This window comes from Pseudoalteromonas sp. SR43-5 (assembly GCF_014163835.1).
GTDB lineage: Bacteria > Pseudomonadota > Gammaproteobacteria > Enterobacterales > Alteromonadaceae > Pseudoalteromonas > Pseudoalteromonas distincta.
In genome coordinates this window covers 1-115,343 of sequence record NZ_JACJEA010000006.1, presented here as the reverse complement: position 1 = coordinate 115,343, position 115,343 = coordinate 1, and the positions used below count along the sequence as shown (strand labels likewise).

104 protein-coding genes and 1 pseudogene (1 of these 105 running past the window's edge) are annotated in these 115,343 nt (G+C 39.1%); 67 read left to right on the top strand and 38 right to left on the bottom strand.

What is annotated here, in order from left to right:
• The 8 genes from H5090_RS05390 to H5090_RS05355 all read left to right on the top strand — a co-directional run.
• Positions 1-289: the final stretch of a PAS domain-containing protein gene (locus tag H5090_RS05390; protein ID WP_182695203.1), read on the top strand. 4,475 nt of this gene lie to the left of the window's left edge; the window shows 289 of its 4,764 coding nt (coding positions 4,476-4,764); its start codon lies beyond the left edge, outside the window; it ends in the stop codon at positions 287-289.
• 12 nt (positions 290-301) lie between these two features.
• Positions 302-784 carry a GNAT family N-acetyltransferase gene (locus H5090_RS05385; protein ID WP_002958990.1) on the top strand — a complete coding sequence of 161 codons (483 nt, stop codon included), beginning with the start codon at positions 302-304 and terminating at the stop codon, positions 782-784.
• Positions 785-863: 79 nt separating this feature from the next.
• On the top strand, positions 864-1,370 hold the full coding sequence (locus tag H5090_RS05380; protein ID WP_024597096.1) for a hypothetical protein: 507 nt from the start codon (positions 864-866) through the stop codon (positions 1,368-1,370).
• Between the two features lie 22 nt (positions 1,371-1,392).
• A complete protein-coding gene (locus tag H5090_RS05375) occupies positions 1,393-2,004 on the top strand; it encodes a superoxide dismutase (protein ID WP_154902934.1) in 612 nt (203 codons plus the stop codon).
• A gap of 74 nt (positions 2,005-2,078) precedes the next feature.
• Positions 2,079-3,431, top strand: coding sequence for a DNA-3-methyladenine glycosylase 2 family protein (locus H5090_RS05370; RefSeq protein WP_154902933.1), 1,353 nt, complete (start codon positions 2,079-2,081; stop codon positions 3,429-3,431).
• Positions 3,431-3,901, top strand: coding sequence for a methylated-DNA--[protein]-cysteine S-methyltransferase (locus H5090_RS05365; RefSeq protein WP_182695202.1), 471 nt, complete (start codon positions 3,431-3,433; stop codon positions 3,899-3,901). Before H5090_RS05370 ends, H5090_RS05365 begins: the two co-directional genes overlap by 1 nt.
• Before the next feature lie 72 nt (positions 3,902-3,973).
• Positions 3,974-4,768, top strand: a complete 795-nt coding sequence (locus H5090_RS05360; protein ID WP_182695201.1) for an amino acid ABC transporter substrate-binding protein — start codon at positions 3,974-3,976, stop codon at positions 4,766-4,768.
• 93 nt (positions 4,769-4,861) lie between these two features.
• Positions 4,862-5,446 (top strand): thymidine kinase, encoded by a 585-nt coding sequence (locus H5090_RS05355; RefSeq protein ID WP_154902930.1) that lies wholly within the window; start codon positions 4,862-4,864, stop codon positions 5,444-5,446.
• Here the strand turns inward: H5090_RS05355 and ltaE are convergent.
• The gene (ltaE, locus tag H5090_RS05350; RefSeq protein WP_154902929.1) at positions 5,429-6,433 is read right to left on the bottom strand and encodes a low-specificity L-threonine aldolase; all 1,005 of its coding nucleotides are present in this window, start codon (positions 6,431-6,433) and stop codon (positions 5,429-5,431) included. The genes H5090_RS05355 and ltaE overlap by 18 nt on opposite strands.
• Before the next feature lie 40 nt (positions 6,434-6,473).
• A complete protein-coding gene (gene rlmF, locus H5090_RS05345) occupies positions 6,474-7,406 on the bottom strand; it encodes a 23S rRNA (adenine(1618)-N(6))-methyltransferase RlmF (RefSeq protein ID WP_182695200.1) in 933 nt (310 codons plus the stop codon).
• 128 nt (positions 7,407-7,534) lie between these two features.
• Here rlmF and H5090_RS05340 point away from each other — a divergent pair, with 128 nt between their 5' ends.
• Positions 7,535-8,437 (top strand): alpha/beta fold hydrolase, encoded by a 903-nt coding sequence (locus H5090_RS05340; RefSeq protein WP_182695199.1) that lies wholly within the window; start codon positions 7,535-7,537, stop codon positions 8,435-8,437.
• A 349-nt stretch (positions 8,438-8,786) separates the two neighbouring features.
• Here the strand turns inward: H5090_RS05340 and H5090_RS05335 are convergent, their stop codons facing one another.
• The 3 genes from H5090_RS05335 to H5090_RS05325 all read right to left on the bottom strand — a co-directional run bounded on the left by H5090_RS05335 (position 8,787) and on the right by H5090_RS05325 (position 13,543).
• Positions 8,787-10,220: a sulfotransferase gene (locus H5090_RS05335; RefSeq protein ID WP_182695198.1), complete on the bottom strand. Its 1,434-nt coding sequence runs from the start codon at positions 10,218-10,220 to the stop codon at positions 8,787-8,789.
• 249 nt (positions 10,221-10,469) lie between these two features.
• Positions 10,470-13,052, bottom strand: a complete 2,583-nt coding sequence (locus H5090_RS05330; RefSeq protein ID WP_039488458.1) for a TonB-dependent siderophore receptor — start codon at positions 13,050-13,052, stop codon at positions 10,470-10,472.
• A 317-nt stretch (positions 13,053-13,369) separates the two neighbouring features.
• Complete coding sequence (locus H5090_RS05325) at positions 13,370-13,543, bottom strand: oxidoreductase-like domain-containing protein (RefSeq protein ID WP_154902924.1); 174 nt, start codon at positions 13,541-13,543, stop codon at positions 13,370-13,372.
• A 103-nt stretch (positions 13,544-13,646) separates the two neighbouring features.
• Between H5090_RS05325 and H5090_RS05320 the strand changes: the two genes are divergently transcribed.
• Together H5090_RS05320 and H5090_RS05315 are read left to right on the top strand one after the other, a co-directional pair.
• Positions 13,647-14,069, top strand: coding sequence for a hypothetical protein (locus tag H5090_RS05320; protein ID WP_002959004.1), 423 nt, complete (start codon positions 13,647-13,649; stop codon positions 14,067-14,069).
• Between the two features lie 87 nt (positions 14,070-14,156).
• On the top strand, positions 14,157-15,521 hold the full coding sequence (locus H5090_RS05315; RefSeq protein WP_154902923.1) for a M17 family metallopeptidase: 1,365 nt from the start codon (positions 14,157-14,159) through the stop codon (positions 15,519-15,521).
• A gap of 39 nt (positions 15,522-15,560) precedes the next feature.
• On the opposite strand, the gene H5090_RS05310 is transcribed toward H5090_RS05315, so the two are convergent.
• Both H5090_RS05310 and H5090_RS05305 read right to left on the bottom strand, forming a co-directional pair.
• Positions 15,561-15,947 (bottom strand): VOC family protein, encoded by a 387-nt coding sequence (locus H5090_RS05310; RefSeq protein WP_002959006.1) that lies wholly within the window; start codon positions 15,945-15,947, stop codon positions 15,561-15,563.
• A 70-nt stretch (positions 15,948-16,017) separates the two neighbouring features.
• Positions 16,018-17,097 carry a ketoacyl-ACP synthase III gene (locus H5090_RS05305; RefSeq protein WP_182695197.1) on the bottom strand — a complete coding sequence of 360 codons (1,080 nt, stop codon included), beginning with the start codon at positions 17,095-17,097 and terminating at the stop codon, positions 16,018-16,020.
• A 153-nt stretch (positions 17,098-17,250) separates the two neighbouring features.
• Here H5090_RS05305 and H5090_RS05300 point away from each other — a divergent pair, with 153 nt between their 5' ends.
• The 8 genes and pseudogenes from H5090_RS05300 to H5090_RS05265 form a co-directional block, all read left to right on the top strand.
• The gene (locus H5090_RS05300) at positions 17,251-18,558 is read left to right on the top strand and encodes an amidohydrolase family protein (protein ID WP_154902921.1); all 1,308 of its coding nucleotides are present in this window, start codon (positions 17,251-17,253) and stop codon (positions 18,556-18,558) included.
• Positions 18,559-18,566: 8 nt separating this feature from the next.
• The gene (locus H5090_RS05295) at positions 18,567-18,971 is read left to right on the top strand and encodes a DUF4440 domain-containing protein (protein ID WP_024595765.1); all 405 of its coding nucleotides are present in this window, start codon (positions 18,567-18,569) and stop codon (positions 18,969-18,971) included.
• Between the two features lie 61 nt (positions 18,972-19,032).
• Positions 19,033-20,274 (top strand): sensor histidine kinase, encoded by a 1,242-nt coding sequence (locus H5090_RS05290; protein WP_182695196.1) that lies wholly within the window; start codon positions 19,033-19,035, stop codon positions 20,272-20,274.
• Entirely contained in the window at positions 20,271-20,798 is a 528-nt protein-coding gene (locus H5090_RS05285; RefSeq protein ID WP_154902919.1) for a response regulator transcription factor, read from the top strand. Before H5090_RS05290 ends, H5090_RS05285 begins: the two co-directional genes overlap by 4 nt.
• A gap of 27 nt (positions 20,799-20,825) precedes the next feature.
• The gene (locus H5090_RS05280) at positions 20,826-21,248 is read left to right on the top strand and encodes a thiol-disulfide oxidoreductase DCC family protein (protein ID WP_182695195.1); all 423 of its coding nucleotides are present in this window, start codon (positions 20,826-20,828) and stop codon (positions 21,246-21,248) included.
• 102 nt (positions 21,249-21,350) lie between these two features.
• Entirely contained in the window at positions 21,351-21,629 is a 279-nt protein-coding gene (locus H5090_RS05275; RefSeq protein ID WP_002959014.1) for a peptidylprolyl isomerase, read from the top strand.
• A 355-nt stretch (positions 21,630-21,984) separates the two neighbouring features.
• Positions 21,985-22,377: an ankyrin repeat domain-containing protein gene (locus tag H5090_RS05270; RefSeq protein WP_033037352.1), complete on the top strand. Its 393-nt coding sequence runs from the start codon at positions 21,985-21,987 to the stop codon at positions 22,375-22,377.
• A gap of 91 nt (positions 22,378-22,468) precedes the next feature.
• Positions 22,469-22,573, top strand: a pseudogene (locus H5090_RS05265) (peptidylprolyl isomerase); the annotation flags it as partial.
• A gap of 80 nt (positions 22,574-22,653) precedes the next feature.
• On the opposite strand, the gene H5090_RS05260 reads toward H5090_RS05265, so the two are convergent.
• The 6 genes from H5090_RS05260 to H5090_RS05235 form a co-directional block, all read right to left on the bottom strand.
• Positions 22,654-23,001, bottom strand: a complete 348-nt coding sequence (locus H5090_RS05260) for an energy transducer TonB (protein WP_182695194.1) — start codon at positions 22,999-23,001, stop codon at positions 22,654-22,656.
• 167 nt (positions 23,002-23,168) lie between these two features.
• The gene (locus H5090_RS05255) at positions 23,169-23,828 is read right to left on the bottom strand and encodes a DsbA family oxidoreductase (RefSeq protein ID WP_182695193.1); all 660 of its coding nucleotides are present in this window, start codon (positions 23,826-23,828) and stop codon (positions 23,169-23,171) included.
• Between the two features lie 114 nt (positions 23,829-23,942).
• Positions 23,943-25,163 carry a Xaa-Pro peptidase family protein gene (locus H5090_RS05250; RefSeq protein WP_182695192.1) on the bottom strand — a complete coding sequence of 407 codons (1,221 nt, stop codon included), beginning with the start codon at positions 25,161-25,163 and terminating at the stop codon, positions 23,943-23,945.
• 101 nt (positions 25,164-25,264) lie between these two features.
• Positions 25,265-25,873 (bottom strand): flavin reductase family protein, encoded by a 609-nt coding sequence (locus H5090_RS05245; RefSeq protein WP_007375568.1) that lies wholly within the window; start codon positions 25,871-25,873, stop codon positions 25,265-25,267.
• A gap of 9 nt (positions 25,874-25,882) precedes the next feature.
• Positions 25,883-26,605, bottom strand: coding sequence for an SDR family NAD(P)-dependent oxidoreductase (locus tag H5090_RS05240; RefSeq protein WP_182695191.1), 723 nt, complete (start codon positions 26,603-26,605; stop codon positions 25,883-25,885).
• A complete protein-coding gene (locus tag H5090_RS05235; RefSeq protein WP_002959020.1) occupies positions 26,602-27,000 on the bottom strand; it encodes a thiol-disulfide oxidoreductase DCC family protein in 399 nt (132 codons plus the stop codon). Before H5090_RS05235 ends, H5090_RS05240 begins: the two co-directional genes overlap by 4 nt.
• 120 nt (positions 27,001-27,120) lie before the next feature.
• Here H5090_RS05235 and ppc point away from each other — a divergent pair, with 120 nt between their 5' ends.
• Both ppc and cdd read left to right on the top strand, forming a co-directional pair.
• Entirely contained in the window at positions 27,121-29,766 is a 2,646-nt protein-coding gene (gene ppc, locus H5090_RS05230; RefSeq protein WP_002959021.1) for a phosphoenolpyruvate carboxylase, read from the top strand.
• Between the two features lie 136 nt (positions 29,767-29,902).
• Positions 29,903-30,829: a cytidine deaminase gene (cdd, locus tag H5090_RS05225; protein ID WP_165742548.1), complete on the top strand. Its 927-nt coding sequence runs from the start codon at positions 29,903-29,905 to the stop codon at positions 30,827-30,829.
• Between the two features lie 94 nt (positions 30,830-30,923).
• On the opposite strand, the gene udp is transcribed toward cdd, so the two are convergent.
• Positions 30,924-31,679 carry a uridine phosphorylase gene (udp, locus tag H5090_RS05220; protein ID WP_007582384.1) on the bottom strand — a complete coding sequence of 252 codons (756 nt, stop codon included), beginning with the start codon at positions 31,677-31,679 and terminating at the stop codon, positions 30,924-30,926.
• Between the two features lie 464 nt (positions 31,680-32,143).
• On the opposite strand from udp, the gene H5090_RS05215 reads away from it, so the two are divergent.
• The 7 genes from H5090_RS05215 (at position 32,144) to H5090_RS05185 (ending at position 42,283) form a co-directional block, all read left to right on the top strand.
• The gene (locus H5090_RS05215; protein ID WP_024605708.1) at positions 32,144-33,253 is read left to right on the top strand and encodes an arginase family protein; all 1,110 of its coding nucleotides are present in this window, start codon (positions 32,144-32,146) and stop codon (positions 33,251-33,253) included.
• A gap of 129 nt (positions 33,254-33,382) precedes the next feature.
• The gene (locus H5090_RS05210; RefSeq protein WP_182695190.1) at positions 33,383-34,072 is read left to right on the top strand and encodes a transporter substrate-binding domain-containing protein; all 690 of its coding nucleotides are present in this window, start codon (positions 33,383-33,385) and stop codon (positions 34,070-34,072) included.
• 147 nt (positions 34,073-34,219) lie between these two features.
• The gene (locus H5090_RS05205; protein ID WP_002959027.1) at positions 34,220-35,521 is read left to right on the top strand and encodes a hemolysin family protein; all 1,302 of its coding nucleotides are present in this window, start codon (positions 34,220-34,222) and stop codon (positions 35,519-35,521) included.
• 307 nt (positions 35,522-35,828) lie between these two features.
• The gene (locus H5090_RS05200) at positions 35,829-36,998 is read left to right on the top strand and encodes an efflux RND transporter periplasmic adaptor subunit (RefSeq protein ID WP_182695189.1); all 1,170 of its coding nucleotides are present in this window, start codon (positions 35,829-35,831) and stop codon (positions 36,996-36,998) included.
• Positions 36,999-37,010: 12 nt separating this feature from the next.
• The gene (locus tag H5090_RS05195; RefSeq protein WP_182695188.1) at positions 37,011-40,145 is read left to right on the top strand and encodes an efflux RND transporter permease subunit; all 3,135 of its coding nucleotides are present in this window, start codon (positions 37,011-37,013) and stop codon (positions 40,143-40,145) included.
• The gene (locus H5090_RS05190; protein ID WP_182695187.1) at positions 40,142-41,560 is read left to right on the top strand and encodes an efflux transporter outer membrane subunit; all 1,419 of its coding nucleotides are present in this window, start codon (positions 40,142-40,144) and stop codon (positions 41,558-41,560) included. Before H5090_RS05195 ends, H5090_RS05190 begins: the two co-directional genes overlap by 4 nt.
• A 96-nt stretch (positions 41,561-41,656) precedes the next feature.
• Complete coding sequence (locus H5090_RS05185; RefSeq protein ID WP_002959031.1) at positions 41,657-42,283, top strand: TetR/AcrR family transcriptional regulator; 627 nt, start codon at positions 41,657-41,659, stop codon at positions 42,281-42,283.
• Between the two features lie 66 nt (positions 42,284-42,349).
• Here H5090_RS05185 and H5090_RS05180 read toward each other — a convergent pair whose 3' ends face one another.
• The 6 genes from H5090_RS05180 to H5090_RS05155 form a co-directional block, all read right to left on the bottom strand.
• The gene (locus H5090_RS05180; protein WP_182695186.1) at positions 42,350-43,462 is read right to left on the bottom strand and encodes a HupE/UreJ family protein; all 1,113 of its coding nucleotides are present in this window, start codon (positions 43,460-43,462) and stop codon (positions 42,350-42,352) included.
• A complete protein-coding gene (locus tag H5090_RS05175; RefSeq protein WP_182695185.1) occupies positions 43,459-44,484 on the bottom strand; it encodes a hypothetical protein in 1,026 nt (341 codons plus the stop codon). Before H5090_RS05175 ends, H5090_RS05180 begins: the two co-directional genes overlap by 4 nt.
• 54 nt (positions 44,485-44,538) lie before the next feature.
• Positions 44,539-45,048, bottom strand: a complete 510-nt coding sequence (locus H5090_RS05170; RefSeq protein ID WP_024600513.1) for an Ig-like domain-containing protein — start codon at positions 45,046-45,048, stop codon at positions 44,539-44,541.
• Positions 45,049-45,059: 11 nt separating this feature from the next.
• A complete protein-coding gene (locus H5090_RS05165) occupies positions 45,060-46,652 on the bottom strand; it encodes a DUF4331 domain-containing protein (protein ID WP_182692408.1) in 1,593 nt (530 codons plus the stop codon).
• 158 nt (positions 46,653-46,810) lie between these two features.
• Positions 46,811-47,494: an anti-sigma factor domain-containing protein gene (locus H5090_RS05160; protein WP_182695184.1), complete on the bottom strand. Its 684-nt coding sequence runs from the start codon at positions 47,492-47,494 to the stop codon at positions 46,811-46,813.
• Positions 47,491-48,021 carry a sigma-70 family RNA polymerase sigma factor gene (locus tag H5090_RS05155; RefSeq protein ID WP_008171354.1) on the bottom strand — a complete coding sequence of 177 codons (531 nt, stop codon included), beginning with the start codon at positions 48,019-48,021 and terminating at the stop codon, positions 47,491-47,493. Before H5090_RS05155 ends, H5090_RS05160 begins: the two co-directional genes overlap by 4 nt.
• Before the next feature lie 349 nt (positions 48,022-48,370).
• On the opposite strand from H5090_RS05155, the gene H5090_RS05150 reads away from it, so the two are divergent.
• Positions 48,371-49,990, top strand: a complete 1,620-nt coding sequence (locus H5090_RS05150; protein WP_024591821.1) for a diacylglycerol kinase family protein — start codon at positions 48,371-48,373, stop codon at positions 49,988-49,990.
• 51 nt (positions 49,991-50,041) lie between these two features.
• Here the strand turns inward: H5090_RS05150 and H5090_RS05145 are convergent, their stop codons facing one another.
• Both H5090_RS05145 and H5090_RS05140 read right to left on the bottom strand, forming a co-directional pair.
• On the bottom strand, positions 50,042-50,350 hold the full coding sequence (locus H5090_RS05145) for a VF530 family DNA-binding protein (protein WP_024591820.1): 309 nt from the start codon (positions 50,348-50,350) through the stop codon (positions 50,042-50,044).
• 54 nt (positions 50,351-50,404) lie between these two features.
• Positions 50,405-50,707 (bottom strand): DUF1496 domain-containing protein, encoded by a 303-nt coding sequence (locus tag H5090_RS05140; protein ID WP_002959040.1) that lies wholly within the window; start codon positions 50,705-50,707, stop codon positions 50,405-50,407.
• A gap of 126 nt (positions 50,708-50,833) precedes the next feature.
• On the opposite strand from H5090_RS05140, the gene H5090_RS05135 reads away from it, so the two are divergent.
• Positions 50,834-51,067, top strand: coding sequence for a TIGR02647 family protein (locus tag H5090_RS05135; RefSeq protein WP_007375551.1), 234 nt, complete (start codon positions 50,834-50,836; stop codon positions 51,065-51,067).
• An 11-nt stretch (positions 51,068-51,078) separates the two neighbouring features.
• On the opposite strand, the gene maiA is transcribed toward H5090_RS05135, so the two are convergent.
• On the bottom strand, positions 51,079-51,708 hold the full coding sequence (gene maiA, locus H5090_RS05130) for a maleylacetoacetate isomerase (RefSeq protein ID WP_182692411.1): 630 nt from the start codon (positions 51,706-51,708) through the stop codon (positions 51,079-51,081).
• Between the two features lie 2 nt (positions 51,709-51,710).
• A complete protein-coding gene (gene hmgA, locus H5090_RS05125; protein WP_182692412.1) occupies positions 51,711-53,012 on the bottom strand; it encodes a homogentisate 1,2-dioxygenase in 1,302 nt (433 codons plus the stop codon).
• A 151-nt stretch (positions 53,013-53,163) separates the two neighbouring features.
• On the opposite strand from hmgA, the gene H5090_RS05120 reads away from it, so the two are divergent.
• Positions 53,164-53,595: a MarR family winged helix-turn-helix transcriptional regulator gene (locus H5090_RS05120; protein WP_182695183.1), complete on the top strand. Its 432-nt coding sequence runs from the start codon at positions 53,164-53,166 to the stop codon at positions 53,593-53,595.
• 52 nt (positions 53,596-53,647) lie between these two features.
• Here H5090_RS05120 and H5090_RS05115 read toward each other — a convergent pair whose 3' ends face one another.
• The 3 genes from H5090_RS05115 to H5090_RS05105 all read right to left on the bottom strand — a co-directional run bounded on the left by H5090_RS05115 (position 53,648) and on the right by H5090_RS05105 (position 61,294).
• Entirely contained in the window at positions 53,648-56,725 is a 3,078-nt protein-coding gene (locus tag H5090_RS05115; protein ID WP_182692414.1) for a TonB-dependent receptor, read from the bottom strand.
• Between the two features lie 334 nt (positions 56,726-57,059).
• Positions 57,060-60,266 carry a TonB-dependent receptor gene (locus tag H5090_RS05110; protein ID WP_182693562.1) on the bottom strand — a complete coding sequence of 1,069 codons (3,207 nt, stop codon included), beginning with the start codon at positions 60,264-60,266 and terminating at the stop codon, positions 57,060-57,062.
• Positions 60,267-60,433: 167 nt separating this feature from the next.
• Positions 60,434-61,294: a S1/P1 nuclease gene (locus H5090_RS05105; RefSeq protein ID WP_138490386.1), complete on the bottom strand. Its 861-nt coding sequence runs from the start codon at positions 61,292-61,294 to the stop codon at positions 60,434-60,436.
• Between the two features lie 251 nt (positions 61,295-61,545).
• On the opposite strand from H5090_RS05105, the gene H5090_RS05100 reads away from it, so the two are divergent.
• Together H5090_RS05100 and H5090_RS05095 are read left to right on the top strand one after the other, a co-directional pair.
• Complete coding sequence (locus H5090_RS05100) at positions 61,546-62,412, top strand: hypothetical protein (protein ID WP_084324632.1); 867 nt, start codon at positions 61,546-61,548, stop codon at positions 62,410-62,412.
• Positions 62,405-63,349 (top strand): hypothetical protein, encoded by a 945-nt coding sequence (locus H5090_RS05095; RefSeq protein ID WP_182693133.1) that lies wholly within the window; start codon positions 62,405-62,407, stop codon positions 63,347-63,349. Before H5090_RS05100 ends, H5090_RS05095 begins: the two co-directional genes overlap by 8 nt.
• 29 nt (positions 63,350-63,378) lie before the next feature.
• Here H5090_RS05095 and ushA read toward each other — a convergent pair whose 3' ends face one another.
• Together ushA and H5090_RS05085 are read right to left on the bottom strand one after the other, a co-directional pair.
• Positions 63,379-65,010: a bifunctional UDP-sugar hydrolase/5'-nucleotidase UshA gene (gene ushA / locus H5090_RS05090; protein ID WP_182695182.1), complete on the bottom strand. Its 1,632-nt coding sequence runs from the start codon at positions 65,008-65,010 to the stop codon at positions 63,379-63,381.
• Positions 65,011-65,097: 87 nt separating this feature from the next.
• Positions 65,098-65,283 carry a hypothetical protein gene (locus H5090_RS05085; protein WP_024594581.1) on the bottom strand — a complete coding sequence of 62 codons (186 nt, stop codon included), beginning with the start codon at positions 65,281-65,283 and terminating at the stop codon, positions 65,098-65,100.
• 250 nt (positions 65,284-65,533) lie between these two features.
• Between H5090_RS05085 and H5090_RS05080 the strand changes: the two genes are divergently transcribed.
• Positions 65,534-66,274, top strand: a complete 741-nt coding sequence (locus H5090_RS05080) for a peptidylprolyl isomerase (protein WP_182695181.1) — start codon at positions 65,534-65,536, stop codon at positions 66,272-66,274.
• A gap of 67 nt (positions 66,275-66,341) precedes the next feature.
• On the opposite strand, the gene H5090_RS05075 is transcribed toward H5090_RS05080, so the two are convergent.
• Positions 66,342-66,758 carry an MAPEG family protein gene (locus H5090_RS05075; protein ID WP_024594583.1) on the bottom strand — a complete coding sequence of 139 codons (417 nt, stop codon included), beginning with the start codon at positions 66,756-66,758 and terminating at the stop codon, positions 66,342-66,344.
• A gap of 236 nt (positions 66,759-66,994) precedes the next feature.
• On the opposite strand from H5090_RS05075, the gene H5090_RS05070 reads away from it, so the two are divergent.
• Positions 66,995-69,877, top strand: a complete 2,883-nt coding sequence (locus H5090_RS05070) for an insulinase family protein (RefSeq protein WP_182695180.1) — start codon at positions 66,995-66,997, stop codon at positions 69,875-69,877.
• A 247-nt stretch (positions 69,878-70,124) separates the two neighbouring features.
• Here H5090_RS05070 and H5090_RS05065 read toward each other — a convergent pair whose 3' ends face one another.
• Positions 70,125-71,507 carry a Na+/H+ antiporter NhaC family protein gene (locus H5090_RS05065; protein WP_024604188.1) on the bottom strand — a complete coding sequence of 461 codons (1,383 nt, stop codon included), beginning with the start codon at positions 71,505-71,507 and terminating at the stop codon, positions 70,125-70,127.
• A gap of 323 nt (positions 71,508-71,830) precedes the next feature.
• Between H5090_RS05065 and H5090_RS05060 the strand changes: the two genes are divergently transcribed.
• Both H5090_RS05060 and H5090_RS05055 read left to right on the top strand, forming a co-directional pair.
• Positions 71,831-72,058 (top strand): hypothetical protein, encoded by a 228-nt coding sequence (locus tag H5090_RS05060; RefSeq protein ID WP_370626123.1) that lies wholly within the window; start codon positions 71,831-71,833, stop codon positions 72,056-72,058.
• A 201-nt stretch (positions 72,059-72,259) separates the two neighbouring features.
• Positions 72,260-72,601 (top strand): GNAT family N-acetyltransferase, encoded by a 342-nt coding sequence (locus H5090_RS05055; RefSeq protein ID WP_310736306.1) that lies wholly within the window; start codon positions 72,260-72,262, stop codon positions 72,599-72,601.
• On the opposite strand, the gene H5090_RS05050 is transcribed toward H5090_RS05055, so the two are convergent.
• Genes H5090_RS05050 through H5090_RS05040 form a run of 3 tightly spaced genes read right to left on the bottom strand, consistent with a single transcriptional unit; the run spans position 72,598 to position 76,024 of the window.
• The gene (locus tag H5090_RS05050) at positions 72,598-73,206 is read right to left on the bottom strand and encodes a PqiC family protein (protein ID WP_024595769.1); all 609 of its coding nucleotides are present in this window, start codon (positions 73,204-73,206) and stop codon (positions 72,598-72,600) included. The two genes, H5090_RS05055 and H5090_RS05050, sit on opposite strands and share 4 nt — an antisense overlap.
• Complete coding sequence (pqiB, locus tag H5090_RS05045; protein ID WP_182695179.1) at positions 73,206-74,861, bottom strand: intermembrane transport protein PqiB; 1,656 nt, start codon at positions 74,859-74,861, stop codon at positions 73,206-73,208. The genes H5090_RS05050 and pqiB overlap by 1 nt, the downstream gene beginning before the upstream one ends.
• The gene (locus H5090_RS05040) at positions 74,858-76,024 is read right to left on the bottom strand and encodes a paraquat-inducible protein A (protein WP_024595565.1); all 1,167 of its coding nucleotides are present in this window, start codon (positions 76,022-76,024) and stop codon (positions 74,858-74,860) included. Before H5090_RS05040 ends, pqiB begins: the two co-directional genes overlap by 4 nt.
• 164 nt (positions 76,025-76,188) lie before the next feature.
• Here H5090_RS05040 and H5090_RS05035 point away from each other — a divergent pair, with 164 nt between their 5' ends.
• Entirely contained in the window at positions 76,189-76,935 is a 747-nt protein-coding gene (locus tag H5090_RS05035) for an ABC transporter substrate-binding protein (protein ID WP_182695178.1), read from the top strand.
• On the opposite strand, the gene H5090_RS05030 is transcribed toward H5090_RS05035, so the two are convergent.
• Positions 76,924-77,739, bottom strand: coding sequence for a thioesterase family protein (locus tag H5090_RS05030; protein WP_024595563.1), 816 nt, complete (start codon positions 77,737-77,739; stop codon positions 76,924-76,926). The two genes, H5090_RS05035 and H5090_RS05030, sit on opposite strands and share 12 nt — an antisense overlap.
• Positions 77,740-77,980: 241 nt before the next feature.
• Between H5090_RS05030 and dnaK the strand changes: the two genes are divergently transcribed.
• The 12 genes from dnaK (at position 77,981) to H5090_RS04970 (ending at position 91,302) form a co-directional block, all read left to right on the top strand.
• On the top strand, positions 77,981-79,897 hold the full coding sequence (dnaK, locus tag H5090_RS05025; RefSeq protein ID WP_002959064.1) for a molecular chaperone DnaK: 1,917 nt from the start codon (positions 77,981-77,983) through the stop codon (positions 79,895-79,897).
• 202 nt (positions 79,898-80,099) lie between these two features.
• Entirely contained in the window at positions 80,100-81,239 is a 1,140-nt protein-coding gene (dnaJ, locus tag H5090_RS05020; protein WP_002959065.1) for a molecular chaperone DnaJ, read from the top strand.
• A 100-nt stretch (positions 81,240-81,339) separates the two neighbouring features.
• A complete protein-coding gene (ybaK, locus tag H5090_RS05015) occupies positions 81,340-81,801 on the top strand; it encodes a Cys-tRNA(Pro) deacylase (RefSeq protein ID WP_024595562.1) in 462 nt (153 codons plus the stop codon).
• A 150-nt stretch (positions 81,802-81,951) separates the two neighbouring features.
• Complete coding sequence (locus H5090_RS05010; RefSeq protein ID WP_002959069.1) at positions 81,952-82,356, top strand: DUF1761 domain-containing protein; 405 nt, start codon at positions 81,952-81,954, stop codon at positions 82,354-82,356.
• A gap of 92 nt (positions 82,357-82,448) precedes the next feature.
• The gene (locus H5090_RS05005; protein ID WP_182695177.1) at positions 82,449-82,817 is read left to right on the top strand and encodes a response regulator; all 369 of its coding nucleotides are present in this window, start codon (positions 82,449-82,451) and stop codon (positions 82,815-82,817) included.
• Between the two features lie 304 nt (positions 82,818-83,121).
• On the top strand, positions 83,122-83,373 hold the full coding sequence (locus tag H5090_RS05000; protein ID WP_024595559.1) for a hypothetical protein: 252 nt from the start codon (positions 83,122-83,124) through the stop codon (positions 83,371-83,373).
• Between the two features lie 161 nt (positions 83,374-83,534).
• Complete coding sequence (locus tag H5090_RS04995) at positions 83,535-83,798, top strand: hypothetical protein (RefSeq protein ID WP_024595558.1); 264 nt, start codon at positions 83,535-83,537, stop codon at positions 83,796-83,798.
• A gap of 189 nt (positions 83,799-83,987) precedes the next feature.
• Positions 83,988-85,718 carry an ATP-binding protein gene (locus tag H5090_RS04990; protein WP_182692464.1) on the top strand — a complete coding sequence of 577 codons (1,731 nt, stop codon included), beginning with the start codon at positions 83,988-83,990 and terminating at the stop codon, positions 85,716-85,718.
• Positions 85,711-87,075 carry a sigma-54 dependent transcriptional regulator gene (locus H5090_RS04985; RefSeq protein ID WP_182695176.1) on the top strand — a complete coding sequence of 455 codons (1,365 nt, stop codon included), beginning with the start codon at positions 85,711-85,713 and terminating at the stop codon, positions 87,073-87,075. Before H5090_RS04990 ends, H5090_RS04985 begins: the two co-directional genes overlap by 8 nt.
• A gap of 176 nt (positions 87,076-87,251) precedes the next feature.
• Positions 87,252-88,208 carry a porin gene (locus H5090_RS04980; protein ID WP_182695175.1) on the top strand — a complete coding sequence of 319 codons (957 nt, stop codon included), beginning with the start codon at positions 87,252-87,254 and terminating at the stop codon, positions 88,206-88,208.
• A 9-nt stretch (positions 88,209-88,217) separates the two neighbouring features.
• Positions 88,218-89,693 (top strand): SLC13 family permease, encoded by a 1,476-nt coding sequence (locus tag H5090_RS04975; protein WP_182695174.1) that lies wholly within the window; start codon positions 88,218-88,220, stop codon positions 89,691-89,693.
• 214 nt (positions 89,694-89,907) lie between these two features.
• Complete coding sequence (locus H5090_RS04970; RefSeq protein ID WP_404936423.1) at positions 89,908-91,302, top strand: coniferyl aldehyde dehydrogenase; 1,395 nt, start codon at positions 89,908-89,910, stop codon at positions 91,300-91,302.
• A gap of 136 nt (positions 91,303-91,438) precedes the next feature.
• Here H5090_RS04970 and H5090_RS04965 read toward each other — a convergent pair whose 3' ends face one another.
• The gene (locus tag H5090_RS04965) at positions 91,439-92,164 is read right to left on the bottom strand and encodes a tetratricopeptide repeat protein (RefSeq protein WP_024595553.1); all 726 of its coding nucleotides are present in this window, start codon (positions 92,162-92,164) and stop codon (positions 91,439-91,441) included.
• 781 nt (positions 92,165-92,945) lie between these two features.
• Between H5090_RS04965 and H5090_RS04960 the strand changes: the two genes are divergently transcribed.
• The 7 genes from H5090_RS04960 (at position 92,946) to H5090_RS04930 (ending at position 100,843) form a co-directional block, all read left to right on the top strand.
• Positions 92,946-93,809 (top strand): DUF6279 family lipoprotein, encoded by an 864-nt coding sequence (locus H5090_RS04960; protein ID WP_182695172.1) that lies wholly within the window; start codon positions 92,946-92,948, stop codon positions 93,807-93,809.
• Positions 93,810-93,893: 84 nt separating this feature from the next.
• On the top strand, positions 93,894-94,922 hold the full coding sequence (locus H5090_RS04955) for an XdhC family protein (RefSeq protein ID WP_182695171.1): 1,029 nt from the start codon (positions 93,894-93,896) through the stop codon (positions 94,920-94,922).
• The gene (locus H5090_RS04950; RefSeq protein ID WP_182695170.1) at positions 94,916-95,509 is read left to right on the top strand and encodes a nucleotidyltransferase family protein; all 594 of its coding nucleotides are present in this window, start codon (positions 94,916-94,918) and stop codon (positions 95,507-95,509) included. The genes H5090_RS04955 and H5090_RS04950 overlap by 7 nt, the downstream gene beginning before the upstream one ends.
• A 199-nt stretch (positions 95,510-95,708) precedes the next feature.
• A complete protein-coding gene (locus H5090_RS04945) occupies positions 95,709-96,197 on the top strand; it encodes a (2Fe-2S)-binding protein (RefSeq protein WP_007582016.1) in 489 nt (162 codons plus the stop codon).
• A 12-nt stretch (positions 96,198-96,209) separates the two neighbouring features.
• The gene (locus H5090_RS04940; RefSeq protein ID WP_182695169.1) at positions 96,210-98,501 is read left to right on the top strand and encodes a xanthine dehydrogenase family protein molybdopterin-binding subunit; all 2,292 of its coding nucleotides are present in this window, start codon (positions 96,210-96,212) and stop codon (positions 98,499-98,501) included.
• Between the two features lie 185 nt (positions 98,502-98,686).
• Entirely contained in the window at positions 98,687-99,658 is a 972-nt protein-coding gene (moaA, locus tag H5090_RS04935; RefSeq protein WP_182695168.1) for a GTP 3',8-cyclase MoaA, read from the top strand.
• 147 nt (positions 99,659-99,805) lie between these two features.
• Positions 99,806-100,843, top strand: a complete 1,038-nt coding sequence (locus tag H5090_RS04930; protein ID WP_182695167.1) for a GGDEF domain-containing protein — start codon at positions 99,806-99,808, stop codon at positions 100,841-100,843.
• Positions 100,844-100,853: 10 nt separating this feature from the next.
• Here H5090_RS04930 and H5090_RS04925 read toward each other — a convergent pair whose 3' ends face one another.
• Complete coding sequence (locus tag H5090_RS04925; protein WP_002958690.1) at positions 100,854-101,792, bottom strand: LysR family transcriptional regulator; 939 nt, start codon at positions 101,790-101,792, stop codon at positions 100,854-100,856.
• Between the two features lie 119 nt (positions 101,793-101,911).
• On the opposite strand from H5090_RS04925, the gene H5090_RS04920 reads away from it, so the two are divergent.
• The 5 genes from H5090_RS04920 to H5090_RS04900 all read left to right on the top strand — a co-directional run bounded on the left by H5090_RS04920 (position 101,912) and on the right by H5090_RS04900 (position 111,595).
• Positions 101,912-103,081: an efflux RND transporter periplasmic adaptor subunit gene (locus tag H5090_RS04920; RefSeq protein WP_024595653.1), complete on the top strand. Its 1,170-nt coding sequence runs from the start codon at positions 101,912-101,914 to the stop codon at positions 103,079-103,081.
• Between the two features lie 9 nt (positions 103,082-103,090).
• On the top strand, positions 103,091-106,243 hold the full coding sequence (locus H5090_RS04915) for an efflux RND transporter permease subunit (protein WP_002958688.1): 3,153 nt from the start codon (positions 103,091-103,093) through the stop codon (positions 106,241-106,243).
• Positions 106,236-107,648 (top strand): TolC family protein, encoded by a 1,413-nt coding sequence (locus H5090_RS04910; RefSeq protein WP_182695166.1) that lies wholly within the window; start codon positions 106,236-106,238, stop codon positions 107,646-107,648. The genes H5090_RS04915 and H5090_RS04910 overlap by 8 nt, the downstream gene beginning before the upstream one ends.
• A 10-nt stretch (positions 107,649-107,658) precedes the next feature.
• Positions 107,659-108,687, top strand: a complete 1,029-nt coding sequence (locus H5090_RS04905) for a zinc-binding dehydrogenase (protein WP_182197403.1) — start codon at positions 107,659-107,661, stop codon at positions 108,685-108,687.
• A 652-nt stretch (positions 108,688-109,339) separates the two neighbouring features.
• Complete coding sequence (locus H5090_RS04900) at positions 109,340-111,595, top strand: acyl-CoA dehydrogenase (protein WP_149603631.1); 2,256 nt, start codon at positions 109,340-109,342, stop codon at positions 111,593-111,595.
• 182 nt (positions 111,596-111,777) lie between these two features.
• Here H5090_RS04900 and H5090_RS04895 read toward each other — a convergent pair whose 3' ends face one another.
• Positions 111,778-112,746 carry an integron integrase gene (locus H5090_RS04895; RefSeq protein ID WP_182695165.1) on the bottom strand — a complete coding sequence of 323 codons (969 nt, stop codon included), beginning with the start codon at positions 112,744-112,746 and terminating at the stop codon, positions 111,778-111,780.
• A 231-nt stretch (positions 112,747-112,977) separates the two neighbouring features.
• On the opposite strand from H5090_RS04895, the gene H5090_RS04890 reads away from it, so the two are divergent.
• The 5 genes from H5090_RS04890 to H5090_RS04870 all read left to right on the top strand — a co-directional run bounded on the left by H5090_RS04890 (position 112,978) and on the right by H5090_RS04870 (position 115,206).
• Positions 112,978-113,232, top strand: a complete 255-nt coding sequence (locus H5090_RS04890) for a hypothetical protein (protein WP_182695164.1) — start codon at positions 112,978-112,980, stop codon at positions 113,230-113,232.
• A 127-nt stretch (positions 113,233-113,359) separates the two neighbouring features.
• The gene (locus tag H5090_RS04885; RefSeq protein ID WP_182695163.1) at positions 113,360-113,638 is read left to right on the top strand and encodes a hypothetical protein; all 279 of its coding nucleotides are present in this window, start codon (positions 113,360-113,362) and stop codon (positions 113,636-113,638) included.
• Positions 113,639-113,768: 130 nt separating this feature from the next.
• Positions 113,769-114,068, top strand: a complete 300-nt coding sequence (locus tag H5090_RS04880; protein ID WP_032095867.1) for a hypothetical protein — start codon at positions 113,769-113,771, stop codon at positions 114,066-114,068.
• Positions 114,069-114,197: 129 nt separating this feature from the next.
• On the top strand, positions 114,198-114,728 hold the full coding sequence (locus H5090_RS04875; RefSeq protein WP_182695162.1) for a hypothetical protein: 531 nt from the start codon (positions 114,198-114,200) through the stop codon (positions 114,726-114,728).
• A gap of 112 nt (positions 114,729-114,840) precedes the next feature.
• Positions 114,841-115,206 carry a hypothetical protein gene (locus H5090_RS04870; RefSeq protein ID WP_182695161.1) on the top strand — a complete coding sequence of 122 codons (366 nt, stop codon included), beginning with the start codon at positions 114,841-114,843 and terminating at the stop codon, positions 115,204-115,206.
• The last annotated feature ends 137 nt before the right edge of the window (positions 115,207-115,343 follow it).

The following is a 115,343-nucleotide window of genomic DNA, read 5'->3' as shown; positions in this document are numbered from 1 at the left end:
TGCCGAAAATGGTCAATTAGCGATAGATATATTAGAGTCTCACGATTCTGGTTTCTTTAAGCTCGTTCTTATGGATTGCCAGATGCCTGTTATGGATGGCTTTGCTACAACTGCAGCTATACGTAAAGGTATGGCAGGTATACAACACAAAAACATTAGGATCATTGCTATTACGGCTAACGCAATGGACTCTGATAAAGAGCGTTGTATAACCGCTGGAATGGATGACTACTTGAGCAAACCGATTCAATTAGATATTTTAAAAGATAAATTAGAGCAGTATATTTAAGGTAAAAATACAATGAGCCAACCCGTTATAATACGTGATGCAAAACCAAGTGATGCGAAAACAATTTTGCACTTTATTACCGAACTTGCCATATATGAAAAAGAACCGGATGCAGTTAAAACAGACGAACAGGCTATTTTAGATACGCTGTTTAGCGACGGTGCTACTGCGCACAGCATAATTTGTTTAGAAGGTGATGAGCCAATTGGTTTTGCGGTATATTTTTATAATTACTCTACATGGTTAGGTAAAAATGGCCTATACCTTGAAGATTTATACGTAAGCCCAGATAGCCGTGGCAATGGTGCAGGTAAAGCCATTATGAAGCACTTAGCTAATAAGGCGATTAGTAATGACTGTGGTCGTTTTGAATGGGTAGTGCTTGATTGGAATAAACCCGCTATCGATTTTTACAATAGCATTGGTGCAAAGCCTCAAAACGAATGGATTATATATCGCTTAACAGGGCAGGAATTACTAGACTTTGCTAAATAGTTAATGAAAATCATTTGCATTTAGGTTTGTGGGTGTGTAAGTTAACTACACGCCCATAAATAAACGTGCAGATGATTATATGATCTCAAACCAAAAACAATCCCACTCAGATTTACTTTGTCTTGATCAAGCATTAAGCCCTTGGCAGTCGAATATAATGCAAGGTAATTATGCATTTGAACAAGGTGCACTTCTCGAAGCCCGCGATAAATACTTATTAGCTAAAACACTTGCAGATCATCTTCTTCAGCAGTTTTTATATGCTCAGATTAATAACAATGTCATCCATGCTATTGAGCATTGCATACCCGCACTTGTTGTTGCGTCGCATAATTTAGCTGATACCTATATAGCTATGCAACAGCCTGAAAATGCATGCAAATGGCTATGCGAAGTACACTTAACACTCTGTTCGCTAATTAAGCATACTCATTACGATATACAAAAAGTGAGTAAGCATCATTACACTAAAACGTCCTCTGAACTTGTATCATTTGCAAGACGCTATCATTTTTTACCTGAGCTAATAGAGCAAGTGAATTTTTGCTTATGCTCAGAGAGCACTACAAACAATCAACTGCACTAATTTAAAAGAAAAAGGAGTATTTATGGCTTTTACTTTGCCTGCACTTAACTATGAGTACGATGCGCTTGAGCCTCATATTGATGGTAAAACAATGCATATTCACCACACATTGCATCATCAAACGTATATCAATAAAGCCAATGCTGCTTTAGCAGATACTGTTTATGCAACCGCAAATGCTGAAAAATTACTTAAGGGAATAAACAGCCTGCCTAGTAATTTACAAAAAGCAGTACAAGAGCATGTAGGAGGGCATTTTAATCACAGCTTATTTTGGCAAGTAATGAGCCCAGAAGGAGGAGGGGAACCTGAAGGTAGTGTAGCTCAGGCAATAAATGAACAGTTTGGCAGTTTTGATAAGTTTAAAGATCAATTTACTGCTGCTGCAATTAGTCAATTTGGCAGTGGTTGGGCGTGGCTATGTGTGACCCCAGATAAAAAGTTGATTGTAGAAAATAGTGCTAATCAAGATTGCCCTTTAATGCAGGGAAATACCCCTATTTTGGGACTTGATGTATGGGAGCATGCCTACTATTTGAAGTATCAAAATAAGCGTCCTGACTATATTGCTGCTTTTTATAATGTAATTAATTGGACTGAAGTTGAAAAACGCTACCTAGCCGCAATAAGTTGAGTGCCGAATATGGCTAGTAATACAGTTTATTTTCTATAAGCTAGGCTCTATTAGATTAATTTATAGAGCCGTTTATGTACACTTCACATTGGCAAAAAGCACGTCAGAGTCGCGATCCTCGTTTTGACGGGCTTTTTTACGTAGCGGTAAAAAGTACCGGTATTTATTGCAGACCAATTTGCCCTGCACCAACGGCTCACGAAAAAAACGTTGCTTATTATCAGTTTGCCCATAACGCGGCGCAAGATGGTTTTAGGCCCTGTATTCGTTGCAGGCCCGATAGTGCCCCAGGCAGCGCAGCATGGCAGGGTACAAAAACGACGGCACTTAGAGCAAAACAGTTAATAGATCAAAATGACGAGCACGACTGCGAAAAATTAGCAGCTCGTTTAGGCGTAAGTAGTCGTTATTTAAGGCAGTTGTTTAAGCAGTATTTTGGCGTGTCGATTACGCAATATCGATTATTTAACCAATGCCACTTTGCTAAAAAACTGATTCAAGAAACACATTTACCCCTTACCGAAATAGCGTTTTCCGCAGGCTTTAAAAGCATTAGGCGCTTTAATGATGCATTTTTACAGCAGTTAAATATAGCTCCCTCGAAGCTGCGCAGTGGCGATAAAAAGCCAACGTCAACACTCATTTTAACCCTGCCATTTAGGCCGCCTTATAATTGGCCTGCTTTGCAGGGCTTTTTACAAAGGCGCTTGATAAAACCAATGGAGTGGATAACACAAACGAGCTACGGGCGTACTTTTGCAAGTGATAAATATAAAGGAAGTTTTACCGCAGAATTTATAGCGAGTAAAAACCACTTTAGTGTATCTATCAATATAGACAATACGGCGTACTTACAACCTGTTATAAATAATATACGCCGTGTGCTTGATTTAGATGCCGATATTAATTTAATTCAAATGCATTTAAGCGCCAATATAAACAATGCGTTTACAGTGTGCGAAGGGCTCAGACTTCCGGGGATTTGGTCAAGTTTTGAAGCCGGTATAAGAGCGGTACTTGGGCAACAAGTGAGTGTTACTGCAGCGCATAATTTAGTAACAAAGTTAGTTGATGAATTAGGCGAAAAAGAGGGCGATGCCGTTTATTTTCCTACGGCTAAAATTGTTGCTAATAGTGATTTTGCATTTTTTAAAATGCCACAAGCACGCAAAAATGCGCTACACAACTTAGCCCAGTTTTGTGCGCTAAATCCTGAAAATGACGATTTAGACGAATGGCTTAGTTTAAAAGGAATTGGCCCTTGGACAGTAAATTATGCAAAGCTGCGAGGACAAAGCCAACCCGATATATTACTTGATGGTGATTTAGGTGTTAAAAAAGCACAAGCAGCGGCAAATCCGTTTGAGCCTGCTAATTGCGCTCCTTTTCGCTCTTACTTAACGTTTCAACTTTGGCAGCAATTATAATGATCATTCAAACATCAATTTCGAGCCCTATAGACGACATAATTATTCAAGCGACTGATAAAGGTGTGAGTTACGTTGGTTTTTATCCTCCAGTTGAGCACTCTTATACGCCATTTGAGCAAGTTACTAACAAGGCGGTGCTTATTTGCGCTGCGCAGTTAAATGAGTACTTTGCAAAAAAACGCACTATGTTTGATGTACCACTTGATACCACCGGTACAGTATTTCAGCAAAGTGTATGGCAAGCACTATTAACGGTGCCTTTTGGACAATCGCAAACATACGGTTATATTGCTAACCAACTCAATAACCCAAAAGCAGTGAGGGCAGTAGGCGCTGCTAATGGTAAAAATCCGATTAGTATTATTGTACCGTGCCACCGAATTATTGGCGCAAATGCAAAGTTAACGGGCTATGCTGGTGGGCTTGATAGGAAACTGTGGTTGCTGAAGCACGAAGGATTAATGTAAATTAATTGATAAAATATAGCCAGTCTGCTTAACTCAACCTATAATTTAAATAATCAACTAATAATAATTATTATGCGTATTAATAGCTTAGTTTACTTTTTTATTGCCAGTTTAATGTTTACCGCTACTGCGTTTAGCAAGCCGCAAAGTCTCGTGTTTTGTTACGAAGACAAAAATATAGCACCCATGTTTTTAGGTGATGGCCAAAATATACCAACAGATAAACCTGGTGCATCAATCGAAATACTTCAACAACTTGATTTAGCATTGCCCAATGTAGCAATATCATTTGTTAGAAAGCCATGGCGTAGATGCTTAAACGATTTAGAATTTAATCGAGTTAATGCTGTTATTGCAAGTTACCGCAAAGGGCGAGAAAACGTTGCTGTTTACCCTGTTGATGAGCAAGGTAAGTTACAAGATGACTACGCAGTAAGTGAATTTGGCAGCTGCCTTATAGGGCGTTATAAATTTCATAAGGAATGGGAGACTCGTGAAGTATTTCAAAATAAAGCATTTACGATAGCTATTCCTAATGGTTATGGGCTAAATAGCGCGTTAAAAGAAGAACCATTTTTTATTCATAATACGTTTTCTAAAAGCAAAGCTTTTGAGTTGCTAGATAAGGGGGTAGTGCAGGCGAGCGTTGATCTATGCCAAGTAGACGGCTTAAAAGTGTCGAGTTATCCGTATGAGGGTAATAATGTTAAACCTATTTATCCCCCTTACGAAACCAGCCATGGTTACCTTGTATTTTCAAAAAAATTCTATGAAGAAAATAATGCTCTAAGCTTGCAAATGTGGCAGTGGTTATCAAAATTTGAAAGTGCACCTGTGTATATTAAATACTTACAAACACTTAAATAAACAGGCCCTGACAAAATAAAATTCGCGTTTGTAAATTGGTATTAATTTAATATTAAGGTAGCATAAGCGCACTTTTTATAAAATGGCACCACAATGGCTCAATTATACTTTTACTACTCTGCAATGAATGCAGGTAAATCAACCACGTTATTACAATCTGCATTTAATTATAAAGAACGTGGCATGGAACCTGTGATCCTGACTGCTGCCATTGATGATAGACAAGGCGTGGGTAAAGTATCGTCTCGTATTGGCTTGCAAGCAGATGCGCATGTATTTGATGCTAGCAAAGATGTTTTTGATCTTATTCAATCACTCAACAATGATAAAAAACGCCATTGTGTGTTAGTTGACGAGTGCCAATTTTTATCAAAAGAACAAGTAATGCAATTAACCGATGTGGTTGATGAACTCGGTATACCTGTATTGTGTTATGGCCTGCGTAACGACTTTAGAGGCGAGCTATTTATAGGGTCGCAATATTTGCTTGCGTGGGCTGATAAGTTAGTTGAGCTTAAAACTGTTTGCCACTGTGGACGTAAAGCAAACCATGTACTGCGTACTGATGAAAATGGCGAAGCAATAGCCGATGGTAACCAAGTAGAAATTGGCGGCAATGACCGATATGTTTCGGTATGCCGCAAACATTATAAAGCCGCGTTAAATATGGGCCGATAAAGCATTTAAAAATGTATCAATATCTTCGCGGGTTATATCTAAATGCGTAACTAGCCTAAGCTGCTTGCTTGGGCTAAATAATATGCCTTGTTGTTTAAGCGCTTCAGCAATATCTTTAATATTTATACTGCTACTGTATGTTGCGTAAACCATATTAGTGGTGTTAGTCATATCGACAGTAAAGCCACTGATTTCACTTAATTGTTGAGCCAAATAACGTGCATTTTCATGATCGTCTTTTAAGCGCTCTACATTGTGCTCAAGTGCAAATTGTCCAGCGGCTGCAAGCATTCCGGCTTGGCGCATACCGCCACCAAGTACTTTTCTCCATCGTCTTGCTTTATTAATAAGTGCTGGTGAGCCTAATAATAAAGAGCCTACGGGCGCCCCCAAACCTTTAGATAAACAAATAGAAACTGAGTCAAAGTGCTTTGTAATTTCAGTGATATCAACTTTTAGCTCAACAGCGGCATTAAAAGCACGTGCGCCGTCTAAGTGCAGCGCTAAACTATGCGTATTAACAAAGTCACGTGCTTGGGCTAAGTACTCAATCGGGAGTACTTTTCCGCCAATGGTATTTTCTAAGCTGAGCAATCGCGTTTTTGCAAAATGGCAATCGTCTGGTTTTATAGCCGTCGCTATTTTACTAAAAGGTATACTGCCATCAGCATCGTTTTCAATAGGCTGTGGTTGCACAGACCCTAAAACAGCTGCGCCACCACCTTCAAACTTATAATTGTGAGCATTTTGGCCACAAATGTATTCGTCACCTCGCTCACAGTGCGCCATTAACGCAAGTAAGTTGGCTTGTGTGCCTGAGCTACAATAAAGTGCGGCTTCAAAATTAAAACGCTTACACGCATAGGCTTCTAGTTGGTTAACGCTTTCATCATCACCATATACATCGTCACCAACCGGTGCGTTGTACATAATATCGCGCATTTCTTTTGTTGGTTTTGTAACTGTATCTGAGCGAAAATCTATCATGATTGCCTTATCCTTTTTATTATTTTTAATAAAATTGGTATTAATCAAGCTCGCTACAAATTTGCTCACGAGTGTCTTTATCAAAGTAGGTCCATGCAATAAAGCGGCTAATTTTTTGACCTTGTGCCATATCAACAATTTTATACTGTGCTATTGGGTGAGCTTTTAATACTTCTTCAAGGGCTGCAATATTATCTTTTTTAGAGACTAACGACGTAAACCACAGTACTTGCTCTGCAAAGTCTTCGCTTTCTTTAATCATATTAAAGATAAACTGTACTTCACCGCCTTCGCACCACAATTCATTATTATGACCACCAAAATTAAGCGTGCTACTGGGTGTTTTTCCTAAGTTTTTCCATTTACGTTCACTGCCTTTACTTGCCTCTTCTTCACTTGCATGAAACGGAGGGTTACAGAGCGTTAAATGGTATAGATCTTTTTGATTTATAACGCCTTCAAAAATATGTGATGCGTTTTTTTGTTGTTTTAGGGTTATTTTTAAACCATTAAACTGGGCTATTTGCTTTGCTATTTTCACCGAGGCTGTATCAATATCAGTCCCAGTAAAATGCCATTTATATTCACTTGTACCAGTAAGCGGATAAACTAAGTTAGCGCCAGTGCCAATATCAAGCACTTTAATTTGCTTACCTAAAGGTATTTGTTGTTGATTATCATCACTTAATAGGTCGGCCAAGTAGTGAATGTAGTCAACACGCCCAGGTATAGGTGGGCATAAGTTGTGCTCGGGAATATCCCAAAAATCAATATTATAATGTGCTTTTAAAAGAGCTTGATTGAGTGTTTTAACAGCCTTGTTGTCACTAAAATCAATGCTTTTAGTCCCTGCAGGTGTGGTTATAACAAAGGGCAGTAGAGCAGGATGCTCTGTTGTTAATAAATCGAAGTCGTACCCATTTTTATGTAGGTTACGAGGGTGTAATTTTGAACGTGCTTTATTTTCTTTCATGGCTTCATTTTAACAGCAGATATGATGTGGTGATTGTAACAAATGCTGATGAGTAAAGTGCAGACATTTCCTTTGGTATATTTAATATTACTGGTAGGATGAGTTGAAAATAATAAAAAGGAATAACTGTGGCAATTTCTCAGCAATCAATAATTATTAATGTAGCTGATCAGCAAACACTTCATTTACGCCGTATTAGCAATGAAGATCAGCAAGGGCCTATCGTATTTTTTATGCATGGAGCAATAGAAAACGGTAAGATTTTTTACACGCACTCTAATAAAGGACTTGCCCCTTTTTTAGCTGAGCATGGGTATAGATGTTATGTGGCTGATTTACGTGGCCGAGGTGATAGCAAGCCAATCATTTCGAGCGAGTCCGAATATGGACAAACTGAGTCTATCCTAGAAGACATCCCTGCCTTTATTAAGCAAATAGAGTTGATTGAAGGCAAAAAGCCAGACTACTGGGTTGCTCACTCTTGGGGCGGGGTATTGATGAACAGCGCGTTTGCACGTTTTCCAGAATATATTAACGACGTTAAAGCATGTGTGTATTTTGGCTCTAAGCGTTCTTTATTTAATAATCATCCTCAAAAATTATTACAAGCCAATTTAATTTGGTATTTTATGGCGCCTTTACTTGCTAAAAAACATGGCTATTTAAATGCTAAAGGTTATAAGTGGGGCAGCGATAACGAAACTCAAAAGTCGCATTATCAAAGTATGCAATGGGCTAAAAAGAAGCCATGGATAGATTCTGATGATAATTTTGATTATGCAAAAGCGCTAAACAACCTGCATTTACCGCCAACGCTTCATATTGCTGCGGTAAAAGATAAAGCATTAGCGCAACCAATCGATATTCAAAAATTTATGGACGAATCGGGGCTAGGCATTCAACAAATGCAAATTTACGGTCGTAAACACGGGCATAATTTTGATTACGATCATATTAATATGCTTACCCACCCAAGTGCGCGTGATGATCAATTTAAAGATTTACTTAATTGGTTTAAAGCACATCCGTAAGGGCCTGTTGACCTTCCAGGATTAAAATTTGTTCAATCCAAGGAAGATTTAATCACGGCGCGAAGTTTGTAACCTAGTGGGCTCGGTAACTGCTCCTGCGTTCCCCTACTGGCTTACATCCATAAAAACCGAGCAAAGCTTGCGCGTCCTGCTCACGCACCTTACCTACATCCAGTAGGCAACAAAGAGTTAATCGTCCCTAGAGAGAACCCAAAGGGCAGTGGATGTTTGGTCTTTATGCTGCGTTATCGCCTATTTATGGGGAACAACCACACTACATAGGCTCTGCCTTGCCTAAATACCAAACAGCCTACTGCAAATTTAACCTCGAAAGATAAACAGGCCCTAATTAATTCTCATCAAGTAACTTTAGAAGAGGTGTTTTGTAACGCTCCCACTTAGCGATTGCGGCATTATTAATAGGTTGGCGAATAGCATGTTTACTCAAGGTCGTTACCGGTGTTTTTTGTTTATAAAACGCTAAGCAGCGCTCTTCAAAACTACAGTTTAAAAAACCAAGTAACTGCGTTAGCTGCTCTTTTGGGTTACTCACTAAATCTTCGTAACTGACATCATAAATTGGCATCTCTTTAAAAGAGTGCCAATGGCTCATCAGTTTTTTATACAACTTATGATAAAGCTTAAACTCAGGTAGTGAGCAAAAGTAAGGCTCGTTTTCAGCAAAGTAATTAGTGAAGATAGAAAATGCGGTGGCATTAAAATCACGACTTAAATTTATAAATTTAGCATTTGGAAATAGAATATATATAAGTCCGAGCGACTGATAATTACTCGGCAGTTTATTTATTATAAAAGGTCTGATGGGCGATGCTGTTTTTAATGTTGTGATATACAGCTCGCGGGCTTTTTTGATTAAATCCGGCGTTAAATGTGCTAAACATTGCGGGTAAGTCACTCCCGTTTTTTGTTCGATAAAAGCAACTGCGTTATTACTAATACTCGTGCTCTCTCCTAGGCTCGAAAACTGACTATGGCTTGCCAACATTTGCTCCGCAAGGGTAGAGCCACTACGAGGCATGCCAATAATAAATACAGGCGTGATATTACCCGTAAATTTTTTATCGGCAGAGGCTATAAACTCCTCGGTGTTGTATTTTATTATTTCATCGTAAAAAGGGATTAAATCTCTAGTGTTAAATTCACTTAATTTTTTTTGTAATTTATTCGCCAATATAAAATAATTAAATGCTTGCTCGGTATCCTCAAGTGCATCGTAACTGTTTGCTAATGCGTAGTAACACACCATTTTTAAACGTAAATTACTCGTTTGAGTTAATAAGTGGTGCAAATTACTTACATAATTATGTTCTTTATCAAAGCGACCTAATTGTACAAGTTCAAATAAAATATAGGCTGTTACAGGGTATACACCAATGCTGAGTGCATGAGCAAAAGTTGTATGAGCTTTATCTAACTCGCCATGTGTTAAATAGTGCTGTGCTAAGTAATAATGAGGTTCTGGATTATGACTTGCTAATTTTTTTGCGTATTCAAGCACCGTTAGCGCATCGTTTGGCGAATGAACACCGTTAAAAGCATCAGCAAGGGCATGTAATGGTTCAAGCATATGAGGCAAGCGCTCACAGGCTTTTTGGAGTAGGTATACAGCAGCGTCGTAACGTTCTAGTCGTAAGGCAATTCTGCCTAAGCCAAATAAAGCCTCACCATTTTCAGGGTTACTATTTAAAATTGCTTTAAAATGGAACTCGGCTTCTTTGAGTTTATTTTGTTGCAGTAGTTGGTTGGCTTTTTCAAGTAGCATAGTTATACCAATTTTATTAAAAAATAATCATTCTATCGCATTAAATAGCGTACTCACTGCGTTAAAAATTATTCATATAGAGCAACTATATATCATAGTTTTCGCCTTGTTATTACGCTATTTTCTGAGCGCTATAATAGAACACTTATTCAATGCAATTGGTATTGTTCATTATTATTTTTATTAACTATAAAATTAAAAAGGCGAAATGTCTTTAACATTTCGCCTTTGGTTCTTCATGAAAATAGTTTAAAAAGTATATGTTGCTTTAGCGTAGTAAAAGCCACCGTTAATACCAAACGGAGATGTTTCGTAGAACTGACCACCCCAGTTGTTATTAGGGATGCCTGTTGCATCTGCAAAATCAAGTTTTTCAGCATCTTGGTCGAATAAGTTTTGAGCACCTACTGAGAAGCTAACTGATTCATTTAAGAAGTAAGTTACTTCAGCATCAATAGTGACTGCAGCATCTGCTGTTTTAGCTGTTGCATCATAATCAACGTGAACACCTTGGTATTCGCCGTAGTAGTTTGCACGAGCAAATGCAGAAACTGATTCCCATTGTTGAGACAATGTGAACGTTGCACGATGATTAGGTAAATCTTCTTCTAAACGCTTAACTTTAAACGCACCTGTAATTTCACTAAATTTAGTTACTTCAGTATCATTCCAGTTATATGCAAGGCTAAATGTAGAGCTACCGCCCATTAATTCGGCTGTATAGTTTGCAACTAAATCGATACCTTGTGTTGTTGTGTCAAAGTCGTTTGTAAAAAAGCTTACTTGAGCAAGACCTTGTACATTAGGTACTCCTGCTGCTGCAAGGGTATCTTTGTCTGCTTGGCTTAAGTTGATTTTATCTGATTGGCTAATACGGTCATCTACTTGGATGTTGTAGTAATCAAGCGTTAAAAATAATTCGCCAATTGTGTATACAGCACCAAGCGTATAACTTTGTGATTCTTCCGGCTCAAGCTCTGTACCACCTAATTGCACTGCAATTGGGTTTGTTGGTGGAAGAAGCGCTGAATCTTGTAATACACCGCCATCTAAACTTGTTTGTACATTACTTACGTTAGCTTGACCAACCGTTGGTGCACGGAAACCACTGCTTACAGAACCACGCACGTTTAAGTCTTCAGTTAAATGGTATTGAGCCATTACTTTGTAGTTAGTGGTAGTGCCAAAGCTGTCGTAGTCTTCAAATCGAAGTGCTACGCCCATTAAAAAGTCTTCAGTAAACGGTGCTTCAACATCAACATATGCTGCATAGTTACGGCGAGAAAATTCACCCGCTTGTGATGGTTTAAAACCAGGAAAGCCGTTAGAGCCAATACCAAAGCCTTGTTCTGTTAAAGGGCCTGCTGTGTAAGATGCTTCATCACCAGAGACGATAGTAAATGTTTCTTCATGCCACTCAAAACCACCGGCAATGTTTACATCATAAGCTAAACCAAAGTCGATACCTTTTGATAAATCAAAGTTAAAGTTTTTCTCTAGCTGTTCGTATTTACCCGGGCTGAAGTCTCGTGGTGTATCTGCACCTAAAGAGGCATTAACCGTGTCGTAAATAAAGTAACGTGATTCATTTAAGCCAACAGTACCGCTTAAGTCATAGTAAGTATCTTTTAAGAAGCCACCAGTGAATCGACCTTTAGTACCAATAGTTAAAGAAGTATCAGTAATGTTGCCGCCAAAGTTAGGTGTAAAGCCACCTGGAAGCATCTCATTAAAGGCAAAACAATCTGGGTTGTTTGCTACACCATTTATGTAAGCAGGATCATCTAGTACATTGCCGTCTGTTATTGTGATAGTTGGACAGTTAGCACTCATATCAGGTGTTGTGTCGGCAACAAGTAATGTTTCGCCACCATCATTTGAGTAAACACCAGAACGAGTTTGCGGATTACGGTAATAAAAACCGCCACGTACATCACGTTCAGAGTAGTTACCAAACATGTAAAATTCAGAGTCGTTTGTTAGCTCTAAACCCACATTACCAAAAATAGTAATATCGTCATCTACTTCTGGTGCACCCCATACTTGTGCAAGAGAAGATACATCAGGCACACCGGCAGCTGAAAGTGCTGCAGCATCGGCACGTTGAACTGAACGGCTTGTTGCATCAGCTGTTTTATATTGAAAGCTTAAATTAGCAAAACCATTGTCGGTAAACGGTAAACCTACGTTACCCGACACTTGTGTTGTATCGCCATCACCTTCATAAAATTGACCATGGCGGATTTCTAATTTACCACCTTCTGAAGCGTCTTTTAGTTGGAAATTCATTACACCGGCGATTGCATCAGAACCATACTGCGCAGCCGCGCCATCGCGAAGTACTTCTACTTGTTTAATCGCAATGCTTGGAATAACTGAAATATCTGCGCCTTGCGCGCCATCGTTAATACCACCGCCTAAAAATGCGATTACAGAAGCACGGTGACGACGTTTGCCGTTTAAAAGAACCAATGTGCTGTCTGACGGTAAACCACGTAAGTTAGCTGGACGAACAAGAGAAGCTGCATCACTGATAGGGTTTTGGTGTACGTTAAACGATGGTACTGCACCTTTTAAAAGTTCAAGCATGTCAGTGTTACCTGACTTTTCAAGCTCTTCGCCGCCAATAATGTCGATTGGAACCGGTGAGTCACCTATTGAACGAGGAGCTGAACGCGTACCTACTACGGCAATTTTCTCAACGTTTTTATTTACTTTAGTTTGTTCCTGCTCGTCTGCCGCAATAGCAGATCCAGAAATAAATAACCCTGCAGTGGTTGTAGCTAAAGCAAATTTGATTGCTTGGTTTAGCGCATTACTTTTTAATTTCATTCTAATTTTCCCCAGTTAGAATAATTCTTATTTTTGATGTGAATTTCACATCATTTGTTTTTAACTTAATTTTTTGTTTCACATAAGTTTGAGGTTTTAGCTCAAAAGCCTAATCAATTAAGCTTACTTTTTGTGAAGTCCTATCTACAGACTATAGATAAAAAACAGGAAGGGCAATTACTAATTAACCGTTTGATAACAAAAAGATTCAATTTAAGAAAAAATGCAACAGTGGTGCAAAGTAAAACTAAAATGAACTAAATAAGTGCAAGTAAGGCTGTTGAGGGGAATATTAATGCGCTAACTGCATTTAAATGTTATTTATTTGTATCTTTTTTTGTGGGGTTTTCAATGTTTTGTGCGTACCGCCAAGCTGCTAATTTTTCTTTGTATTCATCCCATACGCAGGGACAGCAACTGCCACCACCGCAACATTCATCCGATTTTGGTTTTTCAGGTTTTTGCGGTAATTGATTTGTTATATTCTGCATTGTTGTATGTATTTAATACTAATTTGGTGCAAAGGGTAAGTTAAAGGGTGTTGAAAGTAAATTATTCTTTGTGAACCTGTGCTGCTGTGTGAAAATAAAAGTTATGCGATTATATAAAGTTATTCACCGTGCACCTTGGCGGGTAGTTAAAATTAGTAAAAAACGCCAACAGCTGCGTTTTCGCCGTGCTATGGTGGCGCTTAAAATCGCACTCGCCCAAGAAAAACAAGAAACTAAAGAAATGCTCTCTATTTATAGGCGTTACACTCAAGGCCACACAAGTAAAGAAGAGTTAAAACGCGCAAATGAGCAATTTGTTGATATTTTAAAAGGGTTAGGGCTCGGTGTATTTGCTGTATTACCTTTTGCTCCGCTTACAATTCCTTTAGTTGTTAAATTAGGGAGTTTGGTAGGAGTTGATGTACTGCCAAGTTCGTTTAATATGAACAAATCTATTAAAGAACTAGATGCTAAAATAGATCAAGAAAATCAAAAGCAAGAATCTAAAAATAGCTTAAAAAAGTAGCTAAAATCCCTTCAAATTAGCGATACCTTTTAGGTGCGCTTATTGATATGCTCTTAAGTACCATTTTTATATTATATGAGCTTTTTAATGAGTGCATTACTACGTCATACATCTTCTGGTATTCCTTTATCTTTTATTCTTAAAAACGAATTATCTGACTGGCAAGCACAGCAGCCTGCATTTATACAAAATTGGTTAACTAATACAGGTTTTGAAAAGCAAGGTGTTGCTTTAATTCCTGATGCTAAAACGGGCGAGTTAAGCCAGGTATTTTGTCTAATGCAAAGCAGCGATGATTTTTGGGCTGCGGGTAATTTAGCAAATACACTTCCTACAGGTACTTATCAAATTCAAGGCGACAGCGCTTTTGTAGAGCAGGTTGCTTTAGGGTTTGTACTTGGTGGTTACGAATTTAGTGAATATAAAGAAAAGCCAACGGCAAAGGCGCAATTAGCCATTAGCGATAAAGCGTTATATGAGCGCATTAGCCAACAAGCTGATGCCATTACACTTGCACGTGATTTAGTTAATACTCCAGCGGTAGATATGATGCCGCAACATTTATCGCAAGTTATGGAAGATTTAGCTGCAACTTACAATGGCGAATTTTCACAGTGGGTTGGCGATGAGTTACTAGAGCAAAACTACCCGACTATTCATATGGTGGGTCGTGCAAGCGAAAATAAACCGCGTTTACTTGATTTAAAATGGGGCGCGACAGATGCTCCATTAATTACGCTAGTCGGTAAGGGCGTATGTTTTGACTCAGGCGGACTTGATTTAAAACCAAGCTCTGGCATGCGTAACATGAAAAAAGATATGGGCGGCGCGGCGCACGTAATTGCACTAGCGCAGCTTATTATGGCAGCTAACTTACCAATTAGATTACGTGTACTTGTACCAGCGGTTGAAAATGCAGTATCGCGCAATGCATTTCGCCCAGGCGATGTTATTAAAACGCGCAAAGGTATTATGGTCGAAATTGATAATACCGACGCTGAAGGTCGCTTAGTATTATGTGATGCATTAAGCGAAGCGCAAAACGATAATCCTGAGCTAATTATTGATTTTGCTACTCTCACGGGTGCATGCCGTGTTGCACTGGGCACGGAGCTTCCGGGCTTTTTCTCAACAGAGCGCGATGTAGCAAATGGCATTATTGACGCCGGTTTAAGTGTACATGACCCTGTTTGGCAACTTCCGTTGTTTGAGCAATACAAAAGCTTACTAAAAAGTGATGTAGCCGATATGGCAAATTGCGCAAGCACACCGTTTGGTGGTGCTATTACCGCAGCGCTTTACTTAAAAGAATTTGTTGAACCAACAACACCGTGGGTACACTTTGATGTAATGGCATGGAACTTACGTGCATTACCAGGTCGTCCAACGGGTGGTGAAGCATTAGGTATTCGTGCGGTGTTTAATTACCTACAAAATCGTTTTAATAAGTAAGTTTTTGATTCAATAGTAAAAACTTGAGCTTTATGAGCTTTAAACCTCATAAAGCTCAAGTGGCAAGTTATCTGGATCGGCAAAAAAGGTAAACTTTTTGCCGGTTATTTCATCCACTCTAATATCCTCAACTTTTACGTCGCACGACTCTAAATACGTTTTTGCAATCTGTACATCCGCTACCTTAAAAGCTAAATGTCTTAAGCCTTGTGCTTCGGGATAGCTGGGTCTTTCGGGCGAACCATCAAACGAAAATAGCTCTATTTGGCTACCATCGGGCATGGCTAAATCTAATTTATATGAATTACGATCAGCTCTAAAGTGCTCATTAATAACGTTAAGTTTAAGTACATTGCTATAAAAGTGTTTAGAACGTGCATAGTCACTACAAATTATAGCAGCGTGATGAATACCTAAAAGTTTCAAATTTAATTCCTTAAAAAGCAAAAACGCACTTAAATAAGTGCATTTTAAATGTGGCTTATTACATGTTGTGTTAGCTAGGCTCGGCTTCTTTACATGCTTTAACGGCCGGTGCTACAAGCTCTAAACCAGTTTTATCACACGGTGGTAAAGCAGCATCGCTTACACTAATAGGCGTTACACGTTCGCCCCATTTTATGTAACTTGCAGCCCACGTAAGGCCTGCACCAAATGCTGCAGACATAATGTTTGAATGCGGTTTAATTAACCCTTGCTCAACCGCTTCACATAACGCTATAGCAATAGTCGCAGCAGAGGTATTACCATACTCACCAATGTTAACCATTACTTTTTCGTCAGGTACTTTTAAGCGATGCTGAATAGCCTGAATAATACGTAAGTTAGCTTGGTGTGGAACGAGTACATTAATGTCGTCAAGGCTTAAGTTGGCCTGTTGCAGTACGTCGTCGCAGGCTTCACTCATACCTTTTACAGCACGTTTAAAAATTTCACGACCTTCAAATAATAAATCAGAAGGACCAATTGGCTCATACTTATTTAAATCGCTACCAAAGTTGGTGATGTGTAAAATATCGCGGTCTTCGCTGTCACAACCGGTTTTGGTACCAAGTAAACCAGCTGGGGTGTCGGCAGCTTCAAGTATTACTGCACCTGCGCCATCGCCAAATAAAACAGCGCTGTCGCGACGTGCCCAGTTTACGTACCAGGTCATACGTTCAGCGGCAATAACGACTGCTTTTTTAATCATACCCGCTTGAATTTGTGCTGTAGCAGCTTGCAACGCATATAAAAAGCCCGAACATGCCGCGTTTGTATCCATTGCGGCAGCGCCTGTTGCACCAATATTTTTTTGCACTTGTGAGGCGGTATTTGCCACAACAGTAGAAGGTGTACAGGTTGCTAATATCACTAAATCAATATCTTTAGGATCAATGCCTGCGCACGCAATAGCATGCTTAGCTGCAACGGTTGCCAGCTCAGCGGTACTTACATGACTCACTCGGCGAGATTTAATGCCAGTACGCGTGGTTATCCACTCGTCGGTGGTATCAACTATTTCACTAATTTCATCGTTGCTAATGCTTGCTGGTGGAATGCATTTACCCCAACCAGTGATATGTGCGTAAGGCATAGTATGTTCTCTTAAGGTGGTCTGACATGTGTTACTAATGGGGGAGTTATACCAAAAAACGGCTTTCAAGACTAGTTTATAGCATGTTTTGTATCGTAAATATTCGCAATTACAGGTTATTTAAGGTAATGCTAGTATAAAAAAGGGGCAAGTATGAAAACAACACTAATAACAACATTCACTTCAATAACGCTGGCATTAATAACAAATGGGGCTTTTGCTCAGCAGCATAAAATTATTTATGCTGGCAGTTTACTTGCATCCGAAGATCAAAAAGTAAAAACAGAGCAAACGTTAGTCATAACAGATAATACAATAACAGCCATTAAAAACGGCTACCTCACAAAAGCAGAACTTAACCTACCTGATGCCGATATTATCAATCTTAAAAATCAATTTGTAATGCCTGGTCTTATCGATATGCATGTTCACGTTACGTTTGAGCGAGATTCAAAAGCAAACCCTCACCGCTGGGCTACAGAATATGATGCCGATTATGCTTTGCGCTCAATTAAATATTTACAACGTACGCTCGATGCGGGTTTTACATCAGTGCGTGATTTAGGTAGCGATCACAAAGTAATATTTCCGCTAAAGCGCGCTATTGAGCGAAATGATATTAACGGTCCTCGTATTTTTGCAGCGGGTAATACAATATCGCCTACCGGCGGACACGCAGATATGCACGGATATCGAAAAGATATTACAGATGCGGTTACAGGCGGGATTGGTATATGTAATGGCGCGGATGATTGTAGCCGTGCGGTACGCGAGGTAATTAAAAGTGGCGCTGATGTAATTAAAGTTACTGCCACGGGTGGAGTACTAAGTAATACCGCTGCTGGGGTTAACCAACAACTTACAGATGCAGAGCTGATTGCAATTGTTGATACGGCTCACCACTTAGGGCGTAAAGTTACAGCGCATGCACACGGTATACAAGGTATAAAAGCGGCCTTAAAAGCCGGTGTGGATTCTATTGAGCATGGCTCTTATTTAGATAAAGAGGCAATAAAGTTATTTAAAAAAACGGGAGCTTATTTAGTACCGACGCTTTTAGCGGGTGCAACGGTAAGTGAAGAGGTGCTTACAAATCCAAATATGCCACCGGCAATAGCCGACAAAGTGCGTGAAGTAACTCCAAAAATGCAGGCTTCGTTTAAACTTGCACTGAAAAACAAGGTTAATATAGCTTTTGGAACAGACTCTGGGGTATCGCGTCATGGGCTTAATGCTAACGAATTTAGTTTAATGGTAAACAATGGTATGAGCGAAGCCCAAGCTATTAAATCAGCAACCATACATGCAGCTAAACTGCTGGGGCAAAGCGCACTCATTGGCGACTTGAGTGTTGGTAAACAAGCAGATATTATCAGTGTGAATGGCTCACCGCTTAAAAATATCGACGTACTTAAAAACGTGCAATTTGTTATGAAAGCTGGGCAAGTTTATAAACAATAGGGAAGGTTATGAGCAGCAAAATAAAAGTGTCGTTGTTTAATCATTTGATTGACGCTGAGCGCCAGTTACTAGACCCAGAAGTTCGCCAATCTGAGCGCGCATTAGATGCTTTACTCGATGATGAATTTATCGAAATTGCTGCCAATGGCACTACATTTAATAAATACCAAGTACTTACCCGCTTACCTACCGAGGTTGTGCCACAGTTTTATAATCAGCATTTTAAGGGCCGAATGCTGAGCGATGATGTAGTGCAACTTAGTTACCAAGCTGCTTTTAGGCGCTCTGCTCGCGCTGAGTTTAATTATTCATTGCGTATGTCGCTTTGGCGTAAAAGTAATGAACAATGGAAAATGGTGTTTCACCAAGGAACGCCTTGTGCGCCGTTTTCAATTTCGATGGATGATGATTAAAAATCATATAACCGTTAAAATAACCTTATTAAACATTTGATTGGGCAATAACCTGTTGTTAATGCGTACCGACCCCACCATTAGTCGATTATTAATGCTGCGAAGCGGCGCTATTGCCGTGCAATTAATTGCGGTACTTAGCGTTTATTTTTTACTAGAACATCAAATTGCATTACTGCCTTTACTTATTGTTATTGCCGTTGAGGCTGTGTTTCAGCTTATTAGCCTATTTGCTTATCGAAATGTAAGCCGTGCTAAACCTTTGGGTATGTTGATGCAGCTAACTGCAGACGTATTATTTTTAACGGTTTTACTATCGCTAAGCGGCGGTGCAACTAATGCATTTGTTTCGCTGTTATTGCTTCCGATAATGATAGCTGCTGTTACGCTGCGAGAAAAAGGATTAGCTTATATTGCGGTATTAGCCATTGCCGCATACAGTTTGCTACTTATAAAGATGCCCGATCACAGTATGCATCAAATGAATATGAGTGGTCATTTTATTGGCATGTGGGTTAATTTTGTTTTAAGTGCTAGCGTAATTGCACTTGTTATTGGCGCAATGAGCAGGGCACTTAAAGAGCGAGAGCGAATTATTGCAAACGTGCGTGAAAAACAATTGCGTAATGAACAGCTAGTTACCCTTGATGGGGCTGCTGCACAAATCACCCATCAACTAGCGACCCCAATTGCAAACTTACAGTTACTGTTTGAAGAGTTATTAGAAGAGCAACCAAACAACCCAATTGTTAAGCACATGCAAGCGCCGCTTACTCAGTGTAGTACGCAACTTAACGACTTTAGAAAACTCTCAGAGCAATTACGTCTTAAAAATTCACAAGAGCATACCACCGTAAAGCAACTGCAAACGCAAATTACAGATACGCTTTTACTGCAATACCCTGATCAGCACATTAAATGGATTACGCCACCTATTGCGGCAACGCTATTGAGTGATGCGATGTTATTGCCTGCTATTTTAAATTTATTGCAAAACGCCGCGCTCGCTAATCAAAAACAAGGTAAAACTCAATTAGAGCTGAGTTGGCAGCAAGATAACTTACATAGCGAATGCGTTTACTTGTTAATTCGCGATTTTGGCCCTGGCTTTTCATCATCGCAATTAGTAGAGCTTGGCGGGCAACTTATGCCAAGCGATCAGGGAATGGGGCTTGCTGTGCTTTTATCAAATGTTACTTTTGAGCGTTTAAATGGCTCACTTACCTTGTTTAACCATGCAGATGGCGGCGCTGTCGCCAAAGTTAAACTCGCTATTGTAAACATTGAGAATAACGCCTCATGAAGTTACTTATAATTGAAGACGACATTAATTTAGCCAGCACACTGGCAAGGCGCTTAACTAAACAAAGCTTTGCCTGCGAGGTGGCGCATAACCAAAGTGATGCGTTACTTGCTGCGCGTAAATTATTGCCCGACTTTGTTTTATTAGACATGAAACTAGGCGACGATAACGGACTTACACTCATAAAGCCGCTGCGTAGTTTGCTCCCCCAAGCTCATATTGTTTTACTAACCGGGTTTGCAAGTATAGCAACCGCAGTAGAGGCAATGCGTTTAGGCGCAAACGATTACCTTACTAAGCCGGTTGATATGGCAACATTATTAAAAGCGCTTAACACCGATCCTGTGTCATCGGCATCGAATGTTATTGATGATGCGGTTATGTCGCCGGAGCGCTTAGAGTGGGAGCATATTCAACAAGTATTACACAGTAATAATGGCAATGTGTCGGTTACCGCGCGGCAACTTAATATGCATAGACGTACTTTGCAGCGCAAGTTACAAAAAAAGCCAGTGCAGCAGTAATTTATTACTTAATTTAAGGAAAGTGTTATGAGCGATGATGCAGCTATATTAATGCAAAACCAAAAAATTATTTTATTTGATGCGCAATGTAAGCTTTGCAGCGCGTGGTGTAACTTTATTATTGCTCACGATACTAATACTATTTTTAAATTATGCAGCGTGCAATCTCCAAAAGGAGAACTGTTGTTAACACACTTTGGTTTTTCAACCAGTGAATACGCTTCAATGGTGCTTGTTGAAAATGGTAAAGCATTTACACAAAGCCATGCTTTTTTTAATGTTGTTAAGCAGCTAGGTTACCCATACAAACTAGCAAACGTATTTAGTATTTTGCCAAATAGGTTTAATAATTGGTTATACGATAGGGTTGCTTTAAATAGGTATTCGTTATTTGGAAAATATCAGTATTGCAGAGTACCCAACCCAGAGGATGCTAAACATTATTTATAAATTAGGCGTTAATACACTGCAGTATAAGTAGATGATAGGTTTATGAGGTTGTGCTAAAATCGCCGCGTTTAATTTTAGCTAACGGTATAAAAGGCTTTTTTCATGGCAAACACAGCACATGCACTTCACATTTTGGTTAAGCACAAAGAAATTGCAGAAGATATTATTAAGCAATTAGGTAAAGGTGCAAAGTTTCAGACCTTAGCTAAAAAGTATTCGTCATGCCCATCGGGTAAAAAAGGAGGTGACTTAGGTGAATTTAGACGCGGACAAATGGTTCCACAGTTTGACAAAATTGCATTTAAAGGCGCAATTTTAGAGCCACACCTAGTTAAAACAAAATTTGGCTGGCATGTAATTAAAGTACTTTATCGTACTTAGTTTATTTAAACTGTTTAATAATTGACGCGTCTTAGCAAGCGTCTATTTCATCACCTATCCTAAATTTACACTTTGACGAACTAAGAATTAGGATGGGTGTCATCTTAGTTTATTGCCTTAGGAACTTCAGCCACAGTTGTTACAAATCCTTCTGGATGGATAGGACACTTGGCCGGTGATTTATTAGGCTTGTCTGCGCCCACCTGTATACCAGTAAAGCATCAGTTCAAATACCACAGAATTACAGGAGTAAAGGTTGATTATATCCCTCGGTAACATACGATTAGTAAAATATATTGTCCCAATACTTTTACTGTGTGCAAATAATGTCTGGTCTTGCTCAAAGTATGCAGAGATGGTTCAAACGGCTGACTTGAGTGAGGTCGGTGAACTTGCCCGACGAGAATTGGGGCATGAACTTATGAGAGAGTATGATTTCCCGAGTAAGGTATTGAAGAGACTGATGAATAATGAAATGGAATTTGAAAAAAGTAATATCCTTCATAAATATGGGGATGTTTTGCTTGATATGGCTGTTTATCGTTCAAACTATGAAGGTGTCAGGTATTTGCTAAGTAACGACATATCCTTATTTTCAAAACGGAGATTTATAGAAAGCCCAATATTTGTTGCTACAAGTGCTAAGGACAAAAAAATGTTAAAGTTACTCTTAGAGATGACAAGCTCTGAACATACTCAATTGTTTAAAGTGGCAAATAAATATATTGATTGTGCTAACTCTTTGTAAGGTTAAGTAGGTTCATGAAAAATTAACGTGGCACCCACTTTAATTAGGATAGTTTTGCTTGTTAAAAATAGGTGCCTGTCTTGCTTAATATCTACCACAGTTCGATAAGGTTGCATTTAAAGGCGAAATTTTAGAGCCACACCTAGTTAAAACAAAATTTGGCTGGCATGTAATTAAAGTGCTTTATCGTACTTAGTTTATTTTTAAGTAAAGAAGTAACCTTCGCTGTATAGAAAAAGGCTGCAATGTGCAGCTTTTTTTAGTTTTAGTTAGTTATTATTTTGCCAAATTAAAATCTATAGTCATTTCTAAGTCTTCATCAACTACCGTAATACCATTAACTACTTTAGGTGCGTAACGCCATTTAGAAAGAGAGCGAATCGCTGCTTTATCAAAAATTTTCACAGGCTCAGCTTTAATCACTTTAATATTAACTGGCTTACCAGATGTATCTACATCAAAAGACATTGTCACACTACCTTCAATTTTTTCACGGACACTTTTAATTGGATACTCCGCAGGACTGGGCATTATCAGTGTAGAGTTAGGGCTATCAGGTAGATGTGTTGTCGAACATGCGGTTAAAAGAAACAGTGACGTCAAAGTTGTAATTATATATTTCATTATAAATCCCTTTATAGGTATTATTATCGATTTGTTAGATCTCGTTTCTATAATGACACCAAAAGAGATTCAAGGTAAATAATAAATTTGTATTGTTTTTGAACTGATGAATAAACAAGAAAGGCTGCAATGTGCAGCCTTTCTTAATTTTAAACTATATTTGTGTATTAAGCGTCTTGCTTAGCCTCTTCTTCACTAATTTGTTTTAGTGCCTGAATGAATGAGTCGCTTGGTTGTCCGCCAGTAAGTGCATACTTATCGTTTATGATAAACGTAGGTACTGACGTAATACCCATCTGTTTAAAGTTGTCTTGCTCTTGGCGTACGTCTTGTACGTATTTGTCTGAATGTAGGATACCGCGCGCAGTTTCTTTATCAAGACCTACTTTTTCAACAACGTCGAGCAGTGCTTCTTCTTGATTTAAGTATTTTAAATCGGTGAAGTGTGCTTCAAACATGGCAAGCTTTAATTCGGTTTGCTTATCTTCTTCACGCGCCCAAGTAAGTAGGCGGTGTAAATCAAAGCTGTTGATCATGATGCGTTTGCCATCAAAATTAAAGGTAAACCCAGCACGCTGACCTGCTTCGAACATGTTTTTACGATTTTCGTCGCCTTGCTCTTCTGTTAGGTTGTACTTTTGCATTAAATGTTCGTTTAAGTCTTGACCTTCAATTGGCATATCTGGGTTTAGTTCAAAAGGATGCCACGTAATATCTGCGCTCATTTCGTCTTTGAGTTGCTCTAGTGCAGTTTCTAGGTTTTTATAACCCACTACACACCAAGGGCACATTACGTCTGAAACGATATCAATTTTAAAGTTTTTCATATTTATCCTTTTGAGGATTGCTTTGGTATAACAGGGGATATTGGGATGAACTGCACTTTATCAATACCAAACTAAAAAGAGCAGCTAAGCAGCTGCTCTTGAAGGTATTCAGTTTTAAGCGTTAAGCCCGAATGGGTCGTCAATACTATAACTTGGTTGTGTAAACCAATGAGGGCCGTTGTCGGTCATGTAAAAATGATCTTCTAAGCGTACGCCAAATTCATCGGGTATAACTAACATTGGTTCGTTACTAAAGCACATGCCTGGGGCAAGTGGGGTTTTATCACCGCCAACTAAGTATGGCCATTCATGAATGTCTAGCCCAATGCCGTGGCCAGTTCGGTGTGGGCAACCCGGTGTTTGGTATTGCGGGCCTAGCCCTTGCGCCGCTAAATAGTTACGGGCGCCCGCGTCTACGTCTTCGCACGTAGCACCAATTTTAGCTGCATTAAATGCCGCCATTTGCGCTGCTTTTTCATGATCCCAAAACATACGTTGGCGCATTGTTGGTTCGCCAAATACATAGGTACGGGTTATATCTGATAGGTAATCGTGTACTTTACAGCCGGTATCAATTAGTACCATATCGCCTTTTTTAAGTATTTGGGCATCTTTAACACCGTGCGGGAAAGACGTTGCAACACCAAATAAAACAATACAAAAATAGTTACCTGGCGCGCCTACTTTTTGGTGTGCTTTCTTAATAAAGGCTTCTACTTCGGTGGTGGTTATTCCCTCATAAAGCATACTTGCTGTGGCTTGATGTACGGCTAAGGTCATGTCCATCGCGCGTTGCATTAAGCTAAGTTCATGAACTGATTTATGCATACGGCAATGCGCCGTTACAGGTTGTGCATTTATGAGGGTTAAACCCGTTTGTGCTTTATTAATGCCGTCGAATATAAAAAATTGTGCGCTTTCATCAATGCCAATGGTTGCGTTTTCATTAATGTTTAACTTTTTTAATACTTCGACAAAAAGTGCATAAGGATTTTCGTGCTCTTGCCACCCATGAATAGGCCCATCTATTACTTTAAACCCGTTTAGTGAACCAATTTCGAAATAAGGCGCAATGTATTGTACTTCACCAAGGGCGGGTAATATCGCGCCAACCATACGTTCGCTCGCGTACCATTTCATGCCTGTAAAGTAGGTAAGGTTGGTGCCAGCGTTTAAATAAATTGCATCTATGTTGTTTGCTAGCATATACGCTTGAGCCTTGGCTATGCGCTCTAAATGTTCGTCAGCTGCGATAGGGGTCAGCGTTTGCGTCATGTTACTTAGGCTTGCCAGCGCTTGCTCGCTTGATTGTGTACCAATACCGATGGTGGTCATATTTTTCTCCTTGGATTTTTAGCTAGTGTGATTAATACCAAGGTAAAATTCAATGTTATGCGATAAGAGGCTATTAGTTTATAGCCTCTTAAAATGGCATATTATTTTTTAGCGTAAGGTAAACGCGTGAGTTTATTACTTGTGTGGTAGCTATCAAGCCCGGTTACTGCCACCGTTTCAATAGCCTGTAAATCTAAAAAGCCATCACTTTGAAGTGCTACTTCATCTAAATACACATCAGTGATTTCACCTATTACAAGCTCTGTGCCATTGATGGCTAAATGTTGGTTTTCTACAAATTTAACCGAGTACTTTAAGCGGCTTTCTTTAACAAAAGGCGCTGCAAAGTCGTTTAAGTATTCGGGCGTTAAACCTGTCGCTGCAAATTCTGACTCGCCTTTGTCGTAGCGGGCTGATGTTTGATGAGCTTGCTTATAAATAGCTTTATTAACCTGGTTAATGGTGTAACTACCGGTTTCGATTATGTTTTCGAACGTATGGCGAGGCACGCTATTTGGGCGCATTATCATGCCAACTAGCGGCGGGTGAGCACCTAAATGAATAACAGAGCTAACAATGGCGAGATTAGTATTGCCTTGTTTGTCTTGCGTGCCAATTAAGTTGGCGCTTTTAAAACCCGAAAGCGAATTAATTAAATGAGTACGAGTGTGTTTTTCCAGTGCGTTTATGCGCTCTTTAGTAAAATGCATTAAAGTTCCTTACCACGGTATGGTTTCGCCTTGCCAATCTAAGTAGGCAGGCTCACCATTGAGTTCTAAATGAGGGTTACTAAAAGTAAGTGTAAAAAGCTGCTTAGCTACAAATTCAGCTGTAAAGAGTTTTCCAGCGGGTACATTTTTTTGAAATGGCTTTGAAAGCGCGGTATCAGTAGTACCTGGGTGAAATAAAACGAGCTTGGTATTTTTAGCTCGGCGTGAAAGCTCAATCGCTGTGGTTTTAAATAGCATGTTAAGAGCAGCCTTAGAGGCGCGATACGTATACCAACCGCCTAATTTATTGTCGTTAATGCTGCCCACACGCGCACTGAGTGCTGTAATAGTACAGTGCGTTTTATGTGTTAAGAGCGGCAAAATACTCTGCAAGCAAAGTAGGGGAGTTAGGGTGTTTGAATTGAGAAGTTGGCTAAAATACTCAGCGTCTAAATCCTCCAGCTTTTTTTCGGGCATATGGGTTTCGTTGTGCAGTGTACCATTGAATATAATAACTTGTTGTATATCGGCATTTTGCTCTTTTAGGTAATTAGTGACGCGCACTAAACTTTGTTTTGTATAGTCAGTATGCAGGTGGACAACACTTGAGTCAGATTCAATACTTTTTGAACTAATACAAACTATCTGATGAGTAGGCGTGTTTATTTGTAAATGTTCTATATATGCATTTGCTATGGCACTGCTTGCGCCGAATAAAACAATGGTTTTCATTTATCACCTTTTGCTTTTAGTCCACATTGGCCGTTACTGCACTGAGTATTTGGCATTAAAAAGCGACTGATGGGGTGCCTATACTTAGCAAATAACAGGTATCCGCAGTCAGCGAAAAAGCGAATTATTGGCAAGCGAAAAATTTTCAACCAGCTGTGTTTACCCACTATTTTCCATGCTTCGTACGTTACATCAAGCCCGTAAATCATTTCACCTGATTGCTTTTGGGCTTGCAGGTAGTTCATTGCTTTGTCTTTATCAATATACGGGTAGCGTTCACTAAAGTCGCTCGCGTTAAGATCTTCAAGCGTAATTAGATTTTTAGAGTCTGCGTGTTTTAGTTGCTGCATTTCGGTGCTGCAAAGAGGGCAGTTTCCATCGTAAAAAATGATCATGTAATCGCTTTGTGATTATTTTATATATACTTTTTTACGACAAGACATTGCAAATGGATCTATTAAATTTCTCTTCATGATGATATTAATAGTGTCCTACGAAACAAAGGAGAATGAGAAATGAGTGAACAATATGCCGCCTTGCGAGGTAATGTAAATTTACTTGGGCAATTACTAGGACAAACTATTAAGGATGCTCAAGGCCAAGCTATTTTAGATAAAGTAGAAGAAATTCGGGCTTTATCTAAATCATCTCGCAGTGGTAATGAAGACGACAGACAAGCGCTAATAGATGTTTTACATGCGCTTAGTGATGAAGAGCTTTTGCCGGTTGCCCGTTCATTTAATCATTTTTTAAACCTTGCTAATGTAGCAGAACAATTTCATACCGTTTCGCGTTTTAATGACGTTGGCCTTGGTCAACAAAACCCTCTCACTCAAACATTAAAAACGTTAGTTACAAAAGCAGAACAAGGCCAGCTAGATAGTAATCATTTGGCCGAAACACTCTCAAAACTCCACATAAACTTAGTATTAACCGCCCACCCAACCGAGGTGACGCGCCGTACTATTATTAACAAACATGTTGAACTAAGTGATTGCTTAGCGTCATTAGAGCGAAAAGATAACTTACCGCTAGAGCGAGATGCTATTTTAAATCGTATTGAACAGCTTATTAGCCAGGCTTGGCATACCGACGACATTCGCCGCTCTCGCCCAACGCCAGTTGATGAAGCTAAATGGGGTTATGCGGTAATCGAAAACAGTCTTTGGCACGCTGTTCCGCGCTTTTTACGTGAATTTTCAGCCAATGTTAAAGAGCAATTAAGTTTAGAGCTACCAAAAGATTACAGCCCGATTGAGTTCACATCTTGGATGGGTGGAGACCGTGATGGAAATCCATTTGTAACATCGCAGGTTACAGCAGAGGTGCTTGACCATGGTCGTTGGATGGCGCTTAACTTATATATTCAAGATTTAAAAACGTTATGCGCTGAACTCTCTATGTCAGATGCCAGTGATGAGCTTATTGAGTTGGCAGGTCAAGACTTTGAACCATACAGAGCGGTGATCAAAAAGCTTAAAAACCAAGTTGCAGAGACCGTGGCTCACCTGGGCGCTAAAATTAAAAATAAGCGTAGCGATTCACAAGATTTAATTACTGATATTAATCAGCTTAAGCACCCTGTAGAGGTTTGCTACCGCTCGTTATTAAAGTGTAATATGAAAGTAGTTGCTGATGGCTTATTGCTTGATTTACTGTACCGTATTAATAGCTTTGGCCTGCGTTTAGCTAAACTCGATGTGCGCCAAGATTCGTCTCGCCACAGCGATGTTTTTTCTGAGCTGACTCGTTATTTAGGTTTAGGCGACTACAACCAATGGCAAGAGCAAGATAAACAAGCTTTTTTACTTACTGAGCTTAACTCTCGCAGACCGCTTATTCCAAAACATTGGCAACCAAGCCCTGATGTTCAAGAAGTGCTAGACACCTTTGACGTTATTGCTAAGCAAGACGAACAAACATTTGGCTTGTATATTATTTCGATGGCGCGAACAGCATCAGACATTTTAGCAGTACAATTATTGCTAAAAGAAAGCGGCTGTAGCTTTGATTTACCAGTTGCACCATTGTTTGAAACACTCGACGATTTAAACGCAGGCAGTGATGTAATTACTACATTACTTGATAATGTTTGGTATCGCGGGCACATTAAAAACACCCAAAATGTAATGATTGGTTACTCTGATTCTGCTAAAGATGCCGGCATGATGGCAGCAGGTTGGGCACAGTACGAAGCAATGGATAAACTAGTGCAGCTTGCTGATGAGCGTGGTATTGAACTTATTTTATTCCACGGACGTGGTGGCACAGTAGGGCGTGGTGGGGCACCTGCTGCACAAGCTCTGCATTCACAACCGCCAGGTTCGTTAAAAGGTGGTTTGCGTGTAACCGAGCAAGGCGAGATGATTCGCTTTAAATTTGGTTTACCCGATGTAGCACTGCAAAGCTTAAATATTTACGCAGGCGCAGTACTACAAAGTAACTTATTACCGCCGCCGGAACCAAAACCTCAGTGGCGCGAAGTAATGAAGCTAATAAGTGAGGAGTCGTGTGAACACTACCGTAATGTAGTTCGCCACGATGAAAACTTTGTACCTTACTTTAGAATGGCAACGCCTGAGCTTGAGTTGTCTAAGTTGCCGCTTGGCTCGCGTCCTGCAAAACGTAATCCTAATGGTGGCGTTGAAAGCCTGCGTGCTATTCCATGGATTTTTGCGTGGAGCCAAAACCGTTTAATGCTTCCTGCATGGTTAGGTGCGTTAACTGGCTTAAAAGCTGCGCTTAATAAGTACGGCGCAGAAACACTCAACGAAATGAGCTTACAGTGGCCGTTCTTTAGATCGCGCCTAGAAATGCTAGAAATGGTATTTAGTAAAGCCGATTGCTGGTTGAGTGAGCATTACGATAATGCGCTGGTGGAAGATATGTACAAACCATTGGGTGTAACACTTCGTAAAGAGCTTCAAGAAGCGATTAGCTTGGTGCAATCACTTAGCCCACAAAAAAGCCTACTCGCCGAACAACCTTGGATTAAGGAGTCGATTAGTTTACGTAATCCGTACACCGATCCACTTAACCTATTACAGGTTGAGCTTTTACGCCGTGCTCGCTCAGAGGAAAAACGAAACGAAGGTGACATTGATAATGCGTTAATGATCACGATGACAGGTATAGCTGCAGGTATGCGTAATACCGGCTAACACTTTATTTTGTTAGGTATACCTATTAGTATTAAAAGGGAGCACGCGATGTGCTCCCTTTTTTTGCGTTAAATAGGCTGGTATTTAACACCCTAACCTTTTAAACTACTTAGCCATTGAATAATTAAAAAATATTATGGCTTCAGCAACTTTTACTGTACAGCAAGATACAGCACTTACAAATTCGCACTTCACATTAAGCGTAGCGCAAACAGCGTCATTACGTAGTCAATTAAAATCACAACGTGGCATATTAAATTCTAATAATATTAAAGCGTTATGCGCGCAACTCAATGTGTCTGATGATGTATTACTACAAGGTTTAGTGCCTTTAGCTTCTGAGTATGCCGTTGCGCCAGTGTCAGATTTTCATGTAGGCGCAATTGTTAAAGCGCTTGATAAAAAGGGTGAGGTAAACTTTTACTTTGGTGCGAATGTAGAGTTTGATCATCAAGCATTGAGTTTAGTGGTTCATGCAGAGCAATCGGCTATAAATAACGCATGGTTAAACGGCGCTAAAAAAATAGTTAAAATTGCGATTAGCGATGCGCCTTGTGGGTATTGTCGCCAGTTTATGAACGAACTCGCTGATGCGAAAGAGTTTGATATTTTACTTCCTGATCAGCAATTTAAACTTGCTGAATTACTGCCGCATTCATTTGGACCTACCGATTTAGGTAACGAATTTAGCTTGTTTAACCCAAAACCACAGCAAGGTAATTTTAGCTTTGATGGCCTTGATGAAACCCTTGCGCGTTTTGCACTTAATGCGTACGTGCCTTACAGCCAAAACTTTAGCGCCGTAAAAATAAGTACATTTAGTGATGGTGATTTTTACGGAAGTTACGCCGAAAATGCAGCTTACAGTCCAAGTTTATCGCCACTACAAAGTGCACTAAGTCAGTTCTTTTTAGCTGGGCTTAGCTTTAACGAAAGTACGGTGAAGGGAATAACATTGCTCGAAACAGCGGGTCGTGAAAACCAGTCGCAAGTGGCAAAAGCTGTACTTGCCAGTTTTACGCATTTACCAGCACTTAAAGTAATTAGCGCACCACTTAAATAGTGGCTTGCATACAATAAAGCACAGCCGGAGCTGTGCTTTATTAAAGCGAGCCATTCTATCGAATTAACTCACTCACTGACTGCTATAACCTGTATTAATCAAGTAATACTTTAGCTGCTTCTAATACTACTGCTACAGATTTACGCTCAATTTCACCGTGGTCTACATTTGGTATTTCTTGGCGAGTACGATTAACAAGTACGCCTGCTACACATGCTGCTTGTAATCCAAGGGCTGCACACATAGTAAATAATGTTGCCGATTCCATTTCGTAGTTCATCACGCCCAATTTTTGCCACTCTTCGCAGCTACCTTGTAGTGATTTAGGAACGTAACCAGAGTGCGTATCGTAACGCTCTTGCCCTGGGTAGAATGTATCGCTTGATGCAGTAATACCAATATGAAAATCGATATTTAGGTTTTTACATGCTTGTACCATAGCTTGTGTTGCATAAAAGTCAGATACAGCAGGGTAGCTAAGTGGTGCAAAATGTTGGCTTGCACCGTCTAAACGTACAGACGCTTGGCTAATTAAAATTTCGCCTTCGTTAATGTGTGGCTGAATTGCACCGGTTGTACCAATACGTAAAAATTTACGCACGCCAAGTTGTGCTAATTCTTCTACTGCAATCGACGTAGATGGACCACCAATACCTGTAGAACATACAACCACAGAGTGGCCGTTTAATTGACCTAAATAAACATGAAACTCGCGAGTTTGAGCAAGGCAGGTTGGGTTGTCTAGGAATTGTGAAATACGTGCTGCACGATCTGGATCGCCCGGTACAATCGCAAGTTTTGCACCTTTAAGATCGTCAATACATAGTCCTAAGTGAAATACCTTTTCCATAGCTAAGCCTTTTATAATAATTTGTTGTCAATCTAGCATGATTGCTAGAAACGTTTATCAAGTACAGGACGATTGTCCGTTTTATCTTAACTCTTCCAATAAAGCCTTAATAATTTTAATGGCTAATTTGATTTATTCACCAACTATGAATATTCACTCAAGTACTTATATACGTAGCCTTGTTGCGCTGTTGACATGTTCAAGCAGACATAATAAGTATCACTCAAGCGCGTAACTACGATTAAATGGATGATAACATATTTTCATTAATCTCAGATAAATTCAATGGCTTAACCTTGTAGTGAACACGTAAAAACTAACGTGTTTACTTATATTAAGCACTGACTTATTTAGCAAAGTGGCATTTATTTGAAGTTTAGGCATTTTTAGTGATTTTGCATAACTAATCAAAAGTAATCAAAACTAATTAGCTACGTACAGAATAAAAACCGAAGGAGTTTATTATGAGCACACAATTTGAAGCATTTAAAAACAAAGTTGAGCACTGTTTGTGCGCACCGGGTGATGGCGTATACACAGTAAATACTGCAAAAGAGCGCAAAGCCGCACTGCGTAATAAACTTTACGGACAAACTGAAAACGTTGATAACTTGTGGCGCGAGTCTTTAAACGAATTACCAAACTCACCACATAAAGCCGTTATGTTAGGTATTAGTTCAGACTGTGGCGGTGGGATATTACGCGGCGCAAACTGGGGGCCGTTGTTTGTGCGCTCAGCTTTAATTGATCAGCAACCGCAGTGTCATTCTTTTGATTTGGGTGATGTACGTGTGATCCCACATTTACTTCATGACAAATACCTAAATGATGCAACCATTTCTAATTGCCAAAAAGCCTTATATGGTGATGAAGATAACGACTATTACGTAAGCCCGTTATCAATCACTGAAGATGTGTGCGACAGTTTTTACGCAACGTTTAAAGATAAAGGATTATTTGGTATTGGTGGCGATCACTCAATCAGTTACCCACTTACTAAAGCGTACTTAAAAGCAAAACGTGAGCAAGGTAAGCGCACGGCTATTATTCACTTTGACGCGCATACCGATTTACTTGTGGAGCGCTTAGGTATTGATTTATGTTTTGGCTCGTGGTGTACACATATATTAGAGTTTTTACCGGCGCCGCATCATTTAATACAATTTGGTATACGCTCAAGTGGCAAGCCTAAAGCGCATTGGGAAAATACTTTTGGTGTTAAACAGCACTGGGCACATGAAATCATTGAACGCGGCGCAGCAGCGGTTGCTGCCGACGCTATTGCACAGTTAAAAGCCGATAACGTTGATGAAATATACGTAAGCTTTGATATTGATGCACTTGATGCTGAATTTGCATCCGCCACAGGTACGCCAGAGCATCACGGTTTAACGCCTCAGCATGCGCTTGATATTTTATCAGCCATTGCGGATGAGTTCCCGATTACGGGTGCAGATATGATGGAGATAGCGCCATTTACCGACAGCTCTTTAGTTGGTCAATCAAGCTCAGAAACTACACTTAGAGAAGGCGCTAAAATTTCAGCCTTTTTAATTAGTGCAATGAACAAGTAAGCTGTAGAAGCTATAAATACTAGCACTATCAGCGTATAAGTGTGCATCACATGACTAAAAACTAGCAGTTCATAAAGCCTCAGCTATATTTATTAAATACATATAATGAGTTAGTTGAGGCCTCGCTAGATGAAATTGTTGATCTTTTTATTGTTCATTAGCTGTATTAAAGTTGATGCAGCTGAAATTACAATAGTAACGGAAGTATTTCCGGACTTTCAGTATATTAATGAAGATAACAAACTCGTTGGCCGCTCTGTCGATAAAGTTCATAAAGCGCTAGAAGGTACAGGTATAAACTACACTATGTTGGCGCATAGTTGGGCCATATCCTACAATGCAGCGCTACGCGATAAAAACACCTGTATATTTTCGATTGTTCGATTACCTAATAGAGAAAGTAAGTTTAACTGGGTAGGTGAACTGGAAAGCTTTGACTCTGCCATTTATGGTCTAAAATCCAGAGGTATAAAGTTAAACACTCTCAATGATGCTAAAAAATACAAAATAGCAGTACTGCGTGATAACTTTAGTCATCATTATTTGCTTGAAAGGGGTTTTAGTGAAAGTAAGCATTTATTACTCATCGATAGCCTAGATAAAATAGATAAACTCATAAGCACTCGTCACCATATACTTGATTTTGTTATCCTCAACAAAAAGCAATTTAACTATCGAGTTAAAACAGAGCCTAAGCTTGAGTTACTAGAACCATTACTTGATTTAAACACAGCTCAGTCTCCGTTATTTTTTGCCTGTAATATAAATATGGATCCGGCTTTAGTTTCTCAATTAAAAGTTGCCTTTAATAAAATTTAAGCACTTTAAACTCACTGTTTTACCTCTTAAATAATTGAAAATTAATAGCTTAAATATATTTCGTAAATATAAATTGCTGCGTTTAAAAAACCGATTATAATCCAGCTGCTTTTTGTTTAAAAAAGCGCTAACTTATTGGAGCGTTAAATGGGTGATTTAATCGGGATTAGCTTATTGATCTTGATCAGTGCGTTGTTTGCTATGTCAGAAATAGCAATTGCAGCGTCGCGTAAAATAAAACTGCGGGTAATGGCAGATGAAGGAAATATAAAAGCAGCAGCGGTATTAAAGCTACAAGAAAATCCAGGGGCTTTTTTTGCCATGATCCAAATTGCACTCAACGCGATTGCGATTTTGGGTGGTATTGTGGGCGAGCAGGCTTTATCGCCTTATGTTGAAAGTGTTTTAGTGCTTTTTTATCAAGGTGCACACTTAGAAAAAATTAGCTTTTTATTCTCATTTTTTACTATTACATCTCTGTTTATCTTGTTCGCCGATTTAATGCCAAAACGTTTAGCGATGATCATGCCAGAAGCTGTCGCTGTTAGAGTCGTTACAATAATGCGCTGGGTAACCTTTGCCTTAACTCCGCTAGTGATGTTTTTTAATGGGGTAACGAACTTTGTGCTGCGCTTATTTAAAGTGCCTGCTGAGCGAGAAGACAACGTTACAACTGAGGACATTGTTGCCATGATGGAAGCGGGTGCTGCATATGGTAGTTTGCAAAAGCAAGAGTATGAACTCATTGGTAATGTGTTTGACCTAGAAGCGCGGTTTTTATCAAGCGTAATGACGCCACGCGACCAAATTGTCTATTTTGATTTAAACGAATCTAGCCATGATATTGCGACCAAAATTATTGACCACCCTCATAATCACTTTTTAGTAGTGTCAGGAAATTTAGATAAATTGCATGGCTCTGTTGAATCTAAAGATATTTTACGACAAGTACTAAAAGGCGAAGCCGCCAATATAAACGATGAGCTGATTGATAAAGATGTTTTTTACTTACCGGAAACATTAAGCCTATCAGAAGCCTTAAATGCGTTTAAAAGCGCAGCAAAGCCATTTGCTGTTGTCGTAAACGAATACGCGCTTTCGGTAGGTATTGTAACGGTTAAAGACTTAATGAAAGGGTTTATGGGGGATTTAATTACTCATCAAGGTGATGAATTAATTATAGAGCGCGATAAAAATTCATGGCTTGTAGATGGGTTAACTCCAATTACCGATTTAGCAAAGGTACTTGATATAGAAGAATTTCCTGATCAGATGCACTATGAAACTGTCGCTGGATTTTTAATTTACAGTATGAAGCGAATCCCTAAACGTGCAGAGCATTTAACTTTTTCAGGCTTTAAGTTTGAAGTTGTTGATGTAGAGGGCATTAGGGTAGAGCAGTTGTTAGTTTCAAGAGTTATTAATCCACAGAACGACAACCCCCTTTAAAAAAGTAAGATAGTCGTTTATATAAATAGCCAAGCTGTTTTTGCTTGGCTTTTTTGTGCCTATTTAAAAGTTCTGTGCTTAAAATGAGTGGTTATTTCAATCTGTTTAATTGCTTTATTTTCAAACAGCTTTGATTCTATTTTCAAACAGCTTTGATTCTATTTTCATCAAATTAACATTAAATGCTACCTAAGGCGTATATTGTATTCAATAGTGTAAGTTTGTGTAAATTTCTCCTTATTAAGATTCATTATCAGCGCATTTTAATTTAGAATGATCGTTCACTCTAAACTAAAAGGTATTTAACATGCAGCGTTCCCGCATCGCTTTATTTGTATTATCAGCCCTCGTCGGTTCTGTTGCTTTAACTGGTTGTGATCAGGCTGCTGAGCAGTCACAAGCTTCAGCTCCTCAAGCTGTGCCAGTGGGTGTACTGACATTAAAAAGCCAAGCGCTTACTCTCAAAAAAGAACTTCCTGGGCGTATCAGTGCATTTCAAATTGCTGAAATTCGCCCACAAGTAAGTGGTATTGTGCAATCTCGTTTATTTGTCGAAGGTAAAGAGGTTAAGCAAGGCCAAGCACTGTATCAAATAGACCCAGCTACATTTGAAGCAGACCTTGCAGCAAGTGAAGCGAGCGTTGCACGCGCAGAGGCAAGCATCGCCAGCTCTAAATCAAAAGCATCACGTTACGGCGAACTCTTAAAAATCAAAGCAGTGAGCCAACAAGATTTTGACGAAGCGGATGCTGCGTACAAACAAGCAAATGCTGAATTATTAACGGCTAAAGCGCAGTTAAAATCAGCACAAATTAACCTTGATTACAGCCATGTGTCTTCCCCTATTAGTGGCCAAATTAGTAAATCAAGCGTAACAGTGGGTGCACTAGTAAGTGCAAATCAAAGTACAGCACTTGCTACAGTGACTCAATTAGACCCAATTTATATTGATTTAACACAATCGAGCAATGAGTTGACGCAACTTAAAAAAGCGATTGCATCTGGCCGTTTAGGTATTGATGCAAACAGCCAAACAGATGTTGAATTAATAATGGAAGATGGCTCGGCGTATTCTCACAAAGGAACGTTGCAGTTCTCAGAAGTGACTGTTGACCCAAGTACCGGCTCTGTAACTTTGCGCGCTAAGTTCCCTAACCCTGAAAAGCTATTATTACCAGGCATGTATGCACGTGCATCTATTGTTGAAGGCGTTAAAGCGGATGCGATTTTAGTACCGCAACGTGGCGTTAGCCGTAATTCAAAAGGCGAACCAACAGCAATGGTTGTCAGTAAAGACAACACAGTAGAAAACCGCGTATTAAAAGTAGATAGAACTATTGGTTCTGATTGGCTTGTTACTGATGGCCTAAGTGATGGCGATAAGTTAATAGTTGAAGGTTTACAAAAAATCCGCCCTGGTGCACCTGTGAACCCATCTGAAATTCAATCGTCTGCTAAAGCCGATCAAGCTCAATAACGGAGAGTTTTAATGTCACGATTTTTTATCGATAGACCGATATTTGCTTGGGTACTCGCTATTGTAGTGATGCTTGCAGGTATTTTGGCGATTAGGAGTTTACCTATTTCGCAGTATCCTTCAATTGCACCACCTGCAGTGAGTATTACTGCAACGTACCCTGGTGCATCTGCACGAACACTTGAAGATACGGTAACGCAAGTTATTGAGCAAAAAATGAAAGGGCTTGATGGCTTGCTTTATATGTCATCTACGTCTGAGTCGAGTGGTTCTGCTACGCTTACACTTTCGTTTAGCGCTGAAACTGACCCTGATATTGCACAAGTTCAAGTGCAAAATAAACTAGCTACAGCAACTCCACTATTACCAGAAGCTGTACAAAGGCAAGGTGTGGTAGTTGCAAAATCAGCGCGTAACTTTTTAATGGTTTATGCTTTTGTGTCTAAAGATGGCAGCATGACTAATATTGATATTGGCGATTATGTTTCATCAAACGTGCAAGACATTGTCTCGCGTGTTGAAGGCGTAGGTGAAGTACAGCTGTTTGGTTCTCAGTACGCGATGCGTATTTGGTTAGACCCTGCAAAGTTACAAAATTATAAGCTTACACCTGCTGATATTAGTGCATCAATTAGTGCGCAAAATGCACAAGTATCTGCCGGTCAACTTGGCGGTATGCCTGCCGTTGATGGTCAGCAACTTAATGCAACAGTAACGGCGCAAAGCCGATTACAAACGCCAGAGCAATTTAAACAAATATTAGTTAAAACCAATCCAGATGGCTCTTTTGTACGTCTAGAGGACGTAGCTAAAGTAGAGCTTGGCGGTGAAAGCTACCGCGTTGTTGCTCGTTACGATGGGCAACCTGCATCAGGTTTAGGTATTAAATTAGCCAGTGGCGCTAACGCACTTGATACCGCAGAGGGCGTTAAAAAAGCAATTGAAGAGCTAAAACCGTTTTTCCCTGAAGGGTTAGATGCGGTAATACCTTACGATACAACGCCGTTCGTATCGTTATCTATCGAAAAAGTTATTCATACATTAATTGAAGCTGTTGTACTTGTTTTTGTAGTGATGTATTTGTTCCTACAAAACTTTAGGGCAACGCTTATTCCAACTATTGCCGTACCTGTAGTTTTACTAGGTACATTTGGTATTTTATACACCTTTGGTTATTCAATAAATACGCTAACGATGTTTGCGATGGTACTTGCCATAGGCTTATTGGTAGATGATGCAATTGTTGTTGTAGAAAATGTTGAGCGTTTAATGACCGAGGAAAAACTCTCGGCACTTGAAGCTACACGTAAATCTATGGATGAAATTAAAGGCGCGCTGGTAGGTATTGCCATGGTGCTTTCTGCGGTATTTATTCCAATGGCATTCTTTAGTGGCTCTACCGGTATAATTTATCGTCAGTTTTCTATAACACTCGTATCGGCGATGGGGTTATCTGTTTTAGTGGCTCTTATTTTAACGCCAGCATTGTGTGCAACGCTTTTAAAACCAAGCCATGTACATAACAATGACACGTTATTTGGTCGATTTTTTACAGGCTTTAACCGTGGTTTTGATAAAACAAATTCAGGTGCACAAAGCTTTGTAGGGCGCATGCTTACTCACTCTAAACGCTACTTACTTATTTATGGCGTGATTGTGGGCGGTATGGTTTATGTATTCTCAAGCTTGCCAACGGCATTTTTGCCTGACGAAGACCAAGGTATTTTGTTTAACCAAGTGTCATTACCAGCGGGTTCTACAACACAACAAACGCTTGAGGTTGTTAAAAAGGTAGAAAACCACTTTTTAAACGATCAATCTGAAGCAGTAAACGGTATCTTTACCGTGACTGGTTTTAGTTTTGCAGGTTCTGGCCAAAACTCAGCAATTGCCTTTGTAAATCTTAAACATTGGGATGAGCGTCAGCGTGACGAGTTATCTGTTCAAGGTGTTGCAGGTAAAGCGATGGGCTACTTTTCAACGATAAAAGAAGCATTTGTTTTTGCCTTTCCGCCACCTGCAATTGTTGAGCTGGGAACTGCTAATGGCTTTAATATTTTCTTACAAGACCGTGTAGGCCTTGGCCATGAGGCACTTTTAGCTGCACGAAATCAGTTATTAGGTTTAGCAAGCCAAAGTCCAATTTTAGCGGGCGTGCGTCCAAATGGACAAGAAGATATGCCAGAGCTACAACTTGATACAGATTTGGCAAAAGCCGAAGCGCTTGGCGTGTCGCAAAATGATATTAACAGTACACTTTCGACAGCATGGGGTAGTAGTTATGTGAATGACTTTATTGACCGTGGTCGAGTGAAAAAAGTGTATATGCAAGGTGATGCACAATCTCGCATGGTGCCTGAGGATCTAAATAAGTGGTATGTGCGCAATGATAATGGCGATATGGTGCCGTTTTCAGCGTTTGCTAGTGCCTACTGGACGTATGGTTCGCCACGTTTAGAGCGTTACAATGGTTTTTCAGCAATGGAAATTCAAGGTAGTGCAGCGCCAGGTTACAGTACAGGCCAAGCAATGGATGAAATGGAGCGCTTAGTTAAACAATTACCAAATGGTATTTCGTCTGAGTGGACCGGTATTTCATTCCAAGAGCGCTCTAGTAGCGGTCAAGCACCTCTACTATATGGCTTATCGCTGTTGTTTGTATTTTTATGTTTAGCCGCGCTTTATGAAAGTTGGTCGGTACCGTTTGCGGTAATGATGATTGTGCCACTGGGTATATTTGGTGCGATTATGGCAGCGCTTGGCGGTGGCTTATCTAACGATATTTACTTGCAGGTAGGCTTGTTGACAACCATTGGTTTGGCATCTAAAAATGCGATACTGATTGTAGAGTTTGCGATTCATAAAATGGAAGAAGGGCTTGGCTTAGTTGATGCGGCTATTGCAGCTGTTCGCCTACGTTTGCGTCCAATACTTATGACTTCGATGGCCTTTATTTGTGGTGTTATACCGCTTGCTATTGCCTCAAGCGCGGGTTCTGGTGCGCAAAATGCGTTAGGTATTTCGATTATTGGCGGCACACTTGCATCATCAATATTAGTTGTTGTTTTTGTACCGTTATTCTTTGTGTTAGTGCGCCGTGTATTTCCTGGCAAAGCTAACGAGACAACGAAGGAGAGCGCAGAATGAGCATTAAAACATTCAGCCTAAGTGCAATTGCTTTATTGGTGCTAAGTGGTTGCCAATTAGCGCCTGAGCAAAAAGACCTTGCTCTACCAGTATCTGATGCTTATGCATCAGATACTGGGAAAACCGCTGCGCAGCAATTAAATTGGCAGCAGTTTTTTAATGACGAAAAACTACAAACGTTAATTAGTCAAAGCCTTGAGCATAACAAAGACATGCAAATTGCAGTGCTTAATGTGCAGCGTGTGCGTGGTTTATATCAAATTGAAGACTCTGCTTTGTATCCATCCCTTGATTTAAATGCATCTGGTACGCGCCAGCGTTTACCGGCTGACTTATCAGGTACTGGCGATGCAGCTATTAGCTCGCAATACAGTGCAACAGTGGGTATTACCTCTTACGAGTTAGATATTTGGGGCAAAGTACGCAATCAATCAGCGCAAGCACTGCAAAACTTATACTCTACAGAGCTTAGCCAATACAGCACGCAGGTGTCTTTAATTTCTGAGCTTGCAAATGCGTGGCTTAGTTACGCGACGGACTTACAACTGCTAGAGCTGGCAAAAGAAACGCTCACCTCTCAGCAAGAGTCATTATCGCTTACGCAAAAAAGCTTTGATTTGGGGGCTACGTCTTCAATTACCCTTGAGCAGCTTAAAAGCACAGTAGCTACAGCAAAAGTAGATATAGCAACATATAAGCGTTTGTTAAAGCGTGATAAAAGTGCCCTAGATTTATTAGTAGGGAAATCTGTTTCAGCCGATTTGCTGCCTAACAAAGACCTAACTAATTTGATCAGCATGCCAGAAGTACCCGTTGGTTTACCGTCTGATCTGCTATCACAGCGCCCTGATATTAAAGCCGCTGAGCATTTAATGCTTGCTGCTAATGCCAATATTGGTATTGCTCGAGCGGCGTTTTATCCAAGCATAAGCTTAACAGCCAACGCGGGGTCTGCTTCAAGTGACTTAAGTGGCTTGTTTGATTCAGGCTCTGGGACATGGAGTTTTGTGCCGACAATTAGCTTACCTATTTTTAATATGGGACGTAACCAAGCAAATCTTGATGTAGCAAAAGCAGATCAAGAAATTGCAGTGGCAACGTATCAGCAAAAAATTCAAAATGCGTTTCGCGAAGTTGCCGATGCACTTGCTGATAGAGAAGGTTACCAAGAGCAATTAAGTGCCCTTGATATGCTTATAAGTAGTCGACAAATCACGTTTGATTTATCAAAAATGCGTTACGAAAAAGGCGCAGATAGCTACTTGCAAGTACTTGATGCTCAGCGTACGTGGTACGGCGCGCAGCAGCAGTTAATTGCGGGTCAGCAAGCGTATCTTGCGAGTCAAATTAACTTGTACAAAGCGCTTGGTGGCGGATGGAATGTAGCCAGTGAAACAACTCAGGAAGAGAAATAATATTTGCGGCTTTTAAAGCCGCATTACATATTTATATGGCGAGACTATTTATAGCTCTTGCTTTACTGAGTTTATGACTTGGTAGTGGAGTTGAACATGAAGCCTAAAGCAAAAAGGCAAACAGATCCCGCGATAGCACTTGCTAGGCGTGAGCAAATTTTAACAGCTGCTGCAGAGTGTTTTCGCCGTAAAGGTTACCACGGTGCAGGTATGGCAGAAATATCTAAAACGGCAGGGATGAGTGCAGGGCATATTTATAATTACTTTGAAAGCAAAGAAGCGATTATAGAAAGCATTATTGAAAAAGACATGGAAGAAATGTTCTCTATCTTTCAAAAGTTTGAAGATCACCCTGGTGATGTTTTGGCGGCTCTTTTAGATGGCTTAAATATTGGCGTGCAAAGACACATGGATACAGGCTCGTGTGTTATTGATTTAGATATGATGGCAGAAGCGGGTCGTAATATTAAAGTTGCTACTCTTTTGCGTGAAACCGATATTCAAGCAAGAGGGCGCATGAGGCAGCTTTTAACAAGCGAGCGAAGTGCGCTCAAGGACATTGATGAGCGTGAACTTGAAAGCCGAATTAATGTTATTTTTTCGATGATGGCAGGGTTATTACTTAGAAAGTTACTTTACCCTGAGCTAACCGAAGAAACGGTACTCATAGCGCTTCGCCCTGCGATGAAAACATTACTGATGCCATTTGATAAAGCGCAGTAACGCTCAAAATAGATAACTAAAAAGTAAGCTAGCCAATATTTTGGCTAGCTTTTTTATTTATACTATTTAAAAACGCTCGATTGACCACTGAAGTGCAACAATTGCGATAGCAACGGAGCCCATTGGCATTAACCATTTTTTATACCAAGTGTAGTGTCGTACATAGATGAGTATTGGTAAGGCTATCAGTAGTATACTAAGTTGACCGATTTCGACGCCTAAATTAAACGCCAAAATACTGAGCAGTTGATAGTCGCTCGACAGGCCAAGCTCGCCAAGTACGCTCGCAAACCCCATCCCATGTAGTAAACCAAAAGCAAAAGTAAGCCAACCTAAACGAAGTACCAACGGCCACACATTATTTAATGCTGCAAATAAAACCGATATAGCAATTCCAAGCTCTACCCAGCGACTATTTGGTGATACAAGGTTCATAGCGGTGGCGGTAAGCGTAATAGAATGCGCAAGCGTAAACGCGGTTACTATCCATGCTGTGTGTTTAATAATGTGTTTTTTAGAGCTAATACCTTGCCATGTTTTGTTACTACGTTTTAAAACACAGGTAAGTAATAGGGCGATTAAAAATAAAATATGATCAATACCTATCCAAATATGTAAAACACCTTGATAAACGTATTGATTGAACGTGCTTAAATAACTGGATTTTTCAAAGCTAAATGTTTGCTGAGCCTCGTTGATATTAAATACACGAGATACACCGTTTATATTTACGATAGATTTATGATTAGCATCGGTTTTAAAAAAAGCAGAATACGAAAGAGAGATTGTTTCACTATCATTGCAGCTAAACAGCAGCGGAATAACCAAATAAGGCTGGTTAAAATGGTTATCTAGCTGATAGATACCTTCACTTTTTAATGGGCATGCTTGCGCGTTTTGCGTGATATTTAAACTTTCTGTAATGAAGTTATTAATTGAGCTGCGTTTTGCTTTTATTTCTGCCCACGAAATTTGACCGTTTTTATCTAAATCCAGAGGCACTGTGTGCTCTAAGTCGGCGATATTAACTTGCCAGGTACCCGTGTATTGGCTTTTGTTGGTGTCGTTATCGTTCTTGCTATTTAGGGTTATATAACTTGTACTTAGTTGATGGGAAAAGCTGTAAGTTGAGAAAATACACAGCATTAAAGTGAGTATAAATAGATAAGGCGTTTTCATAGTGTATCTCGTTGCATCGCTTTTGCTTTAATAAGTAATTGCTCATCGGTGCTCATTTTAGCCTGTTGCCAATTAATATGAGCCCAGTAAAGTGCTTTTTCGCGATTTGGTTGTACATCAAGGTAATATTTAGCTAAGTCACTTGCATGAAAAGAATCTTTACGAAGCTCTCGTAGCGTAACTCTTTGCGCCATTGTATTTTGCCATTTTTTATCGCGTTTATTTAGTTTTTTTTCTGCGATTGAAAGCCTTAGTAAAATAGCATCTTCTAAATTACTTTTATCTGGAAGCAGTACGCTTAATGTATTTAATACTTGTTGAGGTTGATTTAGCGCAATTTGAATATCGGCCCATAACACAATGAGGCTCACAGGAGCTTGAACTAAATCTACGCTTTGTAAGTGAGACAAAGCTTGCTTGTAGTTACTTAGACGGTAGCTCATTTCACTTAAAACATGGTTTGTAGCTAAACTAGTTTGGTTATTGTTTATAATTTTAACTAATGTTTGGTAGCTGTCTAAAACGCTTTCATGCTGGCTTTGTACGTCTAGTACACAAGTGCTAGCAGTAATGGTACTTACTTGACCAATCAAGGCAACACAGTGTTGTTTTGCCTTTGTAAATTCACCTTGGGTCATCAATATATTGGCCAGTAACAAATGGCTATTACTGTGCTTTGGCTCGGTAATCAAAACGTTGTTGGCAACGTTAATTGCTTCGTCAAAAAGGTGCTCTTTTTGTAAAACACGAGCATATAAGTAACCAATTTGAGATGAGGGTGTTTGTTTATATAGCTGGGCTAAACGGGTCTTAAGTAGCCCCTGTAAACGCTCTGTTTGGCCTACATATTGGCTGTTAGTGACTAATGTATTTATTTCCTCAACAGACAGAGAAGCACTAAGCGTTGAATTACTGTTAGCAATAACTGCGTCATCTTCTGGAGTATAAGGAGCCGCACTCACCGCGAAAGAGGTTAAGCAAATAGCAATAATAGTGAGGGGTTTAAGTACTGATAAATGCATTATAAATATCCTTTGAAAAAAAGCCATCCATGGCCTGTCAGCTTAATGACTTGGTTAGTTACCGCTTGTAGAAATTAATCCATCAACATCGGTATCAGTGTTTGTAAACACCCGACCATTAACAGTTAACGGCTCTGCATTTGGCGCTTGGTTAAATGCATCGGTTGCAAATTGAGCAAAGTCAACTTGCAGCGCCTCAATCGTAATACTTACTGTTGCAGTAACTTGCGAATTAACGCCATCACTTACACCAAACATAAAGCTATCTGAACCTGTTGCTTCTTTATTAGGTGTATAAGTAAAGTTACCATCACTGTCAACATTAACAGTACCGAGCATTGGCTCGCTTGTTAACGAGTAAGTAAGTGAGTCGCCATCATTATCGCTTGCGTTAAGCATATCGGTAATGCTTACTTCAGTTTGTGTTGTTAGCATTGCATCGCTTGCTGTAGGTGCGGTGTTTACAACCGGTGTAGGTTGTTTTTTATCATCATCGCTACTACATGCTCCCAATGTTAATGCACTGAGGAGAACACAAATATGGGTAGTTTTTAAATTACGCATTATTTTACTCCTTATTTAGAGCCAGCAAGTGGTGTTGCAAGGTATGGGAATGTTGAGTCCATCATTGTTGCATCAATAGGTGCGCCGTCTGTAAATGGCACTGTGCCTGTATTAGCATCCTCTGGTGCACAAAGTCCTAAATCAGTGTCTTCACCATTTACAGGAATCGGATGACATAAACGACCCATCACAACACGAAGTGCAATATCTACCACATCATCACCCGGGCGACGACCATTTGGGAAGCCGGCTAAATCATTACCCGCTACACCAAATGCAGATTGATCAGCTTGCGCTGTTGCTGCAATGCCTGTATTTAAACGCAGCATTTCTGAAGGTGTTACAGTTGCTTGTTGATTAACGCCTGCAAAACCCGTTAAAAATGCAGTGATTAAATCAGTACGCGGGAAGTTAGTGGGTGCCAGTGTTTCTAAGTTTGCGCCAAGGGTCGTATTAACAGCATCTTTAAACAAAATGTTTAATAACTCAGGTAGTGCTGGGTGAGATACATAATCTAAAAATTGTGCATCGTCTTTAGGGTGCGCAGTAGAAAATGTGTCTTTGTCTTTAATGCCAATTACAAGCTCATTTACAAGCGGGCTACCTAGGCGTGAAACCTGAGTTAATGCACCACCGTTTACCGCATTATTAGCAAATTTAGCATTGGGGTTTAATACACGTGCTTGAGGTAAGCTTGCTGTTGTCCACGAACCTATTACGCCGTTACCTTCACCGACAATACAGCTTTTAGGTATTTCGATAGCGATTGATGTTACGTTTTTATCTGCAAGGTCGTCATTATCAACTGATTGCGTTATACCACCTGGAAAACCACCGCCGTCACCAGCACCAGGGGCGCTATCACCTTCTACAGGTACATAGTTTACTAAATCAAATGTTTTACCTAGGTTAACTACAAACGGGTCTTTACGCTGTCCTACAAAAACTTGTGCCATGCTCTCACAGTTAGGAATTGAAACCTGATACACAAATTGGTCAGCATAAGTTTGATAATCGCTCATTGAACCAAATGTTTTATTACCCACATAATCAAGCGGTTTAGAAAATGTGCTGGAGTTTGATGCAGTGTTATTTAATAGCGTTGTTTCGCCAGTACGCTGCGCGCCGCTTATCATGCTTACTGTGTATGATTCGCTAAAATTTGCAGCGCTGTTATCTCCGGCAGATACACCGCCTACATTTTTAAGCGGTACAGACACGGTGCGTTGATTACCTTCAGGTCCAACAGTTAATTGCACACCTTGGTTATCATTAGGAAGCATGCTTTTAAAGTTAAACGCAAATGTAATATCTTCAACAGCATCGCCGTCGTTATCTATATGAATGCTGTAAGTAGCATCTGGGTCCATTGCAAAGTAATTAGGACCGCCGTATGCATCTTGCAGCGGGATGTAATTAGCAATTAATGTGACGTAATCATCACGACCTTGCTCGTAACTATTAAATACATAAAAATCGGTAGAATCTAAAGTCGGGAAACGGCTTATATTTGGCGCTTCTCTGTGGCTAGACGCTTCACTTGGTGCACTTATAAACGTACTGCATACTACTACTGCGAGTATTGATGGAGTTAAAGCTTTCATGACTTTGTCCTTTAGTTTTGATTGAAGTCGTAGTTAATAACGGGTGAGAGTTCAGTATGGATGCAAAAAAGTTAAAATGTTTTTATTTTTTGTTAAAAACTTTAAGGAAAGGTTAGCTGCTTAATGTAAGCAGCTAATAAAAGGCTATAAAAGTAGAGCTACAGGAGTATAAGTTCTGTAGTGTATAACACCTCGGTTGGTGATCCATTTGGTGAACCACCAATAGGTTCTAAGCTTACTGCTAGCAATGCAATATCACTTGCGTTGAAGCGGTTATCTTTTAATAATATTTTACTTCCTTGCTTGGGAAGTAAACCCAATGAAATAGGCGCATCTTGCCCTTTTAAAATCATCCAAAGCTCATAATCTTTATTTGTTTGAGCAACCAATTGGCTACTGGCTTTGATAGAAAGCCCTTGATCGTTAACATCAATAAACCATAATGATTGCTTATCTTGATTTTGGACCAAGGCAATTTGTTGCGTTTGAACAACATTATTAGAAGGTTGAATAATCAAAAAGGCTAAAACAATACACGCGGCTGTTGCAACAAAAGACCATGTACGCCAAATAGAAGGCTTAGTATGTATCACCGTTTTGGTGGGTTGTTTTTGGTTTTCAATACGCTGTAGTATATTTATCCATACATCGTCACGTGGCGTTTGTGGTGTAATAGCACTGGCCAAGTTATTTAGGTTTTGCTCCCACATAATTGTTGCTTCACGTGCTTGATTTGAGTTAAGTAACAGACGCTGAAAACGCTTACGGGCAAGCCCTCTAAGTGTGCCAATCACGTACTGCCCAGCAAGCGCGTCTAATAGTTCGGGTTTATTATAATTCATAATGTTAAACACCTTTGTAGCTGCATAAGCCCACGCCTGATCCAGCTTTTAACTGTACCTAAAGGCGTTTCTATATGATCCACTAACTCGCTATGACTCAGCCCCTTATAATAAGCTAAGTGAATAGCTTGTTTTTGTTGCGGCTCAAGCTGTTCGATACAATTGACCAGTTTCGTTTCTTCATCGTAATTAACGTCAACACTTTCATTTTCATTTTCATATTCGTCATCGCCTAACGACTGCTCTTTTCGTACTTTGTGATAGCGCAGTGAGTCGAGGCTTCTATACCTTACTATACTTATCATCCAACTAATAACGGTGCCTTTAGAGGCGTTATATTCAGATGCGTTATGCCAAATTTTTATAAAAGCGTCTTGTAGTGCCTCTTCTGCATAAGCCCTGTTAGTGAGCATATTTAAGCTAATAGCAAAAAGTTTGCCGCTAGTTTGTTGATATAAACTTGAGAAAGCATTTTTGTCTCCTTGTGCTGTTGCGCACAAAAGAGGGAGTAAATCATCGTTATCCATAGGGGTCCTGTTTTTCTTATTATCATTGAGTAAACGGTTGAGGGTGTGATTTGGATGCAAAAAAATTTAATTGCCTTTTAGATTAGCTGCTTTATACGTAAGTACAAGCAATAATCGGTCAATGTTTGAAATTTAGACGTGTAAGTATAATTTATTCACATGTTTGTAAAAAATGCACAAAGAGCGGTCTGTAGTAGATTTTAGTTTATTAATTACTATATATATCAATGGCCTATTGTTCGCGTTTGAATTTTAAATGGCATTTATATGGCGTGATATTTGCAAAAGACTACTTAAAGCCGTTTAAATTAAGATTATAAATCGGCATTATTTTCACAAAGGAGAGACTATGTGGGCTGCAATTAGTTATTTACTATTAGCACTACTGCTTATTTTTATTGGTTGGGAAGTGAACTCTGTCTATTTTGCTATTGTTTTTTATTGGACTGCGCTGTCACTTTTATTAGTGAGTACCGCGTATATTTTTAATACAGCAAAAATATTTAGAAAGCGTGAAAATGGGGTGATCCCATTTTATATACGGTGGGCGTTTGTGCCATTTTTATTCGGTGTGCAAATTTATAATGCCTGGTCACGTAAGCGCGATAAAGTGCCGCCCATTCAACAAATAAACGAAAACCTATTTTTAGCTTGCCGATTATTTCCCTCAGATATAGACACATTAAAAGATAACGGGATTACGGCGATTTTAGATGTTACGTGTGAATTCGACGGACTCGAGTGGAGTTCAACACAAGAGAATATTAATTATTTAAACATTCCGGTGCTCGATCATAGTATTCCTACCCATTCTCAGTTAAATCAGGCTATTAATTGGATTCATCACCATATTAAAGAAGACCATCGCGTAGTCGTTCATTGTGCTTTAGGGCGTGGGCGCTCTGTTTTTGTCATGGCGGCTTATTTACTGAGCCAAAACAAAAATGCAGATGTGCATGAAGTACTTGCACAAATAAAAGAAACCCGCGAAACCGCAAATTTAAATAAGCATCAACTTCGCCATTTAGCTAAGCGACATAAAAAAGGCGAATTACTGATTAAAAACAAAGCCGTTTTAATTGCAAACCCTGTATCTGGTACACGATTATGGGAAGAAAAAGAGCACTTAATTGTTGCGCGGCTATCGGATTATTACGATCTGAAAGTACTCACTACTACAAAAGAAGTTAACGGTATTGAGCTGGCTAAACAGGAAATTGCGCAAAATCCGGATATTATTATCGCATGCGGGGGAGATGGTACGGTGGCCGAAGTTGCAAGCGTACTTGTAAATACACAATGTAAACTAGGCATCATCCCTATGGGGACTGCAAACGCCCTTGCGCATGTATTGATGGGTATTACTTCTAAATTTATTCCTGTTGAACAGGCTTGTGACTTAATTATAGATGGTCAAACAAGCATAATAGATACTGCTTATTGTAATAATGAATTAGTACTACTGCTCGCGGGTATTGGTTTTGAGCAATCAATGATAGAAAAAGCAGATAGAGAGTCGAAAAATAAGTCGGGACAACTTGCCTATTTAAATGGTTTTTTTGAAGCGTTTGGCGAGCAAAAATCGCAGTTACTTAAAGTAAAACTCGATGATAATGAGCCAAAAGAAATATGTACTAATAGTTTTATTGTGGCCAATGCTGCGCCTTTTACAACGTTATTGGCTCAAGGTGGCGGGCAACCTGATCATAGTGACGGGCTACTCGATATAAATTGGTTAACACCAAATAATGAAGATTCAACCACAGTACTAAGTATTGCAGAGCTGATGTTTAGTAGCTTAACGCAAACACATTTAGCTATAAACTCTCATCATACAAATGCCAAAAGAGTAGAGGTTACAGGCGAAGGAGAGCTTAAGTACGTACTAGATGGTGAAGTTAAAACCGCTCAAAAACTAGTTATTACTATTGAGCCGGCTTCATTAAATGTGATTTGCAAAGAGCAATAAATCGCGTTAGTTATAATCAAAAAAGGAGCTAAATTAGCTCCTTTTTTTACATCACTTTTTAATTGATGGCCAAACAAACCCTGTTGTATCAGGCGCTTGAGAAGATGTTTCTCTTGGTGCACTTTTTGGTCTACGAATAGGCTTATTATTTATAGTGTGAATATAAAGTGCTTCCACTTTATCGCGAGCCCAAGGCGTTTTACGCAAAAACTTTAAACTCGATTTAATGCTGGGTTGATCAGTAAAACATTTAATTTTTACTTGCTCGCCAAGTGTTCTCCAGCCAAGTCGTTGTTCTAACTCAACAAGTATTTGTTCTAATGTTACCCCATGTAAAGGGTTTTTAGGTTGATTATTCATAGCCATACTACTTATTTAAACTGCATGCATTGTAGCTTAAATCAGCTTTTAGCGCTAATTCACAGTGATTGTTTTAGGAGCTGTTGGGTAAATAGCATTACCTTGCTTATCTATTTTAAGCCAAATGAGTTGGCTGTTACTGTGTTGGGGTGTTTTAGCACCACACAAAAGTGTAAAAGAGTGAACTTGTATTAATGCCCCTTCGCTATAGCGTTTGTTGTCGTACCAACAGTTAGCTTCTTCATTTACAAACTGGTTTGCATCAATAATTGAATGGGTTTTTAGCGTTGTTGCTTCACTAAGTATTGAATACGATAAGCTGCTAAAACAAAAGCATAGAATTAAAAAGTTACGCATTAGAGGCCTTTAAATAGGGAGGGTTAAAAATAATACATTAAGCTAAAAAACGTGCTAGTGTAAAGTACACAAAGTGATTTTAAGTATAAACTTAGTTATTCACAGAACAATAAAAAGGTGCACACAATGCAATTTAATCAAACAATGATCGAAGAATTCACACTATTAGCAAAGTTTCCTCGCGACAGTAAAATGCAGGGTATTAAATTACATTCAGACGCAGAGCCAAGCTTACTTAGCGCAGCGCAACGTTTATTTGAAAAAGGGATTATAGATAGCCCAGATGGCGGATATTTAACCGATCTGGGCTTAGATTTAATTGAGCACGTTACGGTTATTCATAGCGCGCTACAAAGTTAATCTAAATTAGCTTAATTTGCATCGGGTTGATTTTGCGGTGCAGCGTCATTAAATGCAGCTAATTTATTACAATGCTCGTAAATGGCTGCAATTTTTGGATAAGCGCTCATATCTACGTTAAAACGAATTGCATTAAATACTTGCGGCACTAAACAAATGTCAGCAAGTGTTGGTTGGTTACCAAAGCAGTAGTCATTATTTTCGTTTAGCATCAGTTCTATTTTTTCAAAACCCACTTCTATCCAATGTCGATACCATTTATTTTTAGCCTCGTTATCAACACCTAATTCGTTTGATAAATACTTCAGCACGCGTAAATTATTAACAGGATGAATATCGCAGGCAATGGCAAAGCTTAAATTTCTTATTTGTGCTTTTTGCCACGCAGTCCCTGTAATTAATGGCGATTGCGGATAAGTTTCATCAAGCCATTCCAGTATTGCAAGCGATTGCGCTAAAACACCATCATCGGTTTCAAGTGCAGGTAGTAACCCTTGGGGATTAGTTGCTAAGTATTCCTCCCCAAGCTGCTCCGATTTTAAAAGGTTAACAATAGCAAGTTTATGACCGATTGCTTTTAAGTTAAGCGCTATACGCACTCTATAAGCCGCTGATGAGCGAAAGTAGCTGTATAATTTCATAACTAATCCTCTGCACCTGTAAATTGTTTTTTTATAGTACGCCAGCAATCGGTGTAATTTGGTTGGCGTTCTTTACCTTCTAGTGCATATTTTGTCGGTGAAATTATATAGCGCGACTCAAACATAAAGGCCAATGTGTTTTCATATTTTTGTGGTGTAAGCTCAGTGTTTGAGGCTTTTTCAAATACGTCGGCTTCAGGTCCATGTGGCGACATACAATTGTGTAAACTTGCGCCACCAGGTACAAAACCATGCTCTTTTGCATCATACACACCTTCAATTAAGCCCATAAATTCACTCATAATATTGCGGTGATAATACGGCGGGCGAAACGTATTTTCGGCTACCATCCAACGCGGTGGAAATATCACAAAATCGACATTTGCCATACCCTCTGTACCAGAAGGAGAGGTTAGTACAGTGAATATAGAAGGATCGGGGTGATCAAAGCTCACTGTATTCATTACATTGAAACGCGATAAGTCGTATTTATAGGGCGCACTATTACCCGTCCATGCAACCACATCAAAAGGAGAGTGCTTAATTTCACAGCTAAATAAATTACCGTTAAATTTAGAAACAAGCTCAAAGTCACCCTCTTTATCTTCAAAGGCCGCTACAGGGTATTGAAAGTCTCTGTCGTTGGCATAACCGTTTGCACCAACAGGTCCTCGCTCTGCAAGCTCTAACGCATGGCCATAATTTTCACAAATATAACCACGGGCTGTATTATCAATTAAGTCAACTGAGAACTTAATTCCTCTGGGAATTACAGCAATTTCACCTGGTTTAATGCTTAACTTACCGCACTCGGTGTGAATTAATAACTCACCATGCTGAGGGACAAACAACATTTCGCCATCGGCATTGCAAAAGTAACGCCCTTGCATTGACTGATTAGCGACATATACATGAATGCCAATACCAGATTGCCCATTAGCACTGCCATTAGCAGCCATCGTTACTAACCCATCAATAAAATCAGTAGGCTGTGAAGGCATATCAATAGGATTCCAACGTAGCATTGTTGGTGGTGTTACGGCTTCAGTGATTGGGGCTGTTCTTATTAGGCCGTTATCAATTGCTTGGTAATCACCTTGCACTACAGACGGACGAAGGCGGTAAAACCAAGTGCGACGATTTGAAGCGCGAGGAGCCGTAAATGCAGTCGAACTAAATTGCTCTGTGTATAAATCGTATTTAACTTTTTGTGGGCTAAACTGTCCTATTGGCAGTGCACCGGGTAGCGCTTGTGTTTCAAATTCATTACCAAAACCGGTCATATAACTTAATTGTGTCGCCATTACTGACTCCTGTGAGAGGGGGTTGGTTTAATATTATTTTTATTTCAGTTAAGATACTCTCAAGTGAGACTAATATCAAATGTGCAACTACGCATCCGTGTAAATATTAATGAACACTAAAGTAAGCCTTATAAAGCTGGGATAACTAAAAATGAAAATTGATTTAGCAACGTTTTTACCTTATCAATTAACGAATGTAGCAACACGTGTGAGTAACGACTTTGCCAAGGTTTATCAAACTAAATACGGTTTGAATATTCCCCAGTGGCGAATACTTGCTAATTTAGCGCAGTATGGGCAAAGCAACGCAAAGGATTTATGCACACAAGCAAATATGGATAAATCGACAGTGTCGCGCGCGGTAAAAGTACTGATAGATAGAGGCTTAGTGAGAAGTGAGTTAAATGCACAAGATAAACGCGCGGCCTTACTTGTACTGAGCAAAGCAGGTCAAAGCTTATATGAGCAAATAGCACCCGATGCACTTAATTGGGAAAAAGAATTACTGAGCACTTTGACTAAAGAAGAGTGCGAAGTGTTAGTGAGTATTTTCGAAAAGTTAAATAATAAATTAAAGGCATAAAAAAGCCCACCAAAGTGGGCTTTTAAAAGATGTTTTAGGTTACAGTTCTAAATTAGAAATCGTATTTAATACCTACACGAAGTTCCCAAAGTGAAGGATTAACTTCTATGCTATCTCCAGCAGGTTTATTAAAGTTATTGTAGACATATTTCCCATCAACAATATCTGCTGTCACAGCACTTTGAAGTGAAGAACCACTTTCAAGAACGCCCCAATCATCATTGAGCATGTTTCCAATGTTAGCAATAGTGAAGTAAGCTGCGCCCTTGTGGCCATCTTTAAAACCAGCAAACTCTTGTTCTACTTTTAAGTCAAAAGTAACCCACCATGCGCCATCAATGCTATTTCGGTCAAGTATCTCACCACGGCTAAGGCCTTCATTACCGATCCATTCATTAAATCCATCTAGGTCAAAATCTGGTCCGTAAGTTACTAGGCTATCATCAACGTTTGGAATGTACAGTAACTGACGAGCATTATCATTATATCCAAAAGTGAAATTATTTTCATTTTCGAATGAGTAAGAATACGGCGATGTTTTCGATGCTTGGCCAAATAAGTTAAATTTAGTGTCATAACCGTCAAATAGCTCATAGCTATAAGCTAATGACATCGTGAAGCGATGTGGAATCTCATAATTTGATGTAGCAACACCTGGGTTTTCTGAGTCAGAAACAGCAATCCCATGGTAATTAGAGAATGCCACAGAGCTAGTCATTGGATGTACGTCTTTAGACTCTGTATAAGCATATGAAAGAGATAGATCAATTCCATTATCAAACGATTTACTCATACCAAATGATAATATATGAGAGTATGCATCGTCACCATCAACGTTTGTTAACAGGAAGTCTGAACCACCATTATAAATAGGGCGTCCATCAGGTGCCGTTCCAGTTTGTTCATATGCTAAATTTTGAACAATCGCTGAGTTTCTCTTATCAGTGTATAAATAATCTACGTTAAATACATAGTTATCTTCAGTGATATAGGTACCACCTAATGAAAACTTCCACTCTGATGGAATTTCAAAATCAGGGTCAGTAACATTTACATCAGCATCTGCACCACCTAGTCCAACTGTGTCATATAAACTTTGAGGAATATCATAACCAGGTAAACCACTACCATTGAATGGTACAGCATCAGCTCCAAGAATTTGCATGTTTCTTTGATTTACTTGTACGTTGCGCACGCCATCATTAGAATAGCTGTTAGAAATCCATACATTTGGATTTCCACCTGAGTACAGGCCAATACCACCACGCAGCTCTAACTGGTCATTGTAAATCCAGTTAACGCCTAAACGAGGTTGCAATAAATCAACTCCATCGAGATTTTGACTATTTGAATAACCATAGCGGTCTTCAAAATTTTGGTTGAATGTTGGAGTATCATCACTTGTATACCAGTCATAACGAAGACCAACAGTAAATGTTACATCGTAGTCAACTAAATCAAACTTATCTTGAGCATATAATGTATTTAAAGCGTATTTAAACTCACCAGCAGCATCATCTGGATTTTGGCTTGCAGCATTACCATAGTAAACGCGTGCGACACCATTTTCAAAATCATCGATCGAACTGAAACGGTATTCACCTTGGCTATGCTGAACAAATAAGTTGAAAACATCTAATTCTTCACGTTCGTAACCAAACGAAAGTTCATGTTCTTCTAGGTAATAAGTACCGGCAAGTTTAAGCGATAAGTTATCGTAATTAAGTTTGTTTGATTGACGTGAATCATCCGGGCCAAGGTAAACAGTTACATCACCTGTGTTGATTTGAAATTCACCAAAGCCTGATGCTGCATCAATAGAGTTTTGACGATTATCAAGCTTTGAGTATCCTACACGGATTTCAGTAGAAAAATTATCAGTCCAATCAGAGTAGAATGAAGTTACATAAGACTCTAACTTTGCACCACGTTCATAGAAATGGTTAGACAGAGCTAAACTCTCTGAACCAGTGTCTGATTGTGAAATTGCAAAGCCATCATTGTAATTGTATATAAAGCTTGCTCGATGGGAATCATTAATATTCCAATCTAACTTCACTAAGATTTTTTCATCTTCAACAGGCATACTTGGGATTAAAGAACCTGGATCGTATGCATAGTTATCAATCGCTATTTGTGTTACTCGATCAATAGTCGCTTGATCTATACGACCATTTACAAAAGGTGAGTACTCAAAAATCTCTGCGCCTTCTAATTTTTCGTATGATGTAAATAGGAATAACTTATCTTCTATAAGAGGAAGACCTACATTAAAGCCATAACGTTTTTCTGAGTAATCGCCTAGATCCTGCTTATTACCTTTAATTGAATCTCCAGACATAGAGTCATTAGTGTAATCATAGAAGAAACCACCAGTAAGTTCATTTGTACCAGATTTAGTTACTGCATTGATGTTACATGATGTAAAGCCACCGTACTGAACATCAAATGGAGCAAGCTCTACTGCAACTTGAGCGATAGAATCAAAAGAAAAAGGGATTCTTTCTGTAGGGTAACCACTTGAATTTAAACCAAAGTTATCGTTCATGCGAACGCCATCAAGGGTTAGGCTGTTAAATCGAGGGTTACCACCACCACAATTAATCGCGCCAGCATTTGTTTCGTCAATGTAAATACGAGGGTCTGCTCGGATTATATCTTTTAAATCGCGATTGATGGCTGGTTTGTTTTCTAAATCACTTAATGAAAATGTTGACGCAGGGCCTGTACCACCAGATTGAGAACTAATAGGTGCACCTGTTACAACAATTTGCTCCATTTGTTCTGAACTCAAAGCAACAGTAACTGGATAGGTTTGACCTAGTGTTAAATAAATATTTTCAAGCTCAGTATCTTGAAATTTATCTGAGTCTACAATTATTTTGTATGGACCACCAACACGTAACCCTTTAGTTGAAAAGCTACCTGCTTCATTCACTGTTGTCGTTTTTGTTGAACCTGATGGGACGTGTATAACTGTAATTTTAGTGCCGGCCGCAGGACTACCATTTGGCCCTGTAATTTGACCTTTTACAGATGATGACGTTTCGTTAGCCACTGCAGCGCCACTTACACCAACACATGCTGCAATAGCAAGTGAAAGAGCTGTTTTGCGTAATTGAGTTTTCATTTAATTTTCCCGTGTAGTTATTAATTAAATTTTTATATTTTTATTTTAAAATTTTTCAAAATAAACAGTTGAAGTTCATTTATTCAAAATCCGTTACTAGTGTACCTTATTTATTCGTTACAAATAAAATACAACTGCAATATATTTTTAATGAATAGTACTATTTTTGTCTATTTGAGTGTTTTTTTTGAGCAATAACTCTATATCGGGGTATATATTACGTGGGCTTTATGACAAACATGTGAAATTGGGGTGTGAAAAAAAAACCCATTACAATTTTGCAATGGGTTTTGTTAACAAATAACTTAATGTGTTATTACTTACCTATTAAGACTTAAAACTTGTAGCTAATACCAACTTTAGCCTGCCAAGCTGATGAGCTAGTTTGGTATTGACTGTAGTTACGAACGTCAGCACCATTAAATTTGCCATCAATTATATAACGACCTTCATCATCTAACCCACCAAAATCATAAACAGCTTGGTCAGAGAAACCTAAGCGTTTTTCAACACCCCAATCACTGTTTAGTAAGTTTGCGAAGTTATCAACCATGAAGTAAACCTCACCGCTGTGACCTTCAGCAAAACCTGGGATTTCTTGTTTGATACTTACATCCATCGTAGTAACCCAAGGTTGAGTACCTGAGTTACGGCCTAAAATTTCACCACGTTCTGAGATACCAGCACGATTTAGAAGCGTTTCTAATTCATTCCAAGATAAGCCAGACTCATCCCAATTTACATTTGGATCATCAGCGCCAGTTGGAATGTAAGCTAGGTAAGCTGAGCTTGAGTAAAAGTCGCGTGTGTCACCTAAGTCACTATCTTGATACATGCCCATAGTGTAGCTAAATGGACGGCCAGAGCGGCGCTCAAAATACACGTTAAACTTAGTTGCATAGCCACTGAAAAATTCAGTGTTATACGCTAGGTTTATTTTAAAGCTGTGCTCTACTTCGTATGAACCACGATCTGCAAAGTCTTCATTGCGGTTACGTGTAATGTTGTATTGGTAGTTACTTTGAGCACGAGAAGATGAACCCGATGAGGCCTCAGTTACGTCTTGGTGTGCATAACTTGCAGAAACATACAGGCCATTTTCAAATTCTTTTGCAATGCCGGTAGAGATAATGATTGAACGTCCATCGTCAGATGAATTAGTCATTGCAATATCAAAGTTATCAGCAAGGTCGCCAGTATAAATACTTTCGTTAATTACACGCTCACCATCAGCAGCAACACCAATTGGGTTTAAAGCAGTGTTATGCCATACAGCTTCGTTTTCTTTTTTATGGTAAGCAATTTCTGCTTGCCATTTGAAGCCTTCGCCAAGTAGTTCTGAGTCAAACTCGTATTCAAAACCAACTTGAGCTCTTATGCTCGATGGAAGCTCAAAATCAGGGTCAACATAGTTTGTGCTACCGGCACCTTGGACTAACGTGTTTTTAATAGCGTCAGGTACTTGCGTAATATCGGCTTGGTTATTGGCGTAATAATCATTAATAGCGCTTTGAGGTGCTTCAACAAATGTAATACCGTCATTTTGGAAAGAGTTATTGTACCAAACGTTTGGAATACCACCTTGGAATCGACCTATACCACCATTAATGGTTAATGCTTCAGTTGCATAATATTTAAAGCCAATACGCGGTAAAATTATATCTAAACCATCAAGATTCTCTTGATTGCTAAAGCCGTAAGTATTTAAAAAGTTTTCGTTTAAAGTTGGTTTATCGTCTGATGATAAACGCTCATAACGAACGCCTGCTGTTACTTCTAAATCATCACCAACATAAAAAGTATCTTCGATATAAAGTGCTAACTGGTTACGTGTCGCATCGTATGCAGTGTCATTTGGGTTATTTGTGTACGCGTTACTGTAAGAAAAGTCGTATGTACCTCTAAAGTTACCCACTTCACGGTTTGCAAAACCTTCGAAGTCATCAAACTCCCAAGAACCTAATGAGTTAGATGCAAATAAGTTATATAAATTTAGCGATTCATACTGCATACCAAAGTTAATTTCGTGCTCATCCATTAAGTAAGTGGCATCGAAAGTAAGCGTTAAGTTTTCAGTCGATGAGCTATTTGCATGGCGGAATTCATCTGTACCAAACTCATAAGCTGGACCACGGAAGTATTCTTCAACTTTCACAAAGCCAATATCAGAGTTAGTCAAGCTTCTTGATGATACATCTTTGTAAGCGATACCAATTTCAGTTGAGAAGTTTTCATTCCAGTCTGAATATAATTTTGTCGCAAAATTATTGAATTTAGTAGCGTAAGTATAACGGCTTGACGCTAAGCTTACTGTACTACCGCCTGTGCCGACATTTGTTTCGTCTTTATCGTCTTGCCATTGGTAAGTGAAATCTAAACGATGATCATCATTAATATTCCAACTTAATTTAACAAGCAATGATTCGTTTGTATCTTTAGGGTCACCACCGAGAGAATCGGTTAAGCCGTATTCATTATTTAAAATATTAATAAATTGGTTGTAGCTTTCTTCTGTTACATCATATTCATTCGTTGCACCAGAGCCTTCAAAACCGTAATCTAAATCAAGTTCACTTGTCCATTTGTTGTAGTTAACAAAGTAAAACAAAGTATCGTCGATTAATGGGCCGCCAACATTAAAGCCATAACGTTTCTCAGTTTGAATTGGTTCTACCTGATCAATAACGTATGTACGGTGTCCATCTTCATCTAAAACCGGGCTACCATCAGCATATACTTGAGAAATACTATCTACATCACCTGCAATATCTGGCGTAGATATTTCATAAAAGCCAGAAAATTTAAACTCATTAGTACCTGATTTTGTTACTGCATTAATGGTACCGCCACCAAAGTTACCTTTAGAGGCTGAGAACGGAGATACATCAACAGAAATTTGCTCAATTGCATCAAGTGCTACAGGTGGTTGCGAAGTAGGGTAGCCACCGTAACTTAAACCAAAGTCATCATTTTGGCCAATACCGTCAACAGTTAAGCCGTTGGTACGCGGGTTACTACCTGCAAACGTTAGCTCACCACTACCATTAATGCTGGCGAGTGGATTTAAACGCGCAATATCTTTAATGTCGCGGTTAAAGCTTGGCATATTTTCAATAGTGTCAGAGCCAAATGTACTGCTAGAGCCACCTGATTGTTGAACAATTTTATAACCAGACACTTCAATCTTTTCGATATTTAGCGGAGCAAGCTGCGAGCTTAAACGGTAAGTTTCACCCAGATTTAGATAGATATTTTCAACAGTTGTATCGTTAAATTTATCAGAATCGATGATAACCATGTAAGGACCACCTACACGTAAGCCATTAGCGATAAACGTACCACTTTCGTTTGTAGTTAGCTCGCTAATAGTTCCCGTTGGTTGGTGAACTACTTTAATTTTAACGTTTGCAGCACTGCCACCTGAAGGCGTCGTAATTTTACCTCGCATTGCAGATGAAGTATCAGCAGCCATTGCGCTTGTAGAAACACCTAGAGCTAAAATTACCGCTCCAGTTAATTTCGAAAGGCGAAGCTTAGTCATAATGTTGATTTCCCGTGTTATTAATGTCAAATTTATAGTTTTAAATATACTTATAAGAACCAAGCTAATGGGCCTTATTAAGTTTTGCAGTATTTAAATTATGTATTGCTTTTTAAGCATATTTCTTTGATTTTACTTTTCTAGTATTACATTAATATGAAATACATCTAGTTAGTTTGCTTCTTTTCAAAAGCTAAAGCTGTTTCTAACTCTTTTGCAGAAGGGTCAAATAAGGCGTTTAATAGTCCAGCTAGTCGAATACCCGCTTGTTGTAGGCGTGTTTTTACAATTGGAGTGTTGTTATAAATGTAGCTGTACCCAACTTCGTCGTTGGTGTACTTATAAATTTTTGTTGCTAAATTGTGTGATTCTTCAACCCAAGTTTTAGGTGAGCTTTGTAAATACTCAGCAATTAATTCGCTGTTATTTGTATCAATAAATTGAGCGTATTCAGTAAACGACAAGTTCTCGTTCTCAACTAACTTTGTATCCCAAAGGCTGTGAAGATTTGTTTCTTCGTTAAAAAATGAAACCTTAATACGGTTACCACCTCTGTCTTCACCTCGACCGGCATGAAAGGGTTGATGACTGTCGCCTACTAAATGCACTAAAAAACGCAAACTGAACTGCTTAGCATCTAAGGTGCTATTTTTATCAGTGAGTGTTTGCATTGAATAGTGAATGCCCTCGAGGATATTACTTACAGATTCTTTGTTTTTAGTATGATCGTGATTGAAGCTGAAAGATTTTCCTGGGGCTGCGTTAATGTAATGCCAACGAGATGATTTCTTTTGCCAAAAGTCGCCAGGAGCAGAGCGCATTTCATCAGGCCAGGTTGATATTTGCGCAAGTGACTCACCATCTAAATAAGGTTTAATTGCTGCTTTAGTAGTTTCGCTTATATGAGATTGTGCAATCTGCCCTACAATACGGTGGCCATTTTGACCCCAAGCGTGTGAGTTAGTGCTTGTGAATATCGCACTAATCAAAAGCGCAGAAGATATCGAGTACTTTATATTGTTATGCATTAAAACTTCCTAAATGAATATTTCATGGGGTTGCTATAAGCTAATGCGGTCAATTGTCCTCATTTTTAATGTTGATAGGAAGGACTTATTAAAATTCATAATTTCTTATTCAATTACCTTTAAAATCAGTCTCTTATATTTAACAGGTAAAATTACTTGTTGTAATAGGTAAGCGAAATTGTTCAAATACACTATATCGTCTATTTTTGGGTGGCATTGCTTTGAATTATAAAAATATTGTGTTGCACAAAATGTTAATTGTTACATTTTTGTTTCTATTGTTGGTCGTTACGTGGGTTTGCGGTCAAGTTAGTGTATACAATGATGATTTACATTTTCCGGTTATGATCGAAACCTCAACAGAGTGTCAAACAACTGCTACAAGTAATAAAGACCAATTAATTGTTTTTACACAATCAAAAAAAATAGCCAAGTTATTAACACAAAAGTTATGCTCTGATAACGTAGTAGCTAAGCAATATGGCTCGGTAAAAGGGTATTGGGGATATAGAACGGCAGATAGCTTTGAGTTTGTTGGTAAAGGAATTGCTGACCTAATTTTGGCTAAAAGTAATATTATGGCTGCATTTAAAGCGGAGTCGACCTATAACTACCAACCCGTAGTTGGTTTTTCTGACTACACGGCTTTTTTTATATCTTCTAAAGAAAAACCTCGAATTACTAAACAATATTTTTTAGATAAACGCATAGGTTTGCTTGATTATCCTACCAGCCGATCAGGGCATATTTTACCAAAGCAAATGTTTAAAGAACTGGATATAAATTTAGCTAATTTGAAAATCACTTATGCTAGTTCTCATAACGAATTACGCGATTTACTCGCCGACGGAAAAGTAGATATTATTGCTTCGTTTTGGAAAGAGAGTGACGAAAAACGTTTTTCAAAAAACTATATTACGCCTTTGAGTAATAATATTACTGGAACAAGATGGTATTTAAAAATGCAGCAAAATAATACTGATTTATTATGTGCAGTACAGGCAAATTTGCTTGATATGTCTAAAGATCAAAGTTTGCATTATTATCAAAATGCACAATCGTTTTGGAGTTGCGGTACTAGCTCAGTAAACTTAAAAGAGGAAGTTAGTGATGAGTAAATATAAACAACTACTTGTTTTACTATGCTTATTTTTAACTTTATCTTCTGTGTTTTATATTTCTGTAATTCAAAAAAGCCAGCAAGTAACTAAACAAAAAATAACGCAGATAGAAAGGCAAATAGCACTCGACTTACCATTACTTGATTTATCAAATGAGCTGCTAAAGCATTCGGGGAATAAAGATGCGGTTAATAGCTACATTAAAACCTTAAATAGCTACATTAATTCGAACGATCTTAAAGTTGTTGCTATTGCACCAAAAGGCGAAATGCTAGTACCTGTAAACTTACACCAAATAACACGTAGTTTGAGCACTAATAACGGACCTGTATTAGTTGTATTTAACGTTCAGCAAACCCACTTTACATTAAGCCATTTTATTTACTATTTTATATTTTTAGTATTAAGTGTGTTGATTAGTTTTTGGGTAAAATTTGCGTTTATTAAACAAAGTAATAAGCAGTTTAATAATGCGCAGCATCAGTCAATTACAGAGCCTACGCCGCTGATGCTTATAGTTGACCTTAACGATAAAACACTATCAAGTAGTTGTAGTGCAGAGCAAAAAGTGGGTTTAGCCAATAAGCCATTATGCTTTTATTTAGCACTTGTAGAGTATTGTACAAATAACGATGATGTAGCGCTTAGTCATAATAAAGATGTACCAGAGGAGCTTCTAGAGCTCGCTAACAAGTATTTTTATAGGTTGGTAGAGCTTGGTCATACGGTTAGAAAAAGGCCTAATTTTAATAATAGCCTAGAAAAAACCTTGAGTGAGATACGTGCGGCATTAGATGAAGTACTTAGCGAGTGTCCTGAAGAAAAAGAGTTATATTACCCACCTAAAGCCTATGGAGAAGGCTCTCGTTCTCGTTTGCATAGTTATGGGCTGGCAAATATTAAAAAAGGTAATATTGAAATAAGAGGAAAGTAACTAGATTACTTTCCTCTTATTCTTAGAGGTTATTTAGGGGTAAATTCAGCCGCTTTGAGAGGGTTATTTTTTGAAATAAAGTCTTGAAGTGCTTTAGCATCTGTTTCGTCTGTACTTACAAAGCCTTTTTTATTTGTAAGTGCAGGATAACCATCACCGCCTGATGCGTTATAGCTATTTAGACTCATTCTGTATGTTTTATTTTTATTAAGCGGTTCGCCATTGATCAAAACATTAACCAACTGATTATTTTTACGCTCAAACGATATTTTATGGTATTGCAAATAAGCACCAGCATCCGGTGGGAAGCTCGTTACTGTATTTAAGTAATCCCATAAATCACTGCCTTGCCAATCCATATAAGTAATGCGGTTTTTAAAAGGATGTACTTTTAAAATATCTTTATAGCTTACTTTACCAGCCTCTATTGAGCTGCGAATACCACCGCCACTTATTAATCCAAAGTCTGCATTTACTACATCCATTTGAGCTTGAATAATTACACGTGCAAGGTTTGTTTGTTGGTAACGAACTTTGTTTCTGTCACCTTCTAAGCGAGCATCTACTTCACCAATGGTACCTTCAATTTGTTTAGCGCCTTTAGCTTGGTATACCGCTAAATAAGATTCAAGTTTAGGGTCTGGTTTAATGTACTCGTTTGCTAATACTGCTTTAGTAGAGCCATCAGCTTGAACTTTATCTACATACAAATTAACAGGCATGAGTTTGTAGTCTAGTAACGTTAATTTTCCGTTTTCAAGCTTAAACTCAGCTTTACCAACATACTTACCCCATTCATGGGCTTGCATAATGTAAGTACCGTTTTGCTGGTCTGGCTTACAGGCAAGGCCAGGTTTAAAGTTATCGTCATTTACATTTGTATCACTCATACACACAGGTTCTTGTGAGTGACCGCCAATGATCATATCAAGTGTGTTTGCAGGAAGTGAGCGAGCAAGTGTTACGTCACCTGGTGCATTAATGCCAAAGCTAGCATCAACATAATGACCCATATGAGTCAGCGCAATAGTAATGTCAGGGTTGTACTTAGCTTTTATTTCTTTAGCTAGTTCTGCAGTAACGTCAACAGGGTCTTTAAACTCTAAGTGGCCAATATACTGAGGATTACCAATTTTAGCTGTGTCTGTTGTTGTTAATCCAATAACAGCAATAGTTAAGCCATTTTTTTTGAATATTTTATAGCTATCAAACGCATGTTCGCCTGATTCTTTTTCAAATATATTGGCTGATAGAAAAGGAAAGTTCACCCATTTTTGCTGTTGCTTCAAAATATCAATAGGATTATCGAATTCGTGATTGCCTAATGCCATTGCATCATAACCAATCAGCGACATACCTTTAAAGTCAGGTTCTGCTTTTTGTAAATCTGACTCAGGAATACCGGTATTAATGTCACCACCAGAGAGAAGTAAAACGGCATGACCTTGCTTTTGGGCGTCATTACGTAAAGAGTCAATTAACGTTTTGCGAGCGGCCATACCGTATTCGCCTTTTTCGTTTTGCCAAAAACGGCCGTGATTATCATTAGTATGAAGAACAGTTAAATATTCAGTAGGAGTACTGTTAGAGGTTGATTCAGGAGCAGGAGATGTACATCCAAGTACACTAAAAATAATCGAAAATAAAATAATTATACGCATAAAATACCTATGGATTAAGGTCTACTTAATTTATCAAGCGGGTAGTTTAAACTAGTTTTATGCTAAAAAAACGTACTTATTGACATTTTATTTAGAAGGTACAGTTAATCGATTTGTGGCGGCACTTTCGCGACGCTTTAACTCTGCATCCGCATATTCCCGCTTAGTATGGTTTATACCTACCATCCACGTTAAAAAGCTCGCCGGTAGTTTTGTGTATGGTTCACCTTTGTGTAAACCAAAGTCGCAAATTGTTTGTTTAGTGTGTGGCATTGTTAGATCCTGTTGTTTGTGTTTTTTTAAGGTAACAAATAAGTGACCACACTTTTAAGATGATTTAATTTTAAATAGTCAGATTTATATAGCAAAAAAGAATATAAATAATGGCATATGTAATTAATTTGTTATCAATACGGTCTTAATTGTATCAACTCACACTTTAGAATCGATTTTAGTCGCCGATGGCATTAATGTGTTAACGCATTAACTAATTATTTAAAAAATATAACAACAGGAATAAAACATGAAAATACTTTTACTTGGCTCAGCACTTGCTGCAGCAAGTTTTACAAGCACCGCTACTATAGTTGAAATGAACACGAGCCAAGGTGTCATAGAGATTAACCTATTTGATCAACAAACCCCCAAAACAGTCGCAAATTTTTTAAGTTACGTTCAAGACGATTCATATAACGAAACAGTAATTCACCGCTCTGTTAGTAACTTTGTTATTCAAGGTGGTGGATTTACATTTTCTGATTCGCTAGATGCGATTACTACAAAACCTGCTGTAGAAAATGAGCCCGTTTTTTCTAATGTTAAGGGCACCATTGCAATGGCTAAATTATCGGGTGATGCTAATAGCGCAACAAGTCAGTGGTTTTTTAATATTACAGACAATAGTGCAGCACTTGATACCCAAAACGGTGGCTTTACAGTGTTTGGACAAATTACTGCAGCAAGCCAATCAACGTTAGATAAAATTGCAGCGTTAGTACACTGTGGTGAAACACCCGTGGTTGATATTACTGCTGAGCAATGTGCAAGTACTGATGTAACAATTAGTAGTGCTAACTTAGTGACTATTCAAAATGTGGCGGTAATGGATGATGATCCTAATTCAGCAGCAGGCCTTACTGTTACTGAAAATACGTTAATTGATTCTGACACATCAACAGATTCTAGCAGCAGTTCTGGCGGCGGGTTAATTTGGCTTTTAGGTGCTTTTTTACTTGCGGTACCTCGTTTAAAACGTGCTAAATAATTAAAATTAACGTTAATGTGGATGGCCTAAACCAGCCGTCCACATTACTATTATTAAACTTTGCTATTTAAAATAGTACTCGCCAAACCATTGCTAGCCAAATTGAAAACACACAAACACAACCCAGTAAAAACACTTTAAAACGTGCGCGTACGTTGTTTTCACCTAAATGAATAACGCTATGCACAATACGTGTTGCTACAAATAAACAGGCCAGTATTGCCACAAGTGTACTGGCGCTATTTAGTTGCAGTGCAAGTAAACACCCCGCGTAAAAAAGCACTGGTATTTCAAACTGATTCGAAAAGTTTCTATCTGCCACCCTAATAGTGTCGCCAGCCTTATCTAACTGCATTGTTTTAAAATCACTTAAATCTAGTTGTTTATTTTTAGCTGCGGCAAAGCGCCTTTTACCCATAATGAGCATGACAACCAGTGAAAGCGTAACTTGTGCAAACATGGCAAGTATGATGATTTTTTCCATTGTTTTTCCTTATTATTTAGAATTTGCGTATTTTTTGATATTGAATGATTTTTAGTCTCGCAAGGTTGGCAGACTCCCAACTAATATCCGATTATGAAGACATTTTTCACAATGTGTTACACAAAATAGCGTTATTTTGTAGAAAGTTATTAATTGAAAATGTTAGTTTAGCTTAACTATATTGCTTTGAATTGGCGCACGCTATTTTGCGCAATACTTTTTAATGGAAAACAAAAATGAAAAAGATTATTGGTTTTAGTGCAATCGCACTTGCAGTTTTAAGTGGTTGTTCAAATACGGCTTCGGTTTCAGTGGCGCCTCAGGCCTCTTTACCATCAGATACGTTAGTCGTAAGCCCTAACGATAACCGCGAATATAAAACACTTAAGCTGGCAAACGACATTGAAGTAATTTTAGTGTCAGATCCAGGTGCTGAAAAATCTGCAGCGGCACTAAGCGTTGGTGTTGGTTTACTGCATGACCCAATGTCGCAACAAGGTATGGCGCATTATCTAGAGCACATGCTGTTTTTAGGCACAGATCGCTACCCAGACACAAAAGGGTATTCTGATTTTATGACCAAAAATGGTGGCGCGCACAATGCTTATACGTGGCTCGATATTACTAATTACATGTTTAAAATTAATAACGACGCGTTTGATGAAGGGCTAGACCGTTTTGCTGACTTTTTCAAAGCGCCTAAGTTATACCCAGAATACACAGACAAAGAAAAAAATGCAGTAAACGCAGAGTGGTCAATGCGCCGCGAAATGGACTTTTTTGGACAATTTAAACTCGCGCGTAAAATGATGGGCGATCACCCAGCTAATCGCTTTTTAATTGGTAACCTAGAAACCCTTGGCGATAAAGAAAACAGTTCACTTCATAAAGAAACGGTTGATTTTTATAATAAATACTACTCTTCAAATATTATGAAAGTTGCGCTTATTTCTAATTTACCTATTGCTGAAATGGAGCAAAAAGCGCAAAAATACTTTGCTGACATAAAAAATAAAAATATCGAAAAACCAACAGTGACTGCAAAACTTGATTTTGATAACGCTGGCGGAAAACGCGTGTTTTATGCACCAAATGAAGATGTAAAACAGCTGCAACTTGATTTCACCATTGCTAATAATAATAGCGAATTTGCACTTAAACCAAACCGATTTGTAGCGTATTTACTAAGTAATGAAATGCCGGGCAGCCCAGCGCAACTTCTTCGTGATAAAGGATGGGTGTCTCAGCTTTCTGCTTCAGCTGCACCAAATCAATATGGCAATTACGGCTCGTTAAATGTAAATGTAGAGCTTACAGATGAAGGCATGAAAAATCGTGACGAAATAGTGGCGACTATTATGCAGTACATCGATTTAATTAAAAAAGAAGGCGTTGATAGTAAGTACTTCAACGAAATTCGTACTTCCCTTAATAACCAATTTAAGTTTTTAGAAAAAGGTGATGAATTTAATTATGTAAGCTCGCTTACGCAAAGCATGCAAGATTATCCGTTAAATCACGCTATTAATGCACCTTATTATTATGCAAAGTTTGACGCTGACGCTGTAAACAATGTACTTGAGCAGTTAAATGCCGATACCCTTCGTATTTGGTATGTATCGCAGCAAGAAGAGACAGACTCAAAACTACACTTTTACGACGGTAAATACCGCATCAGTGACATTAGCGATGATGAAATTGCCAGCTGGAAAAAACCAAGCGAATTTAAGTTAGCACTACCAACAGTAAACAATTTATTGCCTGAAAACTTTGCAATAAAAACGCAAGCATTTAAAGAGCAAAAACACCCAGAACTTGCTTACGATAAAAATGGTGTAAAAGTATGGCGCCAAGCAAGTCAAAAATTTGCAGAGCAGCCAAAAGGGCTTGTTGAAGTTTATATAAATACTCAACCCGGTTTGAACGATATTAAGGCAGAAGTCCTTTATTCTGTTTGGGCTGATTTATATAATATTCAACAAAGTCAGTTAAGTACCGAAGCAGCAATCGCCGGTATGAGCGTAAGCCTAGCACCGAGTAATGGCCTTGTTTTATCTATGAGTGGTTTTACAGATAAGCAAGATGTATTGCTTAAACAAGCTTTAACCGGGTTAAAAGCTGATGAAACAGCACAAGCATTTAGCCAAGCGGTAGATCGTTTTAAACGTAATTTACTAAACCAACAAAAGCAGTTTCCGTATGCACAAGCATTTGGCGAGTATTCAAAACTAACGCGTACAGGTGGCTTTGATACAGATGCGCTTATTAAAGCCGCTGACTCACTGAGTGTTGCCGACTTAGCACAATTAAAAACAGCTACGTTTGCACAAAACGATTTACGTGTATTTAGTTACGGTAACTACGATCAGCAAGATATAGACGCGATTGCACAAGAGTTAAGTGCAACATTACCAAGTAATCATAAGCGCAGTGAATTTGCACGAAGCAAAGCGTGGTTGCCACAACCGGGCGAAACGCTGGTACTGCAAAAAGATATTGATGTAGCCGATGTAGCGGTGGTTGATATGACCGTTCATCCTGTTGCGGGTTACAAACAAAAAGCAGAAGCAGCTGTATTACAAAGCCACTTTAGAACAGTTGCGTTTGATAAAATGCGTACTGAGGAGCAACTTGCATACGCAGTAGGTGCGTTAGCTCGCCCAATTGAAGATTACTCAGCAATTGGTTTGTATATCCAAACACCGGTTAAAGGACCAAAAGAAATACAAGCTCGTTTTGATAAGTTTAAAAAAGAATACGCAGTTGAACTTGATAACATGAGCGAAGAGACTTTTGAGCAGCTTAAAAACTCTACCCTTGTATCACTTAAAGAGCAGCCTAAAAACTTAAGTGACGAAATGAGCCCACTTATAAACGATTGGTACCGTGAAAACTTTACCTTTGATTCTAAGCAAAAGCTGATTGATGAAGTTGAAAAAGTAACGCTTGCAGATATAAAGGACTACTACAAGCAAACAATGCTTAACTCTAATGCTGCACGTTTAAATGTGCAATTACGCGGGACTAAGTTTATAGAAAGTGACTTTGCCGATTTACCAAATCAAACTAAAATCACAACGCTTGATGCCTATTACAATGGTATTAAACTACAAAAATAAGCTTTGTTTATGTAGCTAAAATAAACCCCAATGTATCACTACATTGGGGTTTATTATTTATCTCACTATATTTACTAATAATACCAATTCGCTTAATTAAGTGATCTATTTTGAGGATGGAAAAACGTGTTGATAGCTAGGCAAAAAATTCGCTATTTAGTTGTTCTAAATGAAAATTTTTTAACGCAGTTAGCGACTCGTTTAGCCCCGCAAAATGATTAAGTATTATTGCGGATTGGTATAGTATTTAAGCCATTATTAAAAAGCCTATAACAGCTAATGCCGCAGCAATTAGCGTGTATGGCAATTGTGTAACAGCATGGCTCATTAAATTACAACCAGAACCTTGCGCTGCGAGTACGGTTGAATCTGAGTAAAAACACGCTTGGCTACCAAAAGAAGAAGCCGATAATAGCGCCCCAATGACCAGTGGTATGTTTGCATCAACCGCATTAGCCAGTGGCATAACAATGGGAATTGATACAGCAAAAATACCCCAGCTAGACCCCGTTGCAAACGCTAAAATAGCCATTGAAATAAATACCACGGCTGGTAAGTATGCAGCGGTCATATAAGGACTTAAGCTGCCAATAACAAACTGAGGCAAACCAATTAAGTCGCATACATCTTTAAATATAAACGCAGCTATAACAGTACCAATCGCGGGGATCATACTTTTAAAGCCATCAAGCATGCGTTCAATCATTTCACTTACACTCATTAATTTTTGTAGAGCATAAAACGGGAGAGTGACCGCCATTGTTGCTAATAAGCCTTTGTATACGTCTATTTCAAAGTAAACAGTAAATGCAACCAGTAAAATAATCGGCACCAAAAAGTTACGTAATTTACCTTTAGGATCAGCATCTTCAAAGTTCTCTTCTACGGCTTTTACCGCATATTCATCCGCTGTTTGAACGTCATTGTATTGAGCAGGGTCGACTTGAGCTTGCTCAATTTGTGCCATTTGCTCTGCTTTTTTCATTGGACCAATCGCAGGAATAATACCCAGCACAACAAGTAAAACAACAAGCACTGCAAACCACGCATAAAACATGTACGGTATGGCTTGGATATAAACTGCAATCCCTTTGCCTTCTTCTGCAATACCGTTATCTACAAGTAAGCCACCAAAAAAAACCGCCCAGGTAGATAAAGGGACAAGTACACAAATTGGTGCAGCAGTAGAGTCTACAACATAGGCAAGCATCTCACGGCTCACTTTAAATTTATCGGTAATGCGTTTCATGGTTTCACCCACGGTAAGCGCATTTAAGTAGTCATCAATAAAAATAACTACACCCAAACAAAAGGTCATAAACAAAGATGAGCGTTTACCTTTAGTGTATTTAAGGGCTAACTTGCCAAAAGCCGATGCGCCACCTGTGCGCACTAATAGCGCGATTAAAGCACCGAAGCCACCACATACAAGTATTAGCCAGCCGATGGTTTCGTCTGTCATCACTTTTAGCGATGTACTCGCAAAGTTAGTAAGTACCTGTGCAGGATCGGCGATAACTAAACCAACTAAAGCACCAATAAGTAAAGATAAAATAGGGCGGCGTAATACAACAGCCAATACAACTACCACCAAAGGTGGCAGTAAACTTAACGCAGAAGGTTCAAGCATTTAAGTATTCACAAAATTAAAAGCATGTATAAAAATTACAATAGTATTAATTTTTAAACTGCTTATACAAAAACAAAGAAGATGATAAGTTTGTTGTAAAATCATCTTCCAAGTCACTGCTTTTGTACGCGAGGGAGAGACACATAAACAGTTATGTTAAATAGCGGCTTAAGTGAAACGCGTTGGCTTTGGCGCCAGACGGTGCAAGGAGTGCAAACCGCTATTGTTGTGCCTGTAAAAACATCGGCGCAAAAATAATCTGCTTTTTAATTTCAGTCAACAAAAAGTTACATGCAAAACAAAGTTTTTTAGAGGAGCTTACATTGAACGCTGTATTTAAAACAAATCGATTGTTGTTGCGCCATGCAAATGAGCTTGATGCAGCTATTTTACTTAAGCTAGTTAATCAGGCGAGTTTCATAGAGCATATTGGTGATAAAGCAATCTATACCCTTGATGATGCCAAGTCGTACATTATAGGGCCTGTTTATCTTTCGAGGTTAAATTTGCAGCAGTATGTTTGGTATTTAGGCAAGGCAGAGCCTATGTAGTGTGGTTATTCCCCATAAATAGGCGTTAACACTGCATAAATGCCAAACATGCGCTGCCCGAAGGGTTCTACCTAGGGGCAATTAACTCTTTGTTGCTCGGTTTTTACTTAGCCCACTAGGTTATAAACCTCACGCCGCGATTAAATCGCCCCTAGATTGAACAAATTTTAATCCTGAAAGGTCAACAGGCCCTAGTCATTTATTGCTTCTCATGTACGCCAAGGCTTTGGGCCTTACATTATTACTTTGCATAATGCTGTAGTAGTTGGCGTTGTTGGGTTTTATAAACGCGCCGCGTTACTGCAACCTGATTTAGGTTTTGCACTTGTAAGCGGTTTTGAAAAAAAGGGTTATGTTTTTGAAGCGGCCAGCGCACTTTTGCAATATAAGCATGAATTTGGAATTACAAAACTGTGTGCAATAACATCACCAGATAATAGGGCATCGCAGAATGTGTTGTTAAAATTGGGCTTTAAAATAAAGGGCAAGGCGGTTATCAATGATGATACAACCGCCGTGATTATATTGTCACTTAACGATTAAAGTCTTGCTTGTTCTATTTGTTTTGCAACATTTAGGTTTATATTTAGCCATGTTGCTTCAAGTGTCGAAACCAGGCCATCATAGCCATCATCATCAATAGGGACCAATTGCGAAAAATTATTAATACTTATAAGGCGTCGGCCTGTTTCAGGGTGTGTGTAATATAAACGCCAAAGCCCAGAAATATCAGCGTTACCTTGCATATCGCCATTAAAGTGGTGAATTTCGTATTCAAGCTCATAAAACGTTTGTTGATCAAGTTCAGTAATGACCGGTAAGCCTTTTATTACCATCCAGTTGGGCATAGCATTAAAAAGTGTTTGCTGGGCTGTTGCAGTAAGCATTACATCCGGCGATTCGCCCCACAGGTTGTAATTTGCAGCATGAATTTGGTTGCTATCTATTTTCATAGCAATGCCCAAATTATTTAAAGCGCCTCTAAGTACAACAGTTTGTATTCTTAGTTGCGCATCTGTATCTGCAACGTTTCGAGACGATGCACCTATAGGCTGCTCAAACTGGTAATACTGTGTCGCAGTTTGTATTGATGAACTACAACCTGCCAATAGTAATAATAAACTTGCAGTTAAAAATAACGATTTCATTATTGCTTCCTTGGTTTTGGATCTGCTGGTAATGATTTATCAAAAATTAGCATATTAGGTTGCTCGTTTAATCCGCGAGTTAGAGGCTGTAGGCCCTCACTTAAACGTTTAAACTCTTTTAATGTTTGCTGTATTTGATGATGAAGTTCAGAACCGGCTTGGTAACTGGCCATGGTTTTATCAAATTGGCGCATAGTGACTTCAAACTGCTCCATGCTTTTTGTCATCTTTTCGAAATTACGGTTAAAGTCGCCAGGTAAGTTTTGTGTATCTTTTTGGCTTAGCAGCTCTCGCATTTCATTAGCAAGCGCTCGGTAATCGGTAAATGTAGCTTGCATTTGTGCCAAGCTATCTTCAACTTTTAAGTTATTTACCTTATTAAGTACGTCAGAAACTTGATCTGCTAATACAGTTATACCGCTTGAAATACTCGGAAAAACATCATACTGCACAAGTTTACCTAGGTGCGCTTCTGGCGCGTCGGGGTATATATCAAAATCTACATACACAGCACCCGTTAATAAATTACCAGGCTTTAACGAGGCGCGCATCCCACTTTCAATCCAGCCCTTTAAACTGCCTTGCCAATACTCTTTTGCTGAAGCACTGTCATGATACAAGCGTCCGTATTCTACTTTTATAAGCACTGGAACCGCCGTATTATGGTTTCTAAAGTGGGCAGGTTTACCGTCAATAATTACATTGGCAGGGGTTTCAACAACAGTACCTACACGCATACCTCTGTATTCGACAGGTGCACCTGTGCGTAGTCCTCGAACTGACTGTTCAAATTCAATTAGGTAGTAATCAAAATCATAAAAGCGCTCTTCTAACGCCTCTTTATAGCTTTGGCTTAATGAAAAGCTATGCCCATCTTGTGCTATTTCACCCGGGGCCTGTTGTTCAGGTAAACCAACCGAAATACCGCCTTTTAATAGTTTACTCAAAGAGCCCGTATTAATATTGATACCATCGGCAGATAGGTCAATTTCAATTCCTGCGTTCACCCAAAATATTGAGTTCATGGTGATCAGATTTTGATAAGGGGCTTTAATAAATACGCCGTACTTCATTGCTTGGTTTTCCCAATCAAAAGTGGCGGTTTCTATTTGCCCTATTTTATAATTTTTGAAGAATATACCGGTGCTTACATCAAGTACTTCAGCGTTGTAACTCATTAATTTAAAACGACCACCTTTCACATCTTTACCAATGAGGGCGGGTTCATCTTGTAACTTAAAACGCTCTTTTAGTTCTTTACTTTCACCGGGTGAAAACTCTAAATATACACCAGACAATAACGTACTCATCCCGCTAATACCTGTTTCATCAATGCGTGGTTTCACGACCCAAATTTTGGCATCGTTAGTCAGTAGCTCGTTGTAATTTTTATCTATTTGCGCGCGAGCAATTACGCTGTCTTGCGTGTCGGATAGCCTAACATGATCAATTTGACCTATTTTTACACTGCGCACTTTTATTTCAGTCTTACCTGCAATAATACCTTCTGCTTGTGGCATTTCGATAAAAATAGTAGGGCCTTTATTAGCTTGGTATTGGTATAACATCCACATGCCCACTAAAAGCGCAATTGCCGGAATGATCCAGATAGCGGAAATTTTCGGTTCTTTTGTTATTTCGGCGGTTTCGGTCATGCTTTGTTCTCTGATTTTTTGTTTTTAGGGGAATCCCACAATAAGCGTGGGTCAAAGGCATGGGCAGCCATCATTTGGCATATTACCATAACTGTAAAAAATACAATGCCTAATCCTGGCGTTACTGACATTAAATTACCCAGTTGAACTAAGGCCACTAAAATAGCAACCACGAATACATCTATCATCGACCATTTACCAATAAACTCAGTCAGTTGATAAATTCGGGTGTAACTTTTTGTATGTTTATTGGCAGGCCTTGTAACCATAAAGCATAAAAAGCTCAATACAAAAGCTTTAGCAAGTGGCACCACAACGCTGGCTAAAAATATAATAGCGGCAATAGGGTAGGAGCCACTTTTCCAAAGAGTAATAACACCACCAATTAAAGTCGAAGGGGATTCATCCCCAAGGCTAGTGGTGTGCATAATAGGTAAAACATTTGCTGGAATATAACAAACAACAGAAGTAATTAGCCAAGCTGCTGCTTTTTGTACGCTATAAGGGTTTCTGACGTGTGTTTTTGTATGGCAACGCTGGCAAATATTACCGGTACATAGTTGATGGCACACATGGCAGGCTTTAATATTTTCATCTATTGCACGTTTAGCATGCTCTGCGCCTTCGAGTACTTTTACAGGCTTTATTTGAGCCCATAAGCGTGGGCGATTTAAGTGAACAAGTGCAGCTATGTATAAAATAACAAACCCCACATAAGCCCAAAAACTCGTGCCGAAGCTAATATCAGCCAGCGACATGATTTTAACCATACTAACAAGTACGCCAATTAAAAATATTTCCGACATAATCCAAGGCTCTAACGCCAAAGTGAACTTTAGTAGTCGCCTTGCAATGCTCTCTGGTAATGCTTTTAAAAGCCCAAGATGCAAAGGAATTAAAATAACAAGCAAACCCATGGGCAGGGCAATAATGCTCAAATCAATAAATAAGCCAAGTAGCTCACTATCATAATTAAACAAAATTCGAGCCGCGTCGGGCAGTGTAATAGTTTGAGTTATACCGCTACTACTAAATGAAATAAAAGGGTAAAACATACTGCTGAGCAACATTAATAGTGCGCTAAAGCTTAGTGCTACTATGCGACTGTCGTGATTAACATCGGCTTCGCAAAGTTTATGGTGGCAATGTGGGCATATCGCCATTTGTTTTGCGATTATGCGAGGTATATCTATGATCAGATCACAACAGGGGCAGACAGTTTGCAATTTAATACCAAGCAAGAAGAATATTTCTTCAATTTTGCTATATTTAATACATTAATACAACGCGTTCTGCCATCAAGCTGCTCGTTATGTAAAGGAAGCGTGTGAAATATTATTTGTACTGCATACTAATGTGGCTCTTTATTTGTTCGCAAAATGCTGTGGCTATTAATAAAGAGCGAGAAGTAATTATCGCCGCGAGCGCATCAATTCCGCCCTATGTTTTTGAAAAAACAGACTCGGGTATACACCTAGGTTTAATCAAAGCCGCGTTAAAGGCTAATGGATTTGCCAATATTAATGTGCAATATATGTCGAATAAACGCGCTGAGCATCAATTGCATAATAAAGGAGTAGATATACTTTTAAATTATGCAGGAGGAAGTAGTCCATGTATTTACCCAAGTAAACCGGTACTTAGTTATGAAAATGTAGCCATCACACTCAAGCGAAATAAATATAATATTGATGAAATAGAAGGCATGTTTAATAAAAACGTCCTTGCTTTTCAAAATGCAACTGCATATCTGCCTTCTATATTTAAAAGTAATGTTAAACACTTTAGCTCATATCAAGAGGTTATTAATCAAAAGGCGCAGGTAGATAAGCTGTTAAAAGGTTGGGTGGATGTAATTGTGTTAGATAAGCGTATTTTTTACTATTACTACAATCAACATAAATCACCCGAAGCTGTGCAAATTTACACTTTATTTCCAAAAGCAGAGCGACCTGCTTATTTTAATAACCTCTCTTTAGCTACTGAGTTTGATATAGGTTTGGCGCTCATCAAGCAAAACGGTACTTATAAAAGAATTGTTGATGAAGGCCAAACCCATTCATCAATCAAATAACGCCACTGTTTGACGTGTAAGCGCTATTAGCTCACCGGATTGTGACCATATACAGCCATCTTCTAAACCATAGCCATCTTTTGAATGATGAGTGATTGCTTCAAAGCCAAGCCATTCGCCAGGTGATAAGTTTGGCTCTTGTACAAACTCTAAATACCATGACATGCTACTAGCTGGAGCGGGTTGTTTAAACATTTGTAATAACGTAGGTGGCCATGCATCTGTTAATGCAATTACATGCGCTTCAGTTATTTGTTCGGGCGTATGTTTAAAGCGCATCCATCCCCCTAAGTGAGACGTTTCTGCGCTGCTAAATGGCATGGCACCTTGTTGAGGGCATAAATCAACATGTTGAAAAAATTCAGGCATCTGGCCTTTAATAAAAGGTAGAGTATGGCGCTCGTCTACCGGTTTTAACCCTAAAGACTTTGAAACAGGCACATTTACACCCGACTCTCTACTTTTAGCAAAACACGCTTGTACAATTACACACACTTGTTCATTTTGAATGGCTTTGGCGAGTACCTGTGTGCTGCTTTTACCTTGTCGTAATATTTCTACCGATAACGAAAAAGGAGTATCAGCTAGTAATGGCCCTACAAAATTTGTACTGAGTGAGAGTAGGCGACGATCATTGGATACTTTTCCTCTGATAGCTTGATACAACAGTGCGGCTGAGAGCCCACCAAAAGCAGTTCTGCCTTGGCACCAGTTTTCTGGAAATTGCATTGTGCTAGTTAATTGTTCGGTATTGTCTGAACTTCCAATTTTTGCAGCTTGGAGAAGTAATTGTTCAAAATGCATGAAGATGACCTTTTATAGTGCGATTTAATAAATTTATAACACAACCAAACTAGTCAGACCAGTAATTAAAAACGTCTCTGGCGGTGCAAAAATCACCATTCCTTACAATTATTAGGGTTATTTTGTAAATAAATCACAAAAAATGGATTTTTTTTCATTTTTACAGTTGAAATAAGTTTGGCGCATCCCTATTTACTATGTCATCGAACGTATTAACGAATATTGAAGTTGGAGAAGTTTCATGGGTAAAATTATTGGAATCGATTTAGGTACTACAAACTCTTGTGTTGCAGTACTTGATGGTGGCAAAGCACGTGTTATTGAAAACGCGGAAGGCGATCGCACAACCCCGTCTATTATTGCTTACACGCAAGACGGCGAAACATTAGTAGGTCAATCTGCTAAGCGTCAAGCGGTTACTAACCCGACAAACACATTATTTGCAATCAAGCGTTTAATTGGTCGTCGTTTTGAAGACGAAGAAGTACAACGCGATATCGGCATTATGCCGTTTAAAATCATCAAAGCTGATAACGGCGATGCATGGGTAGAAGCGGGTGGCGAAAAACGCGCTGCACCACAAATTTCTGCTGAAGTACTGAAAAAAATGAAGAAAACGGCAGAGGACTTCTTAGGTGAAGAAGTAACTGAAGCTGTAATCACAGTACCTGCATACTTTAACGATTCACAACGTCAAGCAACGAAAGATGCTGGCCGTATTGCGGGTCTTGAAGTTAAACGTATTATCAATGAGCCAACTGCTGCGGCACTTGCTTACGGTATGGATAAAAACCGTGGCGAAAACATCGTTGCAGTATATGACTTAGGTGGCGGTACTTTCGATTTATCAATCATTGAAATTGATGAAGTTGAAGGCGAGCACACTTTTGAAGTACTTGCTACAAACGGTGATACTCACTTAGGTGGTGAAGATTTCGATAACCGTGTAATCAACTACTTAGTAGCTGAATTCAAGAAAGATCAAGGTTTAGACTTAAAAACTGATCCTCTTGCAATGCAACGTGTTAAAGAAGCTGCTGAAAAAGCAAAAATTGAACTGTCATCTGCACAATCAACTGAAGTAAACCTTCCGTATGTAACTGCTGATGCATCTGGTCCTAAGCACATGAACGTGAAACTAACACGTGCTAAGCTTGAATCACTAGTTGAAGATTTAGTAACTAAATCTCTAGAGCCACTTAAACGTGCACTTGCTGATGCTGATTTATCAGTAAGCGACATCAACGATATTATTCTTGTTGGTGGCCAAACACGTATGCCTTTAGTACAAAAAACAGTTGCTGATTTCTTCGGTAAAGAACCACGTAAAGACGTAAACCCTGATGAAGCAGTTGCAGTAGGCGCAGCGATTCAAGGTGGTGTACTTGCTGGTGACGTTAAAGATGTACTATTACTAGACGTTTCTCCATTATCTCTAGGTATTGAGACAATGGGCTCAGTAATGACAGCATTGATTGAGAAAAACACGACGATTCCTACTAAGAAATCGCAAACATTCTCAACAGCTGAAGATAACCAATCTGCTGTAACAATTCACGTGTTACAAGGTGAGCGTAAACGTTCAAGCGACAATAAATCTCTAGGTCAATTTAACCTAGAAGGTATTCGCCCAGCACAACGTGGTACACCGCAAATCGAAGTAACATTCGATGTTGATGCCGATGGTATCTTACATGTATCTGCAAAAGATAAAGATACAGGTAAAGAGCAAAAAATCACAATTCAAGCATCTTCAGGCCTAAGCGATGAAGAAGTTGAAAAAATGGTTCGTGATGCAGAAGCACATGCTGAAGACGATAAAAAGTTTGAAGAACTTGTAGCTGCTCGTAACCAAGCTGATGCTCTAGTACACGGTACTCGTAAGCAAATTGAAGAAGCTGGCGATGCATTACCAAGCGAAGACAAAGAAGCGATTGAAGCGGCTGTTGTAGATTTAGAAGCTGCTATTAAGAGCGACAACAAAGAAGAGATTGAAGCTAAAACTCAAGCTCTTGCTGAAAAGTCTCAAAAACTAATGGAAATTGCACAAGCGAAAGCACAGCAAGGTTCAGCAGATGCAGGCGAGCAACAGCAATCAGCTAAGCAAGACGACGACGTTGTTGATGCAGAGTTCGAAGAAGTGAAAGACGACAAGTAATTGTTGCTAACGCTTCTCGCTAGCCAAAAACACTTAACTCAATCGAGTGTTTAGGTTAGGATGAACAATTGAGGCGCGCGAGCAATAGCTTGTCGCGCCTTTTGCATGTATTTAAGGTTTGAAAATTCAATGATAAATCGATGCGATTTATCGGTTTATCCAGCAGCTCACGCTGCAAACAGAAAAGAGTAGTGTGATAGATATGTCAAAACGCGATTATTACGAAGCCCTCGGCGTAAGCAAAGATGCGAGTGAGCGAGACATAAAAAAAGCGTATAAACGCTTAGCGATGAAATATCATCCAGATCGTACCGCAGGCGATAAAGAGCTTGAAACTAAATTTAAAGAAGTTAAAGAAGCTTACGAGATTTTAACTGATCCTCAAAAACGCCAAATGTATGACCAACATGGTCACGCGGCATTTGAACAGGGCGGTGGCGGTGGTCATGGCGGCTTTGGTGGCGGACATGGCGATTTTGGTGATGTATTTGGTGACGTATTTGGCGATATTTTTGGTGGCGGCGGTGGTCGACGTCAATCTCGTCAACAACGTGGTTCTGACTTACGTTACAACATGGACTTGAGCTTAGAAGAAGCGGTTCGTGGTAAAGAAGTTGAAATTAAAGTACCAACATGGGTGGGTTGTGAGCCATGTGATGGCAGTGGTGCTAAAGCAGGTTCTAAGCCTAAAACATGTACTACGTGTCATGGTGCTGGCCAAGTACAAATGCGCCAAGGTTTCTTTGCTGTTCAGCAAACGTGTCCAACGTGTCAGGGACAAGGTCAGATTATTTCAGACCCTTGTAACAAATGTCATGGTCAAGGCCGCGTAGAAAAAACTAAAACGCTTTCAGTTAAAATTCCAGCTGGCGTTGATACAGGAGACCGTATCCGCTTAACTGGGGAAGGTGAAGCCGGAATGCACGGCGCGCCATCTGGCGACTTGTACGTGCAAGTATCTGTTCGCGAACATGAAATATTTGTACGTGAAGCAAATAATTTATACTGTGAAGTACCAATTAGCTTTACAACAGCAGGTCTTGGTGGCGAAATTCAGGTGCCAACACTTGATGGTCGTGCAAAACTTAAAATACCTTCTGAAACGCAAACGGGCAAAATGTTCCGTATGCGTGGCAAAGGCGTTAAGTCTGTTCGAAGTGGTGCCCAAGGCGATCTAATTTGTAAGGTAGTAATCGAAACGCCAGTTAATCTTAACGAGCGTCAACGTGAACTACTGCAAGAGTTAGATGAAAGTATGGGTACAGATAGCTCGAAAAATCGTCCTAAAGAGCAAGGCTTTTTTGACGGTGTTAAAAAGTTTTTTGATGATTTAACTAAGTAAATTTAAATTATTATTAATAATGAAACGGCGCTTTTTAGCGTCGTTTTTTTTGCTTTAAATTTTATTTTTGTTACTGTTAAAAAAAACACGATTAAATAGTATGACCCCAGCAATCGAATTACTTAAAAAACAAAAAATCCCCTTTGAAGTACTCAGTTACGAACACGATGCAGGTAATAGTCAATATGGGCTTGAAGCTGTTGAAAAGTTAAATTTAGATAGCGCCCAAGTATATAAAACTCTCGTTCTTGAAACACACGAAAGGCAGCTAATTGTTGCTGTTACTCCTGTGTCGCAACAAGTTAACTTAAAACAGTTGGCAAAATTATGTGGTGCCAAAAAAGTAGCAATGGCTGCCCCGCAAAAAGTTCAAGCTAGCACTGGTTATATTTTAGGGGGAGTAAGTCCACTTGGACAAAAAAAACGCTTAGCTACGTTTATTCATAGTAGTGCTTCACTTTTTGATACTATTTATGTGAGCGCCGGAAAGCGAGGTTTAGAAATCGCACTCTCCCCAACTAATTTAGCGGCGTTAACTAGCGCTAAATTTGGCGATTTATAGCCTTTATTTTTAAAATTACTCTCCATAAAGGCAATTAACTCAAGTTAAGCAATTTGCTCAATACCTTATTTGTAACTACATTGAGAGTATCTTTATACCGTTAATATTTAATACCAAACGGTATTACACATTTTGTATACGGCTGTTTGTATGAACCTTTTAGATGTAGATTATTTTGCAATACTGGTGGCTGCACTGTCTTCTTTTATGCTTGGCGGCATATGGTACTCAAAAGCACTCTTTAAAAACGCTTGGCTAGAAAGTATTGGCTTAACTGACCTTGATTTACAATCAGCCAATCCTAAGTTGATATTTGGCGGCAGCTTCTTTTTAGTATTTATAGCGGCTTTAATGTTGTCTCTATTTTTAGGTAAAGACGCAAGCTTAGTTGAGTGTATAGGAACAGGCTTTGTAATCGGCTTTTTTTGGATCAGTAGTTCACTAGGATTAAGTTATATATTTGAGCAACGCCCTTTAAAGCTATTTTTAATTAATGGGAGTTACTGTATTTTACAGTTTTCGTTAATGGGGCTTATTTTAGGTATTTGGCCGTAAGGGTTGAGTTGCCATTAATGCCCGGTTTGATTCTTACCTGAGAGTAGAGTAGGTTTATATAATCGTATTTACATGATTTGGTAGCGGTATTAATGAAAATATTAGTAGTTGATGATATGCCACTCATGCGTCATGTTTTAATTAATATGCTAAGAAAGTTGGAGTATTGCAATATCGTTGAAGCTACAGATGGATTACAAGCTTTGGCTTTATTACGTGAGCAACATTTCGATTTGGTTATTACAGATCTTCATATGCCAAAAATGGATGGCGTTGATTTACTCACAAACATTCGAAAAGACAGAGCCCTTGCCTATATTCCTGTGTTGATGGTTACCTGTGAGGATAGTACAGATAAAGTTAAGCAAGTTATTGCAGCTAAAGTATCGGGGTTTATAATCAAACCTTTTAATATGAATGTACTATCATCTCAATTAAACCGCTTCTTTTTCAAAGATTAGGTTATATTTTTCATCATCATTAAATTATTATGAGCTCACTTTAGTATCCATACCGCGTAAAAATTTTAAAACCCAGTGGTCACCTTTACCCACCTAATACAAATGAGCAATAATACCTAATCATTTTGCGAGGCTAAATGTGTCGCTCCCTGTGTTAAAAAATTCTCATTTAGAACAGTTAAATAGCGAATTTTCGCCTAGCTATCAACACGTTTTTCTACCCTCAAATAGATCACTTAATTAAACGAATTGCTATAAACTGGTATCATAAAGAATAATTTTTTATATAGTACTGAAGGACTTAATGGCAAAACCTAATAAAAAAGGCCCAACTAAAACGGTCGATATTTTTTGCTCTGCTTGTAAAGCTTCCTTATTTAAATATCGAAAAGGAGGCAAAGGAGCATTAGTTAAGTGTTTTAAAGAGCGTATTAGTCAAGACTTTACACAAGAGCCCTGTATTTGTCCTAACTGCAGTCGGCCTTTTGCCCGAGAAGCGATTATTCGTGGTGCACCTGCCTATAAAATAATTGGTGGCAAAGTAACGTTTAAATAATTCAGATACAGTAAAATTTCTTCATACGGACATATGGCCTTGTTAGAATTTACCATATTGATAGAATCGCTCGGTTTGCTGTTTCAATGAATGAAAAAATACCCTCCCCATGGATCGGGCCAGTTTATTGGGTTATTTAAAAATGGATAAAGGATAGTTTCGTGATAGCACTCTTATTTGACATCATAGGTATGACAGGTACTTTTTTAGTAGTTGGTTCATTTTTCTTACTGCAGCTAGGAAAAACGTCTCCATCTAGCCTAACGTATAATATGATGAATTTAACAGGGGCGATTTTGTTGTTAATTAGCCTTTGCTATAACTTTAATTTAGCGAGCTTTGTGATAGAAATATTTTGGATAGCTGCTTCATTAATTGGTTTATACAAATACCTAAAAAACAGATCAGCTTTAGCTACAAATTAATAACGTATTAATTTTGTTCTAAACCTTAAACACTGCAAGCACACCTGTTTGCGGTGTTTTTTGTTTTAGGACTAGATTTAATTAACAAGTATAATTAAATTCATTTGTTAACAAAAAGTTTATATCCCTGCCTCATATAAGTCGTTACACTAGCGACCTTAAATTTTTAGGCTATTTCTCGGGTAGGCCATGTTTACGTTTTCTAAAAAAATAATTACAGTATGTATATTATTAGTATTAATTTTGGTTGTTACATTTTGGGTAGGCCGCGCTCACGATATTGAAAAAGCAACAGCTCAAGCGCAGCGTCAGGTCACTCAATTAAATAATTACATTGATACTGAACTCGCTCGTTTTTCGGCTATTCCCCAGCTACTTACTTATAATCAGTTAATGATTGAATTTGCAAACGGCGACCAAGCCCATTACAACGCTATAAATAACTACTTAGCTGATATACAACAAGCCAGTGGTGCATCAGATATATTTGTACTGAATGCCCAAGGCGCAGTAACGGCAAGTAGTAACTGGCAAGCCGACTACACATTTTTAGGCAGTAACTTTGCCTTTAGACCTTACTTTAAGCGTGCATTTGCAGGTGAAAAAGTGGCCTACTTTGCACTAGGTATGCGTTCAAAAGAGCGTGGTATTTATTTTTCGCAGGCTGTTTATCACGACAACAAAGCGGTTGGTGTTGTTGTATTAAAAGTGAATGTAAGCAAATTTGAAAACGACAGAGAGCTTTTAAATACATCTAAAGGTAGCCATTTTTATTTAGAGCTTAGTGATAATGTAATTGCGATGTCTGATATGCAAACATGGCGTTTAAATAGCTTCAGTGAGTTTGATATAACAAAGCGACGTAATATAAAGTTACGCCGTGCTTATTTAGATCATCAACCTGTATATATTAAGCAATTTCAATATAAGAGCCAGGGTATTTCGCATTTCAGAATTAATAAAAACCTTTATGTGAGTGCGACAAAACCATTGCGTTACTTTAGTGCACATATGAACGTACTTGTTGATATTACAAAAGTAAATTCAGCTCAATTAATACGCTTGTTTTGGGCATTTAGTATTTATGCTTTAGTTATGATTGTTGGTTATAGTTTACTTGCTCGTTTTGCGGGTTATAAAAAGCTCGTTTACTCTAGGCATAGTCTTGAGCAAAAAGTGATTGAGCGCACACAAGAGCTTGAGAAAACGCAAGTTGCATTAGTTCAATCAGCAAAACTTGCAACAATTGGGCAGTTAAGCGCAGGTATTAATCACGAAATAAACCAGCCCCTTAGCGCTATGAATACTTACCTAGCAAGCGCCAAACGTTTACTCGCTAAGCAAAATTACACCGCACTTGGCGAAAGCATAACTGTGATTGAGGGGCTTGTAGGTCGCGTACACAAAATAGTGGGGCAGCTAAAACATTTTAGCAAACCATCACAAACTCAATTAAGACCTTATCCGTTAGCTGGTTTATTAAATAACGCCTTGATGATTGCCAGCTCACAACTAAAACAAGATAACGTACACGTAGAGCAGCCTAATTTAGATAGTGGGTTAATAGTGTGGGTTGATTCACTTAAATTTGAGCAAGTGTTGGTTAACTTAATAACTAACGCGAGCCAAGCTATGAATGGCGCAATAATACGTAAATTAAGTTTTAATGTTGAGTGCTTTGATAATCGAGTAAAACTCTCAATTTTAGATACAGGGCCTGGAATAGAGCAACATGCTTTTGGTAATATTTTCGAACCTTTTTATAGTACTAAAGAAAGTAACGGCTTAGGCCTTGGACTATCTATTTCAAAACAAATCATTGACTCGTTTAATGGCTCTTTAAGTGCGCACAATCGACTGCAAGGCGGGGCTGAGTTTATAATCAGTCTATCAAGCACGCAGGATAAAACAGATGATTGAAAACTCACCGTGTAAGCACATCATTGTAGTTGATAATGAAGCGATGATCAGAGATTCATTAAAGCAATTACTTACTCTCGAAGGCTATACAGTTGAGTGCTTTAATGATGCAAGTACGGCTCTAACAAAGCTTAATCGACGTTTTATGGGCGTTGTACTGAGTGACATAAATATGCCTGCAATGGATGGGCTTACTTTGCTTGAGCAAGTCACGGCATTTGATAGTGAACTGCCGGTTATATTTTTAACAGGGTACGCCGATGTAACTATTGCTGTTAAAGCTATGCAATTAGGCGCGTATGACTTATTTGAAAAACCAGTAAACGAAACATTGCTTGATTGCATAGCAAGAGCATGCGACAAGCGTAGCTTAGTGATTCAAAATCGTGCACTAAAACTTGCTGTACAAAAAACCTCAGCGCCGGGTGTACGAATACTGGGTGATACTCCTAAAATGCAAGATATGATGCATTTACTCAATACGGTTATTGATACCCCAGCTGATGTAATGATTGAAGGTGAAACTGGCACGGGTAAAGAGCTTGTAGCGCGTTACTTACACGATCAAAGTATTCGCTCAGCAAGTAACTTTGTGGCTATAAATTGCGGCGCGGTGCCTGAGCAGTTGATAGAAAGCGAGTTATTTGGTGCTGCAAGTGGTGCCTATACCGGAGCAACTCACACTCGTAAGGGAAAGTTTGAATTCGCACAAGGTGGTACTGTTTTTTTAGATGAAATAGAAAGTACCCCAATGTCGTTGCAGGTTAAATTATTACGCGTATTAGAGGAGCGAAAAGTAACTCCAGTAGGTGATAATAAAGCAATTGAATTAGATATAAGAATTGTTGCAGCCACTAAAGTAGATTTGCTTTTATTAGTTGAAAAAGGTGAATTTAGAGCAGATTTATATTATCGACTAAGTTTGGTAAAAGTAGATATACCACCACTTAGAGCTCGCAAAGCAGATATAGTATTACTGTTTAAGCATTTTAGCTCTATTGCAGCAACACGCTATCACAAGCCGCCAGCACCTCTTAATAGCGAAATACAACAGCGACTCTTAGCGTACGACTGGCCTGGTAATGTAAGGGAGCTTAGAAACCAAGCTGAGCGCGCGGTTTTATTAGGAGTAGAACTTGCTTTTAGTGTTAGTAAAACGCAGGCTAAAGGTGAGCTTTCTCCCGATTTAAGCTTATCTGAAAAAGTTGCTTTTTATGAGCAGTCGTTAATAGAAGAAGCCCTAGAGCGTAACCATGGCAGTATTAAAAATACGATGGATACACTGCAAATCGCTCGTAAAACCCTTTACGATAAAATGAGTAAATACAATTTAAACCGTGATATGTTTATTGACTAAATTGTGTGGTTTATGTGACAACTTCGTTTTTATGGTGTGTGGGAAACCGCACATTTATTCTCTTTTTTATACGCAACACCCATTAACCATCTGAAATATAAAAGTATTTTACCATTGGCAGTAAAGTTGCCTTATTAGGTCTGACAACAAGTAGATTCTAATAATTAGGACACATAATGATAAAGTTTACACACTCTACTATTTTACTCACCTCAATAAGTAGCTTTGCTTTTTACTCGTACACGGCTTGCGCTACTGAATATGATGTTTATGGTAAAGCCGAAGTGCAAATTGCTAATACAGATACGGGTATTATGCGTTACGCAGAAGAAGGCACGCAGATTGAAGCGCCATTTTCGCGTATAGGTATTCAAGGGCAACACAAATTAAATGAATATTTAAACGTTGTTTTTAAATACGAAGTGCAAGTAAAAGGCTTTGAGCAAGATGACACCGAAGAGCCATTTAGTGCAAGGAATACATACCTTGGTTTAAAAGGTCAATTTGGCGAGCTTGTAGTGGGAAGAAATGATACTCGCTTTAAATACTCTGAAGGCAAAGTTGATAACTTTAATGAAACCCAAGGTGACATAGCTCAAGTTATTGCAGGACAAGATAGACTTGGTGATACGCTAACATACACTTCTAAGTATTGGCATAATACGCAGTTTTCGTTTACTTACGCTCCAAAAGACGACAACAAAGATAACGAAGATGGATTTGCAGCAACCTTTATTTATGGTGATCGAAGCTTAAAAAACACCTCATATTACTTATCATTAAGCCATGTTGATTCTCTTAATAATATTAATGCGAGCCGAATAGCAGCAGCCTATAAATTTGAACAATTACAGCTTGGTGCACTGTATCAGCATTCTGAATCAACAGATGGTATAAAATCAGGTAACGGTTATGTGTTAAGTGCAAGCTATACGCTTGATAAATGGGTACCTAAATTACAGTTTGCTAAAGATGACTCTTTACTTCGTCAAACTTCTGAGGCAACGCAATGGACTACGGGCCTTGACTATGTATTTGATAAGCAAACAACTGCTTACCTTTTATACACCGACCTTAATTTAGAAGAACAAGACGACAGCAGTGTTGCGCTTGGTCTTAAATACAAATTTTAGAGGCCTGCCATGACAGATAATATACTCACGCAAAAACCAGATAAGAAAAGACATTTCCAATGGCTTTTTTTGATACTAGGCCCTGTAGTAATGCTATTAACATGTTTACTCGATCCACCAACGGGTATGTCTGTAGCGGCATTTAAAACCGCAGGTTTAGCATTTTGGATGGCGTCGTGGTGGGTGAGCGAAGTAGTACCAATTCCAGCAACTGCTTTGCTCCCTCTGGTAATATCACCACTTGCTGATATAGCAGCAATTAAAAGCGTGGCTGCCCCGTATGCGCACCCGCTAATATTTTTATTTTTAGGTGGTTTTTTAATTTCTATTGCTATGGAGCGTTGGGGGTTACATAAACGTATTGCGCTAAGCACCATGTTATATGCGGGTAAAAAGCCAAGCTTGCAAATTTTAGCAATGATGCTGGTAACCGCATTTTTGTCGATGTGGATGTCAAATACCGCAACAGCTGTAATGATGCTGCCTATTGCGCTTTCAATTACTAATTTAGTTAAGCAATCAGACCCGAGTAATGAAGGTTTTGGTAAGGCTTTACTGTTATCAATCGCTTATGGTGCAAGTATTGGTGGTATTGCTACCTTAATCGGTACTCCGCCTAATGCTTTAATGGCTGCTTACTTGTCAGATAGTTACCAAATAGAAATTGGCTTTGCGCAATGGATGATTGTAGGCGTACCACTGTCTTTAGGCATGCTAATTATTAGCTGGGTTTGGCTTACTAAATTTGCGTATAAAGTAGATGCTAATATTAAAAACGATCAAAAAATTGATACAAAAGCGGTGTTTTCAACGCAGTTAAAAAGCCTAGGTATAATGCAGCGCGCCGAAAAAGGCGTGTTATTTGTGTTTGTTTTAGCAGCACTGTGTTGGATATTTAGACCTTTATTAGGTGATATAACAGGTCTTAATATTTCAGATACTACTATTGCAATTGCAGCGGCATTGCTGTTGTTTGTAATGCCAGCGAATAAAGGCAAAGATGAGCGTATCCTTGATTGGGAAAGCGCAGCTAAAGTGCCGTGGGGCGTTTTATTATTATTTGGTGGCGGGCTTACACTTGCATCTCAAATTAAGTCATCAGGGCTTGCTGAATTTATTGCTCACCTAATTGAAGGCGCCAGCACTATTCCACTTGTTATGAGTGTACTTGTTGTTGTGGCATTAATTACGTTTTTAACTGAGATCACAAGCAATACAGCAACTGCAGCTGGCTTTCTTCCTTTGTTAGGGCCCGTTGCAGAGTCTATAACAGGTTCACCATTGGTTTGGGTTATTCCTGCAGCTATAGCGTGTAGTTGTGCGTTTATGATGCCGGTAGCGACACCACCAAATGCTATTGTGTTTGGCTCAGGGCAAATTCAAATGCGCGACATGATAAGAGCGGGTTTTGTGCTAAACATTGTGGCTATTGTATTAATTACGCTGGTTACAATGACGATTGCAGCCCAAGTATTTGGCTTTTAAAGCTGAACTAAATTAGTTTCAACCAACCTATTCCAGAGTAGCTTTGTTTATATTTACAGTTTTAAACAAAACTACTCTTTATACTTATTTGTAGTACTCAAGAAGCTCTTTTTTAGATAATTAGTGTTATTGCTCGAAAAACAGAACAAGGTTATAGTCGTTAATAACTTTAAAAATTGAGTAACCTATTTTGAGCACTGAGACATCACAGGCAATGCCTTTAATTCCCCAGTTTGATGAATTGCGAAAAAGCTTTCTCGAAACGCCTTACTTGCCAATTGATAAACGTCTCGTTTTATTAAAAAAACTCCGTGTACGTATTGTTGAACTTGAGCAAGAGCTAGTGGATGCTGCTTCAAAAGACTTTGGTTACAGAACCGCTTTCGATACTCTACTTGGCGATATATTGCCTACGGTTCAAACACTCGCGCACATAATCAAAAAGCTACCAAAATGGGCAAAGCCAAGTAATCGCTCTGTGGGTTTAAGCTTGTGGCCTTCAAAAGTAAGTGTTAATTATCAGCCCAAAGGTGTGGTTGGTATTATTGCACCGTGGAATTACCCTATTCAGTTAGCGTTAGTACCTGTGCTTACCGCCATAGCTGCTGGTAATAGAGTGATGCTCAAATTAAGCGAGTTTACACCTCACACAAACGCCGTTATCGAAAAAATATTTAAAGACGACATGCAAGCGCATTGCAAAATAATACAAGGCGGTAGCGACGTAGCCGCGCAGTTTTCATCACTGCCATTTGCTCATTTATTATTTACGGGTTCAACGGCCGTTGGTAAATTAGTAATGGCTTCAGCGAGTCGTAATTTAACACCAGTAACGCTCGAACTCGGTGGTAAATCGCCAGTTATTATTACGCAAAATGCCGATATTAAAAAAGCGGCGCAAGCTTTACTGTTTGGAAAAATGGCTAACGCAGGGCAAATATGCGTTGCTCCCGACTACGTATTTGTACCCAAAGAGCTTGAGCATCAGCTTATTCAGCAATTATGCGAGTTGTATAAAAAGCATTTTAAAGACGGTGTTGAAGGTAAAAACTTAACTTCTATCATTAGCGATGCGCATTATAAACGTTTGGCAACCTACTTAGAGCAAGCCCAAGAACTGGGTGCAAACATTATTAAGCCACTTGAACACAATCAGCAAGACGAAGAAAAGCATCGTATGGGGCTGCATTTAGTGACTCAAGTAACTGACGAAATGCAGCTTATGCAAGATGAGTTATTTGGTCCAATACTGCCAATAATGAGTTATGAAAAGCTCGACAGCGCAATTGACTATATTAAAGCTCATCACCACCCATTAGCGCTTTATATTTTAGGCCAAGATAAGCACGCTCAAGAATACATTATGAAGCAAACAATCAGTGGCACTGTGGCAATAAACGATACCTTAGTGCAAGTAACTGCTGACGATGCTCCTTTTGGTGGTGTAGGCCATTCAGGAATGGGGCATTATCATGGTATAGAAGGTTTTTTAACGTTTAGCCATGCTAAAAATACGTTAGTATCGGGCTCGTTTAATCCTCGCATTGTTATGCTACTAAAACAAAGCAAACTTATTATTAAGCTTCTAAAGTGGCTTTACATAAAATAATAGGGTGCTGATTTGGTAAAGTTGAATAGGTGTTAACTTGCTAATCAAGATATATTAAAAAGGCTGAATTACATTATGTAATTCAGCCTTTTTTAGGTTAGTTTAAAGCTACGGTCTTAAACTCTAAAATAAGACTTTAAAATAAGCGACCTTCGCCAGCATAGGTACCCACTTGTATTTTTGCATAAATGGCATCGGCTTTTTCTTTAGCTGCTTCAATTTCTTTAGGCAGCATTTTACGCTCATCAAGTTTACGGCTATGACTCGCTTGCATATTACCGTTGTACTCAGCGATAGTATTCCAAATATATGACTTTTCAAGATCTTTTGGCATACCTAGTCCTTCAAAATACATGAGGGCTAAATTAAATTGCGCTAAAGAGTAATTGTTTGCAGCTGCTTTTTCGTACCAGTTACGTGCCGCTTCATAGTCTCGTGTAACACCCACGCCATTAGCGTACATTACGCCCAAATTAAATTGAGCTGCAGGTAAATTCTTCTTAGCTGCTTTTTCAAATAAGGTAACTGCCATTTGATGATCAAGTTTAACGCCTTTACCTTCATCGTATAAAACAGCTAGAGCAAACATCGAATCAGCATGGTTTTTTTTAACGCCTTGTTGATAAAGTGCAGCTGCTTTGCGGTAATCGCGTGTTACACCGTATCCACCTTCGTATAATTTGGCTAGTTCGTAAATTCCTGGCGCAAAACCTTTATCTGCTAGGTATTGGAATTCTTTTAGGGCGACTGCAAATTCACCTTCGTTAGCTGCTCTTATGCCATCTTCTAATGTTGCATGAGCGAAAGGGCTGGCAAGTAAAACGCCAGCAAGAATGAGTGCTTTTAAATTAAACTGTGACATATTAATGTCTCCAATTAGTAATAGTTTCGATAGATTTTAGGGCCAGTACATTTTTTAGATTAAACATCCACTGCTATTTAGGCTCGCCCTTGAGGCGGTTTGCTCTTTGTTGCTCGGTTTTTTAATGAGCTTACTAAGTTACAAACTTCGCGCGGCGATTAAATAGCGCCTAGATAGAACAGATTTAATCCTAAAAGGTCAACAGGCCATAGTTAAATGCTAATTTATTAAATTTTTGCACTATTTGCACATTATAAACGTTTAATACCCAATACATTTATGTAAAGACTAAATCGGTTTCTATAAATAGATGCAAAAAAGGGTGTCTACTGTTATGTTTTACGCCAGCTTTAGTGTAAACGCAAGGCGGTACCTTATAAGATCGTGCGTATAAAATGTAAATAACACCGCGGTGGACTTTCAAGGTAAGTAAATGAGTTTAAGAAGTGTAAGATACAGATTTTATAGAAAATTTAAAGATATAAAAAAAGCCCGTTAGGGCTTTTTTGAGTCATATTAACCGTCACTAATATGAGCAATGTAGCAGGTAAATGTGATATTTGGTGTTATTACTTGGGTCGAGTAAGTAATACCACGAAGCGGCACGTTCTTCTTTTAATGTGTCAGCATCCTTGCTGAATATCCTTCCATAGGCACTGAGGTCGGTACACTTTGTTTCTGATAATGATTATTAGTTAGATTACTGCGCAAGTCAATACTTAAATGATAATTATTATCAAATAAGATTTTCATGATTATAAAATTTAAAATAAGGAAAGTGATGCTTAATAATCTTAAAGCTAAAAAAGTGATAAATGCATGCTTTGCTATCAGCATGGTATTTTTGTGTAGCTGTTCAGCCTCATTCACTTATAACAACTTGAGCTGGCTTTCGTCATTTTGGGTAGATGATTATATTGATTTAAATAAAACACAAAATAAGCAGCTCAAACAGATTATTAACACGACCCAAGCCTGGCACAGAAGTACGCAGCTGCCTGCCTACAAACAAGACATTCAAAATATTAAGGCACTTTTTAACACCACACTAAGCAACGATCAGTTAAAAGAGCAGGTGGTTTTTGCTAAAAAGCATTGGCAAAACCTACTTGAATACGCGCACATGCCTTTAGCTGAGCTTGGGGCAACCTTATCAAGTGAGCAAAGAGAAGAGCTTTTAAACAATATTCAAATAAAAATTAACGACGAACGTGAAGAGTTAAACGAACAAAGCCCGCTTGAGCGAAAAGATGAGCGTTTGGAAGAGCAATTTGAATACTACGAGCAGTGGATAGGCAAACTTAATAAACAACAAAAAGCGCTGATTAAATCAACTAATGAGCAACATCAAGACTCAGAAGCGTTGTGGTTAGAGTACAAGCAAACCCGTTTGAATGCGGCCAAACAGGTATTTACAAATGCTGAAATTACAAAAAAAGAATTTATAAATCAGTTGAGTACAGTTATTAAAGAGCGCGAACTATATATGAGCGACGCACTATTGAAAACCAATGAAGCAAACTTAGATTTATATATAAATTTACTCTACGAATTAAACTCAACCTTAAATGATAAACAACGCCAAAGCGTTAATGATCAATTTGATGAGTTAATTGAGACCTTAAACGATATAATAGAAAATTAAATTGTGCGTGAATTATTAAGTTTTAAATTAGCTGTTTAGGCTGATTTGTTTTTAAACGCAAAAATGCTTTTTAAAGGGCAATATATGGTTACAGATTTGAAAAGTATCTTAAACACTTGGTATCCCGATAGGGATAACCAAGAATGGGTTTTAGCTACTTTGTACAAAATTGAAGGCTCTAGTTACAGAAAGCTAGGGGCTATGATGCTTATTTCGAGCCTAGGCGAGCGCTTGGGGATGCTTTCGGGTGGCTGTTTAGAAGCTGACATACAACGCCATGCTAAACAAGTAATGAGTAGTTTAAGCAGTAAAACCATTAGTTATGATGCCACCGATGAAGACGATTTAACATTTCAACTTGGCATTGGTTGTGGGGGCATAGTATATATTTTACTGCAGCCCATTCACAAAGCTAATGACTATTTACAGTTAGAGCTTGTATCTAAAGCACTTAATGAGAATAAACCAGGGCGATATCTTCAACAAGTAAGCCCCATTTTGCCAGCCGGTAGTGGTGTATTTTCGCAAAATGATGAGTTGCATGGCTTATCAATGAACCGCAAAGCGCAGTTGGTAGAATTACAAGGCGCTACGTGCTTGCAAACCTCTATTTATCCACCGCCCCACCTATTAATAGTAGGTGGTGGAGCAGATGCAGTTCCGGTTTATACATTTGCCAAACAACTTGGTTGGAGTGTAACGGTATGGGATACACGCGCGGCTAATGCAAAAAGACAATATTTTAAAAATGCAGATGCTATTTTGCGCATCACACCGAGTGAGTTAAAAGAATATTGCATAACTAATAAAGTCGATGCGGCTATTTTAATGGCTCACAGCGTTGAACTTGACGCCAGTACGTTGGCTCAATTTAAAGATGTTCCGTTTAAATATATAGGATTATTGGGTCCTAAGCACAGACGTGAACAAGTTTTAGAGCACGCAAATACGCGTGTTTCACAAATTAAGTCTCCTGTTTTTGGGCCTGTCGGTTTAAATTTAGGCGGCGACTCGCCAGAGAGTATTGCACTATCGCTGATCAGCGAAATACATGCAGTGCTGTGTGATAAAGATGCCCAATCACTAAGTCATTGGGGGCAAGAGCCGTGCTAATTGCAAAAGTTGTTTTAGCCGCAGGTCAATCATCTCGCTTTAACGGCTGTAAATTAACAGCTGATATTGGCTTTGGCAAAACAATGATTGAGCATGCTGTAAATACACTTCAAGCACTTGATGACACGCCCGTGTATGTAGTTACCGGGGCATGGCATAAAGAAGTAGCGCAGGCACTGGCAGGTTATCAAAGCATAGAGCTGATTGAGAACAAGCAATGGAGCCAAGGTTTGGGTAATTCAATCGCGACAGCTTCTCAAACTGTGTTTAAAAATAAGTCCTTTGATGGGATTTTATTTATGCTTGCGGATCAGGTTGAGCTAAAAGTAGCGCACTTAAGTGAGCTAGTTACTGGTTTTAAACGTAATCCATCGCGCTGGTGCGCAAACTATGGCGAGCGTTTAGGTGTACCCGCTATATTCCCAGCGGTTGATTTATCTCAGCTTGCAAGCTTAACTTCAGATAGAGGTGCGCAGCAATTACTGCGTTCCAGCAGTGAGGTCGTTAATACAATTAGTTTAAGTAGTGCGAGTGTAGATATAGATACTCAAAAGCAGCTAAGTAATTTTATAGCTAAAAATGAGTGAAAAAGTAGTCGTAGGGCAAAATAATTTTTAGCTGCGCTAACGCTTTAGTGCAGTGGTTATGGTACTTAGCTGTTAATGTAGCTGATGCGGTAACTATATGTGTTATGGATTAGTAGTTACAACAATCTTAACTGTTATAACCTGCGTTTAAATTAAACAATTTAAACGCAGGTTATAAAGCTTAATCAAGGGGCAAGCTATGGTGACGTTTACAATTAATGGCAAGGTGGTTGAATCACACGCAAGTGAAGATACACCATTATTATGGGTTATTCGCGATGAAATTGGATTAAAAGGTACGAAGTTTGGTTGCGGTATTGCAATGTGTGGTGCGTGTACAGTGCATTTAGATGGGCAAGCAACTCGCTCCTGTGTTTTACCAATTGGCGCTATTGCAGGAAAAAACATTACCACAATTGAAGGGCTTAATAACGAACACCCACTTCAAAAAGCATGGGTTGAAGAGCAAGTACCACAGTGCGGTTACTGTCAGTCGGGGCAAATAATGCAAGCTGCTACATTACTGGCAGCTAATCCAAGTCCTTCAGATGAAGAAATAGTAAGCCATATGAATGGTAACTACTGTCGCTGTATGGCTTATAAACGTATTAAAACTGCTATTCAACGCGCTGCAGATGAGTCACAAAGTGTAGTAAATATATTTGATCCAAATGCACAAGACGCTTAACTGGAGCCGATAATGAAAAAATTATTTCAAAAAAATAGCGAAACCGTTAATTTAAATCGTCGCTCGTTTATGATTGGCACTGCTAGCGCAGGCTTAGTCATGGCGTTTGCCCCTGCGTTATTTTCGGGTTCGCTCAGTGCAAAAGAATCAATTGCGCAACAGGCTTTTTTACCCACTATTTGGTGGACTATGAGCACCGACGGCGCTGTAGAAGTAAGTATTGCAAAAGCTGAAATGGGTCAACATATCGGTACTGCTCTTGCGCGTATTGTGGCTGATGAACTTGAATGTGATTGGGATAAAGTATCAATTACCTACGTAGATACTCATGAAAAATGGGGCTTTATGGTAACGGGTGGTTCGTGGTCTGTATTTCAAAGCTTTAAGCCATTATCTCAAGCCGGCGCTGCGGGTCGAATTGCATTAATAGAAGCTGGAGCTAAAATGCTCGGCGTGCCTGCAGACAAATGTCGTGCTGAAAAGGGCTATATTATTTCAGGCGAAAAATCGGTTAGTTACGCAGACATAGTTAAAAAAGGCGAGTTTAATCGTACATTTACCAGTGATGAAGTTGCAAACCTTCCACTAAAACCGGCTAATAAACGTCATTTAACAGGGCTTAAACAAGACTTTAAAGCGCTTGATATACCAGCCAAAACAAATGGTACAGCAGTATATGGGATAGATGTAGAAGTTGAAGGCATGCTGTACGCGCGTCCAGTTATTCCACCAACTCGTTATGGCAGTACAGTAACAAACGTTGATGATAGTGCAGCAAAAGCAATTAAAGGTTACAAAGGCTATGAAATTTTAAATGACCCTAGTAACACAGTGCAAGGCTGGGTTGTTGTATTAGCTGATAGTTACCCAAGTGCCATTAAAGCAGTAGATGCTTTAAAGGTGAGTTACAAAAAGGGTGAGTCGGCAAATATATCTGAAGCTGATATTCAAAAAGAAGGTAAGCGATTATGCGAGCAACGTGACTCGGGTACTTTGTTTGTTGATGAAGGCGATATAAAGAAAACTCAAGCAGACGCTAGTGAGTTGTTAGAATCAATGTATACCACAGCGACAGCGAGTCATTATCAGCTAGAGCCATTAAATGCGGTTGCAGAGTTTAAAGACGGAAATTGGATTATTCATACAGGTAACCAGTGGCAGTCACTTACGTTACCAGCGCTTGCTAAAGCACTCGATATAGAACAAAACAAAGTAATTATTCGTCCTTATTATTTAGGTGGTGGTTTTGGTCGTCGATTATTTGGTGATTGGACTGTACCTGCGGCTCTAACTGCAAAAGCAGTAGGTAAACCAGTAAAACTGGTATTTACACGAGCAGACGATAGTTTATTCGATCAGTCTCGCTCTGCATCTGCTGCAAAAATGACGGCGTCGTTTGATAAAAATGGTACCTTCACAGGAATGGAACATGCATTTGCCGCTGGTTGGCCTACTAAAGCTATGGCACCAGGGTTTTTATCACCGGGTGTTGATGGCAAAGGTAAATTTGATGCATTTTCGGCATCGGGCGCTGATCATTGGTATAGCATGAGCAGTCATCGTGCACGCGCTATTAATAACGAAGTTGCACAAAGCACCTTTAATCCGGGTTGGTTACGTTCAGTAGGGCCAGGTTGGATTGCATGGAGTCTTGAGTCGTTTATTGATGAAATTGCCCATAAGCAAGGCAAAGATCCTGTTCAATTTAGAATTGAAATGTTAGATGGTAAAGGCAAGCAAGCGGGTAAAGCACCTGAGAGCGTTGGCGGAGCACTGCGCTTACGTAATGTGCTTAAAACGGTGTCTGACAAAGTAGCTTCTGTAAAATTGGCGAAAGACGAAGGCATTGGTTTTTCTGTTAGCTCAGGGCAAGAACGTACTATGCCAGCATGGCTTGCAACCGCAGCGCATGTTCACGTTAACCGTGATAGTGGTAAAATAACGCTTAAAAAGCTTTATGTTGTTGTAGATGCGGGCTTAATAGTTCACCCAGATGGCGCACTGGCACAAATTGAAGGGTCGTTACTATGGGGTAGCAGCCTTGCATTGCATGAATCAAATACGTATAAAGATGGGCAAGTATCTGCGACTAACTTTAATACTTATTTACCGCTAAGAATGCAAGATGTGCCAGATATGGACATCGAGTTTTTACAAAGCGATGAGTTTCCAGTTGGTTTAGGAGAGCCTGGCGTGATAGGGGTTGCTCCTGCTATTGGTAATGCAGTGTTTAATGCTGTAGGCGTGCGTTTACGTGACCTACCAATGAAGCCAAGCGAACTTAAAAAAGGCTTAGAAGCGTAAAACAAAAATAATTAAAGGGGTATGCTTTAGGCTGCCCCTTTAGTTATTAAATATATTTATGTAATTATTATTTATGTATCAATAGGTAGCGTTGTTTATACCAGTTTGCTTAATTAAACGATTAAGTATTAGTGCAAATTGGTATTAGGTTGTTATTACGTGTTGATATTAGTTAAGGTTTATTTATGCTAATCGACCCAACAGGGCGAGAGTTTAGTTACCTACGTTTATCTATTACTGATGTATGTAATTTTAAGTGTGTTTATTGTTTACCAGATGGTTATCAGGGCGGTCACGACCGTGGCTTCCTCACAATTGATGAAATTAGCAATACGCTTAAAGCGTTTGCACACCATGGTATTGAAAAAGTAAGGATCACTGGCGGAGAGCCAACCCTTAGAAAAGACTTTATAGATGTTGTTCGCGCGGCAAAAGATGTTGCGGGCATAAAAAAAATTGCAATGACCACCAATGGTTTTTCTCTTCATAAGAATATTCATGACTGGGTAGATGCAGGCTTAAACGCCATTAATGTAAGCATTGATAGTTTAGATTCGCGCATGTTTAACACCATTACTGGGCATGACAAATTTACCTCAGTAATGAAAGGTATTGATACTGCGCTTGAAACGGGTATTGATTCAGTAAAAATAAACAGCGTGCTGATGAAACAATACAACGCAAAAGAGTTTGATACATTTTTAAATTGGGTTAAACACCGCCCCGTTACCATCCGCTTTATAGAATTGATGCAAACAAACGATAACAAAGCCTTTTTTGATGCTAACCATGTTTCTGGGCAAGTTTTAAAAACTCAGCTATTACAAACAGGTTGGCAGCAAGTTGCGCGTAGTGCATCAGCAGGTCCTGCTCAAGAGTTTGCGCATCCTGATTATCAAGGCAGAATTGGTTTAATAATGCCTTACAGCAATGATTTTTGTAGTACCTGTAATCGACTAAGGGTTACAGCAAAAGGAAATCTGCACTTGTGTTTGTTTTCTGAAGAGGGTATTTCGCTAAGAGAATATATGAACGACAGTTCAAACTGTGAATTAATGGCATTGTTATCTCGTTATATTAAAACTAAGAAGCCAACTCATCTTTTGCATCAAGGTAATACGGGCATCACCACTAATTTATCTATGTTAGGTGGTTAATTGTTAGAGCTAATTTGTAAACAAAAACATCAAACGTGTCCCTAAATCACCAATAAAAGGGTGTGTTTACATGGTTTTAGAGCAACAAAGCTTGTTAAATTGTATTTTCACGTTAAACTTACTTTTTATTTTTATTAAGTGATTAGAATGGATATCGCAGCCCTTAATAGCACTAAATCATTAAGAAAGGACGTTCTAAGAGGAATGTGCCTTTGTTTTGGTGTTTTATCGGTTGGATTTGCGGGATTTAATTTAACTGTAAATAACTTTCCATTGCTTGGCTATATCGAAATCTGTTTTTCCATTTATTGTATATTTACTTATATTACACTTATACGCCGCCCATTACAGTTTTGGCAATCCGTTGTAATGTGCGCACTTATCACATTCATCGTTATTTTGGGTACATCTTTGGCGTCGCCTCGTAACGGTGTGTATGTATGGTCGTTTGCATTACCTATTTTGTACTACCTACTATTGGGTAAACAATATGGTGTAATTTTCTCTGCAAATTTATTAGTGATCCAAGTGTTTATTTTAGGTAGTCAGTCTACTCTTGCCCCTTTTGAGACTTTTAACTTATCTCTTAATCTACTCTGTGCTTATTTAAGTATTTGGGTAATTTCTCACGTTTTTGAAGGGAGTCGTTCACACTTTTCAAGGCGACTTAAAAATTTAGCGTTACTTGACCCACTAACGGGGGCAGGCAATCGCCTTTCAATGAACCACTACTTTGAAGTAGAACTACAAGATAAATCACAGTTATATTTATTCTTACTTGATTTAGACTTTTTTAAGCAGATAAATGATGAGCATGGCCATGGTGTGGGTGACCAAGTGCTTATTGAAGTAGCCACTTTACTAAGGGTTGTGCTTGGTAGAGGGTATGTATTTAGAGTAGGCGGTGAAGAGTTTGCTTTATTTAGCTCTTTTGCAAATGAAGAGACTGCACTTAATACCGCTGAACAAATAAGAGCACGTTTTGAAAATACCACATTTGACATTGACGGCCTTGCAATCAATGTTACAACCAGTATTGGTGTCGCAAAATTTAAAAGTACCAATTCATTGGAAAGCTTTGTAAACCAAGCTGATAAACAGTTATACAAAGCAAAGCAATTTGGTCGCAATAAAGTGTATTGTAAATTTAAAAAAGAAAATGATTACCAGGCAGTCGTTGCGTAAGTCGTGCTACTTAGTACATTTGTTCAAAGTTAGGGATCCCGTTTTCCCAAATCGGTTTATCTTTTCCTAAATGCTCACGTACAGCATCAAAAAATAATCGGGTTCTTACTGGTAAATCTCGATGCGGATATACGGCATACATCGCGCTAAATTCCATCAGTTTTACATCGGTCAATAAAGGCACTAACTTACCTTGTATTATTTCATCACCAATAATAAATGCAGGGGCGACAAAGTAAGTTGTGCCCGACAATGTTTTCATTAACAATGACTCGGCATCGTTTGCACGAAACACACTTTTTATTTTTTGCTCGCAGCGCTCACCTTTACTATCGTAATAATCAATTGCTTCTACTCGAATAGAGTTACTGGCATAGCTTGCTGCTGGTAATTTCGCTAACTCTTCCATTGTTTTTGGCATACCATAAGTTTCAATAAACTGTGGCGCAGCTAAAATTAATAATCGATTACGCGCTATTTTACGTGCGATAAGTGACGAGTCTTTAGGCTCTCCTACACGAAAAGCCAAATCAAATCCTTCAGAGACTATATCTACTAATCTATCGTCTAAACGCAGTTCAACTTCTACTTGCGGAAAGCGTTTTTGAAAATCATTAAGTACAGGTTGCAAATAACGACGACCAATAAGTGTTGATGAAGTGATTTTTAAAACGCCGCGCGGCTCTAAATGGTAGTTTTCAGCCATGCGCACGGTTTCGCCGAGCAGCTCTCTAAGCTCAGCGGCTTTTTTGATCATTTCGGCGCCTGCCGCTGTGAGCGAAAATGAACGGGTAGTACGGTTAAGTAACCTAACGCCTAACTCATCCTCTAAACGGCTAATTTGTTTAGATATAACAGAGCGATCTATGTTGCGTATTTCTGCAGCTTTAGCAAAAGAGCCTTGCTCAACTACTTCAAGTAACATTAAAAGTCGACTTGTTGTATCCATTATTACACCTTAACCAATCTATTGATGCCATTTTGGCATTAATGAATTTAAAAATCTATGGTTTTTACACACGGGTTTAATCCGTATTATGCGAGGCTAATTAACAATGGAGCGTCTTCATGAACAAACATCTAATTGCTGCTGCACTTACTGCGGCATCTTTAACACTTGCGGGTTGTGCTGATGAGAGCACAGCTCAATCAGCACCTGCACAGCAACTTCAACCAATTGATGTAGCACAGGTGCTTGTTAAGCCGGTACAGAGCTGGCACACATATACAACTCGTTTAGAGTCTCCACAAGAAGTTGCTTTAATGCCGCGTGTATCAGGAATCATCGATAGCATTGAATTTAAAGAAGGCGACGTGGTTAAAGAAGGCGATGTTTTATTTCAATTAGATGCTCGCCCATTTGCAGCCGTTGTTGCAAGCTTAAAAGCACAAATTAAAAGTGCAGAAGCCGCCTTAGAACAAGCTAAAAGTGAAGACAAACGTGCGGTACGCTTATTAGACCGTAAGGCAATCTCTACAGAGCAAGCACAAGCGCGTACTTCGACACTGCGCCAACGCGAAGCACAGCTTTCTGCACTTCAAGCACAACTTACCTCAGCAGAACTTGATTTAGAGTTTACGTCAGTAGTATCACCAATTGATGGCATTATTTCTCGTGCAAATATTACTAAAGGTAATAACGTACTTGCGGGTCAAAGCGTATTAACGTCAATTGTTTCAAACCAAGCTATGTACGCTTATTTTGATGTTGATGAGCGCACATGGAATAGCTCTTTTAATGACGTTACTGCTGCGAGCCACCAAACTGTTGTAATGCAAAAAGTCGGTCAAAGTGATTTTGCATACAAAGGCTACATTAACTTTATTGATAACCAAATTAATTCATCAACGGGCACATTACGTGTACGTGCGGTATTTAATGAAGACAACAACCAATTACGCGCAGGCTCGTTTGCACGTATTAAGCTTGCAGCCAACTCTATTAGCGACGCTATTATTATCCCAGAACGTGCAATTGGTACTGACTTAAAAAATCGCTTTGTACTAACCGTTGGCGAAAACAACGTACTTGAATACAAACTAATTACTATTGGTGAACGTTACGGTGCATTACGTGCGGTTACTTCAGGCCTTAACGAAGGTGATGTAATTGCTGTAAATGGTCCTGCTCGCGTAGGTCCTGGTATGCCAATCTCTCCGCAAACAGTAACAATTGATACAAGCGGTGTGGCATTTACATTGTCAAACGACAACGCACAACTTGTGGCTAAGCAATAAGGTTTATTGATGAAATTTTCGCATTTCTTTATACAGCGCCCAATATTTGCGGCTATGCTGTCGTTGGTTATTTTAATTGCTGGTGGCATATCACTATTCCAATTACCAGTAAGTGAATACCCAGAAGTAGTTCCTCCAACAGTTGTTGTTACCGCCAACTACCCAGGTGCTAACCCTACCGTTATTGCGCAAACAGTGGCAACACCGCTGGAGCAAGAAATTAACGGTACTGAAAACATGTTGTATATGTTTTCGCAAGGTACTAGCGATGGCCGTATGACTCTAACGGTAACATTTGCGTTAGGTACCGATTTAGACCGTGCTCAAGTACAAGTACAAAACCGTGTAAACAGTGCACTTCCGCGTTTGCCAGAAGAAGTACAACGTTTAGGTGTTGTGGCTGAAAAGTCATCACCCGATTTAACCATGGTAGTGCATTTATACTCACCTGAAAAAACGCACGACACAGCTTACTTATCTAACTATGCTGATTTAAACATTAAAGATGAAATTGCGCGCTTACCAGGCGTAGGTGATATTCGCATGTTTGGTGCTGGCAAATACTCAATGCGAGTATGGCTAAACCCAGATGCACTTGCTGCACGCGAATTAACAGCAACAGATGTAGTAACAGCACTTCGCTCGCAAAACCAGCAAGTTGCTGCAGGTAGCTTAGGTGCGCAACCAATTTCAAACGACAGTCAATTTCAAATACTGTTAAACGTTAAAGGTCGTTTAAACAGTATTGAAGAATTTGAACAAGTTATTATTAAAGTAGGCGACGAAGGTCAGTTAACGCGCTTATCTGATATAGCCCGTGTTGATTTAGGTCAAGACACTTACGCACTGCGTGCAGAGCTTGACAACCAACCAGCTCTTGCAATGCCAATATTTCAACGCCCAGGTTCAAACGCTATTGAGCTTTCTGATCAAGTACGCGAAACAATGGCGCGCTTATCAAAAGATTTCCCTACTGGTGTTGAATACGACATTGTGTACGACCCTACGGTATTCGTTCGCGGCTCAATTGACGCGGTAATTGCCACGTTGCTTGAAGCAATTGTACTGGTAGTTATTGTTGTTATTGTATTTTTACAAACGTGGCGAGCATCTATTATTCCGCTAATTGCTGTGCCTATTTCACTTATTGGTACATTTGCCGTAATGCAGTGGTTAGGTGTCTCAATTAATACCTTGTCGTTGTTTGGTTTAGTTTTGGCCATAGGTATTGTTGTAGATGATGCGATTGTAGTTGTTGAAAACGTAGAGCGTAATATCGAAAAAGGCTTATCGCCACTTGAAGCAACCCGCGTTGCAATGAGCGAAGTAACAGGCCCTATTATTGCCATTGCGCTAGTACTAAGTGCGGTGTTTATTCCTACGGCATTTATTACCGGGCTGTCTGGTCAGTTTTATAAGCAATTTGCGCTTACAATAACAATTTCGACAATTATCTCTGCGTTTAACTCACTCACGTTATCGCCAGCGCTTGCTGCATTGTTATTAAAATCTCACGATGCAAAACCAGATGCGTTTACTCGTTTACTTAATAAATTGTTTGGACGTTGGTTGTTTAAACCATTTAACCGCGTATTTAATCGTGGAGCTAAAGGGTACGAAAAACTGGTACAAAAACTAATCCGTATGACCGTTGTTGTAATGGTGGCTTATATTGCACTTGTTGGCGGCACAATTAAGTTATTTGATACCGTACCAGGTGGCTTTATTCCACAGCAAGACAAACAGTATTTAGTGGCTATTGCGCAGTTACCTGACGCATCAAGCCTTGATCGTACTGAAGACGTACTTGCTCAAATGCAGCAAATTGCATTAGAAGTCCCAGGCGTTGCACATACTGTTGCTTTTCCTGGCTTATCAGTGAACGGTTTTACAAACAGCCCTAATAGCGGCATTGTATTTACACCACTTGAGAGCTTTGACAAACGTACCGACCCAAGCCAATCAGCGATGGCGATAGCGGCGCAGTTGAATAAACGTTTTGCTGCAATTGATGAGGCATTTGTAGCGGTATTTCCACCGCCGCCAATTCAAGGTTTGGGCACTACAGGTGGTTTTAAACTGCAAATAGAAGACAGAGCTAATAAAGGATTTGAGGCACTATTTAATAGCCTGCAAGCCGTTATTGGTAAAGCGCAACAAGACCCTGCATTAATGGGCCTGTACTCAAGTTTCCGTATCCAAGTTCCACAAATGGATATTGATATTGACCGTGAGCAAGCGCTTATTCAAGGTATTCCACTTGATGAAGTATTTAATGCACTGCAAATTTACTTAGGCTCTGTGTACGTAAATGACTTTAATATGTTTGGTCGTACATACCAAGTAAATGCACAGGCTGATGCTGACTACCGCTTAGACCCTGATCAAATACTTAATTTAAAAGTACGTAACCGCTCAGGTAATATGGTGCCATTAGGCTCTGTATTAACAGTAACACCAACAATTGGTCCTGACCGTGTTATGCATTACAACGGTTACCCAAGTGCTGAGCTAAATGGTAGCCCAGCGCCAGGTTATAGTTCTGATCAAGCACAAGTTGCTATTGAAAAAGTACTCGCAGACACACTACCAACAGGTATTGAGTATGAGTGGACTGAAGTAACGTACCAACAAGTACTTGCCGGTAACACCATGGTTTATGTATTCCCGTTAGTTGTATTACTAGTATTTATGGTACTTGCAGCGCAGTACGAGAGCTTACGTTTACCACTGGCAATTATATTAATTGTACCAATGACTATTTTCTCAGCCTTGTTAGGTGTGTGGTTTGTTGGCTCTGACAACAACATATTTACCCAAATAGCGTTAATAGTGCTGGTCGCGTTGGCTTCTAAAAATGCAATATTGATGGTTGAGTTTGCAAAAGATAGACACGACTCAGGCTTATCGCACTTAGAGGCAATACTTGAGGCATGTCGTATGCGCTTGCGCCCAATATTAATGACGTCAATTGCATTTACAGCAGGTGTTGTACCGTTAGTACTTGCCACCGGTGCGGGCGCCGAAATGCGACACGCAATGGGTAACGCCGTATTCTCAGGCATGATAGGTGTAACCGTGTTTGGTCTATTGTTTACGCCGGTATTTTATATGTTAGTGACTAACAAAAAAGAGAAAGCGCAGGAGAATACTCATGACTAAATTAATGCAAAAAAGGCTTAAAACAAGTCTAACTGTCAGTGCGGTATTAGTCGCTGCGTTTTTAGCCGGGTGCGCGAGTAAAATAGACACCATGGGCGAGCAAAAAGCCGTTAACGAATTTGTTGCTAAAGCTAATATTGCGAGTAACGTTAGCGTTGCTGATGAAACAAACTGGTGGAAAAAGCTTAATTCTCATCAACTAAATGAGCTTGTTACTGGTGCGCTTGCAAATAACTATAATTTGCAAACAAGCCAGTTAACACTTAAAAGTGTATTAGCGCGATTAGGAGAGCAAAAAGCCCAGTACCTTCCGCAAGGTGGCGTAAATGTTGGCGTAGCTCGAAGTGATGCACCAAGCGTTTATGACCGTCAATCAAGTGCAAACGTTGCACTTGATTGGCAACTAGATTTATTTGGTCGCATAACGGCGTTGGTTGATGCTGCAAATGCATCGGCCATGAGCCAAGCAGAGCAAGTACGTTTACTGCAAATTGAAGTAGTATCGTCAGTTGTTAAAGGCTTTGTAAGTTATCAAGGCAATGTTGAAAAACAACACATTGTAGCACTTCAAATTGAAGCGCTTGAGCAAAGTATTGACGTTCTTCAAGCCCGTGTTGACGAAGGCGTCGCAAACGAGCTTGATTTAAACCGTACGATGGCGCAGCTTAGGCAGCAACAAGCACTAATGCCTGCCATTGAGTATGCAAAATACAGCGATTTATCTGCTCTTGCAGTACTAAGCGGTAAGTTAGCGCAAAATATTGCTATTGAAAACGAGCAAGGCGTGCTTGAACGTGACTTTAGCGTAGCATTAAAAAACGCTAATAATGCCATTGCCTTACGTCCTGATATTAGCCGTGCACTGTTTGACTTTAGCCAAGCAAATAGTTTAAGTGTTGCAGCTAGCAAAGCGTTATTACCAGATATTAGCTTATCTGCATTTGCAGGGGTTGTGAGTATAGACAGCACAGGCTTAAAAAATACTGATCAGCAGTGGCAAGTAGCGCCGCAGTTACAATGGTCGTTATTAAGTTACCCAGCATTATTAGCACAGCGCGACGCGCAGCAGTTTTTAAGTGAAGCCGCATACAGCGATTATCAACAAGTGGTATTAACTGCACTAAGTGAAAGTGAACTTTCACTGCAATTGTTGGTCAATCAGGCACAGCAAAAACGCTTTGCAGATGAGCGCTATGACTTTGCTAATAAAGCATTTTTACAAGCCCAAGCAATGTATGAAGAAGGCCAAATTCCTTACCTTGAGTTGTTAGATGCGCGTCAGGATGTTTTAATAGCACAAGAAAATGCTGTTGAAACAACAATTTCTTCACTGCTTGCCAAAGTAAATGCTTACCAGTCATTTAATGGCCAATGGAGTTATGCGTTAAACGACACTAATAAGTAGAGTTATATTGATGCCAAATACTGAAAATTTACATGAATACATTATCCCGCAAACGATGCGCGCTATTGTACTGCCAGAACCAAATGAAGCAATTGACTTAGCAGATGCTGAGCTGCCTGTTCCAGACTGTGCAGATAACGAGCTGCTTGTAAAAGTAGAGTACGTTGGTTTAAATCCAGTTGATGGTCAATTTGCTAAAACAGGCTTTTGTAAATGGCAGTATCCACACATTTTAGGCTTAGATGCTGTAGGTGTTGTGGTTAAAGCTAATAAAGGTGTGTTTCCAAATGTTGGCCAGCGGGTTATGTGGCATGCCAACATTGGTGAGCAAGGTGCTTTGAGCGAATACACCAAAGTACCTAACTTTGCAGTGTCGGTTGTGCCAAGCGGTTTAAATCCGGCCATAGCAGCAACACTTCCATGCGCCGGTATGGCAGCACTTATCAGCTTAGATAAAATAGGCATTAGTGAAGGCGATACTATTTTTATTGAAGGCGGAGCCGGAGCGGTAGGGCAGTTTGCTATTCAATATGCAAAACAGCGTGGTGCAGATGTATTTACCACCGCATCAAAGCGTAACCATAAATTGGTTAAGCAGCTAGGCGCTGATGTGGTTTTTGACTATAGCGATAAAAAGCTATGCGAAAAAATCCGCAGAGAACTTGGCCCGCAAGGCTTTGATGCGGTTATTGATACGATAGGTGGAGAGTGTACTCAGCGTAATATTGAGCTAATGCGTTTTTGCGGACGTATTGCCTGCTTAAATCCGCTACCTTGTTTTGATCAAGACTTAATGTATCACCGAGCGCCGAATATTAGCGTTGTATCGATTGGTGGTGCATGGCTTGCTAATAGTTTATGTGCACAACAACGCTTGAGCTTTATGGGCAACCTGTTACTTGAAGGAGCTGTTAGTGGCGACATTAAACACCCAGAAATAACGCCCGTAGACTTTAGTGCTGAGTCAGTATCGCAAGCGCTTAATAAACAACTTGCTGGTGGTTTTACCGGCAAGCAAATTGTTAAAGTTGCTAAGTGAAGCGCTTATACAATTTGATTTAAATTTAAGTAGTTTTAGCTAGATTAACTGATAATGTAGCCTCTACAAATTGAATAAAAACGTAGCCTATTTGTGCTGCGTTTTTTTATGCCCATAAAAAAATAGATACAGCGCTAGGGTCTGTTGATCTTTCAAGGTTGAATTTGCAGCAGTCTGTTTGGTATTTAGGCAAGGCAGAGCCTATGTAGTGTGGTTATTCCCCATAAATGGGCGATAACGTAGCATTAATGCCAAACAGGCGCTGCCCAAAGGGTTCTTCCTAGGGGCTATTTACTCTTTGTTGCCTACATCGATTTAGGTAAGGGGCGTGAGCAGGACGCGGAAGCTTTGCTCGGTTTTTACTTAGCCCACTAGGTTACAAACCTCGCGCTACGATTAAATAGCCCCTAGTTTGAACAAATTTTAATCCGCAAAGATCAACAGACCCTAGAGCTTTTGCTGTTTTATTCATCATTTTAGTCAAAATACTTTTTTTCAGCGTACAACTGTAAGCCTTTGTGTTTCAACAGTTTACGTTCAGGTAAAGAAAATAAATTGAAAAAACTGTTAATTAATTGAATAGAGTAATTGATCTAAACGATTTTTTATGACGTAATGTAGGTATTATTTAGCTGGTCGGATGAGTTCAATCATGAGTTTACGTACAAAACTAAAAAAAGTATTACCAAGTATTTCTATCACAGAACAAGAAGCGCTAGACGCGGGTGATGTATGGCTTGAAGGTTCTATCTACCAAGGTAAACCTGATTTCAGTGCACTTCGCGACGTACCTGCTGCTACATTAAGCGCAGACGAGCAAGCATTCTTAGACGGTCCAGTAAAAGAGTTATTGGGCATGATTGACGATTCAGTGATTCAAAACGGCATTCATTTACCAAATGACATCTTAGAATTTTTGAAAAAAGAGCGTTTTTTCTCGCTTATCATTCCTAAGTCGTTTGGTGGTTTAGAGTTTAGCCCTTATGCAAACTCTACCATTGTTGGCACAATTGCGACTAAAAGCTCAGCAGTTGCGGTAACCGTAATGGTTCCTAACTCGCTAGGGCCAGGTGAGTTATTACTTCACTTTGGTACGCAAGAACAACAAGCACATTACTTACCACGCCTAGCAAATGGTACAGATATTCCATGTTTTGCATTAACAAGCCCAGAAGCGGGTTCTGATGCAGGTGGTATTCCTGATGTTGGTAAAGTAACTAAAGGTATGTACAACGGCGAAGAAGTCCTTGGTTTAGAAATTACCTGGGACAAGCGCTACATTACACTTGCGCCTATTGCTACCGTACTTGGTTTAGCATTTAAAGTAGTTGACCCTGATGGTCTGCTAGGTGGTAAAGAAAACCTAGGCATTACCTGTGCACTTATTCCTAAAGAGCACCCAGGTGTAGAGCTTGGTAATCGCCACGACCCAATGGGTATTCGTTTTTACAACGGTACTACACGTGGTAACAAAGTATTTGTACCAATGGATTTTGTTATTGGTGGACAGAAAAACATCGGCCGTGGTTGGCAAATGCTGGTTAGCTGTTTAGGTGCTGGCCGTGGTATTTCATTACCTGCGCTAGGTGTTAGTACAGCACAAGTTGCATTTAAATCAGCATCTGAATACGCAGCAGTGCGTGAACAGTTTGGTTTAGCCATTGGTCAGTTTGAAGGTATTCAAGAAAAACTAGCCGACATTGCAGGTAAAACATACCTACAAGAAGCAATGCGCGTACTTACAACTGAAGGCTTAGGCATGGGTTTAAAACCATCAGTAGTAACCGCAATCGCTAAATACCATATGACAGAGCTTGGTCGCGACGTACTTGATTCAGCAATGGATATTCAAGCGGGTAAAGCGATTCAAAACGGTCCACAAAATACATTAGCAAGTGGTTATGTTGCTCAGCCGATTGCCATTACGGTAGAAGGCGCGAACATTCTTACACGTAACCTAATGATCTTTGGTCAAGGTGTTATGCGTTGTCACCCATATTTACAATCTATGGTTGAGTCAATTCACAGTGAAGACAAAGGCGCAGATAAAGAATTTAACGGCATTTTACGTAAAACAATTGGCTACAGCACAGCAAACAGCTTACGTGCTTTCCGCCTTGGTGTTTTACCATTTACAGCAAGTGCTAATTCTGAATTACCAGAAGTACGTGACTACGAAAAAGCAGTACATAAATTATCTGCAAAACTTGCAGTGTACGCAGACTTTTCGTTACTTGTACTTGGTGGTAAGTTAAAACAAGCAGAAATGCTATCGGCACGTTTAGGTGATGTAATGAGCTTTTTATATGCAGCTATGGCATCAATTAAATACTACGAGCAAAAAGTATCAAGTAGTGACCGTGAGCAAGCAGCGCCGTATTTCCATTACGCGACTCGTTTTGCACTACAAAGTGCTGAAGAAGCATTGCATAAGTTTTTAGATAACTTCCCTGCAAGTGGTACACGTAAGTTTATTCGTTTCATTACAATGAACTACTCAACTAAAATGCCAAAAATTAGCGACGATTTAATCCGCGAACTAGCTAAGCAAGCTCAGCTAGATACCGCATTTAAAGCGCAAATCACGCATTTAGTTAAACCAGTAGTGGGCGATGGCCATCATATTAATGAGCAAGCTTACAAAGCTAAAATGGCATCACTTGGCGAGCTGGCTAAAGTTAAAAAAGCACTACGTGCTAAAGTAATTAAACCAGGTGCACGTTTTAACATTACGCTTGATAACGCACTAGCGGCGAACGTAATTACCCAAGCTGAACACGTTCAGTTAATTGATTACAACATCAAACGTGAAAAGGCGATTCGTGTAGATGAGTTCGATTTTGATATGAACATACTAGATGATAACGCACAGCCAATTAACCCGCTTAAAAGCGTAGTTAACCAATAAAATTAAATTCAATGATGCAAAGCGCCCGCAGTATCGGCGCTTTTATTCTTGAAAAGTATTAGTGTGGAGCCCCGCTTGTGTAAAAACAAGCGGGGCTTTTTTATGTGTTTTTTAAAGTCGAAATAGATGACGGTGTTGGTCTTAAAGCGAATATGTATGTGTAGAGGATTAAAAAGAGACGCTTATAATCTTGAAAAAGGGCTAACAACCCCGTTAGCACCTTGTTGTAGTACATGGGTATAAATTTGTGTAGTTTTAACATCAGAATGGCCAAGCTGAGCTTGAACAGTTCTTATATCGGCGCCACTTTGCAGTAGATGAGTAGCAAAAGAGTGTCTCAATGTATGAGGTGTTATTATTTTTGTTAACCCTGATTTTTGGACGGCTTTTTTAATCTCTTTTCTAATACAAGAGTGATGAAAATGATGTCGCCTTATTTCACCACTTTGAGGATCTGAACTTAATATATGAGAAGGAAATAAATATTGCCACGCAAGCGATTTTGCGGCACTTGGATATTTTTTTGTTAAAGCATATGGCATCCATACGCCAGAATATTCCGTATTATTTAAATCCAGTTTTAAATAGTCATCAACGTTCAAAATTTGATTTCTCAGCATAGGAATTAGCTCTGTGGCCAGCGTAACAATGCGGTGTTTATTACCTTTTCCATTCCATACTTGAATGCATTTATAATCAAAATCAATATCTTTTACTCTTAATTGCACCGCTTCCATTACTCTTAAGCCACTTCCATACATAAGGGCTGCAATTAAATAATAGCGCTTATTTAAATGAGCCATCAACATTTTAACTTCCTCTGGGGTCATCACTACAGGGAGTTTTGCTTGTTTTTTACTACGGGCAAAATTTAAATTTAATGAGAGTTCTTTTTTTATTATGTGCTTGTATAAAAATGACAATGAATTGAGTGCGGTGGCTTGCGTACGTGGTGCAACGTTTTGCTTTAACACTAAATGTTCTAAGTAGCGTTCGACTTCATTGTCCCCCATTGAGGCGGGATGGCGTTTATTATGAAAATGGATATAAGATGCAATCCATCTTAGGTAGGTATCGACGGTGCGTAAAGAATATTGACGAACTAGCATATATTCAGCTATGTAATTTAAAAATGGGGAACGTGTTTTCATACTATTACCAACAATAGTGCTGTTTTTATATACAGTATAGTTGTGATGCACACATATTCAAGAAAATGAGCGGCGAGCGCATTTTGTCTTTTATTGAGAGTTTGAGTGCTAATAAAAAATTATATATAGCAATGTATTAAGTTATTTGGTAAAAAAGATTTATAAAATACATGAGCGTATCGTTGGCAGAAATATGCGCGATGAGCGCACTATTAAATTGTTATGTATAAAGTGGATATTGAGGAAGTAGAAAATATGTCTAAATGGGGAATGTCTGCGACGTGGTTAATGTTAATTATTGTTTTCGCGGTGTTTTTGGCTGCTGTATTTGTAGTTGGCTCTACAATCGGAAAAATTTACGTATTAGGCTCAATTGAACTTTCCATTCCCCAAATCGGAATCATTTGTGCTGGAATCACTTCTGTATCTGTTTTTATACGTTGCGTTAAAAAATTGAAAAGTCGCTCTGAATTAGCACGTACATAACAAAAAAATTAAGTTCGCCCGCTACGCGGGCTGGGACGCAAACATGTGGGCTGGCTCACTTCGTTCGGATTTTAGCCCACATATCTGCGCCCCTTATCTAAAGGTTATATAGCCAAAGGAATTGAAAGTGAAGGAATCTGAAAAGCGACTTTATCGAGCAACAGATGAAATTTTATTTTATATGTGGGACCCAATTGGGGTAAGGGATATACCCGCGGCTAGGGATGAATATCAATCTTATCTTCCGAAAGTGTTTAAGCTAGTAAAGGCAGATGCCGCAAATACTAAAATAGCTGCATATTTGAATGAAATAGAAACAACTTCAATGGGCCTTGGTGCAAATAAGCCACATGCAATAGACATAGCTAACATACTAATCGAAGCTAAGGAGTTCTATTGTGACTAAGCTACATAACAATACAATCAACTCGTTCCCTTCGGTCTCTGGGACAAAAACACAATGCCATGCTGCGCATTTTATGGCATTGTGTTTTTGCCCGTTATTGTAAGCGTTATACGCCAGAGATTGGAACCTGATGCTTTTATTACACGGAACAGCTGAGTTTACAGAAGAAAATGGACGTTTCGAAAAGGGAAAACGATATGCATTTAATATGTTTTCCAGAGATGAGAATTTAAAAGAAATAATCGAGGATGTTGCGCTTTATCTTGGCGATTTGGGCTGGAATGAAATTGACGTTAAAAAAACTGGAAAAGTGGCAAGTGATGCAGAAATTACAAAACCTTTGCTTCAGCAAGCCTTTAACTATGCTAAAGAGAACAGATTTAGTGTTATTACTTACCAAGATCCGGTAGATGAAGAATTGAAGCTTTAGGTATGACGTATAACAAAAAAATTAAGTTCGCTCGCTGCGCGGGCTGGGACGCAAACATGTGGGCTGCTCACTTCGTTCGGATTTTAGCCCACATGCCTGCGCCCCTTATTTAAAGGTTAGGTGTACTTAGTGTTAACTTCTGAGCCAATTTATTCTGAATATAGTCTTGAGGAACTATTAGATTGTTTACAGCATATTGATCAAGTTAAATACCCTGAGAGATACCAAGTCTTACTACAAGAAATAGATAATAGAAAAAAAGGAATCCCCCCTAAAGTTAGGTTTAGCCAAAATCCAAAGGCTCAAACTCTTAAAAGAGGTGATGGAGTTATAGTCAAATTAATATCTGAATTAAAGTTGGATACTTCCAGATTATTGAAAACTATTTTTATTTTAGGTTGTACCTGTACACTATTGACATTTGTGTTTACTCCACAAGCTGAAGGATACGGTAATTTTATAGCAACCATAGTGTTTTTATTTTTATGTCCCTTTTTACTTATTTATTGTATTCACTCTATAAAAATGGGAGAAATAGAAATTAAATCAATCACGGTAAAACGTAGTGATTCGCCAGGTGGTTTTTGGTTTGGTATTTTTATTTATGCGACGTTTTCAACTTTTATAATGTACTCTCTAATTTGGCAAACATACACCTAACAAGCCACTTAAGCGGGACTAAAAACAGTTGGCTAGTCTCACTTCGTTCGCTATTTTAGCCAACTATTTATTAGCCCCTTAGTGGGGCGTTATGTTTTCCAGGACTCTGCGCGTGAAATTATTATCTTTACTCTTTTTGCTAAGTTTTAATGTGTTTGGAACAACATGCATTAAAGCTGAACAGACAATTGATATTCAATCTAGTGAATTAATTGATATCAAGGTGACCAAATTGAATTCAGGCTATGACGTCCTGTTACACTTTCCAGAGAAATTTAATGGTTCAAAACTGTCAGCAGTCGTTATGCACCTTGGGGAATATGGCTCACCGATATTTTCTACTCAATTAGAATTTTTTCGAGAAAATGGTAGGTTTTACAGTTTTTACACGACAGCTAATGGGCAAAAACCTACAGCTCTTATTTCTGCTACATACGGTCAAGACTGCGGTGTAGAAATATATAAAAAGGTGCCTTGAGGTACTGAAAACATAACAACACGCCCTGAGGTGGACGACTAGTAAAATTTAGCTATTAACTGCAAATTTTAAAAGTGGTGAGCCTCTGCGTTTTAAGGCCGCTAAATACGTCGATTCATCGTAGGGTGTATTCGTTT

Coding starts and splice junctions, on each gene's coding strand:
- H5090_RS05385 (WP_002958990.1), top strand. CDS start 302: ATGAGCCAACCCGTTATAATACGTGATGCAAAACCAAGTGATGCGAAA.
- H5090_RS05380 (WP_024597096.1), top strand. CDS start 864: ATGATCTCAAACCAAAAACAATCCCACTCAGATTTACTTTGTCTTGAT.
- H5090_RS05375 (WP_154902934.1), top strand. CDS start 1,393: ATGGCTTTTACTTTGCCTGCACTTAACTATGAGTACGATGCGCTTGAG.
- H5090_RS05370 (WP_154902933.1), top strand. CDS start 2,079: ATGTACACTTCACATTGGCAAAAAGCACGTCAGAGTCGCGATCCTCGT.
- H5090_RS05365 (WP_182695202.1), top strand. CDS start 3,431: ATGATCATTCAAACATCAATTTCGAGCCCTATAGACGACATAATTATT.
- H5090_RS05360 (WP_182695201.1), top strand. CDS start 3,974: ATGCGTATTAATAGCTTAGTTTACTTTTTTATTGCCAGTTTAATGTTT.
- H5090_RS05355 (WP_154902930.1), top strand. CDS start 4,862: ATGGCTCAATTATACTTTTACTACTCTGCAATGAATGCAGGTAAATCA.
- ltaE (WP_154902929.1), bottom strand. CDS start 6,433: ATGATAGATTTTCGCTCAGATACAGTTACAAAACCAACAAAAGAAATG.
- rlmF (WP_182695200.1), bottom strand. CDS start 7,406: ATGAAAGAAAATAAAGCACGTTCAAAATTACACCCTCGTAACCTACAT.
- H5090_RS05335 (WP_182695198.1), bottom strand. CDS start 10,220: ATGCTACTTGAAAAAGCCAACCAACTACTGCAACAAAATAAACTCAAA.
- H5090_RS05330 (WP_039488458.1), bottom strand. CDS start 13,052: ATGAAATTAAAAAGTAATGCGCTAAACCAAGCAATCAAATTTGCTTTA.
- H5090_RS05325 (WP_154902924.1), bottom strand. CDS start 13,543: ATGCAGAATATAACAAATCAATTACCGCAAAAACCTGAAAAACCAAAA.
- H5090_RS05320 (WP_002959004.1), top strand. CDS start 13,647: ATGCGATTATATAAAGTTATTCACCGTGCACCTTGGCGGGTAGTTAAA.
- H5090_RS05315 (WP_154902923.1), top strand. CDS start 14,157: ATGAGTGCATTACTACGTCATACATCTTCTGGTATTCCTTTATCTTTT.
- H5090_RS05305 (WP_182695197.1), bottom strand. CDS start 17,097: ATGCCTTACGCACATATCACTGGTTGGGGTAAATGCATTCCACCAGCA.
- H5090_RS05300 (WP_154902921.1), top strand. CDS start 17,251: ATGAAAACAACACTAATAACAACATTCACTTCAATAACGCTGGCATTA.
- H5090_RS05295 (WP_024595765.1), top strand. CDS start 18,567: ATGAGCAGCAAAATAAAAGTGTCGTTGTTTAATCATTTGATTGACGCT.
- H5090_RS05290 (WP_182695196.1), top strand. CDS start 19,033: ATGCGTACCGACCCCACCATTAGTCGATTATTAATGCTGCGAAGCGGC.
- H5090_RS05285 (WP_154902919.1), top strand. CDS start 20,271: ATGAAGTTACTTATAATTGAAGACGACATTAATTTAGCCAGCACACTG.
- H5090_RS05280 (WP_182695195.1), top strand. CDS start 20,826: ATGAGCGATGATGCAGCTATATTAATGCAAAACCAAAAAATTATTTTA.
- H5090_RS05275 (WP_002959014.1), top strand. CDS start 21,351: ATGGCAAACACAGCACATGCACTTCACATTTTGGTTAAGCACAAAGAA.
- H5090_RS05270 (WP_033037352.1), top strand. CDS start 21,985: ATGGTTCAAACGGCTGACTTGAGTGAGGTCGGTGAACTTGCCCGACGA.
- H5090_RS05260 (WP_182695194.1), bottom strand. CDS start 23,001: ATGAAATATATAATTACAACTTTGACGTCACTGTTTCTTTTAACCGCA.
- H5090_RS05255 (WP_182695193.1), bottom strand. CDS start 23,828: ATGAAAAACTTTAAAATTGATATCGTTTCAGACGTAATGTGCCCTTGG.
- H5090_RS05250 (WP_182695192.1), bottom strand. CDS start 25,163: ATGACCACCATCGGTATTGGTACACAATCAAGCGAGCAAGCGCTGGCA.
- H5090_RS05245 (WP_007375568.1), bottom strand. CDS start 25,873: ATGCATTTTACTAAAGAGCGCATAAACGCACTGGAAAAACACACTCGT.
- H5090_RS05240 (WP_182695191.1), bottom strand. CDS start 26,605: ATGAAAACCATTGTTTTATTCGGCGCAAGCAGTGCCATAGCAAATGCA.
- H5090_RS05235 (WP_002959020.1), bottom strand. CDS start 27,000: ATGATCATTTTTTACGATGGAAACTGCCCTCTTTGCAGCACCGAAATG.
- ppc (WP_002959021.1), top strand. CDS start 27,121: ATGAGTGAACAATATGCCGCCTTGCGAGGTAATGTAAATTTACTTGGG.
- cdd (WP_165742548.1), top strand. CDS start 29,903: ATGGCTTCAGCAACTTTTACTGTACAGCAAGATACAGCACTTACAAAT.
- udp (WP_007582384.1), bottom strand. CDS start 31,679: ATGGAAAAGGTATTTCACTTAGGACTATGTATTGACGATCTTAAAGGT.
- H5090_RS05215 (WP_024605708.1), top strand. CDS start 32,144: ATGAGCACACAATTTGAAGCATTTAAAAACAAAGTTGAGCACTGTTTG.
- H5090_RS05210 (WP_182695190.1), top strand. CDS start 33,383: ATGAAATTGTTGATCTTTTTATTGTTCATTAGCTGTATTAAAGTTGAT.
- H5090_RS05205 (WP_002959027.1), top strand. CDS start 34,220: ATGGGTGATTTAATCGGGATTAGCTTATTGATCTTGATCAGTGCGTTG.
- H5090_RS05200 (WP_182695189.1), top strand. CDS start 35,829: ATGCAGCGTTCCCGCATCGCTTTATTTGTATTATCAGCCCTCGTCGGT.
- H5090_RS05195 (WP_182695188.1), top strand. CDS start 37,011: ATGTCACGATTTTTTATCGATAGACCGATATTTGCTTGGGTACTCGCT.
- H5090_RS05190 (WP_182695187.1), top strand. CDS start 40,142: ATGAGCATTAAAACATTCAGCCTAAGTGCAATTGCTTTATTGGTGCTA.
- H5090_RS05185 (WP_002959031.1), top strand. CDS start 41,657: ATGAAGCCTAAAGCAAAAAGGCAAACAGATCCCGCGATAGCACTTGCT.
- H5090_RS05180 (WP_182695186.1), bottom strand. CDS start 43,462: ATGAAAACGCCTTATCTATTTATACTCACTTTAATGCTGTGTATTTTC.
- H5090_RS05175 (WP_182695185.1), bottom strand. CDS start 44,484: ATGCATTTATCAGTACTTAAACCCCTCACTATTATTGCTATTTGCTTA.
- H5090_RS05170 (WP_024600513.1), bottom strand. CDS start 45,048: ATGCGTAATTTAAAAACTACCCATATTTGTGTTCTCCTCAGTGCATTA.
- H5090_RS05165 (WP_182692408.1), bottom strand. CDS start 46,652: ATGAAAGCTTTAACTCCATCAATACTCGCAGTAGTAGTATGCAGTACG.
- H5090_RS05160 (WP_182695184.1), bottom strand. CDS start 47,494: ATGAATTATAATAAACCCGAACTATTAGACGCGCTTGCTGGGCAGTAC.
- H5090_RS05155 (WP_008171354.1), bottom strand. CDS start 48,021: ATGGATAACGATGATTTACTCCCTCTTTTGTGCGCAACAGCACAAGGA.
- H5090_RS05150 (WP_024591821.1), top strand. CDS start 48,371: ATGTGGGCTGCAATTAGTTATTTACTATTAGCACTACTGCTTATTTTT.
- H5090_RS05145 (WP_024591820.1), bottom strand. CDS start 50,350: ATGAATAATCAACCTAAAAACCCTTTACATGGGGTAACATTAGAACAA.
- H5090_RS05140 (WP_002959040.1), bottom strand. CDS start 50,707: ATGCGTAACTTTTTAATTCTATGCTTTTGTTTTAGCAGCTTATCGTAT.
- H5090_RS05135 (WP_007375551.1), top strand. CDS start 50,834: ATGCAATTTAATCAAACAATGATCGAAGAATTCACACTATTAGCAAAG.
- maiA (WP_182692411.1), bottom strand. CDS start 51,708: ATGAAATTATACAGCTACTTTCGCTCATCAGCGGCTTATAGAGTGCGT.
- hmgA (WP_182692412.1), bottom strand. CDS start 53,012: ATGGCGACACAATTAAGTTATATGACCGGTTTTGGTAATGAATTTGAA.
- H5090_RS05120 (WP_182695183.1), top strand. CDS start 53,164: ATGAAAATTGATTTAGCAACGTTTTTACCTTATCAATTAACGAATGTA.
- H5090_RS05115 (WP_182692414.1), bottom strand. CDS start 56,725: ATGAAAACTCAATTACGCAAAACAGCTCTTTCACTTGCTATTGCAGCA.
- H5090_RS05110 (WP_182693562.1), bottom strand. CDS start 60,266: ATGACTAAGCTTCGCCTTTCGAAATTAACTGGAGCGGTAATTTTAGCT.
- H5090_RS05105 (WP_138490386.1), bottom strand. CDS start 61,294: ATGCATAACAATATAAAGTACTCGATATCTTCTGCGCTTTTGATTAGT.
- H5090_RS05100 (WP_084324632.1), top strand. CDS start 61,546: ATGTTAATTGTTACATTTTTGTTTCTATTGTTGGTCGTTACGTGGGTT.
- H5090_RS05095 (WP_182693133.1), top strand. CDS start 62,405: ATGAGTAAATATAAACAACTACTTGTTTTACTATGCTTATTTTTAACT.
- ushA (WP_182695182.1), bottom strand. CDS start 65,010: ATGCGTATAATTATTTTATTTTCGATTATTTTTAGTGTACTTGGATGT.
- H5090_RS05085 (WP_024594581.1), bottom strand. CDS start 65,283: ATGCCACACACTAAACAAACAATTTGCGACTTTGGTTTACACAAAGGT.
- H5090_RS05080 (WP_182695181.1), top strand. CDS start 65,534: ATGAAAATACTTTTACTTGGCTCAGCACTTGCTGCAGCAAGTTTTACA.
- H5090_RS05075 (WP_024594583.1), bottom strand. CDS start 66,758: ATGGAAAAAATCATCATACTTGCCATGTTTGCACAAGTTACGCTTTCA.
- H5090_RS05070 (WP_182695180.1), top strand. CDS start 66,995: ATGAAAAAGATTATTGGTTTTAGTGCAATCGCACTTGCAGTTTTAAGT.
- H5090_RS05065 (WP_024604188.1), bottom strand. CDS start 71,507: ATGCTTGAACCTTCTGCGTTAAGTTTACTGCCACCTTTGGTGGTAGTT.
- H5090_RS05050 (WP_024595769.1), bottom strand. CDS start 73,206: ATGAAATCGTTATTTTTAACTGCAAGTTTATTATTACTATTGGCAGGT.
- pqiB (WP_182695179.1), bottom strand. CDS start 74,861: ATGACCGAAACCGCCGAAATAACAAAAGAACCGAAAATTTCCGCTATC.
- H5090_RS05040 (WP_024595565.1), bottom strand. CDS start 76,024: ATGGCGATATGCCCACATTGCCACCATAAACTTTGCGAAGCCGATGTT.
- H5090_RS05030 (WP_024595563.1), bottom strand. CDS start 77,739: ATGCATTTTGAACAATTACTTCTCCAAGCTGCAAAAATTGGAAGTTCA.
- dnaK (WP_002959064.1), top strand. CDS start 77,981: ATGGGTAAAATTATTGGAATCGATTTAGGTACTACAAACTCTTGTGTT.
- dnaJ (WP_002959065.1), top strand. CDS start 80,100: ATGTCAAAACGCGATTATTACGAAGCCCTCGGCGTAAGCAAAGATGCG.
- ybaK (WP_024595562.1), top strand. CDS start 81,340: ATGACCCCAGCAATCGAATTACTTAAAAAACAAAAAATCCCCTTTGAA.
- H5090_RS05010 (WP_002959069.1), top strand. CDS start 81,952: ATGAACCTTTTAGATGTAGATTATTTTGCAATACTGGTGGCTGCACTG.
- H5090_RS05005 (WP_182695177.1), top strand. CDS start 82,449: ATGAAAATATTAGTAGTTGATGATATGCCACTCATGCGTCATGTTTTA.
- H5090_RS05000 (WP_024595559.1), top strand. CDS start 83,122: ATGGCAAAACCTAATAAAAAAGGCCCAACTAAAACGGTCGATATTTTT.
- H5090_RS04990 (WP_182692464.1), top strand. CDS start 83,988: ATGTTTACGTTTTCTAAAAAAATAATTACAGTATGTATATTATTAGTA.
- H5090_RS04985 (WP_182695176.1), top strand. CDS start 85,711: ATGATTGAAAACTCACCGTGTAAGCACATCATTGTAGTTGATAATGAA.
- H5090_RS04980 (WP_182695175.1), top strand. CDS start 87,252: ATGATAAAGTTTACACACTCTACTATTTTACTCACCTCAATAAGTAGC.
- H5090_RS04975 (WP_182695174.1), top strand. CDS start 88,218: ATGACAGATAATATACTCACGCAAAAACCAGATAAGAAAAGACATTTC.
- H5090_RS04970 (WP_404936423.1), top strand. CDS start 89,908: ATGCCTTTAATTCCCCAGTTTGATGAATTGCGAAAAAGCTTTCTCGAA.
- H5090_RS04965 (WP_024595553.1), bottom strand. CDS start 92,164: ATGTCACAGTTTAATTTAAAAGCACTCATTCTTGCTGGCGTTTTACTT.
- H5090_RS04960 (WP_182695172.1), top strand. CDS start 92,946: ATGCTTAATAATCTTAAAGCTAAAAAAGTGATAAATGCATGCTTTGCT.
- H5090_RS04955 (WP_182695171.1), top strand. CDS start 93,894: ATGGTTACAGATTTGAAAAGTATCTTAAACACTTGGTATCCCGATAGG.
- H5090_RS04945 (WP_007582016.1), top strand. CDS start 95,709: ATGGTGACGTTTACAATTAATGGCAAGGTGGTTGAATCACACGCAAGT.
- H5090_RS04940 (WP_182695169.1), top strand. CDS start 96,210: ATGAAAAAATTATTTCAAAAAAATAGCGAAACCGTTAATTTAAATCGT.
- moaA (WP_182695168.1), top strand. CDS start 98,687: ATGCTAATCGACCCAACAGGGCGAGAGTTTAGTTACCTACGTTTATCT.
- H5090_RS04930 (WP_182695167.1), top strand. CDS start 99,806: ATGGATATCGCAGCCCTTAATAGCACTAAATCATTAAGAAAGGACGTT.
- H5090_RS04925 (WP_002958690.1), bottom strand. CDS start 101,792: ATGGATACAACAAGTCGACTTTTAATGTTACTTGAAGTAGTTGAGCAA.
- H5090_RS04920 (WP_024595653.1), top strand. CDS start 101,912: ATGAACAAACATCTAATTGCTGCTGCACTTACTGCGGCATCTTTAACA.
- H5090_RS04915 (WP_002958688.1), top strand. CDS start 103,091: ATGAAATTTTCGCATTTCTTTATACAGCGCCCAATATTTGCGGCTATG.
- H5090_RS04910 (WP_182695166.1), top strand. CDS start 106,236: ATGACTAAATTAATGCAAAAAAGGCTTAAAACAAGTCTAACTGTCAGT.
- H5090_RS04905 (WP_182197403.1), top strand. CDS start 107,659: ATGCCAAATACTGAAAATTTACATGAATACATTATCCCGCAAACGATG.
- H5090_RS04900 (WP_149603631.1), top strand. CDS start 109,340: ATGAGTTTACGTACAAAACTAAAAAAAGTATTACCAAGTATTTCTATC.
- H5090_RS04895 (WP_182695165.1), bottom strand. CDS start 112,746: ATGAAAACACGTTCCCCATTTTTAAATTACATAGCTGAATATATGCTA.
- H5090_RS04880 (WP_032095867.1), top strand. CDS start 113,769: ATGCTTTTATTACACGGAACAGCTGAGTTTACAGAAGAAAATGGACGT.